The sequence below is a fragment of the Pseudomonas sp. LBUM1640 genome (assembly GCF_059716225.1).
The window spans coordinates 574,202-689,544 of record NZ_CP166816.1 but is presented as its reverse complement, the minus strand read 5'-3'; the positions used below and the strand labels follow the sequence as shown (position 1 = coordinate 689,544).

The window sequence follows — 115,343 nt, the reverse complement described above, 5'->3', positions numbered from 1 at the left end:
TGATTCTCGATGAGCCCACCGAGGGCATTCAACCGTCGGTGATCAAGGAAATTGGCATGGTGATCAAGAAGCTCGCGGCACGCGGCGACATGGCGATTCTGGTGGTGGAGCAGTTCTACGACTTCGCCGCCGAGCTGGCCGACCAGTATCTGGTGATGTCACGCGGTGAAATCGTCCAGCAAGGCCGAGGTGAAAATATGGAAAGTGAGGGTGTACGAGGACTCGTAACCATCTAATCTGATGCGTCCTGACGATAAGCACACAACCATGAACCTGCCCGTTTCCCCTGCCCTGTTCACCCCCAGCTGGCACGCCGAGCTGGAGCTCGGCTACGCGCGTTTCGGCGACACCACGCGCCCGGTGATGCGCCGCCACCTCGGCCCGCTGCGGGTGCAAAAGCACCTGTACGCCGAGGGCCCTGAGGTGTGCCAGCACATCATCGTGCACCCGCCCGGCGGGATTGCCGGTGGTGATCGCCTGGACATCAGCGCCCATGTCGGCGCGGGCGCCTGGGCGCAGTTGACCAGCCCCGGCGCCGCCAAGTGGTATCGCGCCAGCGGCCCGGCGTATCAACAGCTCGATTTGAGCGTGGAAGCCGGCGCCACCCTGGAATGGCTGCCCCAGGAAACCATCGTGTTCAGCGCCGCCCAGGCCGAACTCACCACGCGCATTGACCTGCAAGGCGATGCGCGGCTGTTCTACTGGGACGTGGTCGCCCTCGGCCGCCCGGCCAGTGGCGAACGTTTCGACCTCGGCCACTTTCAATCGCACCTGGATATTCGCCGTGACGGCCAGTTGCTCTGGCATGAGCGCCAGCGCATTGTAGGCGCCGATGGGTTGCTCGACTCGCCCATCGGGCTGGACGGGCAACCGGTGTTTGCCACGCTGTTGCTCACAGGTGATATCGAGCCTGAATTGCTGGAAACCTGCCGCGCTTTACCGCATGCGGTGCGCGGTGATCTGACCCAACTGCCCGGCTTGCTGGTCGCCCGCTGCCTGGCCAGTGAGGCGCTGCTGGCGCGGGGTTGGTTGATGGATTTATGGAAACTGTTGCGCCCGGCGGTATTGGGGCGAGAGGCCGTCGCACCGAGAATTTGGAGCACATGAAGATCAAAATGTGGGAGCGGGCTTGCTCGCGAATGCGGTATGTCAGTCGACGCATCTTTAACTGATCCACCGCTTTCGCGAGCAAGCCCGCTCCCACATTTGATCTCTATTGCAGTTAAGAATGCTTTTTACGAAGGACCTTGAACCATGGATTTGACCCCACGGGAAAAAGACAAACTGCTGATCTTCACCGCCGGCCTCGTCGCCGAACGCCGCCTGGCACGTGGCGTGAAGCTCAACTACCCGGAAACCATCGCCTACATTTCCGCTGCGTTGATGGAAGGCGCCCGCGATGGCCGTACTGTCGCCGACCTGATGCACTACGGCACCACCCTGCTCAGCCGCGAACAAGTGATGGAAGGCATCCCCGAAATGATCCCGGATATCCAGGTGGAAGCCACCTTTCCCGACGGCACCAAGCTGGTCACCGTCCACCAGCCTATCGCGTGAGAGCTGATCATGATTCGTGATGCAACCGAGCAAGACCTGCCGGCCATTCGAGACATCTACAACGACGCGGTGTTGAACACCACGGCGATCTGGAACGAACAACCGGTGGACCTGGCCAACCGTCAAGCCTGGTTCAGCGCGCGTCAGGCCCAGGGCTATCCGATTCTGGTGGCGGTGGAAAACGATGAAGTCACCGGCTACGCCTCGTTCGGCGACTGGCGGCCCTTTGAAGGCTTTCGCTACAGCGTCGAACACTCGGTGTACGTGCGCAATGACCAGCGCGGCAAAGGCCTCGGCCCGCGCCTGATGCAAGCCTTGATCGAGCGCGCCCGAACCGGCGGCAAGCACGTGATGGTCGCGGCCATCGAAAGCGGCAACCAGGCGTCTATCCGTCTGCATGAGCGCCTGGGGTTCATCACCACCGGGCAGATGCCGCAAGTGGGCATCAAGTTCGGCCGCTGGCTGGACCTTACCTTTATGCAACTGACATTGAATCCGGGCGCAGAACCGCCCCAGGAGTGAGATCGATGAGCGCCGCACAACTGCGTCGAGTGAATGCTGAAAGTTTTGCCCATTACCGCCTGGGTTTGATTGAGCTATTGCTCGACGCGGTGCAGCACGGCGCCTCGGTCGGTTTCATGGCTGACTTCGATGAAACCCAGGCCCGCGACTATCTCAAGGGCGTGCAAGCCAGTATCGAAGACGCCAGCCTGTTGCTGTGGGTGGTGGTGCGCGACGAGCAAGTGATCGCCAGCGTGCAATTGGCGCTGTGCCAGAAAGCCAACGGCCTCAACCGCGCCGAAGTGCAAAAGCTGCTGGTGCACAGCAGCGCGCGCCGCCATGGCCTGGGCCAGCAATTGATGAATACCCTGGAACTCGCCGCGCGCCAGCACAAGCGCGGCCTGCTGTACCTGGACACCGAGGCCGGCTCCGGCGCCGAAGCCTTTTACCAGTCGCTGCGCTACACCAAGATCGGTGAACTGCCCGATTACTGCCAAAGCCCGGACGGGCATTACAGCCCGACCGCCATCTACTTCAAGACCCTGGGGCAACCTGCATGATTCCTGGTGAATATCAGATCCAGCCTGGCGACATCGAACTTAACGTTGGCCGCCGTACCCTCACGCTCAGCGTGGCCAACAGCGGCGACCGGCCGATTCAGGTGGGCTCGCATTATCACTTTTTCGAAACCAATGATGCGCTGACTTTCGATCGTGCCGCGAGCCGTGGCATGCGCCTGAATATTCCCGCCGGGACTGCGGTGCGGTTTGAGCCGGGGCAGAGTCGTGAAGTGGAGTTGGTGGATTTGGGCGGTGGGCGGCGGGTGTTCGGGTTTGCCGGGAGGATTATGGGTGACCTTTAGGGCCTCTTCGCGAGCAAGCCCGCTCCCACATTTGATCGCATTTCAACTCTATTGATTTCCAGGGCAAGCACATGAAGATTTCCAGACAAGCCTACGCCGACATGTACGGCCCCACCGTCGGTGACAAGGTCCGCCTGGCCGACACCGAGCTGTTCGTCGAAGTCGAGCAGGACTTCACTGTTTATGGCGAAGAAGTGAAATTCGGCGGCGGCAAAGTGATCCGCGATGGCCAGGGCCAGAGCCAATTGCTCGCCCATGAGGTCGTGGATACCTTGATCACCAACGCGCTGATCATCGACCACTGGGGCATCGTCAAGGCCGACGTCGGCTTGAAGAATGGTCGCATTCACGCGATCGGCAAGGCCGGCAACCCGGACATCCAGCCCGGCGTGACCATGGCCATCGGCGCCAGCACCGAAGTGATTGCCGGCGAAGGCATGATCCTCACCGCAGGCGGCATCGACTCCCACGTGCATTTCATCTGCCCGCAGCAGATCGAAGAGGCGCTGACCAGCGGCGTCACCACCATGATCGGCGGCGGCACCGGCCCGGCCACCGGCACCAACGCGACTACCTGCACTTCAGGCCCGTGGCACCTGGCGCGCATGCTTCAGGCCAGCGATTCGTTCCCGATGAACATCGGCTTCACCGGCAAGGGTAACGCCAGTTTGCCGCAGCCATTGATCGAACAGGTCAAGGCCGGCGCCATCGGCTTGAAGCTGCATGAAGACTGGGGCACCACACCGGCCAGCATCGACAACTGCCTGAACGTCGCCGACGAGTACGACGTGCAGGTGGCGATCCACAGCGACACCCTCAACGAGTCCGGCTTTGTCGAAACAACGCTGGCCGCGCTCAAGGGTCGCACCATTCACACCTACCACACCGAAGGGGCCGGTGGCGGCCACGCGCCGGACATCATCAAGGCCTGTGGTTTCCCGAACGTGCTGCCCAGCTCCACCAACCCGACCCGGCCGTTCACGCGCAACACCATCGATGAGCACCTGGACATGTTGATGGTCTGCCATCACCTGGACCCGAGCATTGCCGAAGACGTGGCGTTCGCCGAAAGCCGCATCCGCCGCGAGACCATCGCCGCCGAAGACATCCTGCACGACCTCGGCGCGTTCTCGATGATCAGCTCCGACAGCCAGGCCATGGGCCGCGTCGGTGAAGTGATCACGCGCACCTGGCAGACCGCCGACAAGATGAAAAAACAGCGCGGGCCATTGCCCGGTGACGGCCCTGGCAACGACAACTTCCGCGCCAAGCGCTACATCGCCAAGTACACCATCAACCCGGCGATCACTCACGGCGTGAGCCATATCGTCGGCTCGATTGAAGTGGGTAAATGGGCCGACCTGGTGCTGTGGCGCCCGGCGTTTTTCGGCATCAAACCGACCCTGATTCTCAAGGGCGGCGCGATTGCCTCAAGCCTGATGGGCGACGCCAACGCGTCGATCCCAACACCGCAGCCGGTGCATTACCGCCCGATGTTCGCCAGCTTCGGCAGCTCGTTGCACGCCACCAGCCTGACGTTTATCAGCCAGGCAGCCCAGGACGCCGGATTGCCCGAGGCCCTGGGTTTGAAGAAACAAATCGCCGTGGTCAAAGGCTGCCGCAATGTGCAGAAAACCGACCTGATCCACAACGACTACCTGCCAGATATCGAGGTGGACCCGCAGACCTATCAGGTCAAGGCCGACGGTGTGTTGCTGTGGTGTGAACCGGCGGATGTGCTGCCGATGGCGCAGCGCTACTTTCTGTTTTAGTGCAGCTTTTTAGTACAAACCCATCAACCCTGAAGGCATCTTCAGGGTTGATGCTCAACCCGCCGTATCACGCAAACTTGTTTTTGATCATGCCCTCCGTATACCCATAATTCATACGCAGCTCAACGCCCGCCGGGATATCTTCAGTCGCAAATACGCTATTCAACTTATAGTTCGTCCGCTTGCCTGTGGGGCTGCTCGCGTGCACGGCTTCAACGTCGAAGGGCACGCACTCGACGTTATACCCCCCGGCTGCCTGCCTCACGGGTTTGCCAGTCGGGTCATAGTCGAAATGGGTATTAATCCTGGAGATAATCGTATCCCCTACGATAAAGATCGGGTCGGGCCGAAAACTGCCCGCATCCGGTAGGAGCTCGTAGCCGACCACCATCCCAAACGTACTCTGCGCGCTAACAGACATGCTGTAAGGAATAATCACCCCGCCATACAGGCCGACAAGTTCGCCTTTGGCAATACGCCGGTTGGCCACCACCATGGACTGGCCGATCAAGGCTTTTTCTCCCGGCACTTTCACATCGTCCGCGGTAAACCTGCGCCACTGCAGTTTCTCCTCATACAAAGCGCCCACGTGCTCATACCCTTCGAACTTGATGTAGGGCTTGATTTGCGCCGAGGAGTAGACAGTGCCCGAGTCCAACGCGGCCTGGCGTTCCAGACTTCGGATACGCACCGGCCGGCCCTGGAAATCCCTGAGTGGGTACTTACCATTGTTGGCACGGTTATAGGTGCCCAGTTGGTTTTGCTGAGTCGCGTAGTGAACATCGCGCTTCATAAAATCGAGTTCTTGCGGGGTGTAGGGCTTCACCGGCATCGACTCGGACGCGTCTTCAAACACGTCCTCAGCAACACCCGGTTTCATCCCACCGATTCGGCCTCTGCGCCTCCAAACGCCAGCGACATTGGGTTTGGCGATAATCCCGCTGCTGATCAGCACAAACGGATTGTCCGCTGCCTGCACCCACAACACGTAGTGCTCGCCATCGCCGCCATCGGGCATGCTCGCAACAAAGTACGGCTTGCCACTGAACTCGATGGCCTGTGCCTGGGCGAGTTGTAACCCAGACGCTGTGCTCTCCAGCACCTCAAGCTTTGCCCGTGGCAGCAATGCTTCAGCGATTTCCTGGCGGGTCAGTGTGTCGATCAATGCAGCGTCCTTAATCGCCAGCTGCGCCTGCAGGTCGTTGGCCTGTTGCCGGTACAGGGCCTTGGCCAGTGCCTGAGCCTCATAACGGCTGGTCAGGTCGGCCAATTGCTCTTGATAGGGTTGGCTCTGGGCGTCAAATTGCGCACGATATTTTTGGGCGAGGTAGTCCTGCCAGAACTCCCTGGACAGCAATGCCTGAAACTCTTTCGGTGAGTGATCCAAGGCCACGATTTCGTCATACGCGGCCCCCAGCATTGCCGGGGTAACGTTGGCCATCTCGGAGTACTGCATTTGCTGAGGCTGCCCCGGCAATTGCAGACGGTCCTTGAGGCTGACACGATAGGCCAGCCTTATTTCGACCTCTTCACTCAGGCGCATGGCGTGGGGGAGCTTGTCAGCCAGTGTTACCTGCGGGTCATCGACGATAGCCTGGCTGCGGGCGATATCGGCCGAGGCAATCCGGTCCAATTCGTCCAAGCGAAACAGTCCCCTGGCCAATGTGCGCAACTGCGCGCCTTGCGTCTGGTCGCCGGCCGTTGCACGCGCCTTGGAGACCAACACCGCGAGCTCCATATTGCTGAAGGTAAACGCCGCACGATCGCAGCATGCCGCCTCCCCGCCCAACTCGAACACTTGCGCGCGCAGGCGCTCGGACTCAGGGGTATTCAGACTGATCGCATCGATCAGCTCCCATATCCGGCGCTGCTGGTCGGCATGGGTCGCGGCCGTTGTTTCCAATCGATCAAGCTGGTTGAAAAAACCATCGGCGTTCTCTTGGCTGCGCAACGCAGCCCACTGGGCCATTTTGCTTGCGCTCCCCTCGATAGAAACATCGCGTGTCCAGCGTAGAAACGCAGGGAGTGCATCCGCTCCGATCGCGTTAACGTGGCGTATACGCAGGGCATTCACCACGAACACGTTGGACGTATTGGTGGGTTCCAACCCCTCCTGGCGCAGTCGCTCACCGTACTCCCGGACTTTTTGCAGGGCGGGCGCCAACAGTGGGTTGTTGGCGATACGCGTTACATCATTGACCCTTTTGGTCCTCGCCAGAAGCGCCTCTGTGGGTGTAATGACCGCGTCAGGAATCGTTTCAATTTCATTGTTTTCCAGGTTCACCTGTTCCAACGCTTGCAGTTCAAGCAACCCGCGCGGCCAGCTGCGAATGCCTGCGTTGCTCAGGTCAAGGCGCTGCAAATCAGGCATCTGGCTGACATCCGGGGTTATACCGAGCAGGTTGTCACCCAGCCCTAATACTCGCAGGGAGGTGAGTCCTGACAGCATCGCGGACGTCTGCGGGGTCAAACTGATCCGGTTGTCAGTAAGCTCCAAATGCGTCAGTGCATGCATATCACCCAAGGCACGGGGCAGTACTCTGAGTTCATTGAAAGCCGCCTCCAGGACACGCACATTCGGGAAGCGTGAGAGAAACCCCTCCGGTGAAGTGCCGAGCCGCATGAAATTCATCTTGAGTGAGGCGACATGACCAAAGCCCACACCCAGGTCCGGCAAGCTCGTCAAGGTCAAGCGGGACAGGTCCAACGTATAACCCAGGCTCGTGCCGTCACTGGCCACCACCTGCTCCGTTTCCCGCCGCCAACATTCCATCATGCGTTCTTTGGCCGTGACCCGATCAGCCCTGTTCGGCGCCTCGAGATTGCGCAGGAATGGAAAACCGACATCCTCGCCCAACTCTTTAACCCAGTCGGACAACGTATTGCTTACCGTAGAGTGTTCCTGCTCGAGCCTCAGCAGTTCCGCGTCGGCGCCGTCCCCCAAGCTCCAGATAAACGCTCTGGCGTCCTGCGAGCGTTTGTTCGGGTACATCCGTTGCACCTTTTCAAGCTTAGGGTTGCCACAGTCAAACGCACCTTCGCGGGCGCCTTGCACCAAGTCCGGCCGTACCTGATTCAGACGTTGCCAGTAGCTATCGAATTGCTGCCAGTAATCGGCAGGAAACAGATTGCCCTCAAGCAGGGTCACACCGTTGAGACGGGCGGTTGCTTCAAGTTGCTCAGTTGGCGGGTTGAGGTATTGCTCGGGCACATGATTGAAGCGGTTGTCTCTCAAATCAACGAGCTCCAGGCCCGTACGGGCCTGGAGCCCCATTGGCCAGCGGTCCAGTTGCGTGTCCTGCAGCTTCAGGTCTCGTAACCGGGGCATAGCGCTGAAATCGGGAGCCATGCCGAGCGGGTTATTTTCGAGGCGCAGAGTTTCAAGATTGCCAAGGCCGCTCAACAGGCTGGAGCTTTGGGGGGTCAAGCGAATAGTGTTGTGGGCCAGGTCCAACGAGGTCAGGTTGTTCATTTCACCAATGCGGGCCGGGACCTCGGTCAGATCGCTATGGCTGAAGGTCAACTCTTTGACGTGAGTGAATCGTTGTAGAAACGCGTCCGTGCTAGCAGATCCCCTGGCACAAATAACTGTAAGTTTCTCGACATGACTGAAGTCTGCACTCAACTCCGGTAATTCCAGCTCATCGTAAAGCATCAAATCCAGAGCGTTATCCTCCTCAAAAAAGTCATCACCTTCACGGCGCCAGCACCTGAGGATTTTGAGCGCGATACCGCGCGCGTGGTTGAAGGGGTCCTCAGGCCCCGGCGGTGTGTTGGCTTTAACCCACACTTTCATGTCCCGCTTCAGCGTCTTGAACTCGGCTTCCTTTTGCGCCAAACCGCGCTGCACATCTTCACCCAATGACTGGATAAAGGCTGCGACACGATCATCACTGAACGAAGGGTAGAGTTTGCGAACCCGGGCTTCGGCAGAGCTGGCCACGGGGGTCAGCAATTTGCGCACGCCAAGGCCACCGCCCAACAAGCGCAGGGTGGGGTCAACGGTCGGTTTGAGCAGCGGATGCTCCAGCAATACCCTACGCAACGGCGCACGCGGCAGCGGTGCTTGCCGGATCGCGGCCTTCATTTGCAATGCATCGGTGAAACCCAGGGCCTGGCGCTCGGTGGCGGACAACAGGTCCCAGGTCGCGGCGTAGAAGTCCCTGGGCATCGGCGCCTGGAACTGACCGTTGTCCCTCAACACCAGCGTCTTGCTCGTCTGCGCATGCGGGGAACCAATGGCATCCAGCAACGGGCCTTCAGCCGAATACTGGCGCAGTTCCACCCGCGTTTCGCGCGGCCATCCAGGCAAGGTTTCCAGCGTGCGCAAGGCCAGGCGCGAGCTGTCGAGGTCGGCCAGGGTGTCGAGGTGCAGCCCTTCATAGGCACGGGAAACGCGGGTTTCCTGTTCACACCATTGCGCCTGTTCGGCGAGTGCTTGAGGCAGCAGCCCGGTGCGGCGCAGGGCTTGCAATTGCTCGCCAGTCAAACGCTTGAGCAGTTGCTCAGCCACCGCTGTCGGCAACCTGGGATAACTCAGCAGTACCGCCTGCACATCAAGGTCATCCGACGCGGTCAGCGCCCTGTAGCGTTCCTCCACCAACGGGCCTTTGAACGTGTCCACGATGTCGCCAAGGTACTGGCGTAGTTTGCCGGCCCGCACATCCAGGGAGTCGTCGGCGCTGCCGGGGATTTCCTTGAGCGTGGGGTCAACGACCTGCAAGGTGTCCAATACTTTCTTGAGCAACTCGCCGCGCGCCAGTTGGCTTTCAGTCACAACGAGCACGCGCCTGGACGCCGTAGCAGGCGCATCATTCTCCCAACGCAGGCGGCCATCGTCGCTCATCACGCGCAGCGGTGTATCGCCGGGCAGCAGCCCGCGACGCTGCATCATGTTCAGTTGCAGCTGCGGGTCAGCCTGGGCGTAAACCGCCGGGTCGCTGCTGTGCATTTGCTCGACAAACGTCGTCAGCGCCTGGTGGGCCTTGAAGTACTGGATCGAATCCTCAAGCAACAAGGGCACCGGTTCATGCTCGACAAAGGTCTGGCGCAAGGCGTCTTCCTCAACGCCGCTGGCCATACGCGCCTGTTCCAACGCTTGCGTGTCGAGCCCACGCTGGTCCAAGCCCAAGCGTCTGATCAGCGTCGGCTGGTCCCAGCTCAGCGGTTCTTCGGCTTCATGGCTCCAGGCGCCGCCGTGGTTATGCTCCAGTTGCGGTTCATAAGCGCCGGGGCGGCTGGGGTGCTGGATGCGGTATTGGCCGGTGTCGGCGTCCTGGCGGACCTGATAGTAATCACCCTCATGGGGCAATACCGTCTGCCCGTTGTGCTGGTAGAGGCCCAAGGCGTCCGGTTTGGCGTGCGCTGGCAACTCAACGGGCACCTTGTAGGGCGTCATATCGGGGTTCCACAACACCTGTTTGCCGTTCGGCAGGGTCACGGGCTTGAGGCTGTCGATCACGCTCACCTGCTTGATTTCCGGTAGCACCTTGGCCCCGGTAGCCAGCATCGCCAAGTTGAGGGCCACGCTGGAAAAGTGCGCCCACATCGTCTTCAAATCGCTTTGCTCGTAGGCTTCGATGCCTTCAAACGCTTCACTGGACATCTGCGCCGCGCCTACCAGCAGCATGAGCGGCCCCAACGGTGGCACCACGAAAGCCGCGAGGTTGAACACGCTGATCGCTGCATCCACATAGCTGGACAGCCGGTCCATTCTTGCCTTGTAGTCTTCATCGCCGGTGGGCACGGCCACGGCGCGAGCGTCGGCCAAAATCTTGCTGACCTGAGCCTGGCGCAATTGCTCCCAAAAATTGGCACCGATCATCAGGTCATCCAGGGGCAACCGCTTCAGCTTTGGTTGCATCGGGTAATCGCCCGACGAGCCATTGCCATTGGCCGGCTTGTACAACGCATCAAATTGCTGAAAAAAGATGCCTTGCTCGCGCTGGGGTATAAAGCGGCTGAAAAAACGCCGGTACGAAGCGCTGAGCAAACGGGTCCTGAGGTCGGCCATGAACTCACCGCCGTCTGCATACTCTTTGAGCGGCTGCTGTGGATCGTTGGGGATGAACACCAGCAGCCGCTCGACTGCATCACTGTCTTCACGAGCAGGCCCGATCAGCAGCGGCCCCACCAGTACACAGCCAAACACTTTGAGCGCGGCAAACGTCACCGGTTTGCCATCGAGGGTGGCGCTGCCAGGGTCGGTGATGACCTGCTTGATCATCTGGTAGGCATCGGCACGGATGCCCCACTCAGTTTGATGAACGGCTACCTCGGCGCTCAATGCCAACTGTTGGCGCAAGTGTTCTTGCAGTTGCTGTTCGAGTGCAGCACGTTCGGTTGCCTCTTCGGGCTGGACGATGGCCTTGATGTGCTGCTGATACAAACTCCCCAGGTCCAGCGTGCGGCACAATTGGGCGAATTCATGCGGCGCGATGGCCAGGGCCTGCGACTTGACCGCGTAGGGCGTCGGGAGGACTTCGCCGTCATAGGAGTTCCAGGTGGTAATGACATGGCAATCATCGCAGGGACTGGCGTGTTCTTCGTCAGGCGTGAAATTGGCCAGGGCGGCCTCAAGCAAAGAGATGCCACGGTATTGATAGTTCATTGCCGGATCGCGGCTCTGCTCTAAGACAAACGCGCCGTAGAGGTCGTCGCGGCCCTTATAACCATACTTGCGCGCGAAATAGACGTTCTTGACGTCCAGCTCCAGGTTGAAGCGTTTCTTGATCGCGTCTTTAAGCGGCTGCTCGGCAAAGGCGAGTACATCCTTGATGTCGCCCAGGCTGTTCTCCACCTGGTTCAAGGTCTCGCGATAGCGGGTGTGGCTGTCGGCCAGGTCAGCCTTTTGCTGAGCCGTGGCGGTCAGATACCAGCTGGGCAGTTCCATTTCGTGGTTGGCGAGTTCTTCCTGGCGCTGGGTCGAGCCTTGGTTGAACCACGCCGGCACGCGGTCTTTGAGGAAGTCGTAATGCACGCCCCGAAGGTCAACGTTGAAGCTGCCTTCGGGGGTAGAAGTAACGGGTTGATCTGACATATCGGGCCATCCATGACGGGCTGTAAAACAACCAACCTATCGGATAGCCCTGCTTGAAAAGCGCTAGGTATTTATCGCCGCTCAGAAATGCTCACGCGGGTTGAACGCCGCTTTCTGCGCCAGCGCTTGCCACAACGCCGTGACCTCCTCATCGCTGCTTTTAGGCATCACGGCCTTGAGCTGCACAAACAGATAGCCGCGCTGCCCGGCCTTGTTCAGCAAACCATGGCCCTTGGCGCGCATGCGCTGGCCGTTCTGGCTGCCGGCCGGCACCTTGAGGTTGATCTTGCCGGTGAGGGTCGGCACCGCCACTTCTGCGCCCAACGCCAATTCCCACGGCGCCAGGGGCAAGTTGATGATCAGGTTTTCGCCATCCACTTCAAACTTGGCGTGCGGCGCAAACTTGATGATCAGGTACAGGTCGCCATTGGCCCCACCGCCAACGCCCGGTGCACCCTGGCCCTTGAGGCGGATGCGCTCACCGTCGGCCACGCCGGCGGGGATCTTCACGTTCAGGCTCTTGGTGGTGTTGCTGACGTGGCGGCCCGAGGCGTCGTATTGCGGCACCTGAAAGCTGATCTGCTTGGACTCGGTGGACAGCGTGTCTTCAAGCGACACCGACAGTTGCATCTCCACGTCCTGCCCCTTGCGCCCGGTCGGGCGGCGCTGGCCGCCACCGAAGGCGTCGCCACGGTTGCCGAAGATCGAGCTGAAGAAGTCGGAGAAATCCTCAGTGCCCGCGCCACCGCCAAAACCGCCACGGCTCTGCCAACCCGGCGGGCCCTGGAACGGCTGGCCATGCTGGCCGTATTTGCGCAGTTCGTCGTATTCCGCGCGCTTATCCGCGCTTTTAAGCGCTTCATAGGCTTCGGACGCGTCCTTGAATTTCTCTTCGGCGTCTTTTTCCTTGCTCACATCCGGGTGGTATTTGCGCGCGAGCTTGCGATACGCGGCCTTTATTTCCTTGTCATCGGCCGTCGGCTCGACACCCAGAATCTTGTAGTAGTCTTTGAAATCCATCGGCGGTTCACCATCCTTTATCGAGATCGCACAGCCCGGGGCACAACGTGCGCTGCTTTGCACCTGTTGAGTCATGTGGCCTGGGGGTGCGTCAAAGTGTTATCGGCGCTAGCCGTATGCAACAGATGTGGGGGCAAATCCCGCACTTTCAAGCACGATTTAACGGATGGTCGGCCTACGCATCCGCCTTCGACTGGCATACACTGCGCGGCCGTTTTTCAACCGGAACCTGATAGACATGAAAAACCCATCCCCAGCCCGTGCCTGCGGTATCGACTTCGGCACGTCCAACTCCACCGTCGGCTGGATCCGCCCCGGCGAGGAGACGCTTATCGCGCTGGAGGACGACAAGATCACGTTGCCGTCGGTGGTGTTCTTCAACTTCGAGGAGCGCCGCCCGGTGTACGGTCGCCTGGCCCTGCACGAATACCTGGAAAACTACGAAGGCCGGCTGATGCGCTCGCTCAAGAGCCTGCTGGGTTCCAAGCTGATCAAGCACGACACCAGCGTGCTCGGCACAGCCATGCCGTTCACCGACCTGCTGGCGCTGTTTATCGGCCAACTCAAGAGCCGCGCCGAAGCCAATGCCGGCCGTGAATTCGAAGAAGTGGTGCTGGGCCGCCCGGTGTTCTTCGTCGATGACGACCCCATGGCCGACCAGGAAGCAGAAAACACCCTGGTCGACGTAGCGCGCAAGATCGGCTTCAAGGACATCTCGTTCCAGTACGAGCCCATCGCGGCCGCCTTCGACTACGAGTCCACCATCGAAAAAGAAGAGCTGGTACTGATTGTCGACATCGGCGGTGGTACATCCGACTTTTCCTTGGTGCGGCTGTCCCCGGACCGCCGTCACAACGACAACCGCCAGAGCGACATCCTCGCCACCGGCGGCGTGCACATCGGCGGTACTGACTTCGACAAACAGCTGAGCCTGCAAGGCATGATGCCGCTGTTCGGCTACGGCAGCCGCATGAAAAGCGGCGCCTACATGCCCACCAGCCACCACATGAACCTGGCCACCTGGCACACCATCAACTCGGTGTACTCGCAAAAATCCCAGCTGGCCCTGGGCAGCATGCGCTACGACATCGAAGACACCGGCGGCATCGACCGCCTGTTCAAGTTGATCGAACAGCGCGCCGGGCACTGGCTGGCCATGGAAGTGGAAGAAACCAAGATCCAGCTGACCCACGCAGACAGCCGCCACGTGCTGCTCGACCGGGTTGAGCCGGGGTTGAGCGTGGAACTGAGCCGAGCGCTGTTTGAGTCGGCGATTGATGGCTTGCTGGAACGCGTGCGCAACAGCGTCACGCAGCTGCTGACCGATGCGTCGGTGCAAGTGGCGCAGGTGGATACGGTGTTCTTTACCGGCGGTTCCAGCGGTATTCCGGCACTGCGCCACAGCATCTCGGCGATGCTGCCGAATGCGCGGCATGTGGAAGGGAATATCTTCGGCAGTATCGGCAGTGGTTTGGCGATTGAGGCCAGCAAACGCTACGGCAGCTGACCTGCCCCACTCTCACCAACACTAAAAAACAACTGTGGGAGCGGGCTTGCCCGCGAAGGCGATGGTTCAGTCGATGTCTCTGTCGGCTGACCCACCGTCTTCGCGAGCAAGCCCGCTCCCACATTTAGACCTGCTTACACCTGAAATCCGGCAGGCACCCTAGCGGTGATAAATCGCCCACACCCCAAGCAGCGTCAGGCTCCACATCACCACGCCCGGCACGATCACCAGGTAGTTCCACAGGTTAAAGCGCGCGTTGCTCTGCCCCTGCGGGTCACCTGCCGCGAAGTTGACCAGGCCCTGGGCTTGTTGAAGGATGTAGGCACACAGCGGAACCGCCAGGAGCACCAGGGGTTTATAGGCGAACCAGGGCTCGAAACGGTTAGCCACCATTTCGAAAACCCTGGCGCCTACCGTCACCACTACGAACACCGTCGCCCACTGCTCGAAGTCAAAATCGAACTTTCGGCCACTGTGGGCAACGCGATCATCGGCCCGGCGATAGAGCTGGTGCATAAAGAAAATAAAGAAAATCGCCCGCGCCCAAGGCGAGATATCCAACTGATTGGCTTTCTTGTACAAGCTCCAGTTTTTATACGACCAGATATAGGTATACAGCCCGAAGCTGAGCAGGCTCAGAACCAGCAGCTTGGTTTTGGAAATGACGTAGAACTCGTGAGACGTCTTTACCGTCTCGGTCAGCTCCGCCGTTGGCGGAGCGTAGATATTGTCACTCACCGTTGTTTCCCTCTAAGTCCCTTTAAAGTTCACGTTATTGCGTCAAACCATTCCGGCGAGCTTCAACTCACTTTTCAAATACGCATAATAAATCGGCCCCGCCACCACGCCCGGCAGGCCGAATGCGGCTTCAAACACCAGCATCGCCAGCAACAATTCCCACGACTTGGCACTGATCTGCCCGCCCACGATTCGCGCGTTGAGAAAGTACTCGACCTTGTGGATCACGATCAAATAACCCAACGCCGCCACCGCCACCCAGATTGAAATCGACAGCGCGACGATGGTGATCAGCGTATTGGACATCAGGTTGCCGATCACCGGGAGCAGGCCGAGCAGGAAGGTCAGCACGATCAGGGTTTTGGTCAGCGGCAGGTGAATGCCGCACAGCGGCAGCACCACCGCGAGAAAGATCGCGGTGAACATGGTGTTGAGCGCGGCAATTTTGATTTGGGCGAAGACGATGTTGCGAAACGCCTGGACCAGCAGGTGCAAGCGGTCGAACAGCGCGGCGGCCAGCGGTTTGCGCTTGGTCAGGTCGGGCACGCGTTGCAGGGCGATGATCGCGCCGAGCACCATGCCGATCAGCAAGGTGACGAACATGTGCGCGGCATCTTTGCCGACCAGCTGCAGTTCGCTCAGGTGTTTGCTCAGCCAGTCGCCAATGGCCACGCGGAATTCAGCGGCGCTGGCGGGCAGGTAGGCGTCGAGGAACGGCGGCAACTGGCCGCGCGCACGGTCAACCACGCCCATGAATTTGTCGAGGGAAGCCCCGGGGTTTTCTGCTTCGTGAAGCAGGAAGCTGATGGCGCCGGCGAAGATCAGGGCCAGCACGCTGACGATCAAGGTGCCCAGTAACGCCACAGCGAGCCAACGCGCGCGCCGACCTTCGATCAGCCGCTGCAACTGCGGGGTGAGCATGTTGACCAGTTCATAAACCAGCAAGCCGGCCAACAGACTGGGCAGCAGCTTGAGCGGCAGGACCAGCAGTAACCCACCGAAAATGATGATGCAACTGACCAGCAACAACACGTGACGCTGAGAAAACGTTGGCATACAGCCTCAAAACGAACGGCGTTAAAGGATGGGCAGTCTGCCAGCCTTGAGGCAATCAAGCGAGAGCCCAGGGTGTGAATGCGATCAACTGTGGGAGCTGGCTTGCCTGCGATAGCATCACCTCAGTTTGCCTGATACACCGAGGTGTCTGCATCGCGGGCAAGCCCGGCTCCCACACCTGAACGCCAGCGTCCGCAAAAGCGTGATCAGCTACCTTTGAGGCAGGTGCTCATAAAGGTCTTACGCGCATCACCGGCCAACGCCTTGGTTTTCGCCGTGGCGTTGCAGTCTTTCATCTTCTGCTGCTGAGGCGTCAGGGTCTTGGCGTCGTTGGCGGCTGGCGCCGACAGGCAGGTCTTCATAAAGGCTTTGCGGTCATCGCCTTTAAGCGTCTTGGTGGTGGCTTCAGTATTGCAGGTGGTCATTTTATTTTGCTGGGCGGTCGCGGCAAACCCTTGAGAACACAGCAGCAGGCCCATCATCAACAGCGGAATACGCAGCATCTTCATGGAGTTTTCTCCCTGTTACCGTGCCGGGAGGCACGGCCTACGCAGCAGTGTAGTCAAAGCCTGTTACATCTTCACCGGCTGCGAATATTTGTTCGACGATACTGCTCCGGGGTGCAGCCGGCGTGGCGCTGGAACATGGCGATGAAGGCCGAGGCGGTGCTGTAACCCAGGTCAAATGCCACCCGTTGCACACTGCGGCGGCTGTCGAGGGCGTCGATGGCTGCCAGGTAACGCAGGCGCTGGCGCCATTCGCCGAAGCTCATGCCCAGCTCGCGTACAAACTGGCGTGCCAATGTGCGCTCACTGACATGCACTTGCTCCGCCCACTGCGCCAGCGGGCGGTTATCGCCCGGTTCAGCCTGCATGCCCTCGAGCACGCCGAGCAGCCCGGGGTGGCGTGCGTAGGGTAAAAAGCAATCGTGAATCGGCGCTTGCTTGAGCTGATCGACCAGCACCTGCGCCAGGCGGATATCGGCTTCGCTCTGCGCAATGTTGACGTCACGCTGGGCGAAGTCGCTGAGGATAGCCTTGAGAATCTCGCTGATCGCCAGGGTGCACGGCGCCTTCGGCAGTTGCTCGCAGAGTTCCGGGGCCAGGCCCACCGAGCGATAGACAATCGCCTGGGCGTTGTAGGAGCTGTGCTCGGTATTCGGTGGGATCCAAACCGCGTACTGCGGCGGCGACATAAAGCGGCTGCCGGCGACTTCCATGCGCATGACGCCGTTGGCCGAATAGTCCAGCGAACCCCAGAAATGCCGGTGCGGGGTGCACTCGGTGTCGGGGGCGAAATCGGAGTAACGGAAGTAGACCGGGCTCGGCAGGCTGTGGAAATCCGCGAGGCGTACTGTGTGTCTGGCCATATTGTCTGGATACAACGGTCGTTTGTCTGGATCGCAGTATAGGCTTCGATACAGACAGGGGATAATCCTGCCTCATCAACACACCTGGTTTCTTTCGATGCAATACGCGTATCCCCTGCTGGCCATCTTTATCTGGGCCGGTAACACCGTGGTCAACAAACTGGCCGTGGGCACGATCTTCCCCGCAGAAATCGGCTTTTACCGCTGGTTGCTGGCGGCGCTGCTGTTTACCCCGTTCATGCTCAAGCCGGTGATCGCCAACTGGGCGCTGATCCGCCCTAACCTGGGCAAGATCTTCATCCTCGGCGTGCTGGGCATGGCGGTGTATCAGAGCCTGGCCTACTACGCCGCAACGCTGACCAGCGCCACCAACATGGGCATCATCCTCTCGCTGATGCCGTTGATGTCACTGACCGCCGCCATTATCAGCCTCGGCCAACGCTTGACCTTTGGCGCGCTGAGCGGCGCGGTGCTGTCGTTCGCAGGCGTCGTCGTGGTGGTGTCGGCCGGCAGCCTGAGCGCGTTGCTGCAACACGGGCTCAACCTGGGCGACGCCATGATGCTGATCGCCACCCTGGCCTACGCGGTCTACAGCACCCTGCTGAAAAAATGGCAGCTGCGCCTGCCGCCGTTGGTGTTGCTGTACTTACAGGTGCTGGTGGCGGTGGTGGTGCTGTTTCCGCTGTTCTTGTTCTCGACCAAGGCAGGCCTGGGCTGGGCGAATATTCCGTTGGTGTTGTACGCCTGCTTGTTGGCGTCGATGGTCGCGCCACTGGCGTGGATGCATTCGGTGAAAACCCTGGGGCCAAGCCGCACCACGTTGTTTTTCAACCTGCTGCCGTTGATCACCGCGTTGATTGCGGCGGTGGTGTTGAAGGAACAGTTGGCGATGTACCACTTGGTGGGTGGTTTGCTGACGTTGGGCGGGGTGATTTTGTCGGAGCGTTGGACCACGCCAGTGCGCCAAGAGGTCAGCGTTGCCTGATAGACCGCCTTCGCGAGCAAGCCCGCTCCCACATTCGACCCCATTCCAAGGTTGGAACTCGGTCAACGGTGGGAGCTGGCTTGCCTGCGAAGAACGATAACGCGGTCTCCCGGCTAAACCCCAGCAGCCTTTAACCGCTGCGCATGCTCCACAAACAACCGAATCGGCTCCGCCCCCTTGCCCACCAGCCCCATCGACTGGTTAACGATATCGAAATGGTCCAAGGGGTAGTCATCGCCAATCACCCACCCCAGGTGTGAGCTGTAGCGCCCGACCATGCCGTCGCACTGGCCCTTCTCCCGCACGAAACTGCGAGCAAACAACCGGCAACTGCGGTGCGTGCCGTCCAGCAGGTTACGCCCGCGATCGGTCTTGCCCGGCTGCAAGGTGCCGGACCACGAGTAGTAGCGCACGCCGTTGACCACCTCCGCGCCCTGCCCGCCCCAGGTATCCGGCAGCCCTTGGGGGTACTGACGGTTGAACAGCGCCACGCCGTCGCAGGTCAAGGACTGATGCGAGGCCTGCAGATCCGCCTTGAAGCGCGGCCCGCGATAGCCGGTTTCCAGCAGGCCCATTACCCAGGCAACCAGATGAAACACCGCGCTCACGACCCGGCCTTTCCAGCTGCTCGGGGGGTAATGGGCATGGAAATGGTCCGCCAACTCCGAGCCATGGTTAGGCCCGGCAACCGACGTCACCGACGCCACCCATTCCGGGCGCTTGGCCGCCGCATAACGCGCCGTCAGCGAGCCCTGGCTATGGCCGATCAGGTTGACCTTGTCGGCGCCGGTTTCACGGCGTATCCGCTCGATCTGCACCAGTAACTGCTCGCCGCGTACCTCGCTGGAGTTCAGCGGTGCCACTTGCACGGGAAATACCTGTGCCCCGCCCGCCCGCAGTGCCGGGACAATGCCGTACCAGTAAGGGAACCACCCCACGCGCACAAAGCCCAGCATGCCGGGCACCAGCACCAAAGGGTAACGCGTGGCGAGGGATTCGGGCATGCAGCGAACGTCCTGATTTAGGGGCAATAAAACCATCCTAGACCACTCGACATGACCGCCCCATGACCAAGGCCGGTTAAAAATGCCCTGCCAGGTCGTGCAACTGGCGCTCGGCCTCTTCACAGGCGCGTAGGAATACCGACTTGTCCGACTCTTCACCCTCGGCGGCAATCACCCGAATGTCATCGATGCCGATATAACCCAACACCGTACGCAGGTGCGGATCGGCATGGTTCATCCCTTCGTTTTCGCCACCTGGGCCAAACCCGTTGCCGCCACGGCTGGTGATGATCAGCGCGCGTTTGCCACTCAGCAACGGTTGGTACTGCGCGATGCCCTGGCTGTCTTGGCGGATGTCGAAGGTGAGGCCCATGCGCACGATTTGATCGATCCAGGCCTTGAGGCCGCTGGGCACACCGAAGTTGTACAGGGGCATGGAAATCACCAGCAGCTCATGTTCGATCAGCTCGCCGACCAGTTCATCACTCAGTTGCAGGTCGGCCTTCATCACCTTCGGCAGGGATTGCGGCTCAGGGTAAAAATTCGCTGCGACAAACGCCTCGGTCACATGCGGAATAAAGGCCCGGCCAACTTCACGACGGGTGATCTGCGCGTCGGGGTTAGCGGCCTGCCAGGCATCGAGAAACGACTCCGCCAAGCGCCGGGAGTGTGAACGCTCGCCACGCGGGCTGGCGTGAACAACTAGCATTTTTTTCATCTGTAGACACCTTCACGGGTACACTCAGGCGACCTGGATGGCCGCCGTCAATGCCTGCAAATCTAGAACCGAGCGTGCTTTCCGACAAATGAGCAATAGTTAATCCAGATGAATCCATTTCATCCATGGAGCCAGAATGTTTGCCTCGCTGCCGCTAACCGCACTGCGCACCTTTGAGTCAGCCTCGCGCCTGCTCAGCTTCAAAGCGGCGGCCAAAGAATTGTCGGTCACGCCCACAGCGGTGTCCCACCAGATTCGCGCCCTGGAAACCTGGCTGGGCGTGCCGTTGTTCGAACGCCTGCCACGCCAGGTGCGCCTCACCGACGGTGGCGAGCGGCTGTTCCACAGCCTGCACGGCGCGTTGCTGGACGTGGCGCAAAGCGTCGACACCTTGCGCCCGCAACGCAGCGCCGGGCACCTCACCGTTTCCACCACGCCGGCCTTTGCGGCGTTATGGCTGGTGCCACGGCTGGGCCGCTTCTACGCCGCCAACCCGGACATCAACCTGCGCCTGGATACCCAGTGCGAGGTCGTCGACTTGCAGCAGGATGCCAGCGTCGACCTGGTGATTCGCTACAGCATGGGCGATTACCCCAACCTGTATGGGCAATGCCTGTTCGATGAGTTTTTTGCGGTGTACGGCTCACCCGAACAGGTCGCGCGGGCCAGCACCCAGGTGCCGACGCTGATCAGCGTGCGCTGGCACAACTCCGAGCTTTACGCCCTGGGCTGGCAAGCCTGGTGCGAGAAGGCCGGCGAGTCGTGGCTGAGCCACGCGCGGCCCCTACGTGAATACGATGAGGAGCATTACGCGCTGCAAGCGGCAATTGCCGGCCAGGGTTTGGTGTTGGCGAGCAATATTCTGGTCTCGGAAAGTGTGGCCAGCGGCTTGTTGGTGCCCTATCGGCCACAGGTCAGTGTCGGCGGCGCCGGTTACAGCGCGCTGTGTGTGCCGGGCCGCGAACGCCATCCGCCGGTGCGGGCGTTTTTCCAGTGGGTGCAGGAGGAAGCCAAGCGGTGCGGTCAGGCGTTGTGAAATCCGATAAAACTTTTTGCGTCGCGCGGCACTCACAACTGGGAGCGATCACGCCGGCAGAGCGTGGCGTAAACCCGGATTAGCACCAGGAGATTGAGATGACTGAAGCACACTTGACTGACGTTGCGACCCTGCGCTCCCGCGCCCGCCAGAACGTCGAAAACGGCGCCGTGACCGAAGGCTACGACGCTGACCGCGAAGAAATCATCCGCCTGCTCAACGCGTCGCTGGCCACAGAGCTGGTGTGCGTGTTGCGCTACAAACGTCACTACTTCATGGCCAGCGGCCTGAAAGCCAGCGTCGCCGCCGATGAATTCCTCGAGCACGCCACCCAGGAAGCCGAACACGCCGACAAACTGGCCGAACGCATCGTGCAACTGGGCGGCGAGCCGGAGTTCAACCCCGACCTGCTGTCGAAGAACTCCCACGCCCAATACGTGGCGGGCAACAGCTTGAAGGAAATGGTCTACGAAGACTTGGTGGCCGAACGGATTGCGGTGGACAGCTACCGCGAGATCATCCAGTACATCGGCGACAAAGACCCGACCACGCGTCGCATCTTCGAAGACATCCTGGCCCAGGAAGAAGAACACGCCGATGACATGGCGGATATTCTGCAAGACCTGTAACTCGTAACACTGCAATACCCTGTGGGAGCGGGCTTGCTCGCGAAGGCGGCGTTTCAGTCAATAAGCTATCGACTGACCTACCGCATTCGCGAGCAAGCCCGCTCCCACATTTGGTTTCGGGTTTCGTCAGTTACTTCACCGCTTTCAGCGCGGATATCTGCAAGACCTGTAACTCGTAACACTGCAATACCCTGTGGGAGCGGGCTTGCTCGCGAAGGCGGCGTTTCAGTCAATAAGCTATCGACTGACCTACCGCATTCGCGAGCAAGCCCGCTCCCACATTTCCCACATTTGGTTTCGGGTTTCGTCAGTTACTTCACCGCTTTCAGCGCGGATATCTGCAAGACCTGTAACTCGTAACACTGCAATACCCTGTGGGAGCGGGCTTGCTCGCGAAGGCGGCGTTTCAGTCAATAAGCTATCGACTGACCTACCGCATTCGCGAGCAAGCCCGCTCCCACATTTGGTTTCGGGTTTCGTCAGTTACTTCACCGCTTTCAGCGCGGATATCTGCAAGACCTGTAAGCCGTAACACTGCAATACCCCTGTGGGAGCGGGCTTGCTCGCGAAGGCGGCGTTTCAGTCAATAAGCTATCGACTGACCTACCGCATTCGCGAGCAAGCCCGCTCCCACATTTCCCACATTTGGTTTCGGGTTTCGTCAGTTACTTTTCACGGTTTTCGGCGCCTTGCCTTCCTTCATCTGCTGCAGGAGAGGCGCACACTGGTTGGGCTCATCACCGCTGGGTGCTACCAGGGCCAGGAGTCCTGCGGCCGGGCCGGCAATCACACCCAGCGCGACCATGCCGGCGCCGCGCAGCATCAGCGGCACCGCCTTCACACCGGCATTGGGCTTGATAAACGGCCCGTTGACGTACAGCGGCGAACGCAGGGAGAACAGCCGAAAGCCTTTCGACTCAGGCGTGATCGTCAGGTCCAGCTGTTCGGTGGCCATGTTGGCCGTGCCATCGATGTAGATAATCGCGTTCTCGGTATCGAACACAAACAGGCGGGTCGTGGCCAAGCCGGTCTTGATGCCGAAGTCCGCCGCCGCGCAGTTGATCTTCACTTCCTTGTCGCCAAACAGGCGGCCCACCACGTAGTTGCCCACGTTGAGCCCGGCGATTTCCATCAAGCCACGGCTGATCGCGCCATCGTTGATGAGCATTTTAAGGTCGCCGTTGGAGGTGCCCAGCAGTGCCGCCACGGAATTACCGCGCCCGGTAATATCCGCATCGCCGTTGAGTTCACCGAAGCTGGTTTTCATTGGCTCGAACGTCGGAAACAGCTGCTTGAGCTTGAAGTTACGCGCAGTGAGTTTGGCGCGCCCCTCCATCGGTACGGTGCGGCCGTTCAAGCGAATCTGCGCATCCAGCTTGCCACCGGCCACGCCGAAACGCAGCGGCTCCAGGCTGAGTTCGCCGTCGTTGAGCACCAAGTGCGTGTAGAGATCGGTGAACGGTAAATCGGCACTGTGCACGATGCGTTTGCCGGTGAATTCCACGTCCGCGTCCATGTCGCGCCAGCGTTCGGTGCGGAACTCTTCCACCGGCAACACTTTAGTCGCCGGTTGTTTGCTTTCACCGCCACGGGCTTTTTGCTTGGCGTTGGAATCAGCGCCGATCAGCGGTGCGAGGTCGGTCATCAGCAGCTGGTTGGATACCAGCGCGCCGCTGAGCTTGGGCCGTGGTTGGCTGGCGACATATTTCAGATCGCCGTGGATGTCGCTGTCTCCGATTTTGCCGTTGAAGTTTTCATAGGTGAATGAAGCGCCGCTGGCTTCATGCAATTTGGCGATCAGGTGACCGTCGGTGGAATACGCGGGGGAATCGGGCAGCGTCACGCCGGTCAGCGGGTAAAGGTTACCCAGGCTGGTGCCTGCGAGTTTCAGGCGCAGGTCCAGCGCGCCGAGGTTCAGCGGGTCGGTCAAGGTGCCGGCCAAGGCGATGCGGGTGTCGGCAATTTTCACCTGAGCCTGCAGCGGGAACGGCTTGGCCGCGTCCTGCAACGCCAGCAGGCCGCCGATCTTGCCGGTGCCGTCGAGTTTCTGGCCGTGGTACTGGCCTTTGACCTTGAGGCCGAATGCGTAGTCTTGAGGCGCCGAGCCTTTTTCCAGGGCCTTCTTGGCATCGGCGTCACCGACGATTTCGCCGAAGGGAATCGGCTTGCCCAGCGGGTCGATGATGACGTCGAGTTGGGTCTTGAGGGTCTGGTCGTCGAGCGTCACGTGGCCCTTGTCGAAGCCGATGGCGCCGATGTCGACCACCCAGCTGGAGGGCTCGGCGTTCGGGTCTTTGGGGTCGAACTTGAAGGTCCAGTTGGCGCGGCCATCGGCCAGGCGCTGCAGGTCGGCGCTCGGTTCGGTGAGGTCGATGCGCGGGATCACCACGCGCTGCACCAGCAGCGCCAGGGGCGAGATGCGCAACTCAACGCGCTTGAGCGTGACCATCTGCGGTTTTTTCGACCAGTCCGGGTTGCCCAGCGTCAGGTCTTCGGCGATCACGTGCGGCCATGGCACCCAGGCGCGCCAACCGCCTTCATCCGGCTCACGCGCCCACACCACCGCCAGGTTGCCATTGATGGCAAAGGGGCGATGCAGCTCTTCGGAAACCTTGGCGTTGAGAGGCGGCTTGATACGGTTCCAGTCGAAGAACACCAGCAACAACACCACCACGGCGATTAACAGAACGAAGCTGGCGCAGCTCCAAGCGACGATTTTACGAGTGCGCGTCATTGCACAGGACTCCTGATTACGACTGAGGGCGCGCGCTGCCGCGCACCTTTTGACTACAGCTTATAGAGCTACGACTGACAAATGGTCTGGGGGTTTACCCCCGAGTACGAATTCCTAGCAAAAAAAGCGATTCCTCCTACAGCCCAAGTCGACCTAACCATCAACAATGCACCGGTGTTACCCATGAGCGGGTCAAAAATACCCACCTTGGTGCAAAACCGCGGGCTTGAGAGGTGCGTTCTAGAGCCTCCGATGGGAACAATCAATTCTGTTGATTATTACCATTGTGTTTATGAACTTTTATATCGACTTATCGAGAGTAGCATTAGCCCTGTACCCACTTTATCGCCCTCCTAAGGAGCAACCATCATGAAACGCCAATTACTCGCTACCGTTCTGCTGTCTGTCCTGGCTTCCAGTGCTTTTGCCCTGCCAGCCGCTGAACAAGCTACCCCACAGAACAAAGCCCAAGCCGTTCAATCCAGCCAGACCCTGGCTCGCAGCGGTTCGCAAGAAGACGAAAACCGTGACTACGCCAAAGGCGCTGTTGCAGAAAATGGCTCGGAACACGCCAACAAACGCGCCTACACCGAAGGTGTTGCCGAAGGTGGCCGTGATCGCCTGGAACAAAAAGGCCTGGTAGAAGGCGGTGCTGAACAAGCCAACGACCGCGCTTACACCCAAGGTATTGCCGAAGGCGGTGCTGACCGTCTGCAAGAACTGCATCAAGCACAGAGCTAAGCCCGTGGTGGCCGAGAAAAAAGCCCGATCGACCGATCGGGCTTTTGCTTTTTTATAGAAACCACATCACCGCCCACACCACCAAGTTCGACGCCAGCGAAGCGGTTTTGCTAGAGTGCGTCGCTGTACTTGCCGACTAAGCCCGCCCGCCGATGCTGCCCCGCGCCGAACAGAAGCAACAGACCCGCCTCGCCTTGATGGACGCAGCCCGCCATCTGATGGAGTGTGGCCGTGGGTTCGGCAGCCTGAGCCTGCGCGAAGTGGCCAAGACCGCCGGCATTGTGCCTACCGGGTTCTATCGCCATTTTGACGACATGGACCAGCTTGGGCTCGTCTTGGTCAGCGAAGTTGGCCAGACCTTTCGCGCCACGATTCGGCTGGTGCGCCACAACGAATTCGTGATGGGCGGCATCATTGATGCGTCCGTGCGGATCTTTCTGGATGTGGTCTCGGCCAACCGTTCACAATTCCTGTTCCTGGCCCGCGAACAATACGGTGGCTGCCTGGCCGTGCGCCAAGCCATCGGCGCCCTGCGCGAAGACATTACCAGTGACTTGGCGGCCGACCTCACGCTGATGCCCAAACTCCAGCACCTGGATGCCGAAGGCCTGCACGTAATGGCCGACCTGATCGTCAAGAGCGTGTTCGCCACCCTGCCCGACATCATCGACCCGCCAGCCCAAGCCCTGCCCGCCCATCTCACGCCCCAGGCGAAAATCACCCAGCAATTGCGCTTTATCTTTATCGGCCTCAAGCATTGGCAAGGCCTGGGCAGCACCGAGTAAGCCGATCAGCCCTGCGGGTGGAAGCGTTTGGCGCTGGTGTAGTTTTTTTTCCAGTATTTGCTATTCAGCGAATCAATTCGAACGCGCTTGCCGGTGCTGGGCGAGTGAATGAATTTGCCTTTGCCCACATAAAGGCCGACATGGCTGACCTGGCCGCTCCCATTACCCTTGAAAAACACCGCATCGCCGGGCATGAGTGCCTCTCGCGGGACGGTCGCGGCGCTTGAGCGATGCATCTGCGTGGTGGTGCGCGGCAAGCGGATATTGGCTTCGGTCTTGAACAGATAGACGAGGAAGCCGCTGCAATCAAACCCTTGATCTACCGTGCCTCCACGTCCGTTGTAAGGCGTGCCGAGCAACTGATGGGCACGATCAATCACGTTGTCGATGGAGGCAGCAGAACTGAAGGGGGCAGACGGCTTTAAATTGGCTGACGCCGGTATGACGCCGTAGGAGAGACTGACAATGACTGCATACAAAAATACTTTGAACATGGTCGGCGTCGCTGTGAATTAAAGACGGCGCACATCGTAATGAAACCGAACGTAACTTTTTGAAAGCCGAATCCTGGTGATGCGTAAGACGCTTCCGAGAAAAAATCCAGTAAGAATCAGATGAAAGAAAATTCATGCGGCACTCAGTAAAACTCAACGCAAAACGCCCACATCCGGTGCTATAAATTCAATCACGCACCATTTAGATGCATCGTAGGAATCGGCTGACGCCCTATTCGGTGGCATCTCCATGCTTACCTACAGCGATTTCCCATTCGCGCGTGCGGTTGGCAAGCCCCTTGCTCTAGCTCTTTTATCGCTCATAGCTGGAAGCCTCCTGATGCTGGTGATCCACCGCCGAATCGCCCCCCAAGCCCTCTGGGCCGCTGAACTGCTGCTGAACTTCGAAGCACGCAGCAAAAGCCGGCTGCGCTGTTTCAGTGCCGACGGTGAAGACGTCGGCCTGTTTCTGGAGCGCGGCCAGCCGCCGTTGCACGATGGCGAATGCCTACAGGCTGAAGACGGACGCGTCGTACGCGTGGTCGCTCGCCCTGAACACCTGCTGCACGTCACCTGCAGCAACGCGTTTGAACTGACCCGCGCGGCCTATCACCTTGGCAACCGCCATGTGGCTCTGCAAGTTGGCGACGGCTGGCTGCGCCTGCTGGACGACTACGTGCTCAAGGCCATGCTCGAACAGCTGGGCGCGCACACCGAAACCATCGAAGCCCCGTTCCAACCGGAACACGGCGCCTATGGCGGTGGCCATCACCATTCACGCCATGGTGATGAAGACTTCAACTACCCGCCCAAGCTGCATCAGTTCGGCGTACGTCTATGAACCCAGCCTGGGCGCTGTTGCGTCTGGCCAGTCCGCAATTGCCGATTGGTGGCTACAGCTATTCCCAAGGCCTGGAAATGGCCGTGGAGAATGGCCGCGTCAAGGATGCCGCCAGTGCCCGACGCTGGGTCAGCGACCAGTTGCTGCTCAACCTTGCGCGCTTCGAAGCGCCATTGCTGCTCGCCCATTGTCGTGCGGCCGCGGAGGAAAACTGGCCGCAACTGGCGCAATTGTGCGAAGAACATCGCGCCAGCCGCGAGACCCGCGAGCTGTATCAGGAAAGCCGGCAGATGGGCTACTCCCTGCAACAGCTGCTCAATGGCTTGCCGGAACTGGACGCCGCCGCACGTGCGTTTCTGGAGCACTGCGCCGAACCGCACCTGGCCCTGGGCTGGGCCCTGGCAGCGCGCGCCTGGCACATCAGCCCTGACGATGCCCTCGCCGCCTGGCTGTGGAGCTGGCTGGAAAACCAACTGGCCGTGCTAATGAAAACCTTGCCGTTGGGCCAGCAAGCCGCCCAGCGCCTGACCAGCGAACTGCTGCCGTTGCTGCAACAAGCCCAGCAGGACGCCGGCCGCATCGACCCCCACCATTTTGGCAGCGCCGCCTTCGGCCTGTCCCTGGCGTGCATGGCCCACGAGCGCCAGTACAGCCGCCTGTTCCGTAGCTAGGGCCTTTTATTTTGGAGAAACACATGAATACACAACCTTTGCGTGTCGGTATCGGCGGCCCGGTGGGCTCCGGCAAGACGGCCCTGACCTTGGCGCTGTGCCTGGCCTTGCGCGATCGCTACAACCTGGCGGTGGTGACCAACGACATCTACACCCGCGAAGACGCCGACTTCCTGGTGCGCAACCAGGCCCTGGCGCCCGAGCGCATTATCGGCGTGGAAACCGGTGGCTGCCCACACACGGCGATTCGTGAAGACGCCTCGATCAACCTCGAAGCCGTCGACCAACTCAACCGCCGCTTCCCCGGCCTGGACCTGATCCTGGTGGAGTCCGGTGGCGACAACCTGTCGGCAACCTTCAGCCCTGAACTGTCGGACCTGACCATCTACGTGATCGATGTGTCGGCCGGCGACAAGCTGCCGCGCAAAGGCGGGCCCGGTATTTGCAAATCCGACTTGCTGGTGATCAACAAGATCGACCTGGCCCCGCTGGTGGGCGCCTCGCTGGAATTGATGAACAGCGACACCACGCGCATGCGCAACGGCAAGCCCTTTGTGTTCAGCAACCAAAAAACCGGCGTCGGCCTGGATGAAATCGTCGCCTTTATCGAACGTCAGGGCTTGCTCACTGCAGCCTGATCTCACCTTGAAAGGAGCCTGTTCATGGGCCTTAACAAACTTCTCGCAACCGCCGCGCTGCTGCTCGCCCCGGCCCTCGCCTTCGCTCACCCCGGGCATGGCGATAACGGGTTGGTCGCCGGTATCAGCCACCCTCTGGGCGGTATCGATCACTTACTGGCGATGGTCGCGGTCGGCCTGTGGGCCGCGCAACAAAAAGGCAACGCGCGATGGGCACTGCCTTGCGCCTTTGTCGGCACCATGCTGATTGGCGGCCTGCTGGGTTTTGAAGGCCTGCAATTGCCGGCGCTTGAAAGCGGGATTGCTGCGTCGGTGTTGGCGCTGGGCCTGGCGGTGGCGCTGGCAGTGCGGCCGCCGCTGTTCGTGGCCGTCGGTGCCACCGCCTTGTTTGCGCTGTTCCACGGGGTTGCACATGGCCTGGAGCTGCCGGACATGTCCAGCCCGTGGGCGTATGCCGCTGGTTTTGTGGGTGCGACGGCGGCGTTGCATGCTGCCGGGTATGCGGTGGTGCGTTTTCTGCCGGCCGCGGCTGCGCCGTTGGTGCGGGTGGCTGGGGCAGCTTCGGCGGCAACTGGGGTTTGGTTGCTGGCGGGCTGACCTTGATCGTTCCCACGCTCTGCGTGGGAATGCCGCCCAGGACGCTCCGCGTCCCAAAGCACGACGCAGAGCGTCACAAAATGCATTCCCACGCAGAGCGTGGGAACGATCAGCCTGCTACCATGCGCGCCTACACCCCTGCCGTGACGACGCCAGCCGATGCCCATCGCTCCAAGTTCCGCCTCCCAGCCTTCGTTGAATGCCGTGCTCACGCACTTCCATGACCTGATCGTGCCGCTTTGGCAGGGCCCGGGCTGGAATGCCGAGCTGGCGTTGCCCTATGAGGCGCTGGACGCCGATCATCGCCCGTTGCCCCCAAAACGCTACCGCGCCATGGCCTGTGCCCGGCAGTTGTACCTGTTCGCCAGCCTGATCGGCACGCCGGGCGCAGCCTTCGCCGAAGAGCGTGCAGCGGCGCTGTTCCGTTCCCTGCAACGACACTTCCATGACGCCGAGCACGGCGGCTGGTTCTACAGCATCGACGCCCACGGCAAGCCGCTGGATAAGCGCAAAGACCTTTACACCCACGCCTTCATCATCTTTGCCTGCGCCCACTACTGGGCCAAGGTGCGCGAGCCGTTGGTGGAATCGGTGCTCGATGCGGCCCTGGCCGTGGTTGCCGAACGTTTCGCCACCGGCGACGGCCTGTACGACGCGGTCGTGGAACGCAATTGGTCATCCCTCAAGTCCGGCCCGCTGCAAAACCCGCTGATGCACCTGGCAGAAGGCTTCCTCGCCACGCTGGCCGTGCGTGAAGACGCCGTCACACAGGACGCGCTGCTGGACCTCGCCACCGCGATGCAGAAGCGCTTCATCGACCGCCAGCACGGCGTGATGATGGAAAAACCGCTGGGTGCTGTGGATAACTGGTTCGAGCCGGGCCACCAGTTCGAATGGTTCTTTTTGCTCGATTCCTCAGCCGTACTGCGCGACACGCCGCTGCATGCCTCGTTGACGCGGGCATTTGCCTACGCCGAGCTTAAGGGTGTGGATAAATCGAGCGGCGCGGTCAGCGGCATGCTCGCCCTGGACGGCACGGTGCGCGATGGCACACAACGGATCTGGGCCCAGGCCGAATACCTGCGCGCGCTGACCTTGCGACCTGGCAGCGAGGCAGTGTTGCAACGCCAATTGCTGGCGCTGCAACAGCACTTTTTGCATGAGAAAGGCTGGCATGAATGCCTGGACGCCAAGGGCGCCGTGAGCCGACGGGATATGCCGTCGACCACGCCGTATCACTTGGCGACCTGTTATCAGGGTTTGATCCAGTATTTGGGCTGACCTTTAGGGCCTCTTCGCGAGCAAGCCCGCTCCCACATTTAACTGCGTCCTACCATTGGAATGCGGTCGAATGTGGGAGCGGGCTTGCTCGCGAAAGCCTCACCTCGGTCTACCTGACCTTCACGCAATCCACTTGCGATCCCCGGTAAAGCTGATCGTCAGCCAACGCGCCGCATCCGGCGTGCCAAGACCTGTGGATATCTCTTCGCGCAGCCCATCGAGGGTGGCGACGTTACCCACCGGGTAGTTCGCCGGCAACACCACATGAATCTCGATAAACCGCGCCCGCCCGTGCTTTTGCACGTAGGACACGTAGTCGTCGAAGCCATGCTTGGCCTGGGCCGCATCCATTACTTCGCGCACCTTGTCGTCCAAGTGGTCCGGGGCAATCCCCAGCACCTCGCGCAATGCCGGGCGCAAGATCTTGAACGCTGGCGCCAGCATGCTCAGGGCCAGCAGGATCAGGATCAACGGGTCGACATACACCGCCCACTCGCCATACCCCTGGGACTTGAGCAGCAGCGCAGCGAGAAAGCTGATCAGCAAGCCCACCGACAGCATCGCGTCCACCAGCCAACTGATGTTGTCGAACTGGATCAACGACGATTTCAGCGTGCGGTTGCGATAGCGCACGTAGAAGAAATAGGCGAACTCGACCACGGTAAACACCGCCGCATAAATGATCACCAGCCCCAACTCGATTTCACGCCCGCCATTGATAATGCCGAACACGCCGTTGAGAAACGCGTAGATGGCGATCAGCAGCAAAAAGCTGCCTTCGATCAGCAGCACCATCGGCTCCAGGTGCCAATAGCCGAACTGGAAGCGCTCGTTGCTTTTCTTGGCGATCAGCTTGGCCGTGATCAGCATCAACACCTTGATGGCGGTGGCGATCAGCGAGAAAAAGCCGTCGAATAGAATGGATTGGGCGCCAGAAATCACACCCGTGACAATCCCGGCGATCGCCACGGCGAACATCAGGATGGTCGATTGTTTGAGCAGTGCCTGCTCACCTCGGTTACTCACATTTCCTCCTGTCAAAACCCTTAAACCGCACAGTGCGGAGGGGTTTTCAGGAGGGGAGTGTACCTTATGCCGTGTTTTTGGCCGATTTGCCGCCTACTAAAGGCTGTTGGGCAACCCTGTGGCGAGGGAGCTTGCTCCCGCTGGAGTGCGTAGCGCTCCCCAGATTTTGGGGCCGCTGCGCGACCCAGCGGGAGCAAGCTCCCTCGCCACAGAAGCGATCTGTTTTAAGCTTTAGCGCCACGCTCAATCGCAAACCCGGCCCAGGTCTGGCTCACCGGCATCAGCTCCAACCGGTTGATGTTCACGTGCGCGGGGGTGTTCAGCACCCAGAAGATGGTGTCGGCAATGTCCTGCGGCTGGATCGGCTCAGCACCGGCGTAGGTGGCGTCGTAGCGCGCCTGGTCACCGCCGAAGCGCACCAGCGAGAACTCGCTTTCACACAGGCCAGGCTCGATGTTGGTCACACGCACGCCGGTGCCTTGCAGGTCGCAGCGCAGGTTCAGCGAGAACTGCTTCACGAATGCCTTGGAGCCGCCATACACGTGGCTGCCCGGGTACGGGTAGCTGCCGGCGATAGAGCCGAGGTTGATGATGCCGGCACCACGGCCGTGTGCGATAAGGCGCGGCAACAGCAGGCTGGTGGTGGTCAGCAGGCCTTTGATGTTGGTGTCGACCATGGTTTCCCAATCATCAAGGCTGCACTTGGGCGCAGGGTCCGTACCCACAGCCAGGCCGGCGTTGTTGATCAGCCCGCGCAATGTGGCAAACGACGGCGGCAGGTTGGCGATGGCGTCTTCCATGCCCTTGCGATCACGCACGTCCACAACCAGGCCGTGCACTTCGGTCTGCTTGGAAAGCTCTTCGACCAAGGCATTCAGGCGATCAGCACGACGGCCAGTGAGCACCAGTTTCCAACCGGCGTCGGCAAAACGACGAGCGCAGGCTTCGCCGAACCCTGAGGTGGCGCCAGTAATAAATAGCGTGTCGGACATGGTGTTCTCCTTGCGGGCATCGGGGAAAAAATCAGCCAGCAGAATGCCCTTACGCCGCGATTGCGGCAACCGCTAAGCACCAACCTTCACACACAGTCGATCACTTTTTAACCATGCCAGGCAAAGCCTTGTAAACCGTGGCCTGCAGCCATATGCGCGCAGGTTATCCACAACTGCGCCCACAGTCTTTGGGGGCAAGTGCAAAAAGCCAAAAGCCGCTGTGTACAAGGCCTGCAGGCGGTTTTATAAAGTTTTTTGCTTGACCTTGCGCTGGCCGTATGTACGCCTATGTCCAGAGGGAAAATCCGAACGATGGCTCCAGGCCAGTCATTCCGGCCTCTGCGGCCGTCTTTCCAGAGTTTAGTCACAGACTTATCCACAGGCTGGACAGACATATTTCAGTCATATACCTGTGTCTTTAAACAGGTTGACAAAACCCTTGTGTGGTCACGAAAAACCCGCTGATCATAAAACAACCACCACGCTACAGGCCACGCGGTTAAAGGCTTTCAGCCAGATACTCCCACGTTACCCACAGCCGGTTCCACAGCGAATGGGGACAAGTCAAAACTGTGACAAAACAGGGATTTGCGGCGGCTATATGTCGCGCTTTAGAGGGTGGCTGGATTTGTTTTCCACAATTTGCCGAAGGTGCTGAAAACACCGAAAAACAAATGTGGGAACCCGCTTTATGTGGGAGCCGGGCTTGCCCGCGATAGCATCACCTCGGTTTGCCTGACAGACCGAGGTGTTCGCATCGCAGGCAAGCCAGCTCCCACATAAAGCCGGTTCCCACAGGGGACTTGCGCCAAGGTTTAGATCAGTGCCCGCCGAGGTAGGCGTTGCGCACCTCTTCGTTCACTAACAGCTCTTTACCGGTGCCCGTCAGGCGTATCTCGCCGTTAACCATCACATAAGCACGGTCCGACAAGCGCAGCGCATGGTTGGCGTTTTGCTCCACCAGGAAGATGGTCATGCCAGTGGCCGCCAGTTCACGCAAGGTGGAGAAGATCTGCTTCACCACAATCGGCGCCAGGCCCAGGCTCGGCTCGTCCAGCAGCAATAGCTTGGGCCGGCTCATCAGCGCGCGGGCGATGGCGAGCATTTGCTGCTCACCGCCGGACATCGTCATGGCGCGCTGAGTGCGCCGCTCCTTGAGCCGCGGGAACAGCTCGAACATGCGCTGCATGTCTTCCTGGGCGAATTTGTCACCAATGGGGATAGTGCCCATCAGCAGGTTTTCCTCGACGGTCATGTCGGGGAACACCCGCCGCCCTTCCGGCGACTGCGCAATGCCGTTGGAGGCGATGTAGTGGGACGACTTGTGGGTAATGTCGACGCCGTTGTAGAGAATCTGCCCCGACTCGGCCCGTGGCTGGCCAAAGATCGACATCAACAGCGTGGATTTACCCGCGCCGTTGGAGCCGATCAGGCTCACGGTTTCGCCCTCGTTGATGTGCAGCGAGACTTTTTTCAGGGCCTGGATCGGTCCGTAGAACACGTCCAGGTCCTTCATTTCGAGGATAGGTGCACTCATACCAGCTCCTCTTCGTCTGCGCCCAGGTAGGCGGCAATCACTTTCGGGTCGTTGCGGATCGCATCCGGGCCGCCTTCGGCGATCACGTTGCCGTGATCGAGCACCACGATGTGGTCGGAAATACTCATCACCATGCCCATGTCGTGTTCGATCAGCACCACCGTGAGGTCGTGTTCGTCGCGCAGCAGGCGAATCATCGCGCTGAGCGCTTCGGTTTCCTGCGGGTTGAGGCCCGCCGCCGGTTCGTCCAGGCAGATGATCTGCGGCCGGGTGCACATGGCGCGGGCAATTTCCAGGCGGCGCTGCTGGCCGTAGGAAAGCTCACCGGCGAGGCGGTTGGCGCAGTCCACCAGGTCGACCACTTCGAGCCAGTAGAAGGCGTGGTCGAGCGCATCGCTTTCGGCTTTGCGGTAGCCCTTGGTGTTGAGGATGCCCGCAAGCATGTTGCGGTTGACCCACATATGTTGGGCCACCAGCAGGTTTTCCAGCACCGACATTTCCTTGAACAGGCGAATGTTCTGGAAGGTCCGCGCCAAGCCTGCGCGGTTTACCAAATGGGTGCCGCCGAACATCTTGTAGTACACGCGGCTGAGGAAGCTTTTCGGCGAGACGAAGTCCACCGCCTTGAAACGCTCACCGAGCAGCTGGATCACGTTGGTCTGCTTGCCCCGCACGTTGAGTTCGATCTTGCCGCCACTGGCTTTGTAGAAGCCGGTGAGGCAGTTGAACACCGTGGTCTTGCCGGCGCCGTTGGGGCCGATCAAAGCGAAGATCGAGTTGCGTTCGACCTTGAGGCTCACATCGCTCAAGGCCTTGATGCCACCGAAGTGCATCATCAGGTGTTCCACAGAAAGGACGACTTCCTTGCTCATGGCGCCACTCCTTTACGTGGGGTCACACCGGTGCGGCTGATCCGGATCAGGCCGCGCGGTCGCCAGATCATCATCACCACCATCAGCACGCCAAACAGCAGCACGCGGTATTCGGAGAAGCTGCGCAGCAGTTCCGGCGCAACGGTCAATACGAACGCCGCAATCACCACGCCGACCGTCGAGCCCATGCCGCCCAATACCACGATGGCCAGGATCAGCGCCGATTCGAAGAAGGTAAACGACGACGGGTTGACGAAGCCCTGGTAGCTGGCAAAGAACACCCCAGCCAGACCGGCCGTGGACGCGCCGATGGTGAACGCCGAAAGCTTGACCAGCACGTGGTTCAGGCCCATGGAACGGCAGGCGATTTCATCTTCGCGCAGGGCTTCCCAGGCGCGGCCGACCGGCATGCGGGTCAGGCGGTGCTTGATGTACAGCACGGCCAGCACCACCAGGAACAGCACGATGTAGATGAACATGAACTTGATGTTGGGGTTGTAATCGATGCCGAAGAACTCGTGGAACGGAATCCCACCCTCCTTGGCTTTACGCCCGAACTCAATGCCCAGGAAGGTCGGCGAAGGCACCGGCATGCCGTTCGGGCCACCGGTAAACGACAGCCAGTTGTTCAGCACCAGGCGAATGATTTCACCGAAGCCCAGGGTCACGATGGCCAAATAGTCACCGTGCATTCGTAGCACCGGGAAGCCGAGTATGCACCCCGCTAGCGCGGCAGCGATGGCCGCCAGCGGCAGCACGCTCCAGAAGCCCAGACCGAGGTATTGATAACCCAGCGCCAGGCCGTAGGCGCCGATGGCGTAGAACGCCACGTAACCCAGGTCGAGCAAGCCGGCCAGGCCGACCACGATGTTCAAACCCAGGCCGAGCAACACGTAGATCAACCCGAGGATGACCACCGTCAGCAAGTACTTGTTGGCAAAGATCGGGAACACGATGGCAATCACGATCAGTGCCGGAATGATCCAGCGCAGGCGTGATTTGTAGTCCGGCGGCAACACGTGCACGCCGGAGCCACTGCTCTCGAAACCCTGCAGAATCTTCAGGCCCTTGGGGGTTTGCAGGAACAGGCTGAGGGCAAAGCGCCCGGCCATGACGATGGCGACCAGCACGGCCACGCGTGCCGGTTGCAGGTTGAAGCTGTAGCCGTCGAGGACCACGCCGACGATCGGACCGAACACGATCAATGAAATCAGCCCGGCGAGGACCGTATCGACCACACTTTTCTTGATATCGATAGATTTGGCAGCAGACATGTTTACACCTTCGCCACGAGCGGACGACCAAGCAGGCCCTGAGGACGGAAAATCAGAATCACCACCAGCAGGGAGAAACTGAACACGTCTTTGTAGTCAGAGTTGATCAACCCCGAGAACAGCGACTCGGAGATACCCAGGATGATCCCGCCGAGCATGGCCCCAGGCAGGGAACCGATGCCGCCGAGTACCGCTGCGGTAAATGCCTTGATGCCGATGATAAAGCCGGCATAGAAGTCGAAGGTGCCGTAATTGAGGGTGATCAGCACGCCGGCCAGGGCGGCCATCGCGGCACCGATGACAAACACGTAGGAGATCACGCGGTCGGTGTTGATGCCGAGGATCGAGGCCATCTTGCGGTCTTGCTGGGTTGCGCGGCACATGCGGCCGAGCTTGGTGTACTTGATGATGTAGGTCAGCAGGGCCATGCCCGCAAAGGCGGCGACCAGAATGAAGACCTTGGTGTACGTCAACTGAACGAACCCGGTGCCAATATCGACACGCCAGGCGCCGGCCAGCAGCGTAGGAATACCTTGTTGTTTCGCACCCTGGGCGATCTGCGCGTAGTTCTGCAGGATCAGGGAGATACCGATGGCGCTGATCAGCGGTGCCAGTCGGGTGGAGTTACGCAGCGGTTTGTAGGCGACACGCTCAATGACCCAACCGTAAACGCCAGTGACGACCACGGTGAATACCAAAGTGCCGAGAATGAGCAGCGGGAAGGATTCGATGCCGAAGTAAGCCAGCAGTGCCAGACTGATCGCCGCGAGGTAAGCGGAAATCATATAAACCTCGCCGTGGGCGAAGTTGATCATGCCAATGATGCCATAGACCATTGTGTAGCCGATGGCGATCAGGCCATAGACCGACCCGAGGGTCAGGCCGTTGACCAGTTGCTGCAGGAAAATACCATCCATAACGCAATCTCACGCGGTGAGCACCTGCACACCAGTGGGTGTGCGGCGCTTCTGGAGGAAAAGACAGATCTCGATCACGACACAGTCCCCCTGTGGGAGCGGCTTTTGTGGCGAGGGAGCTTGCTCCCGCTGGGCTGCGAAGCAGCCCCAAACTGGGCGATCGAGATACATCAGGTGTAACTCGGTGGACGGTTTGGGAGTGCTACGCACTCCAGCGGGAGCAAGCTCCCTCGCCACAACAAGCCCGCTCCCACATTGGTTCCGTGGTGCTTGTGCTTACTTCTGCTTTTCCAGCTGGTGGTACTTACCGTCTTTGTCCCACTGGTAAACCACATAGTCGGAGACTTTCAGGTCGCCCTTGCCGTCCCAGGCTTTTTCGCCCATGACGGTTTTCACCGGGTGAGCCTTGAGCCACTTGGCGGCGTCTTCGCCTTTGTTGGACTTGGCGCCGTTGAAGCCGGCAGCCAGGGCCTGGATCGAGGCATAGGCGTACAGGGTGTAGCCTTCAGGCTCGGTGCCATTTTTGCGGAACTCTTCCACGACGGTCTTGCTGTCTGGCAGCAGGCGCGGGTCGGCGCCGAAGGTCATGTAAACGCCATCCACATACTGCTTGCCGCCCGCAGTGGCGACCAATTCGTCGGTAACCACGCCGTCATCGGACATGAACTTGACGTCTTTGAGGCCCGCTTCACGAATCTGGCGAACCAGTGGGCCGGCTTCCGGGTGCAGGCCGCCGAAGTACACGACGTCGGCGCCGGTGGAGCGGATTTTGGTGACCAGGGCACTGAAGTCTTTCTCGCCGCGGGTCAGGCCTTCTTCCAGCACGGGCTTGACGCCGCGCTTGGTCAACTGCTGAGCGGTGGCGTCAGCCAGGCCCTTGCCGTAGGTGTCCTTGTCGTTGATAACCGCGACTTTTTTGCCCTTGAGCACGTCGACAATGTAGTCGCCAGCGACGATACCTTGCTGGTCGTCACGCCCACACATACGGAACACGGCGCCCAGGCCACGCTCGGTCACCTGTGGGTTGGTGGAACCCGGGGTGATCATGATGATGCCGGCTTCGTCGTATACCTCGGAGGCCGGAATGGTGTTGGACGAGCAGAAGTGCCCGACCACGCCGATCACTTTGTCCTGGTCTGCCAGGCGGTTGGCTACCGCTACAGCCTGCTTGGGCTCACAGGCGTCGTCGCCGGCCACCAGTTTGATCTGCTCGCCGTTGATGCCGCCGGCCTTGTTGATCACATCGGCCGCCGCTTGGGCACCCTTCATGTACTGCTCACCGAAAGCTGCGTTGGCGCCAGTCATCGGCCCCGCTACGCCAATTTTCACATCAGCTTGAACAAACGCAGAAACACCCAACGCCGTTGCAACGGCGAGGGCCAGAAAGCCTTTCTTGTAAAACGTCTGGGACATGAGTGGTGCTCCGAGGTTTTTGTTTATTGGCACTACGAATTCACGACGAACTTTCACGGGAAAGCCCAGAGCAAGGCGCGTGCCATTACTTTTTTATTCTTCAAAAAGACACGGTGTCATTGTTATTACAGGCGTTTCGACTCCTTTTGCCAGGACGTGCAACCGTCTAGCATCGAGAGGTGCAACCAATGGATCCAAAAAGTACAACCCTGACAGGTCGCACCTGCAACCTGACGGATAAACGACCGTTCCTGCAGCTGTAACAATGTGCGTAACGGAACTGCACATTTACAGTGCGTGATTGCTACGACTTGCACCAATACAGATGGGTAGCCTGCTAAGAAAATGCAGGCTTTTGCCGGGTATTTCGCTGATCAGATCACGATCCGCAGGCATTGGCCCGCGTGATACAGCGAGAATCCGGCTTCATATAAGCAACTGCGCAGCCCCACCCCGGCCAGCGGTTGCATCGGTGCAAAGGGAATCGGCAAGGCCTGGGGATTGCGGTGACACAGATAATCGGCAAATGCCTTGCCGACAACGCTACCGGTGGTCACACCACGCCCGTTGTACCCCGTCACCGCCACCAGGCCCGGGGCAGGTTCGAACAGGCGCATCAAGTGATCGGGCGTGAAGGCGATGCAGCCGGTCCAGGTGCATTCCCACTGCACCGATTTGAGGTACGGGAAGTAATGCTGCTGCACCCGATCAGCCCACGCCTTGAGGAACCACGCCGGTTTTTGGTTACCGTTGCCCAGGCTGCCGAGCAACAGGCGGCCCTCGGCGTCACGGCGGATGCTGCTGAGTACCTGGCGTGTGTCCCACGAGCCCTGCCCGCCTGGCAGGATCTGTTTGGCGGCGTCATCCGTCAGCGGAGCCGACGCAACCTGGTAGTAGAAGCCTGGGAAGAAATTGCGCCGCAGCTCGGTCCATTCACCTTCGGTGTAGGCATTGGAGGCGATCACCACTTGTGCAGCCTGCACCGAGCCCTGCGCGGTTTGCACCGACCAGTTTGAGCCCTGGCGCTCAAGCTGGGTGACCGGCGAATGGTCAAACAACTGCCCACCCAAGCCGACCGCCGCATTGGCCAAGCCACTGGTGTAGCCCATCGGGTTCAGCGTGCCGGCGCGTCTATCCAGCAAGGCCGCGGCAATCTTTTGGGTGCCCGTGGCTTGCTCGCACGCCTGGCCGGTCAGCAACTCAACCGGCGCGCCACGGCGCTTCCATTGTTCTTCACGACTGCGCAAATCCGCCTCGCCACGGGCGTTATGCGCCATGTGCAAGGTGCCCTCGCGGCGCAATTGGCAATCGATGTTGTATTTGTCGATCAGGCTGAACACCAACGACGGTGCCGCGCCCAACATGCGGTTGAGCTGACTGCCCACCGCCTCGCCGAAGCCGGCTTCAATCTCGTCGGGTGGGATCCACATGCCGGCGTTGACCAGCCCCACGTTACGGCCCGAACCGCCATGGCCGGTGCGATGGGCCTCCAGTACGGCGACGCTTTTGCCTTGCTCCAGCAAGTGGATGGCCGCCGACAAGCCGGTTATCCCGGCACCGATCACGCACACATCGACCTTGACCTCGCCTTTGAGCGCGGCGCGATCCGGCCGGCCAGGGGTGAGTTGTTCCCACAAACATGCTTCGCGTAATGCCATTGCCAGACTCCGATGAGACCTAACAAACCACTTTTCCGAACTGCAAATGAGGTCAAATGTGGGAGCGGGCTTGCTGTGGCGAGGGAGCTTGCTCCCGTTCGACAGCGAAGCTGGAGCCGGCTTTTTGGGGGCGCTTCGCACCCCAGCGCAAGCAAGCTTGCTCGCCACAACAAGCCCGCTCCCACATTTTTAACCGCGTTTCGACAGGGATTTAGTCGAAGGTAATACCCTGCGCCAGCGGCAATTCAAGCGAATAGTTCACGGTATTGGTCTGGCGCCGCATATACCCGCGCCACGCATCCGAACCCGATTCACGCCCGCCGCCGGTTTCTTTCTCACCGCCAAACGCGCCGCCGATTTCCGCGCCGCTCGGGCCGATGTTGACGTTGGCAATGCCGCAGTCACTGCCCACCGCCGACATGAACTGCTCGGCTTCACGCACATCGGTAGTGAAGATGCACGACGACAAGCCTTGCGGCACGGCGTTGTTCAGGCGCAGGGCTTCGGCGAAGTCGGTGTAGCCGATCACATATAGAATCGGCGCGAAGGTTTCGGTGCACACCACGTCGCTTTGCTCGGGCATTTCCACAATCGCCGGCGACACGTAGTAGGCATTCGGGAATTTGTCTTCCAACTGACGCTTGCCGCCGAACACCTTGCCGCCTTCGCTCAAGGCTTGTTCCAGGGCGTCCTGCATGTTTTCGAAGCCGTGTTTGTCGATCAGCGGGCCGATCAGGTTGCCTTCCAGCGGGTGGCCGATGCGCACCTTGGCATAGGCAGCCTTGAGGCGGGTGACGATTTCTTCCTTGACCGACTCATGGGCGATCAGGCGGCGCAAGGTGGTGCAACGCTGGCCGGCAGTGCCGACGGCGCTGAACAGGATGGCGCGTACGGCCATGTCCAGGTCGGCACTTGGGCCGAGGATCATCGCGTTGTTGCCGCCCAGTTCGAGGATGCTGCGGGCGAAACGCGCGGCGACTTTGGGCGCCACTTCGCGGCCCATGCGGGTGCTGCCGGTGGCGCTGATCAGCGCCACGCGCGGGTCGTCCACCAGTGCAGCGCCAGCGTCACGGCCGCCGATGATCACTTGGCTCAGGTATTGAGGGGCGTCCTTGAAGTTTTTCAGAACGCGCTCGAACAGCGCCTGGCAGGCCAGGGCGGTGAGCGGGGTCTTTTCCGACGGCTTCCAGATCACCGCATTGCCGCACACCAGCGCCAGCGTGGTGTTCCACGCCCACACGGCCACCGGGAAGTTGAAGGCGCTGATCACGCCGACCACGCCCAGCGGGTGCCAGGTTTCACGCATGTGGTGGCCCGGGCGCTCGGAGGCGATGGTCAGGCCGTACAACTGGCGAGACAGGCCGACGGCGAAGTCGCAGATGTCGATCATTTCCTGCACTTCGCCCAGGCCTTCCTGGGTGATCTTGCCGGCTTCCCACGACACCAGCTCGCCGAGGTCGGCCTTGTATTCGCGCAGCACATCGCCGAACTGGCGCACCAGCTCGCCACGGCGCGGTGCCGGCACCTTGCGCCAGGCGTCGAATGCATGCTCGGCGCGACTGACCTGCTGCTCCACCTCGGCGGCACCTTCCCAGTGCACACTGCCGATACGGCTGCCATCGATCGGCGAATGCACGGGTTGTTTCCCCGATTGGTACAGCGCCGGGTTCACCCCGAGACGATCAAGCAATGCGGCAACCATGGGTCACTCCTTCAATCTCAAACAGAAAATTCGCGCCGCCACAGACACGGCGATCCAGGCCTTATTTGTAGCTGGCCCAAGACTTGCCAACAAACGACGATTAGGCGAGATATCATTCCGTTTATTCATGCAAAGAATAAAAAGAGGCGTGCCGTGCTGAACAAAAGACATTTGCCCTCGATCACCGCCCTGCAGTGTTTCGAAGCCGCCACCCGCCACCTGAGCTTCACCCGCGCCGCCGAGGAACTGAACCTCACGCAGAGTGCCGTGAGCAAACAGGTGGCGCAGTTGGAAGAGTTGCTGCAACACCTGCTGTTTCGCCGCGTGCGCCGCCGCTTGCAGATGACCCCAGCCGGCGATTTGTATTTGGTGGAGGTGAGAAAAATCCTCACGCAGGTGGAGATGTCCACCCACTACCTGCGCTCCTACGGCGGCGAGACCGAAGTGCTGCGCGTGTCCACGCCCTACACCTTCGGCGCGCGCTGGCTGGTGCCGCGCCTTAAAGGCTGGCGCCTGCGTCACCCGCAAATCCATTTGGACCTGTGCAATGAGCAGGAGCCCGACGAGCTGCTGCAAGGCAAGGCCGACATGGCCTTCTATTTCGGCCAGGGTTCACGCCCCGGCACCGAGAGCCTGAAACTGTTCAGCGAAGAGCTTGTACCGGTATGTGCACCGGAAAGCCTGCCCACGCAGCCATTCACCGACCCCACGCAACTCAGCGACCTGGTGCTGCTGCAAAACGCCTCGCGGCCGCAGGGCTGGCATGACTGGTTCGCCAGCCAGGGTTTCCACACTGAGCACAGCTACCACGGGCCGCGTTTCGACACCTTTTATATGTGCATCCGCGCGGCGCAGGTGGGCTGTGGTGTTGCGCTGCTGCCGAGGTTTCTGGTGGAAGAAGAACTGGCGGACGGCAAGCTGGTGATTCCTTGGCAGCATGCATTGCCGAGCCAGGATGCGTATTACCTGGCGTATCCGGAGCATTCGGCGGAAGTGCCCAAGGTGCGGGACTTTGTGAAGTGGATGATGGAGCAAGTTGAACCTGTTTGAGCCCCGTCGCCTGACATGCCGCCTTCGCGAGCAAGCCCGCTCCCACATTTAAAATGCATTCCAAATGTGGGAGCGGGCTTGCTCGCGAAGGCGCCAGTGGCCACAACAAAGATCCCAAGATGAAAAAACGCTGGCAAAACCCCACAGGTCTATGCGCCACTAGCGCCATTCCTTAATAGTGCGTAAAGGTCGGCGCCCATCGCCGACCCGTCTGGAGATTCCCGTTATGAGCGAGAGTGTGTTTGCCGATCGCATCGTGCAGAACCTGCTCGACACCGACTTCTACAAGCTGACCATGATGCAGGCGGTGCTGCACAACTACCCGAACGTGGAAGTTGAATGGGAGTTTCGATGCCGTAACAGCGAAGACCTGCGCCCGTACCTGGCGGAAATCCGCTACCAGATCGAGCGCCTCGCCGAGCTGAGCCTGAGCCCGGACCAACTGGGTTTCCTGGAGCGCATCAGCTTTATGAAACCGGACTTTCTGCGCTTCCTCGGGCTGTTTCGCTTCAACCTGCGCTATGTGCAAACCGGCATCGAGAACGGCGAGCTGTTTATCCGCCTGCGCGGGCCGTGGCTGCATGTGATCCTGTTTGAAGTGCCGATGCTGGCCATCGTCAGCGAAGTGCGTAACCGCTACCGCTACCAAACCGTGATCCTCGAACAGGCCCGCGAGCAGCTGTACCGCAAGTTCGACTGGCTGACGGCGAATGCCAGCAGCGACGAGCTGTCGGAGCTGCAAGTGGCCGACTTCGGCACGCGCCGGCGCTTCTCGTACCGGGTGCAGGAAGAAGTAGTAAGCGTGCTCAAGCACGACTTCCCCGGCCGTTTTGTCGGCACCAGCAACGTGCACCTGGCCCGCGAATTCGATATGAAGCCGCTGGGCACCATGGCCCACGAATGGATCATGGCCCACCAGCAACTCGGCCCGCGCCTGATCGACAGCCAAATCGCCGCGCTCGACTGCTGGGTTCGCGAATACCGTGGCCTGCTGGGCATCGCCCTGACCGACTGCATCACCACCGACGCCTTCCTTGGCGACTTCGACTTGTACTTCGCCAAGCTCTTCGACGGCCTGCGCCATGACTCCGGCGACCCGGTGCAGTGGGCAGAAAAAGCCATCGCGCACTACCACAAGCTCGGTATCGAGCCGATGAGCAAGACGCTGGTGTTCTCCGACAGCCTGTCGCTGCCCAAGGCCCTGGAAATTTTCCGCGCACTGCGTGGCCGCATTAATGTGAGCTTTGGCATCGGCACCAACCTGACCTGTGATATTCCAGGTGTCGAGCCGATGAGCATCGTGCTTAAAATGACGGCCTGCAATGGCCAGCCCGTCGCGAAGATCTCCGATGAAGCGGGCAAGACCCACTGCACCGACCCAAATTTCGTCGCCTATTTGCGCCACGTTTTCAAAGTACCTGCCCTACCTGGCAAGGAGTGAATCATGCAAGCCGTACAGCGTGAGATTGCGCAGCAGCTCAAGGTCCAAGCACCGTTCAGCGACCAAGCCGCCCTTGAGGCCGAAGTGGCCCGCCGTGTGGCTTTTATCCAGGCTTGCCTGCGCAATTCCGGGCTCAAGACCTTGGTACTCGGCATCAGCGGCGGCGTCGACTCCCTGACCGCAGGCCTGTTGGCCCAACGCGCGATGCAGGAACTGCGCGCCAGCAGCGGTGACGATGCCTACCGTTTTATCGCGGTGCGCCTGCCCTACGAAACCCAGTTCGACGAAATCGACGCCCAGGCCTCGGTGGACTTCATCGAACCGGACGAGCGCCACACCGTGAACATCGGCCCGGCGGTGAAATCCCTGGCCAATGAAGTGGCGGCGTTTGAAGGCAAGGCGGCGGTGTCGCGCGATTTCGTGCTGGGCAACACCAAGGCGCGCATGCGCATGGTGGCGCAGTACACCATCGCCGGCGCGGCCGGTGGCCTGGTAATTGGCACCGACCATGCAGCGGAAGCGGTGATGGGCTTTTTCACCAAGTTTGGTGATGGTGCCTGCGACCTGGCGCCGTTGAGTGGGTTGGTGAAGAACCAGGTACGCGCGATTGCCCGGCACTTTGGGGCGCCGGAGTCATTGGTCGAGAAGATCCCGACTGCGGACCTTGAAGACCTGTCGCCGGGCAAGCCGGACGAAGCGTCACATGGCGTGACCTACGCCGAGATCGATGCGTTCCTGCATGGCGAGCCAGTGCGCGAGGAAGCGTTCAGGATCATTTGCGACACGTATCGCAAGACCGAGCACAAGCGGGTCATGCCATTCGCGCCGTGAGGTGACCCAGATAGTTTTGTGTTGAGTGTCAGACCGCTTTCGCGAGCAAGCCCGCTCCCACATTCGACCGCATTCTCATATTGGAACTCGGTCAAGTGTGGGAGCGGGCTTGCTCGCGAAGAACGATAACGCGGTCTTATTTGACGGTCACAGTGCCTTTCATCATCGAGATGTGGCCTGGGAACGAGCAGAAGAACGCGTAATCCGTACCCGCTGCCAGTTTCGACACGTCGAAGGTCACGGAATCTTTCTCGCCGGCACCGATGATCTTGGTGTGGGCGATGATGCGGGTGTCGCCGTCTTTCAGGTAGCTCTTGTCGATACCGGCGGCCATGCCGTCGCTGGCAATGCCAGGCATGTCGGCGGCGGAGCTCAGTACCCAGTTATGGCCCATGACGTTTTTCGGCAAGCTGCCGGAGTGGGTCAGCTCAACGGTGAACGTCTTGCAGCTCTTGTCGATTTCAATGGCCTTGGTGTTAAAGGACATTTGATCAGTGGAGTCGACGGTGACCTTGCACTCTGCAGCAAGCAACTGGCCGCTCGCCAGAGTCAGCAGGGAAACAGCAACGAGTTTGGCAAACATGTGAATCTCCAAGGCAGGGTTTAATAAACGCGTATTGCGACAAGGGTGCCTCAAGCAGGCTTAAATTCTTATGATCTGAATCAACAGATTGTATACAACTTTAGGCTATCAGACTGATCAACACAATCTACCAGCCAATGTTCGGCCACCCGCCTATGATCGGCTCATTACCCCTTGGAGCCTGCGCCATGCATCTGAATCAACTGTTCAACGGCCTGTTGGCCGCGTACGCCTGCGGTAAGTGAAGGCCAAGCGAGGTGCTAAGCTGCTACCATAGCGACCCAAGGCAGCTGCGCGCCGCCCCACCCTCACCTTCGACCCTAGAGGATCGCCCATGGCCAAACCTAATTACTCCTTCGCCAAACGTCAGAGAGACTTGGCCAAGGAGCAGAAGAAAGAGGAAAAGCTGCAACGCAAGAAAGCCACTGCAGATGAAGAAGCTGGCGCACTGAACCCGGATGCTGAAGGTGAAGTGGCGACTGATGAGACCGAGACACCGAAAGACCCGGCTGAATAAATGATCGTTTCCACGCTCTGCGTGGGAATGCAGCCTCGGACGCTCCGCGTCCCGGCGCACCGCAAGGTTCGAAGCCTGTGCAAGGGTGACGCAGAGCGTCACAGCAGGCATTCCCACGCAGAGCGTGGGAACGAGCCTTGAGGTTCTATTCCAGCGGCATCACCGTCACCCGCACCTCCGGGTCATGGCTTCCTCCCCCCAGAATCACACCCCGCAACGGCGACACATCCGAGAAATCCCGGCCCCAGGCCAGGGTGATGTGCTCCAGTGCCGGCTGTACATTGTTGGTCGGATCAAAATCTACCCAGCCCGACACCGGGCAATACACCGAAACCCACGCGTGGGACGCATCGGCGCCGATCAGCCGTGGCTGGCCGGGCGGCGGCTGCGTGAGCAAGTAACCGCTGATGTAACGCGCCGCCAGGCCCCGCGAGCGCAGGCAGGCGAGCATCAGGTGGGCGAAGTCCTGGCACACGCCGCGACGGCGCTCCAGCACTTCCACCAACGGCGTGGCGACCTGGGTGGCTTCGGCATCGAAGGTGAATTCGCTGAAAATTTTCTCCATCAACGCCTGCACCCCCAGCAGCAACGGCTCGCCGGGCGCAAAGCAGCTTTCGGAAAACTCGACGAAGGTTTTTTTCAGGTGCACGTAGGGCGATTCGAAGCGATAGCGGCAGGCTTCGATCAACTCGGCGGACATTGGCAGGCTGCTGTAGGTCAGGCTGTCGCGGGTCTGGTCCCAGGCGGGCGACTGCTGGAAATCCAAGGCAGGTCGCGCCAGCACTTCGACGGTCAGCCCGGCATTTACCAGCAGCTCATCATGCGGCCGCTCGAACGCCAAGCGAGTGATCGGGTTGCCGAAGACGTCCAGCTCATCGCGGCGCGCAGTCGGCTCCGGGCTGATCTCCAACTGCTGCGAACTGCAACGCTGCCAGGCGCACGGCCGTGGCCAGAGATGAGCAAGCTGCTGCGCCAGCGACACCGGGCTGTCGTAGTGGTAATGGGTATCGTGGAAAATCTGGTAGCGCGCACTCATCACACCGACACCGTTTGCTGGCTGACATCATCCACATGGGCAAAATGGCGCAAGGCCAGGCGATCCGACACTTGCCCACTCTCATCGGCGACCGCTTGCAGCAGGTCAGCCAGGCCATCCAACGCGGCACGCACGCTGGACTCGCCGAACAACGGGTTTTCCAGGCAGCCCAGGTCAAAACGCCCCAGGCGCTCCACCAACGGGGCGAGGCCGGTTTCCCGAGGCACGCCAAAGTCATCATTCAGGCGTCGCAAGGTACGGCTGACCAGTTTCAACTGGAACAGCACCGCATGCGGGTTCTGCTCATCGAGCAGCAACAAGTCGAGCACCGGGATCAATTGCGGCACTGCCAGGTAACGCGAGCGATAGGTAATGCTGCTGTTGCCCAACTCCAGCAACCACTCAAGCCCGGCCTGATCAAACACCGCCACGCCACGCAGGAACGCCGCGAGGCTGCTGCTGAGAAACTGCAGGCGCTCGATGCGCCGGCCCATCATCAAGAAGCGCCAACCTTCGTCGCGGGTCATGTCGTCCAGGGCAAAACCGGACAGCGCCGCCAGGGACATCACCAAGCGGTTGAGAAAGTCCAGCAACTCGCCGAAGTCCGGGGTTTCGCTTTCCAGCTCCATGGCTTCGCGTTGCAGCTCGACCAGGGCCTGCCAGTTCTCCCGAGACAACTTGCCGCGCACCTGCGACGCCGCCCACTGCAGGCGCTGCAGGTTGGCGCGCAGGCTCGACGGCCAATCATCGCCGAGCAAGGCCGCGAGCAGGCGCTCGGGCAACTCACCTTCTTCCGGCAACAACCGCAAGGTCTCGCCCAATTCGACAGCGGCTTGCAAAGCCAGCGGATCGTCGCCGTCGACATACCGCGCCAGCACGATGCGCAGCCAGCGCGCGCTGTTATCACAACGCTCGCAGTAGCGGCCAAACCAGAACAGGTTTTCCACCACACGAGAAGGCAGATACGGATCGCGGCGCACCAGGTCATGAGCACCAATCGCACGTTGCGCACGCCAATGCTCGCCACCGGCAGCACGCTCGCCCAGCACCCAGGTGTCTTTGCTGGCGCCACCGCGTTGCATCGACACCACTTCGGCATCGGCTTCGGCCGCCACGCGGGTCAGGCCGCCGGGCAGCACGCGGTAGCCTTCAGCGCTCGCCACCGCGTACACACGCATGCCGATGGCGCGGTGTTGCAGGTGGTCATCCACGGTGTGCCACACCGGCGCCTGGGACAATTGCGCCAACTCTTGGGCGACATACGCGTAAGGCCGCGCGCGCATGCGTTCGGCCAGGGCCTGGCGTTGTTCATCGTTCAAATCGCGACCAAACACCGGCGCAAAACTTTGTGACGGAAACGCCGGTTTGATCAACAGCTCCGGGAGTTTCTCCAAGGCCTCGGCCAGTACCGGCGCCTCACCACACCACCAGGTGGCGATGGACGGCAGAATCAATTCTTCGCCAAACAGGAACTGGTTGATCTTCGGCAGAAAGCCGAGCAACCCCGGCGACTCCAGCACACCACTGCCGAGGGCGTTGGCCACCAGCACATTGCCTTGGCGCACGGCATCCAGCAGGCCGGGCACACCGAGGGCCGAGTCGGTGCGCAGCTCCAGCGGGTCGCAGAAGTCGTCGTCCAGGCGGCGCATGATCGCGTGCACCCGGCGCAGGCCGCTGAGGGTTTTCAGGAACACCGTGCTGTCGCGCACGGTGAGGTCGCCGCCTTCCACCAACGGGTAACCGAGCTGGCGCGCGAGGTAGAGGTGTTCGAAATAGCTTTCGTTGAAACGCCCCGGCGTGAGCAGCACGATCAGCGGCGACTGGTCATCGCAGGGCGCTTGGCGGGCCAGGGTTTCCTGCAGCGTGCGGAAGAAACCGGTGAGGTGCTGCACTTGCAGGTCGCGGTATAAATCCGGGAAGGCGCGGGACACGATGGTGCGGTTTTCCAACGCATAACCTGCGCCCGACGGTGCTTGGGTCCGGTCGGCAGTCACCCACCAGCGGCCATCCGGCGTGCGCGCGAGGTCCACGGCATACAGGTGCAAAAACGCACCGTCGGGCGGTTGAATGCCCTGACACGGCCACAGGAAATTGTTATGCCCGAACACCAGTTCAGCCGGCAGCAGGCCTTCTTTGATCAAAAGCTGCGGGCCATACAGATCGGCCAACACGGCATTGAGCAGGCGCGCACGCTGGGCGATACCGGCCGACAAGTGCTGCCACTCATCAGCAGCCAGCACATGCGGGAGCAAATCCAGCTCCCACGGGCGATCGGCGCCCTTGGGGTCGGCGTAGACGTTGTAGGTCACGCCGTTTTCCTGGATCTGCCGGGTCAGCAGCGCCTGGCGCTGGGCCAGTTGCGCGGGCGTGCTGCGTTGCAGGTGATCCAGCAGGCGCTGCCAATGGGCACGCACCGCGCCACTGTCGTCCAGCAGTTCGTGATAGGTGCCCGCGGTCAGCGGGTAACGGTCGAGCAAGTCGGGCATGGAACGCTCGGCAGGGGCAAGGGAAGTCAGATTAACTCAAATTCACTGCGATCTAATGTGGGAGCTGGCTTGTTGTGGCGAGGGAGTTTACTCCCGTTCGACTGCGTAGCAGTCGCCTGCTTCAGGGGCGCTTCGCACCCCAGCGGGAGCAAGCTCCCTCGCCACAAAAGCCCTCCCACATTTTGGATCGCGTTTAGTCATTTTTATTGGGGAAACGCCGGAGGTCCAGGGTCATTGGCAGTTCATCATTGATAACCAAAGAAGGCACCGCCAGCTTGCCTGGGCTATGCCCCAACCGGAAAAACCGCGCCATGCGCCGACTCTCCGCCTCATTGGCGTTCACCGGCAAGCTGTCGTAATTGCGCCCGCCAGGATGGGCGACATGATACTGGCAACCGCCCAGGGAGCGCTGCATCCAGGTATCCAGCACGTCGAACACCAACGGCGCGTGCACCGCAATGGTCGGCTGCAGGCAGTTGGCGGGTTGCCAGGCGCGATAACGCACGCCGGCGACAAACTCACCGATACGCCCGGTCGGCTGCAACGGCACCGGGATGCCGTTGCAGGTCAGCAGATAACGTTGCGGTGGCAACCCGCTCAACTTGACCTGCAAGCGCTCCAGCGACGAATCCACGTAACGCACCGTGCCACCCACCGCGCCCTCCTCGCCCAGTACATGCCAGGGCTCCAGGGCCTGACGCAGTTCCAGTTCGATACCACTGACGGCGTAGTCGCCAACCTTGGGGAAGCGGAATTCCAAATGCGCAGCAAACCATTCAGCCCGCAGCGGGTAACCGGCGGCATTCAGTTCGACGATCACGTCGGCGAAATCCTGCTCGATAAAGTGCGGCAGCAGGAAGCGGTCATGCAGCTCGGTGCCCCAGCGCGCCAGTTTCGGCGGCGCATACGGCTCACGCCAGAAGCGTGCGACCAACGCGCGCAGCAGCAATTGCTGGGTCAGGCTCATGCGCGCATGGGGCGGCATTTCAAAGGCGCGCAGTTCCAACAGGCCCAGACGACCAGTGGCGCCATCCGGTGAGTAAAGCTTGTCGATGCAGAACTCAGCGCGGTGAGTGTTGCCCGTCACGTCGATCAGCAGGTTGCGCAGCAGGCGGTCGACTAGCCACGGCGGGCACTCTTCGCCAGGTTCGGGCATTTGCGCGAAGGCGATTTCCAGCTCATACAGCGCGTCGTTACGCGCCTCATCCACCCGTGGCGCCTGAGACGTCGGGCCGATAAACAGCCCGGAAAACAGATACGACAGCGAAGGGTGGTTATGCCAGTAGCTGATCAAACTGCGCAGCAGGTCAGGTCTGCGCAAGAACGGCGAATCCTTGGGCGTGGCGCCGCCGAGCACAAAGTGGTTACCGCCACCCGTGCCGGTGTGGCGGCCGTCGATCATGAACTTTTCAGTGGTCAGGCGGGTTTGCCGCGCCTCTTCGTAGAGGAACTCGGTGCGTTCCACTAGCTCGTCCCAGGTGGCGGACGGCTGTACGTTGACCTCAATCACACCTGGGTCCGGCGTGACCCGGAAGTTGCTCAAGCGCGTGTCGAACGGCGGCTCATAGCCTTCCAGCAATACCGGGCAGTGCAACTCCTCGGCGGTGGCTTCGATGGCGGCCACCAGTTCGAGGTAATCCTCGACGCGCTCCAGCGGCGGCATGAACAGGTACAGCCGCCCTTCCCGCGCTTCGGCGCACAAGGCGGTGCGAGTCAGCCAGTCGGCGGACTCATCGACTTTCGGCACACGCTCATCGCTCGGTGCAGGTTCACCATGGCTTTGCAGTTGCGCGGTGGTCGGCAGTTGCGGCTGATCCTGGTTCGGGTCGGTCGGATGCACAAACGGATATTCCGCCGCCGTCACCCAAGGCTGCGAGGCCAACGGCAGGCGATAGCCCAGCGGCGAGTCGCCCGGCACCAGGCGGCAGTGGTTGTCGCGCAAGTACCAGCGCCCGCTCTGCCAACGGTCATTGGCCGCCGTGCGCGCCAATGGCAGCACTTGGCCGATGACTTTATCCAGGCCCTGGCTGAACACTTTACGCAGGCGCTCACGCTCCAGGTCGTCGCTCAGGCGAGGGTCTTGGGCAGTGACGTTTTGCGGCAGCGCGCCTTCGCGCCACAGGTAGTAGAAATTGTCTTCGAAGGCCGGAAACACAAAGCGCGCCGGCAGCTTCAGGCGCTCGGCGACACTGGCCAGGAAGCGCCCAGCCATCACGCCATCGGCGCCATAATCCTCTTGCTCATCGGCGATCAGCGCGCTGTTGTGCCAGATCGGCACGCCGTCGCGGCGCCAGTAACAATTGAGCGACCAGCGCGGCAGCTGCTCGCCGGGATACCACTTACCCTGGCCGAAGTGCACCAGGCCCTTGGGTGCGTAGTGTTTGCGCATGCGCTGGAACAGCTCGGCGGACAGCCGGCGCTTGTCCGGCCCCAGCGCGGCGGTATTCCACTCGGCGCCGTCGGGGTCGTCGATGGAGACGAAGGTCGGCTCGCCGCCCATGGTCAGGCGCACATCGTCCTTGAGCAGGTCGCCGTCGATCTGCCGGCCCAAGGCCTGGATCGCCAGCCATTGCTCCTCGGTGTAGGGCTTGGTAACCCGCGGCGCTTCCCAGATGCGCTCTACCGACATCTCGTGGGTAAATTCGCACTCGCAGGGTTCCACCAGCCCACTGATCGGCGCGGCGGAAGATGGATCGGGACTACAGGCCAACGGGATATGGCCTTCACCTGCGAACAACCCGGAAGTGGCATCCAGGCCGATCCAGCCGGCGCCGGGCAAGTACACCTCGCACCAGGCGTGCAGGTCGGTGAAGTCCACCTCCGTGCCGGACGGGCCGTCGAGGGCTTTGACGTCGGCGGTCAGTTGGATCAGGTAGCCCGACACAAAGCGTGCCGCCAGGCCCAAATTACGCAGCAATTGCACCAGCAGCCAAGCCGAATCGCGGCAGGAGCCGGAGGCATTTTCCAGGGTGAACTCCGGGGTCTGCACACCCGGTTCCATGCGGATCAGATAGCCAATATCAGCAGCCAGACGCTGGTTGAGGCCGACCAGGAAATCCACAGCAGGCAACGGCGTACGGTCGATACCGGCCAAGTAAGCGGCAAACTTCGGCGTCAGCGGCAAGGTTTCCAGGTACGGCGCCAGCTCACGCTGCTCATCGGCGGCGTAGCTGAAGGGGATTTTTTCGGCGTAGGGTTCGAGGAAAAAGTCGAACGGGTTGAACACCGCCATCTCGGCGACCAGGTCGACTTCGATGCGCAGTTGGTCAGTCTTTTCCGGGAACACCAGGCGCGCCAGGTAATTGCCTTGCGGGTCCTGCTGCCAATTGATGAAGTGCTGCTCGGGCAGCACTTTGAGTGCGTAGGACAAAATCCGCGTGCGGCTATGGGCGGCCGGGCGCAAACGCACGATCTGTGGGCCGAGTTCGACGGCGCGGTCGTAGCGGTAATGCGTAACGTGGTGCAACGCGACATGAATCGACACGGCGGCCTCCTGCGAGCCAGGGCATGGACACAAAGCGCGCAAGACTTATGCCAGAGCGGCCGTCATTGCGCTTTATCGTAAGACCCGGTGCAGTACAGCACCAAAACGGCGCCAACGTGGGTGCCGTGGTGCAAGGGTTGCACATATTTGTGGCGCAGGGTGGTGAATCTACCCAGCTAGCGTGCTTTGTGCGTTGCGATGATGGCTTGGCGCAGCCGCCTCACTTCAACGAGTTTCTGGCGCATCTCGCGGTGACGCTTGCTGTTGAGCAGCAGCAATCCCAGCAGCGGGAACAGCAGGCTCAAGCCATAGGACACCGGATGCGGACCGAAGGCGATGGTAGGCAGCACTGCCAGAACACAGAGCGCAAGCAGCATCACCAGCGGCCATACCCACTGCGGCCGCCCGCGCGCGATCATGAAGTTGCACTGTACGATGCCCCACGTCAGCGCGAGGCCACCCAGGAAGGAATACTTGAGGTTGTCGTCCATCGACAAGCGTGGGAAATAACTGTCGAAAATCAGCGGCACCGCAAACACCAGGCTGAACACCGCCGCGAAAATTGCGCCCATGAAGACCGGAAAATATTGCGCCAGAAAACTGCGAATGCCGGGTAGCTCATTCATCGTTCATTTCCTCATACAGCCCCACAGCAATGGTGCGTACGTTCCCCGAGATTGCACTGCCCGTAAAACCGATCGCCGCGCTAAGGGCATCCTGTATCTGGGTCACCGTCGCATGCTTGACCTGGGCGGGGGTGAAACGCTTGGTCGCCTCGCCGGACAGTTGTTTCAACTTGAGCATTTTAGCGCTCATACGCGGGTCCTGAATGCTGAGCAGCTCCTTCGTAAGCTTGGCGCGCTCTTGCCGGGTTAATCCCCGCAGCACGTCCCGCACGCTTTTGCCGGTGGTGGCCTGATTCAGCCGCACCAGTTTTATCGTGGTCAGCGTCGATGCACCGACCCCGATCAACGACGCAGCATCCAGCGCGATCATCGTGTACTGATACCACTCCGAGCTGTCGAGCTTGTCATTTTTGGAGGGGTCACTGATCTCATTGCTGACACGATAGCCACTGGCAAAACACTGGAGCGTGCTGGCCGTGGCAGCGGTATAACCGATGGCCGTAATCACGCTGCTGGCACCCGCCGTGAACGGTACAGCGACGGTGCCGCTGAGCACCACGATCCAACCGATGATCGCGCCCGCGCAGGACAGGGACGTGTTGACCGCCTCTCCCACCAGGCGCGATTCGCGGGGATTGTCCTGGACGTGTTGCGCAAACTGCGCCGGAGCTATGTACTTCTGCGCCTCACGCAAAATGAGGCGCTTGGGCTTGATGCTGCAGATGGGCTTGAATTCGCGCAGGATGATGACGTTGAAATCGGCGTCGATGTACACGACACCCGCGCCGACGATGCCGGGGTCTGCATCGATGGCCGCGAACAGCCGTGGCAGGTTGATCTGGCTTTCGATGCGCTGGCGCGCCATGAATTGGGAGCGGTTGGAGTCCATGCCGATACCGGCCAGGGGGTTGCCCATGGGGGTGATCTTCCTTGAAATGGGTGATGACTGAACTGACGCCTTCGCGAGCAAGCCCGCTCCCACAGTTGACCGAGTTCCAGCATGAGCATGCGGTCGAATGTGGGAGCGGGCTTGCTCGCGAAGGCGATTCAATGCGCGCCACCTTAACAAACAGACTACACACCGACTAGAAAGCAAAACGCCAGCACGAGGCTGGCGTTTTGCATGTTCAGGCTGCGATCAACGCGGCACGACCGGTTTGCGCGCAGGCTTGCCGCCCTTGCCCTTGGCCGCGTCGGCGCGCTCCTTGGCGGCCTGCTTGTTGCGCGCCATGGCCGCAGCCTTGGCTTGTTCGCGTTTGTCCCACGGGTTGCTGCCGTCGCTGCCACGCGGCGGCAGGCCGGTGTGCTGGGTGAGGATCTTGGTGGTGGTTTCCTTGGCGACCTTATGGCTGCCGGCCGGCGTCGAGTTCTTGCGACGCGCGCTCTGGTAGCTGTCTGTGGCCGGCTGGTGCAGCGGGATCAACTGGTCTTTGCCCGGCCCAATCAGGTCGGCGCGGCCCATGCGGGTCAACGCTTCACGCAGCATCGGCCAGCCTTTCGGGTCGTGGTAGCGCAAGAAGGCCTTGTGCAGACGGCGCTGCTCTTCGCTCTTGACGATGGTCACCGCGTCGCTCTTGTAGGTGACCTTGCGCAGCGGGTTCTTGCCCGAGTGGTACATCGCGGTGGCGGTGGCCATTGGCGACGGGTAGAACGCCTGCACCTGGTCGGCGCGGAAGCCGTTGCCCTTGAGCCACAGGGCCAGGTTCATCATGTCTTCATCGGTGGTGCCCGGGTGGGCGGCGATGAAGTAAGGAATCAGGTACTGCTCCTTGCCCGCTTCCTTGGTGTACTTCTCGAACATGCGCTTGAACTTGTCATAGCTGCCAATGCCCGGCTTCATCATCTGGTTGAGCGGACCTTCCTCGGTGTGTTCCGGGGCGATCTTCAGGTAGCCGCCAACGTGGTGGGTCACCAGCTCTTTAACGTACTCCGGCGACTCGACGGCGAGGTCGTAGCGCAGGCCGGAAGCGATCAAAATTTTCTTCACACCCGGCAACGCACGGGCACTGCGGTACAGCTGAATCAGCGACGAGTGGTCGGTGTTCAGGTTCGGGCAAATGCCTGGGAATACGCACGACGGCTTGCGGCACGCGGATTCGATTTCCGGGCTCTTGCAGGCGATGCGGTACATGTTCGCGGTCGGGCCGCCGAGGTCGGAAATCACGCCGGTGAAGCCTGGCACTTTGTCGCGGATCTCTTCGATTTCGCGAATGATCGACTCTTCGGAACGGTTCTGGATGATCCGGCCTTCGTGCTCGGTGATTGAGCAGAAGGTGCAGCCGCCGAAGCAGCCACGCATGATGTTCACCGAGAAGCGAATCATGTCGTAGGCCGGGATCTTTTCCTTGCCGTATACCGGGTGCGGAACTCGTGCGTAAGGCATGCCAAACACGTAGTCCATTTCTTCGGTGGTCATCGGAATGGGCGGCGGGTTGAACCACACGTCCACTTCACCGTGCTTCTGCACCAGGGCGCGGGCGTTGCCTGGGTTGGTTTCCAGGTGCAACACGCGGTTGGCGTGGGCGTAGAGCACCGCGTCGCCACGGACTTTTTCTACCGATGGCAGGCGGATCACAGTCTTGTCGCGAGTCATGCGCGGGCTGGCCAGGATCTGTACGACCTTGGCTTCCTCTGGATCGTCCTGCGGCCCCTTTTCCTGCTCGATGGCGCAGGCCTGGGTGTCCTGGGTGTTCACGTACGGGTTGATGATCTTGTCGACCTTGCCCGGGCGGTCGATACGCGTGGAGTCCACTTCGTACCAGCCCGCAGGCGTGTCACGGCGAATGAACGCGGTGCCGCGCACGTCGGTGATGTCTTCGATCTTGTGGCCCCACGACAGGCGCTGGGCGACTTCAACGATGGCCCGCTCGGCGTTGCCGTACAGCAGGATATCGGCGGTGGCGTCGATCAGGATCGAGTTACGCACGCGGTCCTGCCAGTAGTCGTAGTGGGCGATGCGGCGCAGGGACGCTTCGATGCCACCAAGCACGATCGGCACGTTTTTGTAGGCTTCTTTACAACGCTGGCTGTACACCAGGCTGGCGCGGTCCGGGCGCTTGCCGGCCATGCCGCCAGGGGTGTAGGCGTCGTCGGAACGGATTTTTTTGTCGGCGGTGTAGCGGTTGATCATCGAGTCCATGTTACCGGCCGCGACGCCGAAGAACAGGTTCGGCTCGCCGAGCTTCATGAAGTCGTCTTTGGACTGCCAGTTCGGCTGGGCAATGATCCCGACGCGAAAGCCCTGGGACTCCAGCAGCCGGCCGATGATGGCCATACCGAACGAGGGGTGATCCACGTACGCATCACCGGTGACGATGATGATGTCGCAGGAATCCCAGCCAAGCTGATCCATCTCCTCCCTGCTCATCGGCAGGAATGGCGCAGGACCGAAACATTCGGCCCAGTACTTGGGATAGTCAAATAACGGCTTGGCTGTTTGCATGACGGTGACCGGTGTTGAGATGAAAAATCGCGGGCGCGGAATATAGCACAAATTTTGACCAATTCCGACGGTAATGGTCGGAAATCATGTGGGAGCGGGCTTGCTCGCGAAAGCGGTGTGTCATTCAGCAAAAGGGTGAATGTGATACCGCTTTCGCGAGCAAGCCCGCTCCCACAATGTTACTCGTCGTCGAAGTTATAGCTGCCCGGCGCCAGGTTTTCGAAGCGGGTGTATTTACCGATAAAGGCCAGACGCGTGGTGCCGATTGGCCCGTTACGCTGTTTACCGATAATGATTTCGGCGATGCCTTTATGCTCGGTTTCCGGGTGGTACACCTCGTCCCGGTAAACGAACATGATCACGTCAGCATCCTGCTCGATCGCTCCGGATTCCCGCAAGTCGGAGTTGATCGGGCGTTTGTTCGGGCGCTGCTCCAGGGAACGGTTGAGCTGCGACAGCGCCACCACCGGGCAGTTGAATTCCTTGGCCAGGGCTTTCAACGAGCGGGAAATCTCGGAAATCTCGTTGGTCCGGCTGTCACCGCTGGAACCCGGGATCTGCATCAGTTGCAGGTAGTCGATCATGATCAGGGCGATGTCGCCGTGCTCACGCACCAGGCGCCGGGTACGCGCACGCATTTCCGACGGGCTGATGCCCGCGGTGTCATCGATAAACAGCTTGCGGTCGTTGAGCAGGTTGACCGCCGAGGTCAGGCGCGGCCAATCGTCGTCTTCCAGGCGACCGGCACGCACCTTGGTCTGGTCGATGCGGCCCAGGGACGACAACATACGCATGATCAGCGACTCACCTGGCATCTCCAGGGAGTAAACCAGGACGGCCTTGTCGCTGCGCAACACGGCGTTTTCCACCAGGTTCATGGCGAAGGTGGTTTTACCCATGGACGGACGGCCGGCGACGATGATCAGGTCAGACGGCTGCAAGCCGCTGGTCATGCCGTCGAGGTCGGTGTAGCCGGTGGACAGGCCGGTAATGGCGTTATCGGTGTTGAACAGGGTATCGATACGGTCGATAGCCTTGGTCAGCAGGTCGTTGACGCTGACCGGGCCGCCAGTTTTCGGCCGGGCCTCGGCGATCTGGAAGATCTGCCGTTCGGCTTCGTCGAGAATCTCTTCAGCGGTGCGGCCTTCGGGGTTGAAGGCGCTGTCGGCGATCTCGGTGGCGATGCCGATCAACTGGCGCAACGTGGCCCGCGCACGGACGATCTGCGCATAGGCCTTGATGTTGGCGACCGATGGCGTGTTTTTCGCCAGCTCACCCAGGTAACCCAGGCCGCCCACTTGGGACGTCTGGCCTTCCTTGTCCAATTGCTCGGCCAGGGTCACCACGTCGATCGGTGAGTTCTGGTCGGCCAGCTTGGCAATCGCGCGGAAGATCAGGCGGTGGTCATGACGGTAGAAATCGCCGTCCGAGACTTGATCCAGCACGCGCTCCCAGGCGTTGTTGTCCAGCATCAAACCACCGAGCACGGCCTGCTCGGCCTCGATGGAATGTGGCGGCACTTTCAGGGCAGCGGTTTGCAGATCATATTGCTCAGGAGCGGAGATATCGTTCATGGCCACTTGGAATAGTTGGAGAATCAGGGCTACAGAAAAACAAAAGGCACGACCTGTAAACAGGATCGTGCCCGATGTTAACCGCCTGACACGCGAGGTGCCAGTCAGTTAGGTGTCGCTTAAGCAGCTACCACAACAACGCGTACGGTGGCTTCAACTTCGGCGTGCAGGTGCACGGCTACGTCGAATTCGCCTACGTTGCGGATGGTGCCGTTCGGCAGACGAACTTCGCTCTTCTGCACTTCAACGCCGGAGGCGGTCAGTGCATCAGCGATGTCGTGGGTGCCGATCGAACCGAACAGCTTGCCTTCGTCACCGGCGGTGGCAGTGATAGTCACTTCCAGCTCAGCCAGTTGGGCAGCGCGAGTTTCGGCCGAAGCTTTTTTGTCTGCTGCTGCTTTTTCCAGCTCAGCACGACGCTCTTCAAACGCAGCCAGGTTGGCAGCGGTTGCAGCGGTGGCTTTGCCGTATGGCAGCAGGTAGTTACGACCGTAGCCGGCCTTAACGTTCACTTTGTCGCCCAGGTTGCCCAGGTTGGCGACTTTTTCCAGAAGGATCAGTTGCATGTGAAAATCCTCTAACTTTTAACCTTCACCGTTCGCGTTATCGGCGTCTTTCGACGCCAGACGACCGCGAAAATCAATCAGGCCGTCGACAATGGCCAAAACCACGAGTAACGGATAGATCAGCTGCATGAACAGCAACAGCGTCACGTACAACCCCACCAGCCAGAACCTGGCCAGGCGCTTTCGCGCCACCAGCCCATGAATCAGGGCCAGCCCGGCAAACACCAGCGGTACACTGCAAATCGGCGCCAGCAAGGCCATCTGTGGGCCGAAGTTCGGCCCGACAACCATGCACGCCAGCAGCAACATCGCCGGCCCCGCGGGGATTCTGATACTGCGAAACTCGCGACCAAAACCACCCGGGTTGTACAACAACGCCTGCCAATAACGCCCAAGAATCAGGCTCAGCACGCTGACGACCTGCAACAATGCCGCAATCAGGCCGGTCAGGACCGGGGCAATCAGTGACGCAAACCGCGCTCGCTCATCTACCGACAATTGCTGGTAGAGATCCCCGAGGGCCAGCGGCAGGATCTTGACGATTTCCTGCGACAGCGCCTCGATTTGCGGGCGGAAAGCCGCGCCAAGCATCACTGAGTACACCAACCCCAATGCCACGCTGACCAGCAGCGTGCGGACCCAGGACTCACTTGCGCGTAAAACCAACGCAAGGCTCGATGACCCCAGCAGTACCAAAAGTACCCGTGGATCACCCATTTGCAGCCACCAGATCAAGGCCGGCAACAAACCCAGGGCAAGAACGCCAAGGGCGTCCTTCAAACCGCGCCGCAGCAGCACAAGGCAACCTGCGGCAGCACCCAACCAATAAAGCAACGGCAATGCCGCACATCCAGCCACTACCAGAGTGGCCTGCACGCGACCGCGCATGATGAACTCAGCTAAGGCGCGCATGCATTCAATCCCTTACTACTTGTCGACTGCCCGGTCTCAGCGGCCGTGGCTGTCGGTGTAGGCCAGCAGGGCCAGGAAGCGGGCGCGCTTGATAGCGGTGGCCAGCTGACGCTGATAACGTGCTTTAGTACCGGTGATACGGCTTGGAACGATTTTGCCGGTCTCGGATACGTAGGCTTTCAGAGTGTTGAGATCTTTGTAATCGATCTCTTTCACGTCTTCAGCGGTGAAGCGGCAGAATTTACGACGACGGAAGAAACGTGCCATTTGATAGGCTCCTTAAAAGGTCCGTGGATTACTCGTCAGCGTTATCGCTGTTGTCGCTGTCATCACTATCAGCGCTTTCGGCGCCTTCGTGCTCAGGACGGTCGCGACGCTCACGGCGCTCACTGCGGTTTTCTTCAGCCTTGAGCATCTCGGATTGGCCGGTAACGGCTTCTTCGCGACGGATGACCAGGTTACGGATCACTGCATCGTTGTAGCGGAAGTTGTCTTCCAGCTCGGCCAGGGCCTTGCCAGTGCACTCAACGTTCAGCATCACGTAGTGAGCCTTGTGAACATTGTTGATTGCGTAGGCCAGTTGACGACGGCCCCAATCTTCCAGACGGTGGATTTTGCCGCCGTCTTCTTCGATCAGCTTGGTGTAACGCTCTACCATGCCGCCGACTTGCTCGCTTTGATCCGGGTGGACCAAAAAGATGATTTCGTAATGACGCATGAATGCTCCTTACGGGTTGTAGCCTGCCGCTCAAAAACGGTCAGACAAGGAGTGAATGACACTTATGGATCTTGCCGCAGGGAGGCACATCGGTGCCTGCCAGGAAGGCAAGGGGCGCAATTGTAGAGAAGGGGGAGAAACGGCGCAAGGTGATTGGTGATTATTTGAACAATCTCCAATACACCCCAAAACAAATGTGGGAGGGGTTTGTGTGGGAGCCGGGCTTGCCCGCGATGCAGGCACCTCGATGTATCAGTGATACCAAGGTGTTGCTATCGCAGGCAAGCCAGCTCCCACACAAGCCCTCCCACATTTTGGATCTATGCCAGGCTCAAAATTACTTCTTGGCCTTGGCCTTGGCACCACGCTGACGCCGAGCCTCAAACAGACAAACACCGGTTGCGACCGATACGTTGAGGCTGCTGACGCTACCGGCCATCGGCAGGTGCACCAGGTAATCGCAATGCTCACGCGTCAGGCGACGCATGCCTTTGCCTTCGGCGCCCATGATCAGGATGGTCGGGCCGGTGAGGTCCTGGTCATAAATGCTGACCTCAGCCTCGCCAGCCGTGCCGACAACCCACAGGCCACGCTGCTGGAGTTTCTCCAGGGTGCGCGCCAGGTTGGTCACGGCCACCAACGGAATGACTTCCGCCGCGCCGCACGCCACTTTACGCACAACCGGCGTCAGGGTGGCCGACTTGTCTTTAGGCACAATCACCGCCAGTGCGCCGGCAGCATCTGCCGAACGCAGGCAGGCACCCAGGTTGTGCGGGTCGGTCACGCCGTCCAGCACCAGCAGCAAGGGTGCGCCTTCGGTACGGTCGAGCAACTCGTCGAGCATCGCCTCGCCCCAGACCTGGCTCGGGCTTACGTCCGCCACCACGCCCTGGTGAACGCCTTCTACCCACACGTCCATCTCGCGGCGCTCGGCTTGGCCGATGGCAACTTTGTTTTGGGTGGCCAACTCGACCAGCGCTTGTACGCGCGGCTCACTGCGGCCTTCGGCCAACCACACCTGCTTGACGCGTTTCGGGTGGTGACGCAGCAGTGCTTCTACGGCGTGCACGCCGTAGATTTTTTCCAGACTCATGACTTGGCCTTAGGTTTGCGCGACCCGCCGCTTTTCGCGGGGGCCGAACCCGCTTTTGGCGGGCCTTTACGGTGTTTACTCGGCTTGCTCGACGGCTTTTCCGCCTCGCGGGACTTTCCCCCAGACGCCGCTTTACCACCGCTTTTGGCTTCGTTGAGCAACTGCTGCTTCAACTCGCGGCTCTTGCGCAGCTCGGCGTTTTTCGCCGCAGCGTCGCTTGGGCGGTAGGCTTCGGGGGCCTTCTCTTTGGCCGACGAACGACGAGCGGCCTTGGCTGGAGCTGGTTCGGCGGCGGCTGCTTTAGCAGGAGCACCCTTGCCTTTAGCGGCCGGCGCTGCGGTTTCGCTGCCACGCTTTTTACGGCCCGTCGGTTCGGCGGGCTTATCAGGCATGCCGAAGTCGATCTTGCGCTCGTCGAGGTCGACGCGCATGACCTGCACTTCCACGGTATCGCCCAAACGGAAGCTACGCCCCGTGCGCTCGCCCGCCAGGCGGTGATGCACAGGGTCAAAGTGGTAGTAGTCACCCGGCAAGGCGGTGACATGCACCAGGCCCTCGACGTAGATGTCGGTCAGCTCGACAAACAGGCCAAAACCGGTCACCGCGGTGATCACACCTGGGAACGACTCGCCCACGCGGTCTTTCATGAACTCGCACTTGAGCCAGTTCACTACGTCGCGGGTCGCTTCGTCGGCACGGCGTTCGCTCATGGAGCACTGCTCGCCCAACTGTTCCAGGGCCGCTTCGTCGTACGGATAGATCCGTGCTTTCGGAATGGTCATGGCACCGGCGCGCTTGACGTGCGGGGTGTTCTGCTTGGAATGGATCACGCTGCGGATCGCCCGGTGCGTGAGCAAGTCCGGGTAACGGCGAATCGGCGAGGTGAAGTGGGTGTACGCCTCGTAATTCAGGCCGAAGTGGCCCTGGTTATCAGCGCTGTACACCGCCTGGCTCAGGGAGCGCAGCATGACGGTCTGGATCACGTGGTAATCCGGACGGTCCTTGATGCTCGCGAGCAGTGCCTGGTAGTCCTTCGGCGTCGGGCCGTCCTTGCCTTTGTGCAGGGACAGGCCGAGCTCACCGAGGAACGCGCGCAACTTCTCCAAACGCTCCGGCGGCGGGCCATCGTGCACGCGGTACAACGCAGGAATCTCGTGCTTTTTCAGGAATTCTGCAGTGGCCACGTTGGCCGCCAGCATGCATTCCTCGATCAGCTTGTGAGCGTCATTACGTGTGGTCGGGGTGATTGCGGCGATCTTGCGCTCGGAGCCGAAAACAATTCGGGTTTCCTGGGTTTCAAAATCGATCGCGCCACGCACATGACGCGCGCCCAGCAGCACCTTGTACAGCGAGTACAGCTGCTTGAGGTGCGGCACCACGCCAGCGTATTCGGTACGCAGGGCCTTGGCCTCGCTGGTCTTCGGCGCTTCCAGGATGGTGCTGACCTTGTTGTAGGTCAGGCGCGCCTGGGAGTGAATCACCGCTTCATAGAACTGGTAGTCGGTCATCTCGCCGGTTTTCGAGATGGTCATCTCGCACACCATGGCCAAACGGTCGACTTTCGGGTTCAGGGAGCACAGGCCGTTGGACAGCTGCTCAGGCAGCATCGGGATTACGCGCTCCGGGAAGTACACGGAGTTACCGCGCACCTGAGCTTCGTTGTCCAGGGCCGAACCGATCTTCACGTAGCTGGATACGTCGGCAATCGCGACGAACAACTTCCAACCGCCGGAGAACAGGCGCAGCTTGCCAGGCTTGGCTTCGCAGTATACCGCATCGTCGAAGTCGCGGGCATCTTCGCCGTCAATGGTGACGAACGGCAGATGGCGCAGGTCGATGCGTTTTTCTTTGTCTTTGTCTTCCACTTCAGGCTTGAGCTTGGCGGCTTCTTTGAGCACCGCCTCAGGCCAGACGTGAGGAATATCGTAGGTGCGCAGCGCAACGTCGATTTCCATGCCCGGCGCCATGTAGTTGCCGACCACTTCAACGATATCGCCTTGCGGCTGGAAGCGCGCAGTCGGCCAATGGGTGATTTTCACCTCGACGAACTGGCCGACCTTGGCGGCGCCATTGCGGCCCGGGGTGATCAGCACTTCCTGCTGGACCTTCGGGTTATCCGGCACAACAAAGCCAATACCGCCTTCTTCGAAGTAGCGGCCGACGATGGACTCGTGGGCACGCGACACCACTTCGACGATCACACCTTCACGGCGACCACGACGGTCCAGGCCGGAAACCCGCGCCAGGGCACGGTCGCCATCGAACACCAGACGCATTTGCGCCGGGCTCATGAACAGGTCGTCACTGCCGTCATCCGGGATCAGGAAGCCGAAGCCATCACGATGGCCGGCGATGCGGCCAAGGATCAGGTCGAGCTTATCCACAGGCGCGTAAGTGCCACGGCGGGTGTAGATCAATTGAGCATCGCGCTCCATGGCACGCAAACGGCGGCGCAGGGCTTCGAGCTGGTCTTCGGTGGTCAGACCGAATTCTTCAACCAGCTGCTCGCGGCTAGCAGGCGAACCTCGATCGGCGAGATGCGCCAGGATCAGTTCGCGGCTAGGAATAGGGTTTTCATATTTTTCCGCTTCACGAGCGGCCTCGGGATCGAGGGACTGCCAATCGGCCATTAGAGAGTTTTCACCTTGTCTATATGCGGGTTAGTTTGGCATACGCGTATTGAAACGGGAAATTTCAGGCATCAACAAGCGTTTTAAAGGCCTTTGTCGCCCTCGTAACGCACCTTGCACGACCATTGGCGAAATTTTCCATGATTTTTTCATAGCAGGGCTTTACAGCTCAAAATCGCCTCCGTATAGTGCGCGCCATCGACGACGGCAACGTTGTTGATGCTGCCCAGGTGGTGAAATTGGTAGACACGCCAGCTTCAGGTGCTGGTGATCGCAAGGTCGTGGAAGTTCGAGTCTTCTCCTGGGCACCAATTTCAAACTCAAGGTTCTGCCTCGAGTCTCCAAAAACCCGCGAAAGCGGGTTTTTGCGTTTCAGGCCTTTGATTTTTAACGAAAATCTTGATTTATATTTTTGAATCAGGGGTTTACAGATCAAAAAGCCCTCCGTATAGTTCGCTCCATCAACGGCGCAAGCGTTGTTGATAAGCCCAGGTGGTGAAATTGGTAGACACGCCAGCTTCAGGTGCTGGTGATCGCAAGGTCGTGGAAGTTCGAGTCTTCTCCTGGGCACCAAATTCAGATCAAACCCGCGAAAGCGGGTTTTTTCGTTTCCGGGGTTTGAAAACCTGCCCGGCGATTTCTCCCCTCGTCCGCACTTGAGAAGTTTTATCGTTTATCCTTGCAATGATTTGTTGCACACAAGCGAGGAACAACCCGGATGATGATCCGCGATATCCGTCTCAAGACATCCCTTCTGCGTGGCCTTTCCATCACTCTGCTCGGCCTGACCCTGCTCTCGCCCGCCGCCTATTGCGCCGACAAGGTGTCACTGACCCTGTACAACGGCCAACACAAAGAAGTCGGCGATGAACTCGCCAAGGCCTTCGAAGCCAAGACCGGCATTCACGTCAACGTGCGCAAAGGCAGCAGCAACCAGCTGGCCAGCCAAGTCGTCGAAGAAGGCGATCGCTCCCCCGCCGACGTGATCTACACCGAAGAATCGCCGCCACTGAACAAGCTCGGTGAACAAGGCCTGCTGGCGAAGATCGATGCCAGCACCCTCGACGTACTGCCCAAGGATTATGTCGGCAGCAACGGCGACTGGATGGGCGTGACCGCCCGAACCCGCGTCGTGGCCTTCAATCCAAAGTTGATCGCTGAAAAGGACCTGCCCAAGTCGGTACTGGATTTCGCCGGCCCCGAGTGGCAAGGCAAAGTCGGCTTCGTGCCCACCAGCGGCGCGTTCCAGGAACAAGCCGTGGCAATCATCAAACTGCACGGTCGCGAGGCCGCAGAAGAATGGCTGACCGGCCTGCGCGCTTTCGGCAAGGTCTACAGCAACAACATGGTTGCGCTCAAAGCCGTGGAAAACGGCGAAGTCGCCACCGTGCTGGTGAATAACTACTACTGGTTTGCCCTGAAGAAAGAAAAAACCAACCTGGATTCGCAACTGCATTACTTCACCAATGGTGATGCCGGCGGCCTGATCACCGTGTCTTCCGCTGCCGCGCTGAAATCCAGCAAGCACCCCAAAGAAGCCCAGCAGTTGCTCGCCTTTATGGCCAGTGAAGAAGGCCAGCGCGTCATCACCAACACCTCGGCCGAATACCCGCTGCGCAAGGGCATGGAATCCAACCGTGGCCTCAAGCCTTTCAGCGAGCTGCAACCGCCGAAAGTCACCCCCGCAGACCTTGGCAACGCCGAAGAAGCCCTGGACCTGGAACGTGACGTTGGCTTGAACTGATGAACCCATCGCTACCCGCCCCCGCCTTGCGCGGGGGTTTCAGCCCGCGGCGCAAGCGTCCCTCGATCTGGCTGCTAATCCCGGTTCTGCTCCTGGTTGGCTTGAGCCTGCTGCCATTGGTGTATGTCGGGACTAAAGCCTGGCAGGCGGGCTGGGCGCAGGCGGTGCACCTGTTATGGCGGCCCTATGTGTTCGGGCTGCTGCGCAACACCCTGGCACTGATGATTGGCGTGACCGTGGCGTGCGGCGTGATCGGCCTGTCCCTGGCCTGGCTACTGGAACGCAGCAACCTGCCAGGCCGACGCATTTGGGGCGTGATCCTGTGCCTGCCGTTTGCGGTGCCGGCGTTTGTCAGCAGTTTTACCTGGGTGTCGCTGAGCGCCAACTTCGAAGGGCTGGGCGGGGCGATCCTGGTGATGACCCTGTCCAAATACCCGCTGGTGTTTCTGCCGGTGGCGGCAACCCTGCGCAATCTTGACCCCTCCCTGGAAGAATCAGCCCGCACCTTGGGGCTGAATCGCTGGGGCGTATTTTTTCGCATCACACTGCCCCTGCTGTGGCCTTCGCTGTTGGCCGGGGCGCTGCTGATTGCGCTACACATGCTGGTGGAATTCGGCGCGCTGTCGATCATTGGCCTGCAGACTTTTACGACGGCGATTTACCAGCAATTCGAATTGGAATTCAGCAATGCCAACGCCGCGATGCTCTCGGCGGTATTGCTGGTGATGTGCCTGACGCTGTTGTGGCTGGAGCTGCGCGTGCGCGGCAAGGGCCGACACGTGCGCATCGGCCAGGGCGCGGCGCGACACGCTGAACAGGTCAAGCTGGGCAAGTGGGCGCCACTGGGCCAAGTGTATTGCCTGGCGCTGGCGATCATTGGCAGCGGCATTCCGCTGGGGATGCTCGGGTACTGGCTGGCGGTAGGTTCGTCGGCGGCATTCCCCGTGGCCCAGATCAGCGAAGCACTGCTGTCATCGCTGGCGCTGTCCTTGGGTGGTGCGGCGCTTTGCCTGGTGCTGGCCGTGCCCGTGGGACTGCTGGTGGTGCGCTACAAAGGCCAGCTGGCAATCTGGGCCGAACGTTTGCCGTACCTGCTGCATGCCCTGCCCGGCCTGGTGATCGCACTGACACTGGTGTATTTCGCGCTGCATTATGTGCCGGCGCTGTATCAGACGTCGGCATTGTTGCTGATCGCTTATGCGTTGCTGTTCCTGCCGCTGGCACAGGCGCCGATTCGCACCGCCCTGAACAAGGCCGCGCCGCAGCTGGAAGAGGCTGCGCGCACGCTGGGCGCATCGTCGTTCAGCGCGTTTTGCCGGGTGACCTTGCCGATTATTTTCCCGGCATTGGGTGCGGCGTTTGCGCTGGTGTTTCTGGATGCAATGAAGGAATTGACGGCGACGTTGCTGCTCAGTCCTACAGGGTTGAATACCCTGGCCACCGCCGTGTGGGCGCACACCTCGAATGTGGAATTCGCGGCGGCAGCGCCTTATGCGGCGCTGCTGATTCTGGTGTCGGGGTTGCCGGTGTATTTGCTTACGACGCGGATGTATCTGAGCCGCTGAAATAGCTTTCGCAGGCAAGCCAGCTCCCACAGTTGACCGAGTTCCAACTTTGGAATGCATTTAAATGTGGGAGCGGGCTTGCCTGCGATAGCGCCGGTACAGGCGCCGCTAAGCCCGAAACTGCCCCAAACTCGCCTTAAGCTGCGCCGCCAACCCATCCAGCACCTTGCCACTGGCCGTGGTTTCCACCACCGCCTGCGCGGCACGCTCGGCTTGAGCATGAATCACCTCGACCCGCCCACGCACCGCATGCGCGCCCTGAGCCTGATGCTCGGCTGCGCGAGTCGCCAAGCCAATCGCCGCATGCACCTGCTCCACCGAAGCCTGCACCGTCTGCTGCAAGCGCACACTGTCGCGCAGCACCAGCAAGCCTTCATTGGCTTGCCGCCCGGCCTTGCTGATGGTTTCGACTGCCTCACGCGCGCCCTGCTGCAGCGCCACGATATGCGCCTGGATATCCCCCGTGGAGCTTTGGGTTTTACTCGCCAGCGCGCGCACTTCGTCGGCCACCACCGCGAAACCGCGCCCGGTCTCACCGGCCCGCGCGGCTTCGATGGCGGCGTTAAGCGCCAGTAAATTGGTCTGCTCAGCGATGCCATGAATCACCGTCAACACCACTTCGATCTGCTCGCTTTGCTGGGCCAGGCGCTCAATGACTTGGGAGCCGGCCTGAACCTGCCCGGCCAACGCCTCGATCAAGCTGCCGACTTCGGCCGAAGTGCGCGAGTTCTCATCCGTGGCCTGGCGGATATCCACCACCTGTTGCAAGGCCGCCTGCATCGCATGGCTTTCGGCTTGCGCCTCGTCGGCCATCTGCGACAACGCGCGCAAGCTCTCGGCCACCTCATCGCGTTGCAAACCGGCCGCCTTGTCAGCCCCGGCATTGCGCAAGGTCATGGCGCCGATTTCCACGCCGGTACGCTGGGCCACATCGCCCGCCTCGCGCACGATCGGCTGCAACTTGTCCACAAAGCGATTGACCGCCGAGGCCATGTCGCCGATTTCGTCCTTGCTGCTGATCTGCACGCGCTTGGTGAGGTCGCCCTCGCCCGCCGCCAGGTCATCCATGGCCGCGATCAACAACTTCAGGCGGTTAACCACACGCCGCCCCAGCACAATGGCGATCAACAGCAATACGCCGAACCCAACAATCGCAAGCCCCATGCCGATGCGCCAGCGCAAAGTGCCTGCTGCCTCCTGTACGGCGCTGGTGGTATTGGCGGTCATCTGCGTCGCGGTGGCTTGCGCAGACTGCAGGCGCGCGCCCATGGCCGCCGCGCTGTCGGCGGCAGCCCCCTTGAGGCTGTCGCCCACCAACTGATCACTGCTGGCGATCAGTGCGGCAAAACGTTTATCCAGCGCAGCCAGGTCGGCCTCGACCGCCGTGGTCGAAACCCCCATGCGAACTTTGCCGATCTCGACGCCATTGGGGCTGATGGATGCTTCGACGTAGAACACGGCAGGATCATTTTTCGCCGCGTCCAAGACTTTATCCAGCGCACGGTCGCCCTGCCCCTTGGCCAGCAATGCCTGGTTGATCGGGTTGTCACGGTTCAGATAACGGGTCAGATGCTCCCCGGTGGCGTCGTCATAGACCACGAACAACACGTTGGGATTGCGCTGGGCACGCCGGGCGAACTCCGACAGTGTCGGCACGTCGCTGTCCCACATGGCGCGAGGCGCCACCGAGGCCAGTAGCTGCGCCATATCGTTGGCAGAGTCTTGCAGGTCTTTCTCCAAGGTCGCACGCAGTTGCTTTTGCTCGTCCTGCAGACGCGTGGAAAGCCCGGCCGTCAAACGCTGGCGCGTGCTGGAAGACAGGCTGTCCAGACTGGATGTGACTTCCTTGCCGGCTTGCGCCAGCTCGCCGGACAGTTTTTGACTGTCGACGCCCAGTCGGTTGCCCAAATCAGCTTCCAATGCAGTGACGGTGCTTCGCGTCAGGGCGACGGCCACCAGCACTTGCACCAAAAGAGCGATACCTAGGGTAACGAACACCGGCCGCAACAGCCGGCTTTGTAACAATGAGAGAACGGCAGACACTGGGAATCCCTCCACCACGGGTGCCATTAATTTGATAGCACCGCGAAAGAAAGAACCATAGCAAGGGTCGTGCCGTTTACCAGCCAGATACGACAAAGGGCTCCCGAAGGAGCCCTTTGCTTTTTACATCAACAGCTTATTAAGCGAACGGGTGACGCAGAACGATGGTCTCGTTGCGGTCCGGGCCCGTCGAAATAATGTCGATTGGCGCGCCGATCAGCTCTTCAACGCGCTTGATGTAAGCACGCGCGTTAGCTGGCAGCTCTTCCAGGGTTTTGGCACCCACGGTCGATTCGGTCCAGCCTGGCACTTCTTCGTACACAGGCTGCAGGCCTACGTAGCTGTCAGCGTCGGTCGGGGCAACGTCTTTACCGTCTGCATCTTTGTAGCCGACACAGATGTTGATGGTTTCCAGACCGTCGAGTACATCCAGCTTGGTCAGGCAGATGCCCGAGATGCTGTTCACATCGATAGCGCGACGCAGGATAACCGCGTCGAACCAGCCGCAACGACGAGCACGGCCGGTGGTCGCGCCGAACTCGTGACCTTGCTTGGCCAGGTGCGCACCGACTTCGTCGAACAGCTCAGTCGGGAATGGACCCGAACCTACGCGTGTGGTGTAAGCCTTGGTGATGCCCAGGATGTAGTCCAGGAACATCGGGCCGACGCCCGAACCGGTCGCAACGCCGCCAGCGGTGGTGTTGGAACTGGTCACGTACGGGTAGGTGCCGTGGTCGATGTCCAGCAACGAACCTTGGGCGCCTTCGAACATGATGTCTTTGCCGGCACGACGCAGGTCGTGCAGCTCGGCCGTCACGTCCAGCATCAGCGGCTTGAGCAGTTCAGCGTATTCCTTGCACTCAGCCAGGGTCTTTTCAAACTCGATGGCTGGCTCTTTGTAGTAACCCACCAGCATGAAGTTATGGTAGTCCACCAGTTCACGCAGCTTGTCTGCAAAACGCGGCATGTTGAGCAGGTCGCCCACACGCAGGCCACGACGAGCAACCTTGTCTTCGTAGGCCGGGCCGATGCCACGACCGGTCGTACCGATCTTCAGCTCGCCACGGGCCTTTTCACGGGCCTGGTCCAGCGCAACGTGGAAGGACAGGATCAGCGGGCAGGACGGGCTGATACGCAGGCGCTCGCGCACCGGTACGCCTTTCTCTTCCAGCTTGGTGATCTCACGCAGCAGGGCGTCAGGTGCAACCACCACGCCGTTACCGATCAGGCACTGCACGCCTTCGCGCAGTACGCCCGACGGGATCAGGTGCAAGACGGTTTTTTCGCCATCGATGACCAGGGTGTGGCCAGCGTTGTGGCCACCTTGGTAGCGCACTACGGCGGCAGCATGTTCGGTCAGCAGATCAACGATCTTGCCTTTGCCCTCATCACCCCATTGGGTGCCCAGGACTACGACATTCTTACCCATAACACTTGTCCTCATTCGCGCAAACTTGGTGCCGGCGATGGCCGGCAGGAAAACTCAAGAAGCCAGTGGCGAAACTTGCCAAAGCCCGTTCTGCAGAATCAATTGCCGGTCGCAGTCCGCATCACGGGCGGCGGCCAATGGCTGCCCAGGCAAAGCCTGGACAACACGCTGACCCTCACTGCGCAACTGGCAAACCTGCTGCCAGAGTGCTGCGTCCGTACTGTCGGGCATCCAGATGCCACCAGACGGCAGCTCGACCTCAGCACGCCCCAGGGTCACCAGGGTTTTCAAATCGGTGGAAAAGCCGGTCGCCGGACGTGCGCGACCGAAATCGGCGCCGATATCGTCATAACGACCGCCTTGGGCGATGGCTTGGCCAACACCCGGTACAAATACGGCGAACACTACACCGGTGTGGTAGTGGTAGCCGCGCAACTCGCCCAGGTCAAAATACAGCGGCAACTCCGGGAACCGCGCCGACAACCGCTCGGCAATCGCCAGCACGTCATCCAGCGCCGCCAATACTGGCGCCGGCGCATTGGCCAGGCGCTCACGGGCAGCCACCAGCACTTCACGGCCGCCGCACAGGTTGACCAGTGCGCGCAGCATGTCGGCGAGGTCAGCCGGCACACCCTCGGTGAGGGCGATGACTTCATCGATGGCCTTGCGCTGCAGGGCATCGAACAACTGTTGCTCCACTTCACCGGATAAACCGGCTGCACGGGCCAGGCCACGGTAAATACCCACGTGGCCCAGGTCCATGTGCACATCCGGCACATCCGCCAGCTGCAGCATGGCCAGCATCAAGCTGATCACTTCAACGTCGCTGCTCGGGCTGGCATCACCGTACAACTCGGCGCCCAGCTGGATCGGGCTACGCGAAGACGACAAGGCACGCGGCTGAGCATGCAGCACGCTGCCGGCGTAGCACAGGCGGCTCGGGCCTTCGCGGCGCAAGGTGTGCGCATCGATACGCGCCACTTGCGGCGTGATGTCGGCACGAAAGCCCATTTGCCGGCCCGACTGCGGGTCGATGACCTTGAAGGTGCGCAGATCCAGGTCCTGGCCCGCGCCTGTCAGCAGGGATTCCAGGTACTCGATATGGGGAGTCACGACAAACTCGTAACCCCAGCTCTGGAACAGATCCAACACCTGGCGACGCGCTACTTCAATGCGCGCAGCTTCTGGTGGCAGTACTTCTTCGATGCCATCTGGCAGCAGCCAGCGGTCTACCGTTGCCATTACGCCATTCCCCTATGATCCGGGCGGCCAGCCCTCGGCCGAGCCTTGAGTGAAGCAGAAAATGCCCGGCCCCCGCGTAAACAACGCGCAAGAACGACGTGACGAAATGGCCTGCTAGCGGCCTCGTCGGGCACTTTCCTCGAAAAACCTGTGGCGTCTGCGGCGCACAACAACAATCAAACATGCAGACGCAAAAAAGCCGGGAATTTCCCGGCTGCCGCATCATACACCCGTTTTCTGAAAGGATCACCCCGCCAGGCATTTTAGCCGCCCGACGGAGTGGGTCCTACAGAATCACCGGCTGGTTACTTGGACTTTTCCAGGTAGCGGAAGAAGTCGCTGCTTGGGTCCAGCACCATGACGTCGGTTTTGTTCGCGAAGCTTTCACGGTAGGCGCGCAGGCTACGATAGAACGCGTAGAACTCCTGGTCCTGGCCATAAGCCTTGGCATAGATCGACGCCGCTTGAGCATCGCCATCACCACGGGCCTCTTCAGACTCGCGATAAGCTTCTGCCAGCAGTACACGGCGCTGACGGTCGGCATCCGCACGGATACCTTCAGCCAACTCGTTACCCTTGGCGCGGTGCTCACGGGCTTCACGCTCACGCTCGGTGCTCATACGCTCGAACACGCTGCGGTTCACTTCCTTGGGCAGGTCGATCGCCTTGACCCGAACATCGACAACTTCGATGCCCAGCTCTTTTTCAGCCATGGTGTTCAACGAGCGTGTGATGTCAGCCATCAGCGCATCACGTTCACCGGATACCACCTCGTGCAGGGTGCGCTTACCAAACTGGTCACGCAGGCCCGATTCCAGACGGCGCGACAAGCGCTCGTCGGCAATCTGCTTGAGGCCGGAAGTCGCAGTGTAGAAGCGCTCGGCATCCTTGACGCGCCACTTGGCGTAGGCGTCAACCATCACGGCTTTCTTTTCCAGGGTCAGGAAGCGCTGTGTCGGTGCATCCAGGGTCATCAGGCGGCCGTCAAACTTGCGCACCTGGTTCACGTAGGGGACTTTCACATGCAGGCCCGGCTGGACATCTGCCTGGACCACACGACCGAATTGCAGCAACACCGCGCGCTCGGTCTGAGACACGATGTAGAAGCAGTTCCAGGCAGCGATGACCACGACGACGCCCACAATCAGGGCGGTCAGCGATTTATTGCTCATCAACGACTCTCCCTGGTACGTGTTTGCTGTTGCAGCAAGTCAGCGGCCGCACGGGCGCTCGCTTCGTTGGCAGCAGCGGTCGAACCGGTAGCCGGCGCGCTGGTACTGCTACGACCACCTTCGATCATCTTGTCCAGCGGCAGGTACAGCAGGTTGTTCTGCCCACCCTTGCTGCCGGTCACGAGAACCTTGCTGGTGTTGCTGAAGACTTCCTGCATGGTGTCCAGGTACAGACGCTCACGCGTGACTTCCGGAGCCTTGCGGTACTCGGCGACCAGCTTGGTGAAGCGATCCGCCTCACCCTTGGCGCGCGAGACCACTTCATCGCGGTAACCGTTGGCATCCTCAAGGATACGCTGGGCCTGACCACGGGCTTCCGGCACAACGCCGTTGGCGTAGGTTTCAGCCTGGTTGCGCGAACGCTGCTCGTCTTCACGGGCGCGGATCACGTCATCAAAGGCTTCCTGCACTTCGCGCGGTGCAGCTGCGCTCTGTACGTTCACCTGGGTGACGGTGATACCGGTGCGATACGTATCGAGGAACCGCTGCAGGCGCTCCTTGATCTCACTGGCCATCAACTCACGACCTTCAGTCAGCACCTGGTCCATGGCGGTAGAACCCACCACGTGGCGCAGGGCGCTTTCGGTTGCGTGTTGCAGGCTGATCTCTGGCTGATCAACGTTCAGCACGAAATCCTGCAGGTTGCTGATCTTGTACTGCACGGTCAGCGGCACTTCGACGATGTTCTCGTCTTCGGTCAGCATCTGGCCCTGCTTGGTGTAGGCACGCTCACGCGTGACGTTCTCCATGTACTTCTTGTCGATCGGGGGGAAATAGATGTTCAGGCCGGGGCCGACAGTCTCGTAGTACTTGCCGAAGCGCAGCACCACGGCTTGCTCCTGCTCGTCGACTACGTAAACCGCGCTGTACAGCCACACGGCTGCGAGCACGACAAGACCCAGGCCCAGCAGGCCATAGCCACCGCCCTTGCTTGTGCGACCGCCGTCGTCACCACCACGTTTTTTCCCACCACCGAACAACCCATTCAGGCTTTCCTGCAGCTTTCGGAAGGCCTCGTCGAGATCTGGTGGCCCCTTGCGGTCGCCATTATTGCGGCGTTTACCACCCCAAGGATCCTGATTATTCGAGTTGCCACCCGGCTCATTCCAAGCCATAGCGCTCTCCATCTGATAAAGCAAAGACGCACCCACGGCGCGCCGACCAATGCTACAGAATGCCTGCTGCTGCGGCACAACCGCTTTAGGAGGCTTTTATTGCAAAGTGTGTTGTTCGATGAACTCCGTCGGCACCACACCTTCACGGCTGACCAGCCGATTCAGCTCCGAGCGCGGCAATCGAACGGCCAGCAAGCTGACACCTTCTTCGTCGTATTCTTCTTTCTGTACGGCGCCCAACTCGAAAAACTGTGCACGCAGTCGAGCAAAACGCTGAGGCAAGCGCAAGGTGCCGACGAACAAATCGCTGCCCAGCAACTCGGCAATGGCTTGTTCAAGCAATTCCAAACCACTGCCATCGCGCGCCGACAGCCAGACCCGCTGGGGCTTGCCGTCCTCGTCGCGCTGAATTTGTGGCTCAACGCCCTCAAGCAAATCGAGTTTGTTATAGACCTCGAGGATCGGCAAGTCCTGTGCACCAATCTCGCCCAGCACCACCATCACCTGTTCAATCTGCAACATGCGATCCGGTTCAGCCGCATCGATCACGTGCAACAGCAAGTCGGAATTGCTCGACTCTTCGAGCGTAGACCGAAACGCCTCGACCAGCTTGTGAGGCAGGTGACGAATGAAGCCTACAGTATCGGCCAGGACAATCGGCCCCAAGTCGTCCAGTTCCAGACGACGCAAGGTCGGGTCGAGGGTAGCGAACAGTTGGTCGGCCGCGTACACGTCCGATTTCGTCACGTTATTGAACAGGGTGGATTTGCCGGCGTTGGTATAGCCCACCAGGGAAACGGTAGGGATATCCGCACGCATACGGCCACGACGCGATTGTTCGCGCTGGCTGCGCACCTTCTCCAGGCGGCCCTTGATCTGGCGCAGGCGCACCCGCAGCAGACGTCGGTCGGTTTCCAGTTGGGTTTCGCCCGGACCGCGCATGCCGATACCGCCACCCTGACGCTCAAGGTGAGTCCAGCCGCGAACCAGCCGGGTGCTCATGTGGTCAAGCTGGGCCAGTTCTACCTGGAGCTTGCCCTCATGGGTACGGGCGCGCTGGGCGAAAATATCGAGAATCAGACCGGTGCGGTCGATCACGCGACACTCGAAAACACGTTCGAGGTTACGTTCCTGACTGGGCGTAAGGGTGTGATTGAAGATCACCAGATCGGCTTCTTCGGCATGAACCAGCTCGCGCAGTTCCTCGACCTTGCCGCTGCCGATCAGGAATTTGGCGGTTGGCCGATGACGCGGCACGTTAAAAAACGCAACGGTCTCGGCGCCGGCCGAATTTGCCAACTCCTGAAACTCCTGCGGATCTTCGCGCGCCTCAGGGTCCTGTCCATCCAAGTGAACGAGGATCACTCGCTCACCACCACCGTGGCGCTCAAAGAACAAAGGAGACTCCTATCAGGCGTTACCTGGCTCAGCGTCACCGGCTTCATCACCAGCTGCGCTAGGCAGACGGATAGGACGAACTGGAACTACTGTCGAGATAGCGTGCTTGTAAACCATCTGGCTGACGGTGTTTTTCAGCAGGATCACGAACTGGTCGAACGACTCGATCGTGCCTTGCAGCTTGATCCCGTTGACCAGGTAGATGGAAACCCCCACTTTCTCTTTACGTAAAGTATTCAAGTAAGGGTCTTGTAGCGAATGCCCTTTTGACATGTGCCGCACTCCTTTAAGGATCAATAATAAAATTCGGAAAATAGATAGCTTATGGCCGTCACACCCCCAAGGATAGACGGCAATTGCAAGGACTCAGCTCAATATGGAGACCGTTCCCAAGTATTTCAAGGCGCGTGACAGATTGTCGCTGTCCAGGCTGTCCAACCAGTGCAAATCGCTCCAGCTGCGCAACCAGGTGAACTGGCGCTTCGCCAATTGGCGCGTGGCAATGATGCCGCGCTCCTGCATTTCGGCTGACGTCAGCTTGCCATCCAGATGATCCCAGACTTGGCGGTAGCCAACAGCACGTATCGACGGTAACCCAGCATGCAGGTCACCTCGGGAACGCAGTGCTACGACCTCCTCCACAAACCCCTGTTCCAACATAATTGTGAATCTTTGTGCAATTCGTTCATGCAGCACCTGACGATTTGCCGGAGCAATGGCCAGATTCGCCACAGTATAGGGCAATACTGACTGTCCAGATGCGCCTGCGTCAGCACTTTGCGCAGTTTGTTTCAGCCGATGTTCAGTCATGGTCTGGCCGCTGACCCGCCAGACTTCCAGGGCGCGACTAAGGCGCTGGGGGTCATTGGGGTGAATGCGCGCCGCCGACACCGGGTCAACCGCCGCCAATTGGTCGTGCAGGGCTTGCCAGCCAAGGCGTGCAGCCTCTTCCTCAAGCTCGGCGCGCACCTGGGCGTCGGCCGGTGGCATGTCCGCCAGGCCTTCCTGCAAAGCCTTGTAGTAGAGCATCGTGCCGCCCACCAGCAGCGGAATATTGCCCCGCGCGGTGATGTCGGCCATGGCCGCCAAGGCATCCGCGCGAAAATCTGCCGCGCAATAGCTTTGGGCCGGGTCGATAATGTCGATCAGCTTATGCGGATACTCGGCCAGCAGCGCTTTGGAGGGCTTGGCCGTGCCGATGTCCATGTCCCGGTAAACCAGGGCAGAGTCAACACTGATCAGCTCGCACGGCAACACCTTGGTCAGCTCGATGGCCAGGTCGGTCTTGCCGGCGGCCGTGGGGCCCATCAGGAAGATCGCGGGGGGCAAGGCGCTCATCAACGGCCGCGCAAGAACAGTTTGTCCAGATCGTCCAGGCCCATTTGGGTCCAGGTCGGTCGGCCATGGTTGCATTGGCCGCTGCGCTCAGTGTTTTCCATGTCGCGCAGCAAGCCGTTCATTTCCGGCAAAGCCAGGCGGCGGTTGGCGCGGATGGCGCCGTGGCAGGCCATGGTGCCGAGCAGCTCATTGATGTGTGCCTGGATGCGATCACTGGTGCCGTATTCCATCAGATCCGCCAGCACGTCGGCGACCAGACGGTTAGCTTCGGCTTGCTTGAGCAATGCCGGAATCTGTCGGATCGCCAGGGTTTCCGGGCCCAGGCGCTGCAATTCGAAGCCCAGCTTCTGGAACACGCTGTGGTGCTCCTCAGCACAATCGGCTTCACGCTGGCTCACTGCCAGGGATTCGGGCACCAGCAATGGCTGGCCGCTGAGGCCTTCGCTGGCCATGGCGATTTTCAGGCGCTCGTACATGATCCGCTCATGGGCGGCGTGCATGTCCACCAGCACCAGGCCATGGGCGTTTTCCGCGAGGATGTAGATGCCCTTGAGTTGCGCCAGCGCATAGCCCAGCGGCGGGATATCACCACCGCCCTCCGGCAACGCGACAGCGCCCGGTTCGGCACCGGGCAGCGGCGCAAAAAATTCGCGGTAGGCCGCCTGGGCCTCCGCCACCGGCACCGCCGATTGCGGACGCGGCGTGTATTGATACTGGTAACCCGCACCCGACCCGGAACCCGGCGCCGTATAAGCGGGCTGTGGCTGTGGCGATTGCAGCAAATTGGCCGCCAGGCTCATTTCGCCCTGAGGGCCGAACTCACCGGCGTCCGGGCCACTAGGGCGCACCACCGCCGTCACAATCGGCGCAGACAGTTGATCGTCCGGGCGCACATCACCGAGGGCACGGTGCAAGGTGCCATACAGGAAGTCATGCACCATGCGCCCGTCACGGAAGCGCACTTCGTGCTTGGTCGGGTGCACGTTGACGTCGACCACCGACGGGTCGACCTCAAAAAACAGTACAAACGTAGGATGCCGCCCGTTGAACAGCACGTCGCGATAGGCCTGGCGCACCGCGTGAGCCACCAGTTTGTCGCGGACCGCGCGACCATTCACAAAGAAATACTGCAAGTCCGCCTGGCTACGGGAGAAGGTCGGCAACCCGACCCAACCCCACAGCCGCAAGCCATTACGTTCGATTTCAATCGGCAGTGCCTGCTCCAGGAAGCCTGCGCCGCAAATCGCCGAGACCCGCCGAGCGCGCGCAGCGTCGTCATGGGCTTCGTGCAGGCTGAGGATGGTCTTGCCGTTGTGACGCAAGTGGAACGCCACGTCGAAACGCGCCAAGGCCAGGCGCTTGATGACTTCTTGCAGGTGATCGAATTCGGTTTTTTCGGCTTTGAGGAATTTACGCCGCGCCGGGGTGTTGAAGAACAAGTCGCGCACTTCCACCGAAGTGCCCACGGGGTGCGCGGCTGGCTGGACCCGAGGCGCCATGTCACGGCCTTCGGTTTCCACCTGCCAGGCCTGCTCGGCGCTGCGGGTGCGCGAGGTCAGGGTCAGGCGCGCCACCGAGCTGATAGACGCCAAAGCCTCACCGCGAAAGCCCAGGCTCATCACCCGTTCAAGGTCTTCCAAGTCACGGATTTTGCTGGTGGCGTGACGCGCCAGGGCCAGCGGCAGGTCATCGGAAGAGATGCCGCTGCCGTCATCGCGCACCCGCAGCAGCTTGACGCCGCCCTGCTCCACGTCGACATCAATGCGCTTGGCGCCGGAGTCGATGCTGTTTTCCAGCAGTTCCTTGATCACCGACGCCGGGCGCTCAACCACCTCGCCCGCAGCAATCTGGTTGGCGAGGCGTGGGCTGAGCAGTTCGATACGCGAACCACTGTTCAAGACTGATTCGCTCATTACTGCGCCGCCAATTCGGTGCCAGGGATGGTTAACACCTGGCCAACTTTCAACTCATCGGTTTTCAGGTTATTGGCGCTGCGCAAGGTAGCGGCCGAGACCTGGAAGCGCACGGCCAGCATCGCCAGGGTGTCGCCGGGCTGCACGCGATGGTCACGCGGGCCCTGGGCGATTTTCCCGGAGTCACGCAGCCAGGCAATGTAAGTGCCCGGTGGCGGGTTCTGCTGGAAGAACTGGCGAATGCCCGCGCTGATAGAACGCGCCAACGCCTGCTGGTGGCTGGCACTGGCCAGCTTCGAGGCTTCGTTGGAGTTGGAGATAAACCCGGTTTCCACCAGGATCGATGGAATGTCCGGCGACTTCAACACCATGAACCCGGCCTGCTCCACGCGCTGCTTGTGCAAAGACGTGACGCGACCGATGTTGCTCAGGACTTTCTGGCCGACGTTCAAACTGGAGGTCAGTGACGCGGTCATCGACAGGTCGAGCAGTACGCCGGCAAGCATTTTGTCTTTGTCGTCGAGAGACACGTTGCCGGCTCCGCCGATCAAGTCGGAACGGTTTTCACTGTCAGCCAGCCAACGCGCGGTCTCGGACGTGGCGCCGCGATCCGACAGCGCAAACACCGAGGCGCCGAAGGCGGCGGCAGACGGTGCGGCGTCGGCGTGGATCGACACGAACAGGTCGGCGCCTTTCTTGCGGGCGATTTCGGTTCGGCCGCGCAACGGGATGAAGTAGTCGCCGGTGCGGGTCAGCTCGGCGCGATAGCCTTTCATGCCATTGACCTGGCGCTGCAGTTCACGGGCGATGGCCAGTACCACGTCTTTTTCATGCTGGCCGCGCGAGCCGGAGGCACCCGGGTCTTCACCACCATGGCCGGCGTCGATCACCACGATGATATCGCGCTTGCCCGCAGGCGCTGGCGGCGGCGGCGGCAGTTTGACCTGAGGCTGCGACGGGTTGACCGGCACGGCCGGCACGGTCGCAACGCTCGGGGTTGGCGCAGGCGGCGGCGCGGCATCGGCGGCGTTGTCGAACAGGTCGACCACCAAACGGTTGCCGTATTGGGCGTTAGGCGCCAGCACAAAACTTTTCGGGGTGACGGCCTTTTTCAGGTCGATGACCACACGCAGGTCGGTCGGCGTGCGCTGGGCCGAGCGCATCGCAGTAATCGGTGTGTTGGCGGTGGAGACTTTCAGCGGCGCGGCCAGGGTCGCACCGTTGATGTCGATCACCAGGCGATCAGGCGCCGTCAAGGTAAAGACGCTGTGCTGGACCGGGCCAGACAGGTCGAACACCAGTCGCGTGTTATCCGGCGCTCGCCACAGGCGAACACTTTTCACCTGTGAAGCAGCCAGAGCATTGAAAGTCATTGCCGCAAGCAACACCCCTACGACAGCAACCATCGCGCGAAAGCGCATACCTAACCCCACCAATTATTTGAATTCCAATGCCAAAGCGGCGCACCACGACTGGCCGCGCGCGCTCTGGGGCAACAACTTCAGCTGACGTCCTGATTCATGCGGCGTAATGGTAATGGTCAGGTCCGGCTTTGGCAAAAAGCCTGTGCCTTTATCTGGCCACTCGATCAGGCACAACGCATCTTCGTCGAAGTAATCACGGATGCCCATGTACTCCAACTCTTCGGGGTCGACCAGGCGATAGAGGTCAAAGTGGAAGGCTCGCACCTCACCGATCTCATAGGGTTCGACCAGGGTGAACGTCGGGCTTTTTACCGCGCCCGTATGGCCCAAGCCGCGAATAATCCCCCGCGACAGCGTGGTTTTACCCGCCCCCAAGTCGCCTTCAAGAAAGACCAGCCCAGCGCCGGCCGTAACCTGGGCGATGCGACCACCCAACGCGACCATCGCGTCTTCATCGGCCAGGAAAAGAGTTACTTCAGACACGGTGACTGCTCCTCCAGCAATTGACGAATGGCAGGTATCAGGTCGCTGGCAGCCAGGCCGCGACCAAAAGTGCCTTGGCGATCCCCGGCCGTAGCGTGCAACCACACCGCCAGGCAGCTGGCCTCATAGGCTGGCATACCTTGGGCCAGCAACGCGCCGACCACACCGCTCAACACGTCCCCCAACCCCGCAGTGGCCATCGCCGGATGGCCCTGATCACAGCGCGAAACACGCCCGTCCGGGCAGGCAATCAAACTGCCAGCACCCTTGAGGATAGCCACTGCATTGAATTTCTGGCTCAACGCGCGCGCCACCTTAAGGCGATCGGCCTGAACCTCGGCTGTCGTGATGCCCATCAAGCGCGCGGCCTCGCCAGGGTGTGGTGTGATTACCGAGTTGGCCGGCAGGCTGACACTGCCCGTGGCCAACTGATTCAACGCGTCAGCATCCCAGACTTGCGGCTGCTTGGCGTTGGCAGCGACGGAAAGCAGGCTTTTGCCCCAAGAGGCGTCACCCAGGCCAGGGCCGATGACAATCACCGAGATCTTTTCCAGCAACCCCATCAACTGGTTGGCCGAACTAACGCCCACCGTCATGACTTCTGGCAAACGCGCCAACGCGGCTGGCACGTGTTCAATACGGGTCGCCAGCGAAACCATGCCCGCGCCGCTGCGCAAGGCGCTTTCTGCACTCAATAGCGCGGCGCCGCCAAAGCCGCGGTCGCCGCCGATGACCAGCAGGTGGCCGAATTGGCCTTTATGGGCGTCCGGGGAACGTGCGGCCAGTTGCGGCAAATGGCCGTGTAACAGTGGCTGTACGTCGGTTATTGCGTGTTTTGTCTGCGGCATGCGTCTTCAAGCTCCGATGTCTGGCAGAATTATACCTATCTAACCTGCGGTTTCCCTTGTCTCATGCCTGCCATCACCACCGATCTGCCCGCCCTCGCCCAATCGATCAAAGACTGGGGCCGCGAGCTGGGCTTTCAACAAGTCGGCATCAGCGGCCTCGACCTGGCCGAGCATGAACAACACCTGCAACGTTGGCTCGACGCGGGCTACCACGGCGAGATGGACTACATGGGCGCCCATGGCAGCAAACGCTCGCATCCCGATGAATTGGTGCCGGGCACTTTGCGCGTGGTGTCGCTGCGCATGGATTATCTGCCAGGCGACACCCAAATGGCGCAATTGCTGGCCAAGCCAGAAAAAGCCTACATCTCCCGCTACGCGCTGGGCCGCGATTACCACAAGCTGATCCGCAAGCGCGTGCAGCAACTGGCTGACCGTATTCAGGCGCAAATCGGCCCGTTTGGTTTTCGCGCCTTTGTCGACAGCGCGCCGGTGCTGGAAAAAGCCATCGCCGAGCAAGCCGGTCTCGGCTGGATCGGCAAAAACACCCTGGTGCTCAATCGCAAGGCCGGCAGCTATTTCTTCTTGAGCGAGCTGTTTGTCGATTTGCCCCTGCCGGTTGACGCCCCGCACAGCACCGAGCACTGCGGCCGCTGCACCGCGTGCCTGGATATCTGCCCCACCAATGCCTTCGTCGGCCCCTATGTACTGGACGCGCGACGCTGCATTTCCTACCTCACCATCGAACTGAAGACTGCCATCCCGGAAGACTTGCGCCCATTAATCGGCAACCGCGTGTTCGGTTGCGATGACTGTCAGATCGTTTGCCCGTGGAATCGTTTCGCCCGCCCCACCGCTGAGGGCGATTTCAAGCCACGGCACAATCTGGATAACGCCGAGCTGGCCGAACTGTTTATGTGGGACGAGGATAAATTCCTCAGCAGCACCGAGGGTTCGCCGCTACGCCGCGCCGGTTATGAGCGCTGGCTGCGCAACCTGGCGGTGGGCCTGGGCAATGCGCCGTCGAGCATTCCGGTGCTGGAAGCCTTGAAGGCGCGCCGGGACTATCCCTCCGAGTTAGTGCGTGAACACGTGGAATGGGCGCTGAACCAGCACGCCAACCGCTAGTGCACGTCGTCGTTGTAGACGAACTTGGGCATTTCCCAGTGAAACCGTATCGCCAGCAGGCGCAATAGAAAGCCGCTGAACAAGGTCAGCAGAATCGCTTGCTCGCTCGGCAGCTCCAGATAAAGACACAGCATGTAAAACCACGCGGCCAGGAACGACACGCTGGCATACAGCTCACGGCGGAAGATCAGTGGGATGTCGTTGCAGAAGATATCCCGCAGGATGCCGCCGAACACCCCGGTGATCACGCCGCTGACCGAAGCCACCAACATGCCGTGGCCCATTTCCAGGGCGGTCATGCAGCCGATCAACGTGAACGCCACCAGGCCGACGGCATCCAGCGCCAGGAACAACGAGCGCAGATGACGCATCAACGGCGCGATAAAGATCGTTACCAATGCCGCGATAGAGGTCAGTACCAGGTATTCCGGGTGCTTGACCCACGTCAACGGGTAATGCCCCAACAGCACATCGCGCACCGAACCGCCGCCCAGGGCGGTGACGCAGGCGATCAGTACCACACCAAACCAGTCCATGCCGCGCCGCCCGGCAGACAAGGCCCCGGTCATGGCTTCGGCGGTGATGGCGATGAGGTAGAGCATCAACAGCATGATGGCGATCCTTGCAAAGAGGCGCGCAGTCTAATCATTTGGTGATGGCACCAAAAGAGGGCGTATGGCGAAAGACCGAGGCGCGCCCTTCGCGAGCAAGCCCGCTCCCACATTTGACCGAGTTCCACCTTTGGAATGCAGTCGAATGTGGGAGCGGGCTTGCTCGCGAAGGCGCCGGGCCGGGCGCCACATATTCAAGCCTTGATGAAATGCTTACGGTAATGCTGCAACTCAGCAATCGATTCGCGAATATCATCCAACGCCAAGTGAGTGCTGCCTTTATGGAAGCTGTCCTTAACTTCCGGCGCCCAACGTGCAGCCAGCTCTTTCAAGGTGGACACATCCAGGTTGCGATAATGGAAGTAGCTTTCCAGCCCTTTCATATGCGTATAAAGGAAGCGGCGGTCCTGGCAGATGCTGTTGCCGCAGATCGGCGATTTGCCCTTGGGCACCCACTTTTCCAGGAAAGCGATGGTTTCGGCTTCGGCGTCGCGCATGCTGATGCGGCTGTCGCGCACGCGCTGGGTCAGGCCGGAATTGCCGTGGGTGCGGGTGTTCCACTCGTCCATGGTGGCGAGTACGGCGTCGCTGTGGTGGATGGCGATCACCGGACCTTCGGCCAAGGTGTTGAGGTTGCTGTCGGTGACAATCGTCGCCATCTCGATGATGACGTCGGTGTCGGGGTTCAGACCGGTCATTTCCAGATCGATCCAAATCAGGTTCTGTGGGTTTTGCATGGCTTGATTCTCTTTGCACCTTGGCGTAGCTGCGCAGTTTAGCAGGCGGGGCCGTGCTAGACTCGCGACCGTTTTACCTAACCTTTGCATTATCGACACGGAACACCAATGGCCAAACGCCAGCTCAATCGTCGCCAAAACTGGCGCATCGAAAAGATTCAAGGTGAACGCGCCGCTCGCGCCGCCAAACGTGAATCCTCCGCCGTGGAAGCGCTCGAAGGCGGCGACCTGGGCCCCGAACAAACGGGCCTGGTGATCGCGCACTTTGGTGTGCAGGTCGAAGTCGAGGCGCTGGAAGGCGAACTCGCAGGCTCTGTTTCCCGTTGCCACTTGCGCGCCAACCTGCCGGCGCTGGTGACTGGCGACAAGGTTGTGTGGCGTGCCGGCAACCAGGGCATCGGCGTGATCGTCGCCCAGTTGCCGCGCACCACCGAACTGCGCCGCCCCGACAGCCGTGGCCAACTCAAGCCGGTGGCGGCCAACGTCGACATGATCGTGATCGTGTTCGCGCCACTGCCCGAGCCGCATGCCAACCTGATCGACCGCTATTTGGTCGCAGCCGAGCATGCCGGTATTCGCCCGCTGTTGCTGCTGAACAAATTCGACCTGATCGACGAGCAGAACGCCCCGGCGCTCAACGCGCTGCTGGCGGTCTACCGCACCTTGGGTTACCCGGTGCTGGAAGTCTCGGCGCATCACGGCAACGGCATGGAACAACTGCAACAGCAGTTGGACGGGCGCATCAGTGTGTTCGTCGGCCAGTCGGGCGTGGGCAAGTCATCGCTGGTCAACAGCCTGTTGCCGGAAGTCGACACCCGCGTCGGCCCGCTCTCGGAGCTGTCCGGCCAGGGCACCCACACCACCACCACCGCGCGGTTGTTCCACTTCCCTGGCGGCGGCGAGTTGATCGACTCCCCAGGCATCCGTGAATTCGGCCTCGGCCACGTCAGCCGCAGCGATGTGGAAGCGGGCTTCATCGAGTTCAACGACCTGATCGGCACCTGCCGCTTCCGCGACTGCAAACACGACCGCGAGCCAGGCTGTGCACTGCTCAAGGCCCTGGAAGACGGCCGCGTGCAGCAGCAGCGGATGAACAGCTACCGGTCGATTATTGCGAGCTTGCCGGAGAGCAGTTACTAGATCGCACTGACAAAAAGGCCGCGATCATCGCGGCCTTTTTGCATGTGGATTACGACCCGGGCGCCGGCGTAGGCGCCGTAGGATCTTTTACCCCACCATCATCAAACAGGTTCAGCTTCTGGCGCAGCTCATGCGCCGGCAGCGGCTCCTGCCCCGGCGGAATAGCGTTCGGGTCGGCCGGCACTTCGCCTGGCGCGCCTTCGCCTTGGGTCGGCGCCGCTGGCGCTGCACCTTGATCGCCTTCAATCGCGCGCTGGGCCTTTTTGGTCAGCACAACGATATCGATGCGACGGTTGAACGGGTTGAACGGATCCTTGGGATCAAACAGCTGCGAGGAGGCAAAACCCACCACGCGTGCCACTTGCGGGTCCGGGTAGCTGCCCGCGACCAGCGCACGGCGGGCGGCGTTGGCGCGGTTGGCTGAGAGTTCCCAGTTGCCGAAGTCGCCCTGGCCCGCATAGGGCTTGGCGTCGGTGTGGCCGCTGATGCTGATCTTGTTCGGCACCGCCTTGATGGTGTCGGCCATGGCCAGCAGGATGTCTTCAAAGTACGGCTTCAAGCGCGCGCTGCCGGAATCGAACATCGGCCGGTTGGCGGCGTCGGTGATCTGGATGCGCAGGCCTTCGGGGGTGATTTCGAAGGAAATCTGGTCCTTGAACTTCAGCAGCTGCGGGTTCTCTTCAACCTTGGTCTGCAACTCCTGCAGCAACAGTTCCAGGCGTTCCTGCTCGACCTGCTCGGCCATGGCCTCGACGGTGTCGCGCTCGATCGGGATTTTTTCCTGCGGCGCTTCGGTCTTGACCTCGGGGTTGATGGTGCGCTCAGGCGCCAGCTGCGGCGAACCGCCCAGGTCGATTACAAACGGCGTGCCACTTTCCGAAAAGCCAATCGGGTCTTTGAAGTAACCGGCAATGGCGATCTTCTGTTCGGGTGTGGCGGTCGACATCAGCCACAGCACCAGGAAGAACGCCATCATCGCCGTCGCAAAGTCGGCGAAGGCGATTTTCCAGGCGCCGCCATGGTGCCCCGCAGCGAAGCGCTTGACGCGCTTGATGATTATCGGCTGGTTGTTTTCCATGACTTAGCGACCGCGAACCGCTTGTTCCAGCTCGGCAAAACTTGGCCGGTGCTTGGGGTACAGCACCTTGCGACCGAACTCTACTGCCAGCGAAGGCGGCATGCCGGAAGCGGAAGCAACCAGGCTGGCCTTGATCGACTCGTACAGGTTGATTTCTTCCTTGGCATCGTGGGCCAGGGACGTGGCCAGCGGGCCGAAGAAGCCGTAAGCCGCAAGAATACCGAAGAACGTACCCACCAGCGCCGCACCTACGTGCATGCCGATGGCCGCCTGGTCACCCTCGCCCAACGAGGCCATGGTCACCACGATACCGAGTACCGCCGCGACGATACCAAAGCCGGGCATGCCGTCGGCGATGCCGGTCACGGCGTGCGAGGGGTGTTCCAGCTCTTCTTTAAGGCTGAACAGCTCCATGTCGAACAAGCCTTCCAGCTCGTGCGGCGCCATGTTGCCGGAGGACATGATGCGCAGGTAATCACAGATGTAGGCGGTCATGCGCTCATCTTTGAGCACTGCCGGGTACTTGGCGAAAATCGGGCTGGCGGCGGCGTCTTCAATGTCGCCTTCGATGGCCATCATGCCTTCGCGGCGGCTCTTGTTGAGGATCTCGTAGATCAACCCCAGCACTTCCAAATAGAAGGTGTGGGAGAAGCGCGAGCTGAACATGCCCAACGACTTCTTGATCACGTGCATGGTCATGTAGCCGGGGTTGGCCTGCAAGAATGCGCCAAACGCGGCACCGCCGATAATCAGCACTTCGAAGGGCTGGACCAGCGCGGCAATTTTACCGTGGGACAGGACGTACCCACCGAGCACACTTGCGAAGACGACAATGATGCCGATAATTTTAGCCATAGGAGATGGGTACTTGCGCCGTCGGGTTCATGGACATATTGGGTGAAGCTGAAAACTCTTGTTCTACTTATCGGCAAAACTGCGCCAGACTATAGCCCGTTAAGGCGAAAAGCCAATTCGGCCCGTTCCGGGCGTGTTGAACGCAAGTGATGATCGCGCCCCAATCATGGCTATTGAAACGACAGTCCCAAGTACCAAACCCACCACACTCGCCGCTTGGATCAAGCGCCTGGACGAGGTGCTGCTGCCCGTTCCCCAGGCCAGCCACGAGCGCGTGTGCAAAGCCATTCGCGATAGCCGCAGTTCGTTGCGAGATATTGCCGAGCTAATGCAAAACAGCCCGGCGCTGGTGCTCAGCGTCATGCGCGAGGCCAACAGCCACACGCATGGCAGCATGGCCGAACCGGCGGAAAATCTCGAAGTGGCGCTCAACCGCCTGGGCCTCAAGCGCGCCGAGGAATTGTTGGTGCGCCTGCCCTCGGTGCCGGAAAAAGACATCCCGGTGGCCTTGCGCCAATTGCTGCTGGTGAGCCAACACGCTTCCCAGCAAGCCAGCGGTTTGTTCGCCAGCCGCCTCGCGCGGCTGTGGCAAGACATTCACTGGGGCAGCCTGTTGTTTCTGTCGCCACTGTGGCCGATGGCCATCGCCTACCCCAAGCTCCTGGAAGAGTGGGAATTGCGCGTGATCCACAAAGGCGAGTCGGCGCGCAAGGTCGAGCAGGAGCTGTTCGGTGTGCGCTTGCTGGACGTGTGCCTGAGCTTGACCGAAACCTGGCACCTGCCGATCTGGGTCTCCCAGGGCTACAAACTGCTGCTGACCGAGCAGCGTTTGCTGGTCAAGGCGCTGCACATCGCCCGCGAAGATGACGCCCTGCGCCACCAGCAATTGCTCGACGCCGAACCCAACCTGCGCCGCTGGCTGAACCAGCCGGCCAACACCGTGCTGCTGGCCAACGGCCTGGCGATGTCGGCCCAGGAATCCTGGACCTGCCCGCACACCGAGCGCTGGCAGTACCTCACCGCGCTGTACCTGCAAGAGCCGCTGAGTGATGTGCAGCAACAGGTTCACCAGCAAGCGGTGAACAGCGCACGCACCACCTTGATGCCTGACCTCTGGCACCCGGCGCTGTCGCTGATCTGGCCGTGGCATGTGCAAAAGATCCACCGCGGCCTGTTGCCGGCACCGCCGCCCACCGCCGAATCATTGGCCGTGTGGCGTAAGCGCTGCACCGAGCTGCTGGTAGAGCCGAGCCGCTTTGCCAACGCCATGCACCTGACGACGTGCGCCAGGGAAGCCTTGGTCGCCAGCGGCATGCAGCGAGTCTTGCTGTTCATGGCCGACCGCGCCTTGAGCACCCTGCGCGTGCATCAAGCCGACGGCTTGCCCAAAGATGCCGCCAACCTGAGCCTGGATGTGGTCAACAGCACGCTGCTGCAGCGCCTGCTGGAAAAGTCTGCCCAAGTGCGCCTCACGCCGGACAATCATGCGCAGTTCTCGGCATTGCTGCCGCCGATCCTGCGTCGCCTGTTCACCGGCGAACACCTGTTGCTGCGCTCCCTGAGCTGCAACGGCAAGGTGGTGATGCTGATGGTCGCCGACCAGGGCGGCGGGCCGTTCTCGGAAACCACCGTGCAAGCCTTCGGCAAAACCGCTCAATGCATCGAGAAAGCCCTGCACAGCTTTACCAACCGCAGCGCTTGATGCTTGCGCTACAATCGCCCTCTTTTATCGCCAACATTTGTGCCCAGGAGACCTCACATGCCTGACTTCTCTAGCTTGCCGCTGGTGATCGAGTCCAGCGACCTGCTCGGTCAACTGGATGCCGAACACCTGATTCTGGTGGACCTCACCAGTGCCGCCCGCTACGCCGAAGGGCATATCCCCGGCGCGCATTTCGTTGACCCCAAGCGCACCCAATTGGGCCAGCCGCCCGCGCCCGGTTTGCTGCCGCACAAAGCCGACCTCGAAAAACTCTTCGGCGAACTGGGCCACACCCCAGACGCGACCTATGTGGTCTACGACAACGAAGGCGGCGGCTGGGCCGGCCGTTTCATCTGGATGCTCGACGTGATCGGCCACCAGAAATACCACTACCTGGACGGCGGCCTGCTGGCGTGGCTGGAGGGTAAACACCCGCTGTCCACCGAGGTGCCCGCCGCCGTCGGCGGCCCGGTCAGCCTGACCTTGCACGATGGCCCCACCGCCACCCGCGAATACCTGCAAAGCCGCCTTGGCGCGGCCGACCTTGGCATCTGGGACGCACGCGGCCCGCTGGAATACTCCGGCGAGAAGGTGCTTGCAGCCAAGGGCGGTCACATCCCCGGCGCCGTGAACTTCGAATGGACCGCTGGCATGGACAAGGCGCGCAACCTGCGTATCCGCCGCGACATGCCGCAGATCCTCGAAGACCTCGGGCTGACCAAAGACAAAGAAATCATCACCCACTGCCAGACTCACCACCGCTCTGGCTTCACCTACCTGGTGGCCAAGGCGCTCGGTTATCCGCGAGTCAAAGGTTATGCCGGTTCCTGGGGCGAATGGGGCAACCACCCCGACACCCCCGTTGAGATTTAAGGTTTAAGGACAGTTAATGAAAAAGCAGTTGTTTATCCTCAGCCAGTACTTGCTGCCGCACCACTTGCTCTCGCGCTTGGCCGGCTGCATTGCCGAGTGCCGCGTGCGCTGGTTCAAGAACGCCTTCACGGCCTGGTTCGCCAAGCGCTACCAAGTCGACATGTCGCAGGCGTTGGTTGAAGACCTGACCGCCTACGAGCATTTCAACGCCTTCTTCACCCGCGCCTTGAAAGACGGCGCACGCCCGCTGGATCAAACCCCTGGCGCGGTGTTGAGCCCAGCCGACGGTGCCGTCAGCCAGCTCGGCCCAATCGAACACGGCCGCGTGTTCCAGGCCAAGGGCCACAGCTTCAGCGTGCTGGAATTGCTGGGTGGCGACGCGGCATTGGCTGCGCCGTTCATGGGCGGCGATTTCGCCACCATCTACCTGTCGCCGAAGGACTACCACCGCGTGCACATGCCATTGGCCGGTACGCTGCGTGAGATGGTGTATGTACCGGGTCGGATTTTCTCGGTGAACCAGACCACCGCTGAAAACGTGCCGGAGTTGTTTGCACGTAACGAGCGCGTTGTCTGCCTGTTCGATACCGAACGCGGCCCGATGGCTGTGGTGTTGGTGGGCGCGATGATCGTCGCGTCGATTGAAACCGTGTGGGCCGGGCTGGTGACGCCGCCCAAGCGTGAGCTGAAAACCTTCCGCTACGACGAAGCTGCACGCGCGCCGATTCACTTGGAGAAAGGTGCGGAACTGGGCCGCTTCAAGCTGGGTTCGACGGCGATTGTGCTGTTTGGGCCGGATCAGGTTAAGTGGGCTGAAGAACTGGTGGCGGGTACGCCGGTGCAGATGGGCCAGGGTATGGCACTGCCAAAAGCCTGAGTCGAGCCGATTGAAGATCAAAATGTGGGAGCGGGCTTGCTCGCGAAAGCGGTAGATCAGTCGATATCTCTGTTGACTGTCACACCGCATTCGCGAGCAAGCCCGCTCCCACATTGACCATATTCTTTCAGTGACTACGGTGTTACAGCTGACCGTCGCGGTCGCGCAAGCCCAGCAGATACAACACACCATCCAGACCCAGCGTCGAAATCGCCTGCTTGGCCGACTGCTTCACCAGCGGCTTGGCGCGGAACGCCACACCCAACCCGGCAATCGCCAGCATCGGCAAGTCATTGGCACCGTCGCCGACCGCAATGGTCTGCTCCAGACGCAAGCCTTCCTTATGGGCCAACTCCTTCAGCAAGTCCGCCTTGCGCTGCGCGTCGACAATCGGCTCAACCGCCACGCCGGTCACCTTGCCATCCACCACTTCCAGCTCGTTGGCGAACACATAGTCGATGCCCAGCTTGGCCTGCAATTGCTTGGCGAAGTAGGTGAAACCGCCCGACAATATTGCGGTTTTGTAGCCCAGACGCTTGAGTTCGGCGAACAAGGTTTCAGCGCCTTCGGTCAGGCGCAGCGACGCACCAATCGAGTCCAGCACGCTCACATCCAGGCCTTTGAGCAAGGCCAGGCGCTCCTTGAAGCTGGCGCGAAAATCCAGCTCACCGGCCATGGCGCGCTCGGTGATTTCGGCCACCTGCTCGCCTACACCGGCGGCTTTGGCCAATTCGTCGATGACTTCGGCTTCGATCAGCGTGGAGTCCATATCGAACACCGCCAGGCGGCGGTTACGGCGGAACAGTGAGTCTTCCTGGAAGGCGATATCGACATTCAGCTCTTGGGCCACGCTCAGGAATTCGGCGCGCAAGGCTTGTGGATCTGCCGGCTCGCCGCGCACGGAGAACTCGATGCAGCCCTTGCCCTTGTCGGCGGGTGTGTCCAGCGGCATGCGACCCGACAGACGGTCGATATGGTCGATATTCAAACCGTACTGGGCGGTAATCGAGCTGACACGTTGCAACTGTTCGGCGGTTACCTTGCGGGTCAGCAGGGTGACGATGTGGCGTTTTTTGCCCTGGCCGTCGACCCAATGCTCATAATCGGCTTCGGACACCGGCGTGAAACGCACCTGCTGATCGAGCTTGTACGCCGTAAACAGGATGTCTTTGAGCACCGAGGAGGCCTGCTCGGTACTCGGGATTTCCACGAGGATGCCGAACGACAGAGTGTCGTGGATCACTGCCTGGCCGATGTCGAGAATGTTCACACCACCTTGGGCCAGAACACCGGTAATGGCTGCGGTGAGACCCGGGCGGTCTTCGCCGGTGATATTTATCAGGACAATTTCGCGCAAAGCGCACCCCCAGGCTGGAAAAAAACCGCATTCTACCCACTTTCAGTGACCATCGGGCACAGCCAGCGCTTTGCCGGCCCTAGGCCTGTCGCTATACTGCGCGTCAACTTCACGGACTAAAGAGCCGAGCTCAAGTGAACCGGCCTACGCCAGTAAAAACCGATAACTTCTTCCTGCTGATCTTCCGGGCACTGCGCCACCGCCGTGTACCGATCGCATTACGCATCGCCAGCCATAACGTGATCCTGGTCGCCCTGGCCCTGGTGATCTACGCCTGCGTGATGGGTTTGCAGTTCAAACAGGCCATGCACGAGCAAGCCGACGCCCTGGGCGAGAGCTTGACCACTCAGACCGCCACGTCGGCGACTGAGCTGCTGGTGTCCAACGACATCCTCAGCCTCAATGTGCTGCTCAATAACCTGACCAAGAACCCGCTGGTGGCCCACGCCGCTATTTACAGCGTGGACAACCGGATCATGGCCGAAGCCGGGCAGCGCCCGAAAAACGGCTTGTTGGGCGAAGCCGAAGGCCTGTATCAGAGCAATATCACGTTTCAGGATGTGAAGGCCGGCCAACTGCGCATCAGCCTCGACATGCAGCAATTCCAGCAGCCGATGACCATCAGCCTGCAGAGCATGGGCATCCTCAGCGCGATCCTGCTGGCGTTGGCCCTGGCCTTGAGCTTGCGCCTGGGTCGGCATATCTCCACGCCGCTGATGCAACTGCGCATCTGGCTGCGTGATATCGACGAACACACCCCGGCCACTGATCGCCAGGATGAGATCGGCGACCTCGCCCGCCAGCTCCACGCCAGCTTCGCCCCCGAACCGGTGGTGCCCGAGGTTGAGCCCGAGCCGGAGTACGACGACACCGACTACGACGAAGACGAAGCCGAGTTTGAAGTGCGCGACCTGCGTGACCCAGGTTTTGACGAAAGCACCCCGGTGGCTGGCCTCAAACCTGCGACGCGCCAGGCGATCAAGGCCGAGGAGGATGAACTGGATGATGAAGACCCGTTCTCCGACTTGCGTGACACCTCGTCCGCCGCCCCTGCCGTCGCCCCAAAGCCTGCGCCGGTGAAAAACGCCGAGCCTCAGCACAGCGCCGTACTCGCCGTGCAACTGGGAGCCCAGGACCAACTGCGCCGCTTGCCACGCGCCCGGCTTACAGAATTGCTGGAGCGTTATCGCGACTGCCTCGACCAGGCCGCCTCGCTGTATCAAAGCGAGCTGCACACCCTGAACGATGGCAGCACGTTAATGCTGTTTCACAGCGAAGACAGCGGCGAAGACTACCTGACTAACGCCATTTGCTGCGGCGAGCTGCTGCGCGCCCTGGGCCATGCCCTGCAGATTGAAGTGGCCGACAGCGGTATTACCTTGCAACTGCAGCTTGGTTTAACCGTGGGCGATGACCTGTTTGGCATGAGCCAAATCGACCTGCTGCTGACCGAGATCGCCCAGGATGCATTGGCCTTGTCGCAACACAGCCGCAACCTGCTGCTGGTGGAGCGCAAGATCAGTGAAGACACGTTGATCCGCCAGCGCGCGCGTATCCGCCCAATTGCCAGCCCTGAAGGCGCGAGCTGTGTGGAGCGGTTGATGGAGCCGTATCCGTCAATGCTGGAGCGGCAGTTGGCGCGGATGCATGAGACCCGCACCAAGCCCTGACCAACACCGCTAGACCAATGATCGTTGCCACGCTCTGCGTGGGAACGCCTCTTGGGACGCCCCGCGTCCTGGCAGGCCCAAGCCATGTGCGAGGGTGACGCAGAGCGTCACAGGCTGCATTCCCACGCAGAGCGTGGGAATGATCAATAAAAAAGGCCCGCTGAGTCAGCGGGCCTTTTTTGTGGGTCGGTTTCAGATCAGAACCTGAACACTTCCATATCCGTACGAATCGGTGTGGCCATCGGCATCTTCGGTTTTTCCGGCGCTGCCGGCTTAGACTGTGCGGGCGCCTGCTTGCGCGGTGCCTCGGCAACCGACGGCTGGTTAGCCAATGGCTTGAGCGCCACCGATAACTGCTGCGCCAGATGCTGCAACAACACGCCTTGGGCCTGGACTTGGGACGCGGTGGTGCCGGTGTGCTCTTCCTGCAGGTGCACGATGCGGTTATCGCGCACTTGGCCACGGCGGTCGATCAAGCGCCACTGCGCATCCAGGATCGCTGGCTGCGAAGCACCCGAGTCGAGCCGGGTGATGGTCAGCAACACCTGCACATCCGGAGTGAAGCCGGTTGGCGCAGGCGCGAGCACCACACGCTGGCTGTCCAAGTGACCCGCCACCTGGCGCAACATCAGTTGGTTGATATCGGACGACAAACTGCCCGCCCAACGGCCATCGGTGGAACCTTGCAGGCTGCCGTCGTTCTGACGTTGCAGCAGGGTTTCGCGTTGCAGGTAATCAGCAACGACTACCGGGCCCAACAATACCGCCATGCCAGCAGTTTGGGCTGGCTGAGCCGGACTTCCGCTGTCCAGCTGGTACAGCGACACCGGCTGGTGCGTGCTGCAACCCGCCAGCCCCAAAAGGCCAGCGAGCATCAAAAATAGAGGAAGGCGTGGAGCAGTCATCATCCCATCCAGGTGGCTGCCACAAGGCGAACCACAATGTAATACTAAAAATAACCTAAACACGCTCGGCCACGCCGGCGCTGGAAAGGCCATATCATCCGTGAATATGCGCCATGACTCCAGCGCGAAAGCGTCGATCTACGCGTTAAATCGTAGATCGAGGGCTCTAATCGGCCTTAAACCGGCGTTTCGACCAACAAAGCATCTACTCGTTGGAAGCCACGCGGCAATTTGTTACCCCGTCGGCCACGCTCACCCTTGTAATGTTCAAGGTCGTCAGGACGCAACGACAGTGTGCGTTTGCCGGCCTGGAGCACCAAGGTAGAGCCTTCCGGGATCACGGCGATGTCGGTCACATACTCTTCGCGACTGGCCACCCGCTCCCCTGGAATCCCAATAATCTTGTTGCCCTTGCCTTTACCCAGCTGCGGCAAGTCGCTGATTTTGAACACCAACAAACGCCCTTCTGTGGTCACCGACGCCAGCCAATTGCTCTCGCGGTTTTCCACCGTACGCGGCAGGATCACCTTGGCGTTGTTCGGCAAGCTCAACAACGCCTTGCCCGCCTTGTTCTTGGCCTGCAGGTCTTCACCCTTGACCACAAACCCGTAACCCGCGTCGGAGGCGATCACATACAGCGAATCATCGTCCGGCAGCAGCACACACTCAAAATTCGCCCCCGGTGGCGGCGTGAGTCGCCCGGTCAGCGGTTCGCCCTGCCCACGTGCTGAAGGCAAAGTGTGCGCCGGCACCGAGTAACTGCGCCCAGTGGAGTCGATAAACACTGCAAACTGGTTGGAGCGCCCGGCAGCAGCAGTCTTGAAGCCATCACCGGCTTTGTACGAGAGACCGGTGGCATCAATATCATGCCCTTTGGCGGAACGAACCCAACCCTTTTCCGACAGAACGACGGTAATTTTCTCGTTAGGCAACAGCTCGGTTTCTGTCAGAGCTTTCGCTTCAGCACGCTCGACGATTGGCGACCGACGGTCATCACCGTAGGTTTCGGCGTCTTTGATCAGCTCGGTGCGTACCAGCTTCTTGAGCTTGGCTTCGCTGCCCAGCAGGGCTTGCAGCTTGGCTTGTTCCTTGAGCAGTGCGTCCTGCTCGTCGCGCAGCTTCATCTCTTCCAGTCGCGCCAACTGACGCAAGCGGGTGTCGAGGATGTAGTCGGCCTGGATCTCGCTCAACTCGAAACGCGCGATCAGCTCGGCTTTCGGGTGCTCGGCGGTACGAATGATATGGATCACTTCGTCCAGGTTGAGGTAGGCAATCAGCAAGCCGTCCAACAGGTGCAGGCGACGCTCGACCTTGTCGAGGCGGAATTGCAGGCGGCGGCGCACGGTCTGCACGCGGAACTCCAGCCACTCCACCAGCAAGTTGCGCAGGTTTTTCAGCTGCGGCTTGCCGTCCAGGCCGATGATGTTGACGTTGACCCGGTAGCTCGATTCCAAGTCGGTGCTGGCAAACAGGTGCTGCATCAGCACTTCGTGGTCGACCCGGCTGTTGGTCGGGATGATCACGATGCGGCATGGGTTCTCGTGGTCGGACTCGTCACGCAGGTCGGCAACTTGCGGCAGTTTCGACGGTTTGGCCTGCATCAGCGCGGCGATTTGCTCCAGCACCTTGGCGCCAGACACCTGGTGCGGCAGCGCGGTGACAATAATGTCGCCGTCTTCGATGTGGTACACGGCGCGCATGCGCACCGAGCCCTTGCCGGTTTCGTACATCTTCAGCAGGTCGGCGCGCGGCGTGATGATTTCCGCTTCGGTCGGGTAGTCCGGACCCTGGATATGTTCACAGAGCTGCTCGACCGTGGCCTTGGGCTCATCCAGCAAGCGTACGCAGGCGGTGGCGACTTCGCGCAGGTTATGCGGCGGCACGTCGGTGGCCATGCCGACCGCAATGCCGGTGGTGCCATTGAGCAGGATATTCGGCAAACGTGCCGGCAACACCAGAGGTTCGTCCAAGGTGCCGTCGAAGTTCGGGCCCCAGTTCGCGGTGCCCTGGCCCAACTCGCTGAGCAGCACCTCGGAATACCGCGACAAGCGCGCTTCGGTGTAACGCATGGCGGCGAAGGACTTGGGATCATCCGGCGCACCCCAGTTACCCTGGCCGTCCACCAGCGTGTAGCGGTAGCTGAACGGCTGGGCCATCAGCACCATGGCTTCGTAGCACGCCGAGTCGCCGTGCGGGTGGAACTTACCGAGCACGTCACCGACGGTACGCGCCGACTTCTTGTGCTTGGAATCGGCGTCCAGGCCCAACTCACTCATGGCGTAGATAATGCGCCGTTGTACAGGCTTCAGGCCGTCGCCGATATGCGGCAAGGCACGGTCCATGATCACGTACATGGAGTAGTTGAGGTAGGCATTTTCGGTGAAGTCAGCCAGCGACCGGCGTTCTACGCCATCTAAGCTGTCTGCGAGGATGTCACTCATGCGGGCCTCATCATTGTTTGGTCTGGCGCAGCAGCAATGTGCCGCTGCGCTGGGTAAATTCAAGTTGTTTCAATGCACTCATGCCCAGCAGCACCTGTTCCCCGTCCAAGCCCGGCGCCACTATCGCGCGGACGTCCTGCAGGACGATATCACCCAACTTCAGGCGGTCGAGGTGGGTGCGATAGCCCTGAACACGGCCGTTGGCGGTGCTCAAGGTAACCGGCAGGCCACGTTTAAGCCCCAGGCGGTCAGCCAATTCGGCCGGAACCGCCACATCGGTCGCGCCGGTGTCGAGCATAAACGCCACCGGCTGACCGTTAATCTGGCCGCTGGCAACAAAATGCCCTTGGCCATTGCCCAGCAATTTCACTTCGATGTAACCCTCGTGTTGCTCCGAGGTCACCACAGCATTGGGATTTTCCTGACGTGCTTCCCACTGCCCAAAAAACCGCGTGGCCAAAAACAGCCCGGCGCCCCATGCCACGAACATCAGTACACGTCCGGCGCGCTTGCCGGGCGGTTGCCCGCTCATGGCTGGGCGCTCCAACCGCCTACGGGGGCGGCGAAACGATAGACCACAGGGCGTTTTTCACCATCGGCGCGCGGGCCGAAATTGTTGTCGATACCCAACCAGGCACCGTCTGCATCCACCACCAGGGCTTCGGCCAGGCCATACGGCTGAGCATAACGCCGACTCGGTGCCAGGGTTTCGTCGGCAAACGACCAGCACAGCTCGACTTTGGCCGTGACCGCATCGCGCCGGCAAATCTGGAACGCATTGCGCTCCAGGGTAAACAGCTTGCCATTGAACAACGCCAGGTCGGCAAAATCCTTGGACACCGCCTTGGCGTTGGTGAACTGCGCCGGCTGCACTTCCTGGCCGGCTTCGCTCAACAACACGCAGGGACCGTCACAATCCCATACGCTCTGCCCACGCTTGAGCGAAATCAAGCCACGTCGCTCGCGCTCGGCGGCCAGCCAAATCTGATCGCCTTGCGGGTTAATCGCCAGGCCTTCAAACAATGCGTTGAAGTGCAGCAACATGCCACTGGCGCGGGCTTCACGCACCATGCCCGGGGCGATTTTCAGCCACTGCGCCGCGCCATCCACCGGCACCTGCAGCACGGCCGCGTGGGCTTCGCTGACGATGTAATGGTTGCCGGCGGCGTCACAGGTGATGCCTTCAAAATCCAGGTCGCCACCGCGAATGAACGATGCGGCCTTGGTACGCGAGCGCAAACCCCAAGGGAGGCCGGACTCGGGCACGGGCGGCACGTCGATTTTCACCGTTTCGGCCTGCCAGGTCGGCGCACTGATATCGAGGCGGTAGATCTGGTCGTCATCGCGGTCGGAAACCGTCCACAGCTCCTTGCCACACAGCGCCAGGCCCGACAGGTTACCGCCGCGCATGCCGTCCACCGGGTGTTCGGAAACCAGTTTGAGTTCAGCCACGGGCGCGGCAGCCACTTGGGTGGCCGCCAACCCGCTCAACATCAGGATCGCCAGGGCGAAGCCTGTGCGCATCAGCCCAGAACCTCGGCCAGGTTGCCTTTGGACTCCAGCCACGCTTTGCGATCAGGTGCGCGCTTCTTCGCCAGCAACATGTCCATCATTTCCGAGGTGCCGGCGAAGTCTTCCAGGGTCAACTGCACCAGGCGCCGAGTGTTCGGGTCCATGGTGGTTTCGCGCAGCTGCGGCGGGTTCATCTCACCCAGGCCTTTAAATCGCGTGACCTGGGGCTTGCCGCGTTTTTTCTCGGCGACCAGGCGGTCAAGGATGCCATCGCGCTCGGCGTCGTCCAGGGCGTAGAAAATCTCTTTGCCCAGGTCGATACGGTACAGCGGCGGCATCGCGACGTAGACGTGACCGGCATCCACCAATGGGCGGAAGTGCTGGACGAACAGCGCACACAGCAAGGTGGCGATGTGCAAACCGTCGGAGTCGGCATCGGCGAGGATGCAGATCTTGCCGTAGCGCAGCTGGGCGATATCAGCCGAGCCTGGATCGACACCGATGGCCACGGCGATATTGTGCACTTCCTGGCTGGCGAGCACTTCGCTGCCATCGACTTCCCAAGTGTTGAGGATCTTGCCGCGCAACGGCAGGATCGCCTGGAATTCCTTGTCCCGCGCTTGCTTGGCGGAACCACCGGCGGAGTCACCTTCCACCAGGAACAGTTCGGAACGCATCGGGTCTTGCCCGGCGCAATCGGCCAGTTTGCCCGGCAATGCCGGGCCTTGGGTGATGCGCTTGCGCTCGACCTTTTTGCTGGCTTTCAAACGGCGGCCGGCGTTGTTGATCGCCAGTTCCGCCAGGGCCAGGCCCAGCTCCGGGTGTTCGTTGAGCCACAGGCTGAAGGCATCCTTGACCACGCCAGAAACGAACGCCGCCGCCTCGCGGGACGACAGGCGCTCTTTGGTCTGGCCGGAGAATTGCGGTTCCTGCATTTTCATCGACAGCACGAACGCGATGCGCTCCCACACGTCTTCCGGCGCCAGCTTCACGCCGCGTGGCAACAGGCTGCGGTATTCGCAGAATTCGCGCATGGCATCCAGCAAACCTTGGCGCAAACCGTTGACGTGGGTGCCACCCTGGGCCGTGGGGATGAGGTTGACGTAGCTTTCCTGCACGCTGTCGCCACCTTCGGGCAACCACAGCAGCGCCCAGTCGACGGCTTCTTTATTACCGGCCAGGCTGCCGCAGAACGGCTCGTTGGGCAGGCGCTCGAAGTCGCTGACGGAGTCTTCCAGGTAGGAACGCAGGCCGTCTTCGTAATGCCACTCGACCTTCTCGCCGGTGCCTTTGTCTTCAAAGCTGACCAGCAAGCCTGGGCACAAAACCGCTTTGGCCTTGAGCACGTGCTTGAGGCGACTGATGGAGAATTTGGGTGAATCGAAGTATTTCGGGTCCGGCGCAAAGTACACGCTGGTGCCGGTGTTGCGCTTGCCAACGGTGCCGATCACTTCCAGGTCGGTGGCTTTGTAGCCATCGGCGAAAGTCATCTGGTACTCGTTGCCGTCGCGCTTGACCTTGACCCGCACATGGTTCGACAGGGCGTTGACCACGGAAATACCCACACCGTGCAAGCCACCGGAGAACTGGTAGTTCTTGTTGGAGAACTTGCCACCGGCGTGCAGCTTGGTGAGGATCAGCTCGACGCCCGACACACCCTCTTCGGGGTGGATGTCCACCGGCATGCCGCGACCATCGTCGGACACTTCCAGGGAATGGTCGGCGTGCAGGATGACTTGTACCGACTTGGCGTGCCCGGCCAAGGCTTCGTCGACGCTGTTGTCGATGACTTCCTGGGCGAGGTGGTTCGGCCGGCTGGTGTCGGTGTACATGCCTGGGCGTTTGCGCACCGGGTCGAGGCCCGAGAGGACTTCGATGGCGTCGGCGTTATAAGAGCTAGCGCTGGGAGTGGCCATGGGGTCTCGTCGTGAGTCGTTCGATTAAAAAGTAACCTGCGGTTTCCAGCATCTGCACTACAGCGCTGCGAAATCGAAGGATTGATACTGATCTGCGCCAATGCCGGCAAAGCTCAACATTGCCGGCAATTGCTGGGCGAAACCTTGGTAACCGTGGTCGCCGCCGGCCTGGATGCGCAAGGCACAGGCCCGGTAATACTGTTGGGCGAGGCGATAATCCAGGGTTTCATCCCCGGTCTGCAACCACACCTGGTAACGCGCGGCGTCCTGCGGGGCCGGCACTTCCAGTTCGGCCAGGGCCGTGACGTGGTCGTGAGTCAATTCCCAGGTTTCATCGGTGTAGAGGTTCTTCTGGGTGCCCAGGTAACCATCAAACATCCGATGCGGGCTGACCGCCGGGTTGACCAGCAGCGCCTTGAGGCCATGGCGTTCGGCAAGATGGGTTGCATAGTAGCCGCCGAGTGAGCTTCCGACCAGCAGCGGCCGCCCCAGCTGCGCAATAGCTTCCTCCAATTGAGGAATTGCCCGACGCGGATGGTGATGCAGGGCCGGCACGCGCAATTGGTCGGCCAGGCCGAGGCTGTCCATCACGGTAATCAACTGGCTGGCCTTATTGGAGGCCGGCGCGCTATTGAAGCCGTGGATATACAAGATCGAAGCAGACATGCCGGGCTCTCCGTGCATCAGCCAAAGAGGCGCAGTTTACAGGGATCGAGGTGGTGTGTGAGGTCCCTATCGTCCAGTCAGAGCAGAACCCCTGTGGGAGCGGGCTTGCTCGCGAATACGCAGTGTCAGTCAATACATCGGGTAACTGATACACCGCATTCGCGAGCAAGCCCGCTCCCACATTTTTTGATCAGTGTTTACAGCTTTTAGTAGCCGTTGCTGCCGTAATCGATGGTAAACGCAAAACCTTCGACCCGCTCTACGCCAGTTTCCAACCGTCCGTCGGCATGCAGGCGCAGCCAGCGATAACCCGGCGTTTGTTCGCTGACCTTGAAATCCTCACTGCCCGGCGCGAACTGGATGCATGTCGAGGGCGATGCCAGCAAGCGTACGCCGTTGCGTTCGCGGTCGATCTCCTGATGCACATGGCCCCAGAGCACCGCTTTGACCTGCGGGAAGCGGTCGAGCACGGCAAACAGGGCGTCAGGGTTGCGCAGGCCGATGGGCTCCATCCACGCGCAACCAATGGGCACCGGATGGTGATGAAAACACACCAGATGGTGGCGGCTCGGCGCTTCGCTCAACGCCTGGGCGAGCAATTGCAATTGCTGATCTTGCAAGTAACCCGGCACCGAGCCAGGCACGGCGGAGTCCAACAGGGTCACGCGCCAGTTGCCGATGTCGACCACCGGCTCCAGCAAATCGCTGTGCACGGCGGCGTGGGCCATGATCTGCGGCTCGTCGTGGTTACCGGGGATCCAGCGCGCCGGCGCATCGAGCTGCCGGGTCAGGTCGCGAAATTGCTGGTAAGACTCAAGCGTGCCGTCCTGGGACAAGTCCCCCGTGGCCAGCATCAAATCGATCTGCGGCTGCTGCTCGCGCACTAACTCGATCACCCGTTGCAGGCTTTCACGGGTGTTCATGCCCAGGAGCGTACCGCCGGCCTCGGCAAACAGGTGGCTGTCGGACAGCTGCACCAGCAGCGCCGGCGCATCAGGGTTCACAGTGGATACGCTCGGCAAGGCGCTCTCCCAAGGCAATCACAGGAATGGAAATGTGGCGTGATTATGCTGGGGCAGGACACAAAGAGGAAAGACGCAGTTCACATCTACCGCACGACTTCGAACTCGTGGCCCAGCGCCAGGCAGTGGCTCAACCATTCACCGAGGAACACATTGAGCTGTGCTTTCTCATCGGGCTGGTGCATGAACACATTCGGGTAAGGATAGATGCTGCGAAAGCGCCGCGCATGTTCGGCGCTGATCACTTCGGCCATTCGCGCATCGTGGTACACCTGCACTTCCAGCTGCGGCACCGGCAGCCACGGCAGGCTGTGTTCCTGGCGCACGCGCAGGGTGGTGGTGTACGGGCAGTTGACGATGACCTCCAGGGTCAGCACGCCGAGCATCTGGTCGCCGTGGGTCACGGCGATGCGCCGCGCCTCGGGGGTGTGGCGCATGTCGGGGAGCAAGCGCATCAGCCGCGCATAGTTGGCCTCGCAGGCGGCTTGCAACCCGATCAGGTCGACTCGATAACGTTCCCGTGCCTTTACTGCCATAACCCCCTCACTTCCGCGCGATTAAGCGCAAGCCACTGCAGGGCGATAATGCTGGCTGCGTTGGAAATTTTGCCGTCACGCACCGCTTGCAGGGCATCTTCGAACGCCCAGGTGGTGACGCGGATATCTTCTGCCTCTTCTTCCAGTCCATGGACGCCACCCGCCCCCGTGCTGTCGCAACGGCCGAGGTACAAGTGGACGAATTCAGTACTGCCACCGGGCGACGGGAAATATTTGGTGATCGGCCACAGCGCGGAGAATGTCAGCCCAGCTTCCTCCTCGGCTTCGCGGTGCGCAACCTCCTCCGGTTCTTCATCCTTGTCGATCAGGCCGGCGACCATTTCTATCAACCAAGGGTTGTCGGTACGGCCCATGGCGCCAACACGAAACTGCTCGATCAGCACCACTTCATCGCGCTGCGGGTCGTAAGGCAGCACGCACACGGCATCATGACGAACGAAGACTTCGCGATTGATCACCCGGCTCATGCCACCCTCGAATTTTTCGTGGCGCAGTTGCACGCGATCGAGCTGGTAGAAGCCCTTGTAGGCATTGTCACGCTGAACAATTTCGATTGTGTTCGGCATCGACTTGGCAATGTCCGTCATATTCATCCTCGTTAAGGCCGTACAATTCGCGCCATCCTAACGCGCCCATGCCCGTTGGTGCAGCCCCTTTGCAGTTGCCGGGATAGACGGCGGGCGTCAAACTCACTCTAATCAGCTTAGTGGCGAACTGACTGCCGTGTTGGTAGTCGAAGCTCCACTCTTTTCGCTTTCCATCGATTTCCGAAGGACACACATGTCGCTTTTAAAAATCGCCTCCGTGGCCTGTATCGCCTTGACCCTGGGTGCCTGCCAGAGCCTGTTCCAGCCCAGCTACCTGAAGCCGCTGGACACAAAACCGGACGCCTCGGAACAGATCAAGCCCGGCTGCGGCAGCCCGGATTGCCCGCTGGTGAACATCGACACCGTGCACTTCCCCAGCGAGCCGCAGCTCGACACGATTGTGGAACAACGCCTGCTGCAAATGACCCGCACCACGCCCGGTGCCAGCGTACCGCCGACCCTGAATGCTTACCGGGACACGTTTTTGCGCGAGTCCGCCGACCGCCACAGCATGTACTTGCAGGCCAAGGTACGTGAGCAGCATGACGGACTGGTGATCATTGAAGTGTCCAGCTACCTGGACACGGGTGTCGCCCACGGCGAGCCGGGCCGTGGCTTCATCAACTATTCGCGCCTGCTGCACAAAGAGCTGAGCCTGAACGACATGCTGTTGCCGGGCCAGGAACAGGCGTTCTGGAACTCTGCCAAAGTCGCCCACAACACCTGGCTGATCAACTCGCAGATGGACCGCGACCCGGAGTTTGTGAAGAACTGGCCATTCCAGAAAACCCCGAACATCGCCCTGACCAGCGGCGGCGTGGTACTCAAGTACAACGTGTCCACCATTGCGCCTTACGCATTGGGGCTGATCGAAATGAACATCCCCTATGCGCGTCTCAGCGGTGTGCTCAAGCCTGAGCTGGTGCCCGCGCGCCACTGAAGGCCCGGCCCAGGATGAACTGCAACAGCCCTGCCAGCACCAATGCCGGCAGGGTTGCGCCGATATCCGGATACAGATTCGCCAGCAGGTGATACGTAGCGATGCCGCCCAGCCAGGCCAGCAGCGCAGGCCAATGCAGGTGGGCGACCGCACCCTGGCCACGGCGGCGCAGGATAAAGTGATCGACCAGCACCACGCCGAACAACGGCGCAAACACCGAGCCGATCAACAGCAGGAAGTTCTGATACTGCGCCAACGGTGCAAAGCAGGCGATCAAGGTGCAGATCACCCCGATGGCCAGCGCCAGGTGCTCGACCTTCAAGCGCAGCAAAATCCCACTGGACACCGCCGCCGAGTGGATATCGGCAAACGCGTTTTCCGACTCGTCCAACAGGATCAGCAACAGCGGAATGCCCAAGCCGGCACCGGCCAGCGCCAGCAACAGCGCATTGACTTCACCGCTCGGCGCAAACGCCAGGGTGTAGGCCACGCCCAAGCTCATCAGCCAAAAGTTACCGATAAAGAAGCCCAGCGCGGTGCCACCGAAGACGCTCTTGGCGCGCTTGCCGAAGCGTGAGTAATCGGCGATCAGCGGCAGCCACGACAACGGCATGGCGATGGCGATATCGAAACCCACTGCGAACGGCATCGAGCCGTCACCGGCCTTGGCCCACAGCGCGGCCAGATCAGCCTTGGCGAACAGGTTCCAGGTCAGCCACAAGCAGGCAGCGAGCAGCAGCCAGATACCCCACTTGCGCAGGACCTGCCGCACAAACGTCAGCGGGCCGCTGACGGCCAGCAGGGTTGCCAAACCACCGAACAACAGCGTCCACAGCAAGGGACTGGCCAACAGGCTGCCTTCGCTGAAGGCGCGCGTGCCCAACAAACTGGCGGCGTCGCGCATCACGATGATTTCGAATGAACCCCAGCCGATCAGCTGCAGCAGGTTCAGCAACGCCGGCAGGCTGGCGCCCCTCGCTCCCAGGCTGAGTTTGAGCGCGGCCATGGCCGACAGGCCGGTGTCGCTGCCGATCACGCCAACGGCGGCCAGCAGCAGCACGCCGACCAGCGTGCCGAGGAATATCGCCAGCAGCGAGCCGGACAAGCCCAGGCCCGGCGCGAGCAAGGCGCCGGTTTGCAGGACCATCAGGCCGATGCCGAGGGAAAACCACAGGGAGAACAAGTCGCGGGCGCCGAACACGCGCTTGTCAGCGGGGACCGCGATGTCGGGGGAATAGGTGCTGGGTTGAATGCTCAAGGGGGTTATCTCAGAGGGGCATGTGTTGTTTGCTGGATCGCTATCGCGGGCAAGCCCGCTCCCACATTTTGATCTGCGAATACATTCAAAATGTGGGAGTCGGGCTTGCCCGCGATGACGGCGGTGCAGGCACCACCGCCTCTGGATCAGACCTTTTTGTACAGCTGGCTCCCTTCCTGCTTGAACCGCTCCGCCTGCTCGGCCAAGCCCTTGGCCACGTCCACATCCACCGCTTCTATGCGCTGGTTGGCCGCGTACTCACGCACTTCCTGGGTAATCTTCATCGAACAGAATTTAGGCCCGCACATCGAGCAGAAATGCGCGACCTTGGCCGAGTCTTTCGGCAGGGTTTCGTCGTGATACGAACGGGCGGTGTCCGGGTCCAGGCCGAGGTTGAACTGGTCTTCCCAGCGGAACTCGAAGCGCGCCTTGCTCAAGGCGTTATCGCGAATCTGTGCGCCCGGGTGCCCCTTGGCCAAGTCCGCTGCGTGGGCGGCGATCTTGTAGGTGATGATCCCGGTCTTCACGTCATCCTTGTTCGGCAGGCCCAAGTGTTCCTTCGGCGTGACGTAGCAAAGCATGGCGCAACCGAACCAGCCGATCATCGCCGCACCGATGCCCGAGGTGATGTGGTCGTAGCCCGGTGCAATGTCGGTGGTCAACGGGCCGAGGGTGTAGAACGGCGCCTCGTCGCAGCATTCCAGCTGCTTGTCCATGTTCTCCTTGATCAGTTGCATCGGCACGTGGCCGGGGCCTTCGATCATGGTTTGTACGTCGTGCTTCCAGGCGATCTTGGTCAGCTCGCCAAGGGTTTCCAGCTCGCCGAATTGTGCGGCGTCGTTGGCGTCGGCAATCGATCCAGGGCGCAGGCCGTCACCGAGGGAGAAGCTGACGTCATAGGCCTTCATGATTTCGCAGATTTCGTCGAAATGCGTGTAGGTGAAGTTCTCTTTGTGGTGCGCCAGGCACCACTTGGCCATGATCGAGCCGCCCCGCGAAACGATGCCGGTGACGCGCTTGGCGGTCAGCGGCACATAGCGCAGCAGCACGCCAGCGTGGATGGTGAAGTAGTCGACGCCCTGCTCCGCTTGTTCGATCAGGGTGTCGCGGAACAGCTCCCAGGTCAGGTCTTCGGCGGCGCCGCCGACTTTTTCCAGGGCCTGGTAGATCGGCACGGTACCGATCGGCACCGGCGAGTTGCGGATGATCCACTCGCGGGTTTCGTGGATGTGCTTGCCGGTGGACAAGTCCATAACGGTGTCCGAGCCCCAGCGAATGCCCCAGGTCAGTTTCGCCACTTCTTCTTCGATGGACGAACCCAGCGCGCTGTTGCCGATGTTGCCGTTGATCTTCACCAGGAAGTTACGGCCGATGATCATCGGTTCCAGTTCGGTGTGGTTGATGTTGGCCGGAATGATCGCGCGGCCACGGGCGATTTCTTCGCGCACAAATTCGGGGGTGATGATTTTCGGCACGCTGGCGCCGAAGCTGTAGCCGGCGTGCTGCTGGTCGAGCAGGCCGCTGGCACGGGCCTCTTCCAGCTTCATGTTTTCGCGGATGGCGACGTATTCCATCTCGGCGGTGATGATGCCTTTGCGCGCGTAGTGCATCTGCGTGACGTTGGCGCCGGCCTTGGCGCGGCGTGGGTTCTTCACGTGGGCGAAGCGCAGCGCGGTGAGTTCGGCATCGCTGAGGCGTTGTTGGCCGAAGTGCGAGCTGAGGCCAGACAGGCGCTCGGTGTCGCCACGCGACTCGATCCACGGCGAACGTACATCGCCCAGGCCTTTGCGCACGTCGATGATCACGTTGGGGTCGGTGTAAGGGCCTGAGGTGTCGTAGACCACCACGGGCGCGTTGATTTCACCGCCGAAGTCGGTAGGGGTCACGTCCAGGCTGACTTCGCGCATCGGCACACGAATGTCCGGGCGAGTGCCTTGCACATAGATTTTTTGCGAGCGGGTAAACGGCTGCACGGAACCGGAATCGACCTTGGCCGACTCACTCAAGTGCACGGTGTTTTTCAGCTTTGTACTTTTTATTTCTGTGCTCATCACGGGCTCTCCAACTATCCAGGCGGTGGATTTTTGTCGGAGCGAACCTGTGACGGATGGACGCACTGAAACCAGTGCTGTGCTGACGCACGAGGGCTGTTCGATTGTCGAACAACATCCCGGACGAAGCACAAGAGGACTCGCCGGGTGACGAGAAATCTTGTTCCCTACGCAGGCGCTAACCTGATCAGGTTCAACGGGATCCGGTATTTACCGATCTCAGCCTTCCAACAAGGCACCCCGACAAGAACGCGGCCAGTCTAGACCATGGTGTGGGCAAATTGCCAATGGCGGTGCATTCAGCGTGATGAATGGCGTGATTGCGGGATTGTTGCGCCGGGTCAGCGCCACTACACTCGGCCACTGCCACAATGCTTGACGCCCGCACTGGCCAGCCTTAGCCTTGGGCGCTAAATTATCGCCGTAATATTCACACTAGGGATCGCCTCATGCTGCGCAAACTCTCACTGGCTCTTGCCGTGTCTTGTGCGACCAATGGAATGGTCTGGGCAGCTGAAGCGCCCTTGTCCGCCAAAACCGATTTGGTCAGCGTCTACCAGGAAGCGGTGAACAACAACGCCGACCTGGCCGCCGCCCGCGCCCAGTACGGCGCGCAAAAAGAAGTGGTGCCCCAGGCCCGCGCAGGGTTGCTGCCAAACCTGTCGGCCGGTGCCGACAGCAATAACGTGCGCACCCAGATCGACCAACCGGCAGCCACCGTCAACCGCGACGCGCACTCCTGGCGGGCAACCCTCAGCCAGCCGCTGTTTCGCGCTGACCGCTGGTTCCAGCTGCAAGCCGCCGAAGCCGTCAACGAGCAGGCCTCGCTGCAACTCTCGGCCACCGAACAGAACCTGATCCTGCAAAGCGCCGAGAACTACTTCGCCGTGCTGCGCGCCCAGGACAACCTGGCGTCGACCAAGGCCGAAGAAAATGCCTTCAAGCGCCAGCTCGACCAGTCCAACGAACGCTTTGACGTGGGCCTGTCGGACAAGACCGACGTGCTGCAATCCCAGGCCAGCTACGACACCGCGCGCGCCAACCGCATCCTCGCCCAGCGCCAGGTGGACGACGCGTTTGAGGCGCTGATCACCCTGACCAATCGCCAGTACAACGCGATCCAGGGCATCGTGCACACGCTGCCGGTGCTGCCACCGGCGCCGAATGACGCCAAGGCCTGGGTCGAAACGGCCGGCCGCCAGAACCTTAACTTGCTGGCCAGCAACTACGCGGTCACCGCCGCTGAAGAAACCCTGCGCCAGCGCAAGGCCGGCCACTTGCCGACCCTCGACGCCGTGGCGCAATACGAAAAGGGTGACAACGACGCGCTGGGTTTCAGCAACCCCAACCAACTGCCGATTCCTTACGGCGGTGATGTATCCCAGCGCACCATCGGCCTGCGCCTGAACATCCCGATCTACAGCGGCGGCCTCACCAGCTCGCAAGTGCGCGAATCCTATTCGCGCCTCGACCAGACCGAGCAACAACGCGAAGGCCTGCGCCGCCAGGTGGTGGAGAACACCCGTAACCTGCACCGCGCGGTCAACACCGATGTGGAACAGGTGCAGGCACGCCGCCAGTCGATCATCTCCAACCAGAGCGCGGTGGAAGCCACGGAAATCGGTTATCAGGTGGGCACGCGCAACATCGTCGACGTGCTGGATGCACAGCGCCAGCTCTACTCGTCAGTGCGCAACTACAACAACAGCCGCTACGATTACATCCTCGATAACCTGCGTTTGAAGCAGGCTGCGGGCACGCTCAGCCCAGGGGATTTGCAGGACCTGACGCGTTATCTCAAGGCTGACTACAACCCGGACAAGGATTTCCTGCCGCCCGACTTGGCCAAAGCCGCCGCCGAGCAGCTTAAAGCTCGCCCGGGCTACTGAACACACCACAAAACCAATGTGGGAACTGGCTTTTGTGGGAGCGGGCTTGCTCGCGAATGCGGTGGGTCAGTCAACCTATCTGGCGACTGACACTCCGTATTCGCGAGCAAGCCCGCTCCCACATTTTTGTCCGTGTTGATTCAGGGAGTGAGCAGCCTATCCAACCCATCCAGCAAGCGCTTGAGCGCGCCCTGGTTGGCCTGCATCACCGCAAGCCCCGCCTGCGCCATCTTGCGCGCATCCTGCGGCAGTTCGAACAATTGCCGCACGGCTTCGGCCAAACCTTGTGCGTCATCCACTTCACGCAACGCCCCGGCGTCGCGCATCATCGCGCTGATTTCGAGGAAGTTGAACAGGTGCGGCCCCATGATCACAGGCTTGGCCAGCGCCGCCGGCTCCAGTGGGTTGTGCCCGCCCGTCGCTACCAGGCTGCCGCCGACAAAGGCGCTGTCGGCCAAGGCGTAGAGAAACAGCAGCTCGCCCATGGTGTCGCCAAGCAGCACCGAGGTTTGCGCGGTCACGGGCTCACCACTGGAACGGCGCACCGTGGCAAAGCCTTGTTGCTCGCACAATTCAAACATCGGGCCGAAGCGTTCCTGGTGACGCGGCACCAGAATCAACAATGCATTGGGATAGCTGTCGAGCAGTTGGCGATGCGCAGCCAGCACCACGTCGTCCTCGCCTTCATGGGTGCTGGCCGCGATCCACACCGGGCGCTCGCTGGCGCCCCATTGCTCACGCAAGGCGGCGGCGCGCGTCGGGAGCTCGGGGTCGATGGTCAGGTCGAACTTGATCGAGCCGGTGACCTCGACGGTTTCCGGGCGCGCGCCCAGGCTCAGGAAGCGCTGGGCTTCGGTGTGCGTCTGCACGGCGAACAGGCTCATTTCCGACAGCATCGGCGCGGTGAGTTTGGCGAAGCGCGCATAGCCTTTGGACGAGCGCGCCGACAGCCGCGCATTGGCGAGCGCCACTGGAATACCGCGCTGGGCGCAGGCGTGAATATGGTTGGGCCACAGCTCGGTTTCCATGATCACCGCCAGCTTGGGCTGCACGCGATCAAGAAAACGCTTGGCGGCGCAAGGCAAGTCGTACGGCAAGTAGCAGTGCTGAATGCGCGGCTCATTGGCGAACAGCGCCTGGATGCGCTCGGAACCGGTGGGCGTCATGCAGGTGACGGTGATCGGCAACGTCGGATGGCGCGCCATCAACCCGCGAATCATCGGCGCGGCGGCGATGCTTTCGCCCACCGACACGGCGTGCACCCAGATCCCGCCAGGCTGCATCACCGGCAAGCCGTAGGAAAAACGCTCGCCGATGCGCTTGGCATACGCCGGCGCCTTGCGGGCGCGCAGCCACAGACGTAAAGCCACCAACGGCAGCGCCAGGTAAAACAGACAGCTGTAGAGAGTTCTATTCATGGCGGCGGAGTTTATCGGCTTTTTCAGTCGATCGCCTGCAAGCACTCGGCAAATCGTTCGGCCAGGAAGCGCGCGGCCGGGCCGAGGTGTTCGTCACGGCGCCAGACCAGTTCCACCACCAAGGCGGGCGGTGTCCATTCGCTGTCCAGTTCAACCATTTGTTGCTGATACGTCGGGTACTGCACGATGTGCCGCGGCAGCCACGCCCAGCCCAGGCCACTCATCAGCCATTCGGCCAACACGTAAAAACTGTCGGCGCGCCACACCAGCGGGCTGGCGGCTTCGCTGCCGGGGTAGACGCTGGTCTGGGTCGACATCAACAGTTGGCGAAACTGCGCCAGATGCTGGCACGTCACGTACTTTTCCTTGGCCAGCGGGTGATTCACGCCGCACACCGTGACCATTTCCACACTGCCCACCACCCGCCGCTCAAGGGCCTCGGGGATTTGATCGTGATAGAACAGCAACCCCAGATCAGCCTTGCGCTCCACCAGCTTGCGCGCCACATCGCCCTGGGCAGCGCTGGACAGCTGCACTTCCAGCAGCGGATATTGCCCGGCCAGTGCCTCAAGGCTGTCGAGCACCGGCTGGAACAGCATGGCTTCGTCCTGGGCCAGGCGCAGGCAGGCTTCCTCGCCGCGTGTCAGCGACAGCGCACGGCCAGTGAGCCGCTCACACTGGCGCAGCACCTCGCGCGCTTCTTCCAGCAACACGCTGCCGGCTTCGGTCAGGCGCGGCTGGCGGCCGCTGCTACGGTTAAACAGGCTTAACCCGAGATCGGCTTCGAGCAGGGCAATCCCATTGCTCACCGCCGATTGCGCTTTGCGTTGGTCGCGCGCCACCGCCGAAAACGAACGCTGTTCGGCGACACTGACAAACAGGCGCATCTGTTCCAGGTTCCACTGCACGCTCATGGTTCAGCCCATCTCTAAATCGGATAGGCAATGACTTTACCCCATCCTTCCAAGCGTTAGAATGCCGACCTTATCAAGCACGCATCACACCGAGGATTACCCCATGAATGTCGCCTACCTCTATTTAGCCATCGCCATTTGCTCGGAAGTGGTCGCGACCGTTTCCATGAAATCCGTCAAGGGCTTGAACACGCCGATCCCATTGCTGCTGATGATTGTGGGGTATGGCGTCGCGTTCTGGATGCTCATCCTGGTGGTGCGCACGGTGCCAGTGGGCATCGCCTACGCGGTCTGGGCAGGGCTTGGGATTGTGATGGTCAGTGTCGCCGCGCTGTTTATCTACGGGCAGAAGCTGGATGTTCCGGCAATGCTGGGCATGGGCCTGATTGTGCTGGGCGTGGTGGTGATTCAGCTGTTCTCGAAAACCGCCGGGCACTGATCCCCGCTCAACAGCCTGTATACTGCGCCTCTTGTCTTGAACACTGAGGTCGCCCATGCCATCCGTTATTTCCACCGACGTTCTGATTGTCGGCGCCGGGGTTGCCGGCCTCTGGCTCAATGCGCGCCTGCGCAGCCAGGGGTTTTCCACGGTGTTGGTGGAAAGCGCCACCTTGGGTGGCGGGCAAAGCGTGAAGTCCCAGGGGATTATTCACGGCGGTGCGAAATACGCCCTGCACGGCGCCCTCACCGGCGCTTCCGAAGCCATTGCCGATATGCCGCGCCGCTGGCGCGAAGCCCTGGCCGGTAACGGCGAGCTGGACCTGTCCGGCGTGCGCCTGCTGTCCGAGGCCCACTACCTGTGGTCGCCCGGCACTATCGCCGGCAACCTCACCAGCTTTTTCGCCAGCAAGGCCGTGCGCGGCCGTGTCGACCAAGTCAAAGGCGATGAATTGCCGCCGGCCCTGCAAGACCGCCGCTTCAAGGGTAAGGTCTATCGCCTGGCGGAGTTGGTAGTCGACGTTCCCAGCTTGATCGAACGCCTCGCGCAACTGGCCGGCGACGGCTTGCTCGCCGGGCAGCACATCGAACCGCTGCTGGAAGGTGACACCTTGGTGGGTTTGAAGGTGGATGGCCGCGAGATCCGCGCCCAGCGCATCGTATTGAGCGCCGGTGCTGGCACGGCGGATTTGCTCAGCGCCTTGGGCCTCAGCCAACCGGCCATGCAAAAGCGCCCGCTGCATATGATCATCGCCAAAGGCCCGGGCCTGAAGCCGCTGTACGCCCACTGCCTGGGCGGCGGCACCAAGCCACGACTGACCATCACCACTCACCCGGCCGCCGATGGCAACTGGGTGTGGTACATGGGCGGCGACATTGCCGAAGCGGATGGCGTGGCGCGCACGCCTGAAGAACAGATCGCCACCGCGCAAAAAGAGCTGGCGCAATTACTGCCGTGGATCGACATGAGCCAGACCCAGTGGGCAACCCTGCGCGTCGAGCGTGCCGAGCCCCTGCAGTCGGGCCTTACCCGCCCCGATAACGCCTTCCTCGCCGAGCAGGGCCGTTTGCTCGTGGGTTGGCCGACCAAACTGGCGCTGGCACCGGACTTCGCCGATCGCGTGCTCAGCGCCCTGGCGCGCGACGGCGTCCACCCAAGCGCCAGCGACGCCCTGCCCGAGCTGCCAAAACCGGCCATCGGCCAACCTGCCTGGGAGCAACTGTTGCCATGAGCCTGCCCACCCTGCACGACCTGCATCGCCCCTTGGGCAGCACCGGCCTGATGGTCTCGCCACTGGGCCTGGGCACCGTCAAGCTCGGCCGCGACCAAGGGGTGAAATACCCCAGCGGTTTCCAGATTCCCGATGACGACGAAGCGCGGATGTTGCTGCGCCAGGCCCGCCAGCTGGGCATCAACCTGATCGACACCGCCCCGGCTTATGGCCGTAGCGAAGAACGCCTGGGGCCACTGTTGCGCGGCCAGCGCAAGGACTGGGTGATTGTCAGCAAGGTCGGCGAAGAGTTTGCCGATGGCGTGTCCCATCACGACTTCAGCGCCGCCCATACCCGCCTGTCTATCGAGCGCAGCTTGAAACGACTTGAAACGGATTTTATCGACCTGGTGCTGGTGCACTCCGACGGCAACGACTTGCATATCCTCAACGACTGCGAGGTGTACCAGACCCTGGCAGAGCTGAAAAAAGACGGCAAGATTCGCGGTTTCGGCTTTTCCGGCAAAACCGTCGAAGGCGGCGTGAAGGCTCTGGAACAAGGTGATTGCGCCATGGTCACCTACAATTTGAACGAACGGGCGGAGAAAGCCGTCATTGATTACGCAGCCGCCCACGGCAAGGGCATTTTGGTGAAAAAGGCCCTGGCCAGCGGCCACGTGTGCCTGGAGCCAGGAATGGATCCAATTCACGCCAGTTTCACGTTGTTGTTTGCGCAAACGGGCGTTGCCAGTGCTATTGTCGGGACCATTAATCCGCTGCACCTGGCCCATAACGTGGCGACCGCTGCCAAGGTCATTCGTCAACTCTGATGCCGCCCACGCGGCCGACCCCGTCGCAAAA

The 115,343-nt window shown here is 60.8% G+C and carries 98 protein-coding genes, 2 tRNA genes and 1 riboswitch (1 of these 101 cut by a window edge); of the genes, 37 read left to right on the top strand and 63 right to left on the bottom strand.

The genetic code is table 11. From position 1 onward, the window contains the following. The 7 genes from urtE to ureC form a co-directional block, all read left to right on the top strand. Positions 1-236: the 3' portion of an urea ABC transporter ATP-binding subunit UrtE gene (urtE, locus tag ACA065_RS02965; protein WP_497693244.1), read on the top strand. 463 nt of this gene lie to the left of the window's left edge; the window shows 236 of its 699 coding nt (coding positions 464-699); its start codon lies beyond the left edge, outside the window; its stop codon occupies positions 234-236. A gap of 31 nt (positions 237-267) precedes the next feature. After that, a complete protein-coding gene (locus ACA065_RS02960; protein WP_497693243.1) occupies positions 268-1,107 on the top strand; it encodes an urease accessory protein UreD in 840 nt (279 codons plus the stop codon). Positions 1,108-1,254: 147 nt separating this feature from the next. After that, on the top strand, positions 1,255-1,557 hold the full coding sequence (gene ureA, locus ACA065_RS02955; RefSeq protein ID WP_003171437.1) for an urease subunit gamma: 303 nt from the start codon (positions 1,255-1,257) through the stop codon (positions 1,555-1,557). 9 nt (positions 1,558-1,566) lie between these two features. Further along, positions 1,567-2,079, top strand: coding sequence for a GNAT family N-acetyltransferase (locus tag ACA065_RS02950; protein ID WP_497693242.1), 513 nt, complete (start codon positions 1,567-1,569; stop codon positions 2,077-2,079). A gap of 5 nt (positions 2,080-2,084) precedes the next feature. Continuing rightward, positions 2,085-2,618 (top strand): GNAT family N-acetyltransferase, encoded by a 534-nt coding sequence (locus ACA065_RS02945; RefSeq protein ID WP_497693241.1) that lies wholly within the window; start codon positions 2,085-2,087, stop codon positions 2,616-2,618. Continuing rightward, entirely contained in the window at positions 2,615-2,920 is a 306-nt protein-coding gene (locus ACA065_RS02940) for an urease subunit beta (protein ID WP_497693240.1), read from the top strand. Before ACA065_RS02945 ends, ACA065_RS02940 begins: the two co-directional genes overlap by 4 nt. A gap of 71 nt (positions 2,921-2,991) precedes the next feature. Next, entirely contained in the window at positions 2,992-4,692 is a 1,701-nt protein-coding gene (gene ureC / locus ACA065_RS02935; protein ID WP_497693239.1) for an urease subunit alpha, read from the top strand. 67 nt (positions 4,693-4,759) lie between these two features. Here ureC and ACA065_RS02930 read toward each other — a convergent pair whose 3' ends face one another. Next, a complete protein-coding gene (locus ACA065_RS02930) occupies positions 4,760-11,731 on the bottom strand; it encodes an NEL-type E3 ubiquitin ligase domain-containing protein (protein ID WP_497693238.1) in 6,972 nt (2,323 codons plus the stop codon). An 81-nt stretch (positions 11,732-11,812) separates the two neighbouring features. Then, entirely contained in the window at positions 11,813-12,751 is a 939-nt protein-coding gene (locus ACA065_RS02925; RefSeq protein ID WP_497693237.1) for a DnaJ C-terminal domain-containing protein, read from the bottom strand. 238 nt (positions 12,752-12,989) lie between these two features. Between ACA065_RS02925 and ACA065_RS02920 the strand changes: the two genes are divergently transcribed. Continuing rightward, on the top strand, positions 12,990-14,258 hold the full coding sequence (locus ACA065_RS02920) for an Hsp70 family protein (protein ID WP_497693236.1): 1,269 nt from the start codon (positions 12,990-12,992) through the stop codon (positions 14,256-14,258). Between the two features lie 159 nt (positions 14,259-14,417). On the opposite strand, the gene ACA065_RS02915 is transcribed toward ACA065_RS02920, so the two are convergent. From ACA065_RS02915 to ACA065_RS02900, 4 genes are all read right to left on the bottom strand, one after another. Then, positions 14,418-14,996: a hypothetical protein gene (locus ACA065_RS02915; protein ID WP_497693235.1), complete on the bottom strand. Its 579-nt coding sequence runs from the start codon at positions 14,994-14,996 to the stop codon at positions 14,418-14,420. Positions 14,997-15,038: 42 nt separating this feature from the next. After that, entirely contained in the window at positions 15,039-16,052 is a 1,014-nt protein-coding gene (locus tag ACA065_RS02910) for an AI-2E family transporter (RefSeq protein ID WP_497693234.1), read from the bottom strand. Positions 16,053-16,258: 206 nt separating this feature from the next. Further along, the gene (locus ACA065_RS02905) at positions 16,259-16,561 is read right to left on the bottom strand and encodes a PsiF family protein (RefSeq protein WP_497693233.1); all 303 of its coding nucleotides are present in this window, start codon (positions 16,559-16,561) and stop codon (positions 16,259-16,261) included. A 71-nt stretch (positions 16,562-16,632) separates the two neighbouring features. Beyond that, positions 16,633-17,421 carry an AraC family transcriptional regulator gene (locus tag ACA065_RS02900; protein ID WP_497693232.1) on the bottom strand — a complete coding sequence of 263 codons (789 nt, stop codon included), beginning with the start codon at positions 17,419-17,421 and terminating at the stop codon, positions 16,633-16,635. A gap of 97 nt (positions 17,422-17,518) precedes the next feature. On the opposite strand from ACA065_RS02900, the gene ACA065_RS02895 reads away from it, so the two are divergent. Continuing rightward, positions 17,519-18,406 (top strand): DMT family transporter, encoded by an 888-nt coding sequence (locus ACA065_RS02895; protein ID WP_497693231.1) that lies wholly within the window; start codon positions 17,519-17,521, stop codon positions 18,404-18,406. Between the two features lie 113 nt (positions 18,407-18,519). Here ACA065_RS02895 and ACA065_RS02890 read toward each other — a convergent pair whose 3' ends face one another. Together ACA065_RS02890 and ACA065_RS02885 are read right to left on the bottom strand one after the other, a co-directional pair. Next, positions 18,520-19,410 (bottom strand): esterase/lipase family protein, encoded by an 891-nt coding sequence (locus tag ACA065_RS02890; RefSeq protein WP_497693230.1) that lies wholly within the window; start codon positions 19,408-19,410, stop codon positions 18,520-18,522. A 76-nt stretch (positions 19,411-19,486) separates the two neighbouring features. Next, positions 19,487-20,128, bottom strand: coding sequence for an FMN-dependent NADH-azoreductase (locus ACA065_RS02885; RefSeq protein WP_497693229.1), 642 nt, complete (start codon positions 20,126-20,128; stop codon positions 19,487-19,489). A gap of 136 nt (positions 20,129-20,264) precedes the next feature. Between ACA065_RS02885 and ACA065_RS02880 the strand changes: the two genes are divergently transcribed. Both ACA065_RS02880 and ACA065_RS02875 read left to right on the top strand, forming a co-directional pair. After that, positions 20,265-21,164, top strand: a complete 900-nt coding sequence (locus tag ACA065_RS02880) for a LysR substrate-binding domain-containing protein (protein WP_497693228.1) — start codon at positions 20,265-20,267, stop codon at positions 21,162-21,164. 98 nt (positions 21,165-21,262) lie between these two features. Next, positions 21,263-21,793, top strand: a complete 531-nt coding sequence (locus ACA065_RS02875; RefSeq protein WP_497693227.1) for a ferritin-like domain-containing protein — start codon at positions 21,263-21,265, stop codon at positions 21,791-21,793. Between the two features lie 661 nt (positions 21,794-22,454). Here the strand turns inward: ACA065_RS02875 and ACA065_RS02870 are convergent. Further along, entirely contained in the window at positions 22,455-24,527 is a 2,073-nt protein-coding gene (locus tag ACA065_RS02870) for an AsmA family protein (protein ID WP_497693226.1), read from the bottom strand. Positions 24,528-24,896: 369 nt separating this feature from the next. Between ACA065_RS02870 and ACA065_RS02865 the strand changes: the two genes are divergently transcribed. Next, positions 24,897-25,268, top strand: coding sequence for a hypothetical protein (locus ACA065_RS02865; protein ID WP_497693225.1), 372 nt, complete (start codon positions 24,897-24,899; stop codon positions 25,266-25,268). A gap of 152 nt (positions 25,269-25,420) precedes the next feature. Next, entirely contained in the window at positions 25,421-26,053 is a 633-nt protein-coding gene (locus ACA065_RS02860; RefSeq protein ID WP_053254084.1) for a TetR family transcriptional regulator, read from the top strand. A gap of 5 nt (positions 26,054-26,058) precedes the next feature. Here the strand turns inward: ACA065_RS02860 and ACA065_RS02855 are convergent, their stop codons facing one another. Then, a complete protein-coding gene (locus ACA065_RS02855) occupies positions 26,059-26,547 on the bottom strand; it encodes a C40 family peptidase (RefSeq protein ID WP_497693224.1) in 489 nt (162 codons plus the stop codon). A 340-nt stretch (positions 26,548-26,887) separates the two neighbouring features. Here ACA065_RS02855 and ureE point away from each other — a divergent pair, with 340 nt between their 5' ends. The 5 genes from ureE to ACA065_RS02830 all read left to right on the top strand — a co-directional run bounded on the left by ureE (position 26,888) and on the right by ACA065_RS02830 (position 30,575). Further along, positions 26,888-27,388 (top strand): urease accessory protein UreE, encoded by a 501-nt coding sequence (gene ureE, locus ACA065_RS02850; RefSeq protein WP_497693223.1) that lies wholly within the window; start codon positions 26,888-26,890, stop codon positions 27,386-27,388. Then, positions 27,385-28,059: an urease accessory protein UreF gene (locus ACA065_RS02845; RefSeq protein ID WP_497693222.1), complete on the top strand. Its 675-nt coding sequence runs from the start codon at positions 27,385-27,387 to the stop codon at positions 28,057-28,059. The genes ureE and ACA065_RS02845 overlap by 4 nt, the downstream gene beginning before the upstream one ends. Positions 28,060-28,082: 23 nt before the next feature. Continuing rightward, a complete protein-coding gene (ureG, locus tag ACA065_RS02840) occupies positions 28,083-28,697 on the top strand; it encodes an urease accessory protein UreG (RefSeq protein WP_028615537.1) in 615 nt (204 codons plus the stop codon). A 24-nt stretch (positions 28,698-28,721) separates the two neighbouring features. Next, complete coding sequence (locus tag ACA065_RS02835; RefSeq protein ID WP_497693221.1) at positions 28,722-29,294, top strand: HupE/UreJ family protein; 573 nt, start codon at positions 28,722-28,724, stop codon at positions 29,292-29,294. Positions 29,295-29,453: 159 nt separating this feature from the next. Continuing rightward, positions 29,454-30,575 carry an AGE family epimerase/isomerase gene (locus ACA065_RS02830; RefSeq protein ID WP_497693220.1) on the top strand — a complete coding sequence of 374 codons (1,122 nt, stop codon included), beginning with the start codon at positions 29,454-29,456 and terminating at the stop codon, positions 30,573-30,575. A gap of 120 nt (positions 30,576-30,695) precedes the next feature. On the opposite strand, the gene ACA065_RS02825 is transcribed toward ACA065_RS02830, so the two are convergent. The 9 genes from ACA065_RS02825 to amaB form a co-directional block, all read right to left on the bottom strand. Next, the gene (locus tag ACA065_RS02825; protein WP_497693219.1) at positions 30,696-31,601 is read right to left on the bottom strand and encodes a cation diffusion facilitator family transporter; all 906 of its coding nucleotides are present in this window, start codon (positions 31,599-31,601) and stop codon (positions 30,696-30,698) included. Positions 31,602-31,825: 224 nt separating this feature from the next. Next, entirely contained in the window at positions 31,826-32,593 is a 768-nt protein-coding gene (locus ACA065_RS02820) for an SDR family oxidoreductase (protein WP_497693218.1), read from the bottom strand. 820 nt (positions 32,594-33,413) lie between these two features. Further along, entirely contained in the window at positions 33,414-34,130 is a 717-nt protein-coding gene (locus ACA065_RS02815) for an ABC transporter ATP-binding protein (RefSeq protein ID WP_200432001.1), read from the bottom strand. Continuing rightward, positions 34,127-35,002 carry an ABC transporter ATP-binding protein gene (locus ACA065_RS02810; RefSeq protein WP_177017380.1) on the bottom strand — a complete coding sequence of 292 codons (876 nt, stop codon included), beginning with the start codon at positions 35,000-35,002 and terminating at the stop codon, positions 34,127-34,129. Before ACA065_RS02810 ends, ACA065_RS02815 begins: the two co-directional genes overlap by 4 nt. Continuing rightward, positions 34,999-36,276 (bottom strand): high-affinity branched-chain amino acid ABC transporter permease LivM, encoded by a 1,278-nt coding sequence (gene livM, locus ACA065_RS02805; RefSeq protein WP_497693217.1) that lies wholly within the window; start codon positions 36,274-36,276, stop codon positions 34,999-35,001. The genes ACA065_RS02810 and livM overlap by 4 nt, the downstream gene beginning before the upstream one ends. Positions 36,277-36,278: 2 nt before the next feature. Continuing rightward, the gene (locus ACA065_RS02800; RefSeq protein WP_048727385.1) at positions 36,279-37,193 is read right to left on the bottom strand and encodes an ABC transporter permease subunit; all 915 of its coding nucleotides are present in this window, start codon (positions 37,191-37,193) and stop codon (positions 36,279-36,281) included. Between the two features lie 276 nt (positions 37,194-37,469). Further along, positions 37,470-38,606, bottom strand: a complete 1,137-nt coding sequence (locus tag ACA065_RS02795; protein ID WP_497693216.1) for a branched-chain amino acid ABC transporter substrate-binding protein — start codon at positions 38,604-38,606, stop codon at positions 37,470-37,472. Positions 38,607-38,980: 374 nt separating this feature from the next. Then, positions 38,981-40,264, bottom strand: coding sequence for an L-pipecolate oxidase (gene amaA / locus ACA065_RS02790; protein ID WP_497693215.1), 1,284 nt, complete (start codon positions 40,262-40,264; stop codon positions 38,981-38,983). A gap of 211 nt (positions 40,265-40,475) precedes the next feature. Then, a complete protein-coding gene (gene amaB, locus ACA065_RS02785; RefSeq protein ID WP_497693214.1) occupies positions 40,476-41,966 on the bottom strand; it encodes an L-piperidine-6-carboxylate dehydrogenase in 1,491 nt (496 codons plus the stop codon). Positions 41,967-42,119: 153 nt separating this feature from the next. Here amaB and ACA065_RS02780 point away from each other — a divergent pair, with 153 nt between their 5' ends. The 3 genes from ACA065_RS02780 to nadE all read left to right on the top strand — a co-directional run bounded on the left by ACA065_RS02780 (position 42,120) and on the right by nadE (position 45,288). Beyond that, a complete protein-coding gene (locus ACA065_RS02780; RefSeq protein ID WP_497693213.1) occupies positions 42,120-43,016 on the top strand; it encodes a LysR family transcriptional regulator in 897 nt (298 codons plus the stop codon). A 226-nt stretch (positions 43,017-43,242) separates the two neighbouring features. Continuing rightward, on the top strand, positions 43,243-44,457 hold the full coding sequence (pncB, locus tag ACA065_RS02775; protein ID WP_497693212.1) for a nicotinate phosphoribosyltransferase: 1,215 nt from the start codon (positions 43,243-43,245) through the stop codon (positions 44,455-44,457). Between the two features lie 3 nt (positions 44,458-44,460). Further along, positions 44,461-45,288, top strand: coding sequence for an NAD(+) synthase (gene nadE / locus ACA065_RS02770; RefSeq protein WP_497693211.1), 828 nt, complete (start codon positions 44,461-44,463; stop codon positions 45,286-45,288). 136 nt (positions 45,289-45,424) lie between these two features. Here nadE and azu read toward each other — a convergent pair whose 3' ends face one another. Next, positions 45,425-45,871, bottom strand: a complete 447-nt coding sequence (gene azu, locus ACA065_RS02765) for an azurin (protein WP_497693210.1) — start codon at positions 45,869-45,871, stop codon at positions 45,425-45,427. Positions 45,872-46,205: 334 nt separating this feature from the next. Between azu and ACA065_RS02760 the strand changes: the two genes are divergently transcribed. Then, on the top strand, positions 46,206-46,388 hold the full coding sequence (locus tag ACA065_RS02760; RefSeq protein ID WP_064450422.1) for a hypothetical protein: 183 nt from the start codon (positions 46,206-46,208) through the stop codon (positions 46,386-46,388). 145 nt (positions 46,389-46,533) lie between these two features. Here the strand turns inward: ACA065_RS02760 and ACA065_RS02755 are convergent, their stop codons facing one another. The 13 genes from ACA065_RS02755 to rnr all read right to left on the bottom strand — a co-directional run bounded on the left by ACA065_RS02755 (position 46,534) and on the right by rnr (position 64,955). Beyond that, positions 46,534-47,424 carry a transglutaminase family protein gene (locus ACA065_RS02755; RefSeq protein WP_497693209.1) on the bottom strand — a complete coding sequence of 297 codons (891 nt, stop codon included), beginning with the start codon at positions 47,422-47,424 and terminating at the stop codon, positions 46,534-46,536. After that, positions 47,424-49,910: a circularly permuted type 2 ATP-grasp protein gene (locus ACA065_RS02750; RefSeq protein WP_497693208.1), complete on the bottom strand. Its 2,487-nt coding sequence runs from the start codon at positions 49,908-49,910 to the stop codon at positions 47,424-47,426. The genes ACA065_RS02755 and ACA065_RS02750 overlap by 1 nt, the downstream gene beginning before the upstream one ends. Positions 49,911-50,103: 193 nt before the next feature. After that, positions 50,104-53,394, bottom strand: a complete 3,291-nt coding sequence (locus tag ACA065_RS02745) for a transglutaminase family protein (protein WP_497693207.1) — start codon at positions 53,392-53,394, stop codon at positions 50,104-50,106. Between the two features lie 176 nt (positions 53,395-53,570). Beyond that, entirely contained in the window at positions 53,571-54,020 is a 450-nt protein-coding gene (locus tag ACA065_RS02740; RefSeq protein ID WP_497693206.1) for a hypothetical protein, read from the bottom strand. Next, positions 54,013-54,936 (bottom strand): Ssp4 family T6SS effector, encoded by a 924-nt coding sequence (gene ssp4 / locus ACA065_RS02735; RefSeq protein WP_497693205.1) that lies wholly within the window; start codon positions 54,934-54,936, stop codon positions 54,013-54,015. The genes ACA065_RS02740 and ssp4 overlap by 8 nt, the downstream gene beginning before the upstream one ends. A 222-nt stretch (positions 54,937-55,158) precedes the next feature. Beyond that, the gene (locus ACA065_RS02730) at positions 55,159-57,462 is read right to left on the bottom strand and encodes a YgiQ family radical SAM protein (RefSeq protein WP_497693204.1); all 2,304 of its coding nucleotides are present in this window, start codon (positions 57,460-57,462) and stop codon (positions 55,159-55,161) included. Between the two features lie 179 nt (positions 57,463-57,641). Continuing rightward, positions 57,642-59,036 (bottom strand): replicative DNA helicase, encoded by a 1,395-nt coding sequence (dnaB, locus tag ACA065_RS02725; RefSeq protein WP_064450415.1) that lies wholly within the window; start codon positions 59,034-59,036, stop codon positions 57,642-57,644. Positions 59,037-59,155: 119 nt separating this feature from the next. After that, positions 59,156-59,602 (bottom strand): 50S ribosomal protein L9, encoded by a 447-nt coding sequence (gene rplI / locus ACA065_RS02720; protein WP_003171376.1) that lies wholly within the window; start codon positions 59,600-59,602, stop codon positions 59,156-59,158. Positions 59,603-59,620: 18 nt separating this feature from the next. Further along, on the bottom strand, positions 59,621-60,514 hold the full coding sequence (locus ACA065_RS02715) for a YybS family protein (RefSeq protein WP_043047864.1): 894 nt from the start codon (positions 60,512-60,514) through the stop codon (positions 59,621-59,623). A 36-nt stretch (positions 60,515-60,550) separates the two neighbouring features. Further along, positions 60,551-60,781, bottom strand: coding sequence for a 30S ribosomal protein S18 (rpsR, locus tag ACA065_RS02710; protein ID WP_002551829.1), 231 nt, complete (start codon positions 60,779-60,781; stop codon positions 60,551-60,553). A gap of 28 nt (positions 60,782-60,809) precedes the next feature. Next, positions 60,810-61,232 (bottom strand): 30S ribosomal protein S6, encoded by a 423-nt coding sequence (gene rpsF / locus ACA065_RS02705; RefSeq protein WP_003217491.1) that lies wholly within the window; start codon positions 61,230-61,232, stop codon positions 60,810-60,812. A 337-nt stretch (positions 61,233-61,569) separates the two neighbouring features. Then, a complete protein-coding gene (gene rlmB, locus ACA065_RS02700) occupies positions 61,570-62,325 on the bottom strand; it encodes a 23S rRNA (guanosine(2251)-2'-O)-methyltransferase RlmB (RefSeq protein ID WP_322212500.1) in 756 nt (251 codons plus the stop codon). Next, positions 62,322-64,955 (bottom strand): ribonuclease R, encoded by a 2,634-nt coding sequence (gene rnr, locus ACA065_RS02695; protein WP_497693203.1) that lies wholly within the window; start codon positions 64,953-64,955, stop codon positions 62,322-62,324. Before rnr ends, rlmB begins: the two co-directional genes overlap by 4 nt. Positions 64,956-65,179: 224 nt before the next feature. Between rnr and ACA065_RS02690 the strand changes: the two genes are divergently transcribed. From ACA065_RS02690 to ACA065_RS02675, 4 genes are all read left to right on the top strand, one after another. Continuing rightward, positions 65,180-65,266, top strand: a tRNA-Leu gene (locus ACA065_RS02690). A gap of 175 nt (positions 65,267-65,441) precedes the next feature. After that, positions 65,442-65,528 (top strand) — tRNA-Leu (locus ACA065_RS02685). A 145-nt stretch (positions 65,529-65,673) separates the two neighbouring features. Then, positions 65,674-66,699: an iron ABC transporter substrate-binding protein gene (locus ACA065_RS02680; protein ID WP_497693202.1), complete on the top strand. Its 1,026-nt coding sequence runs from the start codon at positions 65,674-65,676 to the stop codon at positions 66,697-66,699. After that, positions 66,699-68,264: an ABC transporter permease gene (locus ACA065_RS02675; RefSeq protein ID WP_497693201.1), complete on the top strand. Its 1,566-nt coding sequence runs from the start codon at positions 66,699-66,701 to the stop codon at positions 68,262-68,264. The genes ACA065_RS02680 and ACA065_RS02675 overlap by 1 nt, the downstream gene beginning before the upstream one ends. A gap of 108 nt (positions 68,265-68,372) precedes the next feature. Here the strand turns inward: ACA065_RS02675 and ACA065_RS02670 are convergent, their stop codons facing one another. From ACA065_RS02670 to ACA065_RS02615, 12 genes are all read right to left on the bottom strand, one after another. After that, positions 68,373-70,307: a methyl-accepting chemotaxis protein gene (locus ACA065_RS02670; protein ID WP_497693200.1), complete on the bottom strand. Its 1,935-nt coding sequence runs from the start codon at positions 70,305-70,307 to the stop codon at positions 68,373-68,375. 139 nt (positions 70,308-70,446) lie between these two features. Then, on the bottom strand, positions 70,447-71,736 hold the full coding sequence (locus tag ACA065_RS02665) for an adenylosuccinate synthase (RefSeq protein ID WP_497693199.1): 1,290 nt from the start codon (positions 71,734-71,736) through the stop codon (positions 70,447-70,449). A 54-nt stretch (positions 71,737-71,790) separates the two neighbouring features. Continuing rightward, positions 71,791-72,978 carry an ATP phosphoribosyltransferase regulatory subunit gene (locus ACA065_RS02660; RefSeq protein ID WP_497693198.1) on the bottom strand — a complete coding sequence of 396 codons (1,188 nt, stop codon included), beginning with the start codon at positions 72,976-72,978 and terminating at the stop codon, positions 71,791-71,793. 305 nt (positions 72,979-73,283) lie between these two features. Further along, a complete protein-coding gene (hflC, locus tag ACA065_RS02655; protein ID WP_110622580.1) occupies positions 73,284-74,150 on the bottom strand; it encodes a protease modulator HflC in 867 nt (288 codons plus the stop codon). Further along, positions 74,150-75,325 carry an FtsH protease activity modulator HflK gene (hflK, locus tag ACA065_RS02650; protein ID WP_106577626.1) on the bottom strand — a complete coding sequence of 392 codons (1,176 nt, stop codon included), beginning with the start codon at positions 75,323-75,325 and terminating at the stop codon, positions 74,150-74,152. The genes hflC and hflK overlap by 1 nt, the downstream gene beginning before the upstream one ends. Positions 75,326-75,421: 96 nt before the next feature. After that, positions 75,422-76,723 (bottom strand): ribosome rescue GTPase HflX, encoded by a 1,302-nt coding sequence (gene hflX, locus ACA065_RS02645; RefSeq protein WP_497693197.1) that lies wholly within the window; start codon positions 76,721-76,723, stop codon positions 75,422-75,424. A 12-nt stretch (positions 76,724-76,735) separates the two neighbouring features. Beyond that, positions 76,736-76,996: an RNA chaperone Hfq gene (hfq, locus tag ACA065_RS02640; RefSeq protein WP_159953882.1), complete on the bottom strand. Its 261-nt coding sequence runs from the start codon at positions 76,994-76,996 to the stop codon at positions 76,736-76,738. Between the two features lie 93 nt (positions 76,997-77,089). After that, entirely contained in the window at positions 77,090-78,061 is a 972-nt protein-coding gene (gene miaA / locus ACA065_RS02635) for a tRNA (adenosine(37)-N6)-dimethylallyltransferase MiaA (protein ID WP_497693196.1), read from the bottom strand. Beyond that, positions 78,061-79,974 (bottom strand): DNA mismatch repair endonuclease MutL, encoded by a 1,914-nt coding sequence (gene mutL, locus ACA065_RS02630; RefSeq protein WP_497693195.1) that lies wholly within the window; start codon positions 79,972-79,974, stop codon positions 78,061-78,063. The genes miaA and mutL overlap by 1 nt, the downstream gene beginning before the upstream one ends. After that, entirely contained in the window at positions 79,974-81,395 is a 1,422-nt protein-coding gene (locus ACA065_RS02625) for an N-acetylmuramoyl-L-alanine amidase (RefSeq protein WP_159953879.1), read from the bottom strand. Before ACA065_RS02625 ends, mutL begins: the two co-directional genes overlap by 1 nt. Before the next feature lie 15 nt (positions 81,396-81,410). After that, positions 81,411-81,881, bottom strand: a complete 471-nt coding sequence (tsaE, locus tag ACA065_RS02620; RefSeq protein ID WP_497693194.1) for a tRNA (adenosine(37)-N6)-threonylcarbamoyltransferase complex ATPase subunit type 1 TsaE — start codon at positions 81,879-81,881, stop codon at positions 81,411-81,413. Continuing rightward, positions 81,869-82,729 carry an NAD(P)H-hydrate dehydratase gene (locus ACA065_RS02615; RefSeq protein ID WP_497693193.1) on the bottom strand — a complete coding sequence of 287 codons (861 nt, stop codon included), beginning with the start codon at positions 82,727-82,729 and terminating at the stop codon, positions 81,869-81,871. The genes tsaE and ACA065_RS02615 overlap by 13 nt, the downstream gene beginning before the upstream one ends. A gap of 63 nt (positions 82,730-82,792) precedes the next feature. Between ACA065_RS02615 and queG the strand changes: the two genes are divergently transcribed. Then, on the top strand, positions 82,793-83,857 hold the full coding sequence (gene queG, locus ACA065_RS02610) for a tRNA epoxyqueuosine(34) reductase QueG (protein WP_497693192.1): 1,065 nt from the start codon (positions 82,793-82,795) through the stop codon (positions 83,855-83,857). Here the strand turns inward: queG and ACA065_RS02605 are convergent. Both ACA065_RS02605 and orn read right to left on the bottom strand, forming a co-directional pair. After that, entirely contained in the window at positions 83,854-84,471 is a 618-nt protein-coding gene (locus ACA065_RS02605; protein WP_169875734.1) for a trimeric intracellular cation channel family protein, read from the bottom strand. The two genes, queG and ACA065_RS02605, sit on opposite strands and share 4 nt — an antisense overlap. Before the next feature lie 191 nt (positions 84,472-84,662). Beyond that, positions 84,663-85,205 (bottom strand): oligoribonuclease, encoded by a 543-nt coding sequence (gene orn / locus ACA065_RS02600; protein WP_056860533.1) that lies wholly within the window; start codon positions 85,203-85,205, stop codon positions 84,663-84,665. A 108-nt stretch (positions 85,206-85,313) separates the two neighbouring features. Between orn and rsgA the strand changes: the two genes are divergently transcribed. Then, the gene (rsgA, locus tag ACA065_RS02595) at positions 85,314-86,345 is read left to right on the top strand and encodes a small ribosomal subunit biogenesis GTPase RsgA (RefSeq protein WP_003171340.1); all 1,032 of its coding nucleotides are present in this window, start codon (positions 85,314-85,316) and stop codon (positions 86,343-86,345) included. A gap of 49 nt (positions 86,346-86,394) precedes the next feature. Here rsgA and motB read toward each other — a convergent pair whose 3' ends face one another. Together motB and motA are read right to left on the bottom strand one after the other, a co-directional pair. Beyond that, positions 86,395-87,423, bottom strand: a complete 1,029-nt coding sequence (gene motB, locus ACA065_RS02590; protein ID WP_497693191.1) for a flagellar motor protein MotB — start codon at positions 87,421-87,423, stop codon at positions 86,395-86,397. A 3-nt stretch (positions 87,424-87,426) separates the two neighbouring features. After that, positions 87,427-88,278 carry a flagellar motor stator protein MotA gene (motA, locus tag ACA065_RS02585; protein ID WP_497693190.1) on the bottom strand — a complete coding sequence of 284 codons (852 nt, stop codon included), beginning with the start codon at positions 88,276-88,278 and terminating at the stop codon, positions 87,427-87,429. Positions 88,279-88,444: 166 nt separating this feature from the next. Between motA and ACA065_RS02580 the strand changes: the two genes are divergently transcribed. From ACA065_RS02580 to asd, 3 genes are read left to right on the top strand one after another with little or no spacing between them, the layout of a single operon-like run. Continuing rightward, positions 88,445-89,980, top strand: coding sequence for an HDOD domain-containing protein (locus ACA065_RS02580; protein ID WP_497693189.1), 1,536 nt, complete (start codon positions 88,445-88,447; stop codon positions 89,978-89,980). A gap of 57 nt (positions 89,981-90,037) precedes the next feature. Beyond that, positions 90,038-90,853 carry a rhodanese-like domain-containing protein gene (locus tag ACA065_RS02575; RefSeq protein ID WP_497693188.1) on the top strand — a complete coding sequence of 272 codons (816 nt, stop codon included), beginning with the start codon at positions 90,038-90,040 and terminating at the stop codon, positions 90,851-90,853. Between the two features lie 16 nt (positions 90,854-90,869). After that, complete coding sequence (asd, locus tag ACA065_RS02570) at positions 90,870-91,730, top strand: archaetidylserine decarboxylase (protein ID WP_497693187.1); 861 nt, start codon at positions 90,870-90,872, stop codon at positions 91,728-91,730. Between the two features lie 142 nt (positions 91,731-91,872). Here asd and serB read toward each other — a convergent pair whose 3' ends face one another. Continuing rightward, complete coding sequence (gene serB / locus ACA065_RS02565) at positions 91,873-93,087, bottom strand: phosphoserine phosphatase SerB (RefSeq protein WP_497693186.1); 1,215 nt, start codon at positions 93,085-93,087, stop codon at positions 91,873-91,875. A gap of 134 nt (positions 93,088-93,221) precedes the next feature. Here serB and ACA065_RS02560 point away from each other — a divergent pair, with 134 nt between their 5' ends. Continuing rightward, positions 93,222-94,757 (top strand): AhpA/YtjB family protein, encoded by a 1,536-nt coding sequence (locus tag ACA065_RS02560; RefSeq protein ID WP_497693185.1) that lies wholly within the window; start codon positions 93,222-93,224, stop codon positions 94,755-94,757. Positions 94,758-94,954: 197 nt separating this feature from the next. Here ACA065_RS02560 and ACA065_RS02555 read toward each other — a convergent pair whose 3' ends face one another. The 9 genes from ACA065_RS02555 to ACA065_RS02515 form a co-directional block, all read right to left on the bottom strand. Beyond that, positions 94,955-95,662: a PqiC family protein gene (locus ACA065_RS02555; protein ID WP_497693184.1), complete on the bottom strand. Its 708-nt coding sequence runs from the start codon at positions 95,660-95,662 to the stop codon at positions 94,955-94,957. Between the two features lie 176 nt (positions 95,663-95,838). Beyond that, positions 95,839-98,103 (bottom strand): DNA topoisomerase IV subunit A, encoded by a 2,265-nt coding sequence (gene parC, locus ACA065_RS02550; RefSeq protein WP_497693183.1) that lies wholly within the window; start codon positions 98,101-98,103, stop codon positions 95,839-95,841. A 10-nt stretch (positions 98,104-98,113) separates the two neighbouring features. Then, a complete protein-coding gene (locus ACA065_RS02545) occupies positions 98,114-98,635 on the bottom strand; it encodes a retropepsin-like aspartic protease family protein (protein ID WP_497693182.1) in 522 nt (173 codons plus the stop codon). Then, positions 98,632-99,627 carry an esterase-like activity of phytase family protein gene (locus ACA065_RS02540; RefSeq protein ID WP_497693181.1) on the bottom strand — a complete coding sequence of 332 codons (996 nt, stop codon included), beginning with the start codon at positions 99,625-99,627 and terminating at the stop codon, positions 98,632-98,634. The genes ACA065_RS02545 and ACA065_RS02540 overlap by 4 nt, the downstream gene beginning before the upstream one ends. Further along, positions 99,627-101,531: a DNA topoisomerase IV subunit B gene (gene parE / locus ACA065_RS02535; protein ID WP_110622555.1), complete on the bottom strand. Its 1,905-nt coding sequence runs from the start codon at positions 101,529-101,531 to the stop codon at positions 99,627-99,629. Before parE ends, ACA065_RS02540 begins: the two co-directional genes overlap by 1 nt. Positions 101,532-101,588: 57 nt before the next feature. Then, positions 101,589-102,197 carry a YqiA/YcfP family alpha/beta fold hydrolase gene (locus ACA065_RS02530; RefSeq protein ID WP_497693180.1) on the bottom strand — a complete coding sequence of 203 codons (609 nt, stop codon included), beginning with the start codon at positions 102,195-102,197 and terminating at the stop codon, positions 101,589-101,591. A 206-nt stretch (positions 102,198-102,403) separates the two neighbouring features. Continuing rightward, the gene (gene cpdA, locus ACA065_RS02525; RefSeq protein WP_497693179.1) at positions 102,404-103,219 is read right to left on the bottom strand and encodes a 3',5'-cyclic-AMP phosphodiesterase; all 816 of its coding nucleotides are present in this window, start codon (positions 103,217-103,219) and stop codon (positions 102,404-102,406) included. Between the two features lie 86 nt (positions 103,220-103,305). Then, positions 103,306-103,755: a DUF1249 domain-containing protein gene (locus tag ACA065_RS02520; protein WP_003209507.1), complete on the bottom strand. Its 450-nt coding sequence runs from the start codon at positions 103,753-103,755 to the stop codon at positions 103,306-103,308. After that, positions 103,746-104,363, bottom strand: coding sequence for an NUDIX domain-containing protein (locus ACA065_RS02515; protein ID WP_497693178.1), 618 nt, complete (start codon positions 104,361-104,363; stop codon positions 103,746-103,748). The genes ACA065_RS02520 and ACA065_RS02515 overlap by 10 nt, the downstream gene beginning before the upstream one ends. A 193-nt stretch (positions 104,364-104,556) precedes the next feature. Between ACA065_RS02515 and ACA065_RS02510 the strand changes: the two genes are divergently transcribed. After that, positions 104,557-105,303: an RsiV family protein gene (locus ACA065_RS02510; RefSeq protein ID WP_497693177.1), complete on the top strand. Its 747-nt coding sequence runs from the start codon at positions 104,557-104,559 to the stop codon at positions 105,301-105,303. Here ACA065_RS02510 and cytX read toward each other — a convergent pair. Together cytX and thiC are read right to left on the bottom strand one after the other, a co-directional pair. Beyond that, positions 105,272-106,561 carry a putative hydroxymethylpyrimidine transporter CytX gene (cytX, locus tag ACA065_RS02505; protein WP_497693176.1) on the bottom strand — a complete coding sequence of 430 codons (1,290 nt, stop codon included), beginning with the start codon at positions 106,559-106,561 and terminating at the stop codon, positions 105,272-105,274. The genes ACA065_RS02510 and cytX overlap by 32 nt on opposite strands. A 146-nt stretch (positions 106,562-106,707) precedes the next feature. Then, positions 106,708-108,612 carry a phosphomethylpyrimidine synthase ThiC gene (thiC, locus tag ACA065_RS02500; RefSeq protein ID WP_497693175.1) on the bottom strand — a complete coding sequence of 635 codons (1,905 nt, stop codon included), beginning with the start codon at positions 108,610-108,612 and terminating at the stop codon, positions 106,708-106,710. A 147-nt stretch (positions 108,613-108,759) separates the two neighbouring features. After that, positions 108,760-108,865: riboswitch (TPP riboswitch) on the bottom strand. Between the two features lie 196 nt (positions 108,866-109,061). On the opposite strand from thiC, the gene ACA065_RS02495 reads away from it, so the two are divergent. Next, positions 109,062-110,501, top strand: coding sequence for a TolC family outer membrane protein (locus tag ACA065_RS02495; protein ID WP_497693174.1), 1,440 nt, complete (start codon positions 109,062-109,064; stop codon positions 110,499-110,501). A 140-nt stretch (positions 110,502-110,641) separates the two neighbouring features. Here ACA065_RS02495 and waaA read toward each other — a convergent pair whose 3' ends face one another. Next, positions 110,642-111,919, bottom strand: coding sequence for a lipid IV(A) 3-deoxy-D-manno-octulosonic acid transferase (waaA, locus tag ACA065_RS02490; RefSeq protein WP_497693173.1), 1,278 nt, complete (start codon positions 111,917-111,919; stop codon positions 110,642-110,644). A gap of 23 nt (positions 111,920-111,942) precedes the next feature. After that, positions 111,943-112,833 carry a LysR family transcriptional regulator gene (locus ACA065_RS02485; RefSeq protein WP_497693172.1) on the bottom strand — a complete coding sequence of 297 codons (891 nt, stop codon included), beginning with the start codon at positions 112,831-112,833 and terminating at the stop codon, positions 111,943-111,945. 103 nt (positions 112,834-112,936) lie between these two features. Between ACA065_RS02485 and ACA065_RS02480 the strand changes: the two genes are divergently transcribed. From ACA065_RS02480 to ACA065_RS02470, 3 genes are read left to right on the top strand one after another with little or no spacing between them, the layout of a single operon-like run. After that, on the top strand, positions 112,937-113,272 hold the full coding sequence (locus ACA065_RS02480; protein WP_497693171.1) for a DMT family transporter: 336 nt from the start codon (positions 112,937-112,939) through the stop codon (positions 113,270-113,272). 55 nt (positions 113,273-113,327) lie between these two features. Then, complete coding sequence (locus ACA065_RS02475) at positions 113,328-114,503, top strand: NAD(P)/FAD-dependent oxidoreductase (RefSeq protein ID WP_497693170.1); 1,176 nt, start codon at positions 113,328-113,330, stop codon at positions 114,501-114,503. Beyond that, positions 114,500-115,312, top strand: coding sequence for an aldo/keto reductase (locus ACA065_RS02470; protein ID WP_497693169.1), 813 nt, complete (start codon positions 114,500-114,502; stop codon positions 115,310-115,312). Before ACA065_RS02475 ends, ACA065_RS02470 begins: the two co-directional genes overlap by 4 nt. Positions 115,313-115,343 lie beyond the last annotated feature (31 nt).

Excerpts from the sequence above, each read along its gene's own strand:
- ACA065_RS02960 (WP_497693243.1), top strand. The coding sequence starts at position 268 with ATGAACCTGCCCGTTTCCCCTGCCCTGTTCACCCCCAGCTGGCACGCC.
- ureA (WP_003171437.1), top strand. The coding sequence starts at position 1,255 with ATGGATTTGACCCCACGGGAAAAAGACAAACTGCTGATCTTCACCGCC.
- ACA065_RS02950 (WP_497693242.1), top strand. The coding sequence starts at position 1,567 with ATGATTCGTGATGCAACCGAGCAAGACCTGCCGGCCATTCGAGACATC.
- ACA065_RS02945 (WP_497693241.1), top strand. The coding sequence starts at position 2,085 with ATGAGCGCCGCACAACTGCGTCGAGTGAATGCTGAAAGTTTTGCCCAT.
- ACA065_RS02940 (WP_497693240.1), top strand. The coding sequence starts at position 2,615 with ATGATTCCTGGTGAATATCAGATCCAGCCTGGCGACATCGAACTTAAC.
- ureC (WP_497693239.1), top strand. The coding sequence starts at position 2,992 with ATGAAGATTTCCAGACAAGCCTACGCCGACATGTACGGCCCCACCGTC.
- ACA065_RS02930 (WP_497693238.1), bottom strand. The coding sequence starts at position 11,731 with ATGTCAGATCAACCCGTTACTTCTACCCCCGAAGGCAGCTTCAACGTT.
- ACA065_RS02925 (WP_497693237.1), bottom strand. The coding sequence starts at position 12,751 with ATGGATTTCAAAGACTACTACAAGATTCTGGGTGTCGAGCCGACGGCC.
- ACA065_RS02920 (WP_497693236.1), top strand. The coding sequence starts at position 12,990 with ATGAAAAACCCATCCCCAGCCCGTGCCTGCGGTATCGACTTCGGCACG.
- ACA065_RS02910 (WP_497693234.1), bottom strand. The coding sequence starts at position 16,052 with ATGCCAACGTTTTCTCAGCGTCACGTGTTGTTGCTGGTCAGTTGCATC.
- ACA065_RS02905 (WP_497693233.1), bottom strand. The coding sequence starts at position 16,561 with ATGAAGATGCTGCGTATTCCGCTGTTGATGATGGGCCTGCTGCTGTGT.
- ACA065_RS02900 (WP_497693232.1), bottom strand. The coding sequence starts at position 17,421 with ATGGCCAGACACACAGTACGCCTCGCGGATTTCCACAGCCTGCCGAGC.
- ACA065_RS02895 (WP_497693231.1), top strand. The coding sequence starts at position 17,519 with ATGCAATACGCGTATCCCCTGCTGGCCATCTTTATCTGGGCCGGTAAC.
- ACA065_RS02890 (WP_497693230.1), bottom strand. The coding sequence starts at position 19,410 with ATGCCCGAATCCCTCGCCACGCGTTACCCTTTGGTGCTGGTGCCCGGC.
- ACA065_RS02885 (WP_497693229.1), bottom strand. The coding sequence starts at position 20,128 with ATGAAAAAAATGCTAGTTGTTCACGCCAGCCCGCGTGGCGAGCGTTCA.
- ACA065_RS02880 (WP_497693228.1), top strand. The coding sequence starts at position 20,265 with ATGTTTGCCTCGCTGCCGCTAACCGCACTGCGCACCTTTGAGTCAGCC.
- ACA065_RS02875 (WP_497693227.1), top strand. The coding sequence starts at position 21,263 with ATGACTGAAGCACACTTGACTGACGTTGCGACCCTGCGCTCCCGCGCC.
- ACA065_RS02870 (WP_497693226.1), bottom strand. The coding sequence starts at position 24,527 with ATGACGCGCACTCGTAAAATCGTCGCTTGGAGCTGCGCCAGCTTCGTT.
- ACA065_RS02865 (WP_497693225.1), top strand. The coding sequence starts at position 24,897 with ATGAAACGCCAATTACTCGCTACCGTTCTGCTGTCTGTCCTGGCTTCC.
- ACA065_RS02860 (WP_053254084.1), top strand. The coding sequence starts at position 25,421 with ATGCTGCCCCGCGCCGAACAGAAGCAACAGACCCGCCTCGCCTTGATG.
- ACA065_RS02855 (WP_497693224.1), bottom strand. The coding sequence starts at position 26,547 with ATGTTCAAAGTATTTTTGTATGCAGTCATTGTCAGTCTCTCCTACGGC.
- ureE (WP_497693223.1), top strand. The coding sequence starts at position 26,888 with ATGCTGGTGATCCACCGCCGAATCGCCCCCCAAGCCCTCTGGGCCGCT.
- ACA065_RS02845 (WP_497693222.1), top strand. The coding sequence starts at position 27,385 with ATGAACCCAGCCTGGGCGCTGTTGCGTCTGGCCAGTCCGCAATTGCCG.
- ureG (WP_028615537.1), top strand. The coding sequence starts at position 28,083 with ATGAATACACAACCTTTGCGTGTCGGTATCGGCGGCCCGGTGGGCTCC.
- ACA065_RS02835 (WP_497693221.1), top strand. The coding sequence starts at position 28,722 with ATGGGCCTTAACAAACTTCTCGCAACCGCCGCGCTGCTGCTCGCCCCG.
- ACA065_RS02830 (WP_497693220.1), top strand. The coding sequence starts at position 29,454 with ATGCCCATCGCTCCAAGTTCCGCCTCCCAGCCTTCGTTGAATGCCGTG.
- ACA065_RS02820 (WP_497693218.1), bottom strand. The coding sequence starts at position 32,593 with ATGTCCGACACGCTATTTATTACTGGCGCCACCTCAGGGTTCGGCGAA.
- ACA065_RS02815 (WP_200432001.1), bottom strand. The coding sequence starts at position 34,130 with ATGAGTGCACCTATCCTCGAAATGAAGGACCTGGACGTGTTCTACGGA.
- ACA065_RS02810 (WP_177017380.1), bottom strand. The coding sequence starts at position 35,002 with ATGAGCAAGGAAGTCGTCCTTTCTGTGGAACACCTGATGATGCACTTC.
- livM (WP_497693217.1), bottom strand. The coding sequence starts at position 36,276 with ATGTCTGCTGCCAAATCTATCGATATCAAGAAAAGTGTGGTCGATACG.
- ACA065_RS02800 (WP_048727385.1), bottom strand. The coding sequence starts at position 37,193 with ATGGATGGTATTTTCCTGCAGCAACTGGTCAACGGCCTGACCCTCGGG.
- ACA065_RS02795 (WP_497693216.1), bottom strand. The coding sequence starts at position 38,606 with ATGTCCCAGACGTTTTACAAGAAAGGCTTTCTGGCCCTCGCCGTTGCA.
- amaA (WP_497693215.1), bottom strand. The coding sequence starts at position 40,264 with ATGGCATTACGCGAAGCATGTTTGTGGGAACAACTCACCCCTGGCCGG.
- amaB (WP_497693214.1), bottom strand. The coding sequence starts at position 41,966 with ATGGTTGCCGCATTGCTTGATCGTCTCGGGGTGAACCCGGCGCTGTAC.
- pncB (WP_497693212.1), top strand. The coding sequence starts at position 43,243 with ATGAGCGAGAGTGTGTTTGCCGATCGCATCGTGCAGAACCTGCTCGAC.
- nadE (WP_497693211.1), top strand. The coding sequence starts at position 44,461 with ATGCAAGCCGTACAGCGTGAGATTGCGCAGCAGCTCAAGGTCCAAGCA.
- azu (WP_497693210.1), bottom strand. The coding sequence starts at position 45,871 with ATGTTTGCCAAACTCGTTGCTGTTTCCCTGCTGACTCTGGCGAGCGGC.
- ACA065_RS02760 (WP_064450422.1), top strand. The coding sequence starts at position 46,206 with ATGGCCAAACCTAATTACTCCTTCGCCAAACGTCAGAGAGACTTGGCC.
- ACA065_RS02755 (WP_497693209.1), bottom strand. The coding sequence starts at position 47,424 with ATGAGTGCGCGCTACCAGATTTTCCACGATACCCATTACCACTACGAC.
- ACA065_RS02750 (WP_497693208.1), bottom strand. The coding sequence starts at position 49,910 with ATGCCCGACTTGCTCGACCGTTACCCGCTGACCGCGGGCACCTATCAC.
- ACA065_RS02740 (WP_497693206.1), bottom strand. The coding sequence starts at position 54,020 with ATGAATGAGCTACCCGGCATTCGCAGTTTTCTGGCGCAATATTTTCCG.
- ssp4 (WP_497693205.1), bottom strand. The coding sequence starts at position 54,936 with ATGGGCAACCCCCTGGCCGGTATCGGCATGGACTCCAACCGCTCCCAA.
- ACA065_RS02730 (WP_497693204.1), bottom strand. The coding sequence starts at position 57,462 with ATGCAAACAGCCAAGCCGTTATTTGACTATCCCAAGTACTGGGCCGAA.
- dnaB (WP_064450415.1), bottom strand. The coding sequence starts at position 59,036 with ATGAACGATATCTCCGCTCCTGAGCAATATGATCTGCAAACCGCTGCC.
- rplI (WP_003171376.1), bottom strand. The coding sequence starts at position 59,602 with ATGCAACTGATCCTTCTGGAAAAAGTCGCCAACCTGGGCAACCTGGGC.
- ACA065_RS02715 (WP_043047864.1), bottom strand. The coding sequence starts at position 60,514 with ATGCGCGCCTTAGCTGAGTTCATCATGCGCGGTCGCGTGCAGGCCACT.
- rpsR (WP_002551829.1), bottom strand. The coding sequence starts at position 60,781 with ATGGCACGTTTCTTCCGTCGTCGTAAATTCTGCCGCTTCACCGCTGAA.
- rpsF (WP_003217491.1), bottom strand. The coding sequence starts at position 61,232 with ATGCGTCATTACGAAATCATCTTTTTGGTCCACCCGGATCAAAGCGAG.
- rlmB (WP_322212500.1), bottom strand. The coding sequence starts at position 62,325 with ATGAGTCTGGAAAAAATCTACGGCGTGCACGCCGTAGAAGCACTGCTG.
- rnr (WP_497693203.1), bottom strand. The coding sequence starts at position 64,955 with ATGGCCGATTGGCAGTCCCTCGATCCCGAGGCCGCTCGTGAAGCGGAA.
- ACA065_RS02680 (WP_497693202.1), top strand. The coding sequence starts at position 65,674 with ATGATGATCCGCGATATCCGTCTCAAGACATCCCTTCTGCGTGGCCTT.
- ACA065_RS02675 (WP_497693201.1), top strand. The coding sequence starts at position 66,699 with ATGAACCCATCGCTACCCGCCCCCGCCTTGCGCGGGGGTTTCAGCCCG.
- ACA065_RS02665 (WP_497693199.1), bottom strand. The coding sequence starts at position 71,736 with ATGGGTAAGAATGTCGTAGTCCTGGGCACCCAATGGGGTGATGAGGGC.
- ACA065_RS02660 (WP_497693198.1), bottom strand. The coding sequence starts at position 72,978 with ATGGCAACGGTAGACCGCTGGCTGCTGCCAGATGGCATCGAAGAAGTA.
- hflC (WP_110622580.1), bottom strand. The coding sequence starts at position 74,150 with ATGAGCAATAAATCGCTGACCGCCCTGATTGTGGGCGTCGTCGTGGTC.
- hflK (WP_106577626.1), bottom strand. The coding sequence starts at position 75,325 with ATGGCTTGGAATGAGCCGGGTGGCAACTCGAATAATCAGGATCCTTGG.
- hfq (WP_159953882.1), bottom strand. The coding sequence starts at position 76,996 with ATGTCAAAAGGGCATTCGCTACAAGACCCTTACTTGAATACTTTACGT.
- miaA (WP_497693196.1), bottom strand. The coding sequence starts at position 78,061 with ATGAGCGCCTTGCCCCCCGCGATCTTCCTGATGGGCCCCACGGCCGCC.
- mutL (WP_497693195.1), bottom strand. The coding sequence starts at position 79,974 with ATGAGCGAATCAGTCTTGAACAGTGGTTCGCGTATCGAACTGCTCAGC.
- ACA065_RS02625 (WP_159953879.1), bottom strand. The coding sequence starts at position 81,395 with ATGCGCTTTCGCGCGATGGTTGCTGTCGTAGGGGTGTTGCTTGCGGCA.
- ACA065_RS02615 (WP_497693193.1), bottom strand. The coding sequence starts at position 82,729 with ATGCCGCAGACAAAACACGCAATAACCGACGTACAGCCACTGTTACAC.
- queG (WP_497693192.1), top strand. The coding sequence starts at position 82,793 with ATGCCTGCCATCACCACCGATCTGCCCGCCCTCGCCCAATCGATCAAA.
- orn (WP_056860533.1), bottom strand. The coding sequence starts at position 85,205 with ATGCAAAACCCACAGAACCTGATTTGGATCGATCTGGAAATGACCGGT.
- rsgA (WP_003171340.1), top strand. The coding sequence starts at position 85,314 with ATGGCCAAACGCCAGCTCAATCGTCGCCAAAACTGGCGCATCGAAAAG.
- motB (WP_497693191.1), bottom strand. The coding sequence starts at position 87,423 with ATGGAAAACAACCAGCCGATAATCATCAAGCGCGTCAAGCGCTTCGCT.
- motA (WP_497693190.1), bottom strand. The coding sequence starts at position 88,278 with ATGGCTAAAATTATCGGCATCATTGTCGTCTTCGCAAGTGTGCTCGGT.
- ACA065_RS02580 (WP_497693189.1), top strand. The coding sequence starts at position 88,445 with ATGGCTATTGAAACGACAGTCCCAAGTACCAAACCCACCACACTCGCC.
- ACA065_RS02575 (WP_497693188.1), top strand. The coding sequence starts at position 90,038 with ATGCCTGACTTCTCTAGCTTGCCGCTGGTGATCGAGTCCAGCGACCTG.
- asd (WP_497693187.1), top strand. The coding sequence starts at position 90,870 with ATGAAAAAGCAGTTGTTTATCCTCAGCCAGTACTTGCTGCCGCACCAC.
- ACA065_RS02555 (WP_497693184.1), bottom strand. The coding sequence starts at position 95,662 with ATGACTGCTCCACGCCTTCCTCTATTTTTGATGCTCGCTGGCCTTTTG.
- parC (WP_497693183.1), bottom strand. The coding sequence starts at position 98,103 with ATGAGTGACATCCTCGCAGACAGCTTAGATGGCGTAGAACGCCGGTCG.
- ACA065_RS02545 (WP_497693182.1), bottom strand. The coding sequence starts at position 98,635 with ATGAGCGGGCAACCGCCCGGCAAGCGCGCCGGACGTGTACTGATGTTC.
- ACA065_RS02540 (WP_497693181.1), bottom strand. The coding sequence starts at position 99,627 with ATGCGCACAGGCTTCGCCCTGGCGATCCTGATGTTGAGCGGGTTGGCG.
- parE (WP_110622555.1), bottom strand. The coding sequence starts at position 101,531 with ATGGCCACTCCCAGCGCTAGCTCTTATAACGCCGACGCCATCGAAGTC.
- ACA065_RS02530 (WP_497693180.1), bottom strand. The coding sequence starts at position 102,197 with ATGTCTGCTTCGATCTTGTATATCCACGGCTTCAATAGCGCGCCGGCC.
- ACA065_RS02520 (WP_003209507.1), bottom strand. The coding sequence starts at position 103,755 with ATGGCAGTAAAGGCACGGGAACGTTATCGAGTCGACCTGATCGGGTTG.
- ACA065_RS02515 (WP_497693178.1), bottom strand. The coding sequence starts at position 104,363 with ATGACGGACATTGCCAAGTCGATGCCGAACACAATCGAAATTGTTCAG.
- ACA065_RS02510 (WP_497693177.1), top strand. The coding sequence starts at position 104,557 with ATGTCGCTTTTAAAAATCGCCTCCGTGGCCTGTATCGCCTTGACCCTG.
- thiC (WP_497693175.1), bottom strand. The coding sequence starts at position 108,612 with ATGAGCACAGAAATAAAAAGTACAAAGCTGAAAAACACCGTGCACTTG.
- ACA065_RS02495 (WP_497693174.1), top strand. The coding sequence starts at position 109,062 with ATGCTGCGCAAACTCTCACTGGCTCTTGCCGTGTCTTGTGCGACCAAT.
- waaA (WP_497693173.1), bottom strand. The coding sequence starts at position 111,919 with ATGAATAGAACTCTCTACAGCTGTCTGTTTTACCTGGCGCTGCCGTTG.
- ACA065_RS02485 (WP_497693172.1), bottom strand. The coding sequence starts at position 112,833 with ATGAGCGTGCAGTGGAACCTGGAACAGATGCGCCTGTTTGTCAGTGTC.
- ACA065_RS02480 (WP_497693171.1), top strand. The coding sequence starts at position 112,937 with ATGAATGTCGCCTACCTCTATTTAGCCATCGCCATTTGCTCGGAAGTG.
- ACA065_RS02475 (WP_497693170.1), top strand. The coding sequence starts at position 113,328 with ATGCCATCCGTTATTTCCACCGACGTTCTGATTGTCGGCGCCGGGGTT.
- ACA065_RS02470 (WP_497693169.1), top strand. The coding sequence starts at position 114,500 with ATGAGCCTGCCCACCCTGCACGACCTGCATCGCCCCTTGGGCAGCACC.